This is a genomic window from Gilliamella sp. G0441 (assembly GCF_050589305.1).
Taxonomy (GTDB): domain Bacteria; phylum Pseudomonadota; class Gammaproteobacteria; order Enterobacterales; family Orbaceae; genus Gilliamella.
Genome location: NZ_JBNRJF010000010.1, coordinates 1 through 86189 on the forward strand (window position 1 = coordinate 1; position 86189 = coordinate 86189).

78 protein-coding genes, 1 tRNA gene and 1 pseudogene are annotated in these 86189 nt (G+C 35.9%); 34 read left to right on the forward strand and 46 right to left on the reverse strand.

Features of this window, described 5'->3' with window-relative positions:
• From ACKJXD_RS08970 to nusG, 3 genes are all read left to right on the forward strand, one after another.
• A partial coding sequence (locus ACKJXD_RS08970; RefSeq protein WP_430876104.1) for an EF-Tu/IF-2/RF-3 family GTPase occupies nt 1–472 on the forward strand: 472 nt, incomplete at its 5' end.
• A gap of 134 nt (nt 473–606) precedes the next feature.
• Complete coding sequence (gene secE, locus ACKJXD_RS08975) at nt 607–1008, forward strand: preprotein translocase subunit SecE (protein WP_220215885.1); 402 nt, start codon at nt 607–609, stop codon at nt 1006–1008.
• A gap of 1 nt (nt 1009) precedes the next feature.
• Nucleotides 1010–1555 (forward strand): transcription termination/antitermination protein NusG, encoded by a 546-nt coding sequence (gene nusG, locus ACKJXD_RS08980; RefSeq protein ID WP_220215884.1) that lies wholly within the window; start codon nt 1010–1012, stop codon nt 1553–1555.
• Nucleotides 1556–1736: 181 nt separating this feature from the next.
• On the opposite strand, the gene ACKJXD_RS08985 is transcribed toward nusG, so the two are convergent.
• A complete protein-coding gene (locus tag ACKJXD_RS08985) occupies nt 1737–3659 on the reverse strand; it encodes an ABC transporter ATP-binding protein (protein ID WP_430876105.1) in 1923 nt (640 codons plus the stop codon).
• Between the two features lie 283 nt (nt 3660–3942).
• Nucleotides 3943–5955, reverse strand: coding sequence for an OPT family oligopeptide transporter (locus tag ACKJXD_RS08990; RefSeq protein ID WP_430876106.1), 2013 nt, complete (start codon nt 5953–5955; stop codon nt 3943–3945).
• Nucleotides 5956–6182: 227 nt separating this feature from the next.
• Between ACKJXD_RS08990 and mazG the strand changes: the two genes are divergently transcribed.
• A complete protein-coding gene (mazG, locus tag ACKJXD_RS08995; protein ID WP_430876107.1) occupies nt 6183–6980 on the forward strand; it encodes a nucleoside triphosphate pyrophosphohydrolase in 798 nt (265 codons plus the stop codon).
• Nucleotides 6973–7410 carry a hypothetical protein gene (locus tag ACKJXD_RS09000; protein WP_065559718.1) on the forward strand — a complete coding sequence of 146 codons (438 nt, stop codon included), beginning with the start codon at nt 6973–6975 and terminating at the stop codon, nt 7408–7410. Before mazG ends, ACKJXD_RS09000 begins: the two co-directional genes overlap by 8 nt.
• 235 nt (nt 7411–7645) lie before the next feature.
• Here the strand turns inward: ACKJXD_RS09000 and ACKJXD_RS09005 are convergent, their stop codons facing one another.
• Together ACKJXD_RS09005 and gltB are read right to left on the reverse strand one after the other, a co-directional pair.
• Complete coding sequence (locus ACKJXD_RS09005) at nt 7646–9058, reverse strand: FAD-dependent oxidoreductase (RefSeq protein WP_430876108.1); 1413 nt, start codon at nt 9056–9058, stop codon at nt 7646–7648.
• Between the two features lie 13 nt (nt 9059–9071).
• Complete coding sequence (gene gltB / locus ACKJXD_RS09010; RefSeq protein WP_430876109.1) at nt 9072–13529, reverse strand: glutamate synthase large subunit; 4458 nt, start codon at nt 13527–13529, stop codon at nt 9072–9074.
• A 368-nt stretch (nt 13530–13897) separates the two neighbouring features.
• Here gltB and ACKJXD_RS09015 point away from each other — a divergent pair, with 368 nt between their 5' ends.
• On the forward strand, nt 13898–15103 hold the full coding sequence (locus tag ACKJXD_RS09015; RefSeq protein WP_430876110.1) for an NAD(P)/FAD-dependent oxidoreductase: 1206 nt from the start codon (nt 13898–13900) through the stop codon (nt 15101–15103).
• On the opposite strand, the gene ACKJXD_RS09020 is transcribed toward ACKJXD_RS09015, so the two are convergent.
• Nucleotides 15100–16536 carry a sigma-54 interaction domain-containing protein gene (locus ACKJXD_RS09020; protein WP_430876137.1) on the reverse strand — a complete coding sequence of 479 codons (1437 nt, stop codon included), beginning with the start codon at nt 16534–16536 and terminating at the stop codon, nt 15100–15102. The genes ACKJXD_RS09015 and ACKJXD_RS09020 overlap by 4 nt on opposite strands.
• Nucleotides 16537–16794: 258 nt before the next feature.
• Here ACKJXD_RS09020 and lysA point away from each other — a divergent pair, with 258 nt between their 5' ends.
• Genes lysA through ACKJXD_RS09040 form a run of 4 tightly spaced genes read left to right on the forward strand, consistent with a single transcriptional unit; the run spans nt 16795 to nt 22246 of the window.
• Entirely contained in the window at nt 16795–18192 is a 1398-nt protein-coding gene (gene lysA / locus ACKJXD_RS09025) for a diaminopimelate decarboxylase (RefSeq protein WP_065559713.1), read from the forward strand.
• 53 nt (nt 18193–18245) lie between these two features.
• Nucleotides 18246–19658 (forward strand): APC family permease, encoded by a 1413-nt coding sequence (locus ACKJXD_RS09030; protein ID WP_065559712.1) that lies wholly within the window; start codon nt 18246–18248, stop codon nt 19656–19658.
• Between the two features lie 18 nt (nt 19659–19676).
• The gene (locus ACKJXD_RS09035; RefSeq protein WP_220215875.1) at nt 19677–20783 is read left to right on the forward strand and encodes an alanine/ornithine racemase family PLP-dependent enzyme; all 1107 of its coding nucleotides are present in this window, start codon (nt 19677–19679) and stop codon (nt 20781–20783) included.
• Between the two features lie 53 nt (nt 20784–20836).
• On the forward strand, nt 20837–22246 hold the full coding sequence (locus tag ACKJXD_RS09040) for an amino acid permease (protein ID WP_430876111.1): 1410 nt from the start codon (nt 20837–20839) through the stop codon (nt 22244–22246).
• A gap of 112 nt (nt 22247–22358) precedes the next feature.
• On the opposite strand, the gene ACKJXD_RS09045 is transcribed toward ACKJXD_RS09040, so the two are convergent.
• The 13 genes from ACKJXD_RS09045 to aas form a co-directional block, all read right to left on the reverse strand.
• Nucleotides 22359–22967 carry a MarC family protein gene (locus ACKJXD_RS09045; RefSeq protein WP_220215873.1) on the reverse strand — a complete coding sequence of 203 codons (609 nt, stop codon included), beginning with the start codon at nt 22965–22967 and terminating at the stop codon, nt 22359–22361.
• A 155-nt stretch (nt 22968–23122) separates the two neighbouring features.
• Nucleotides 23123–23473, reverse strand: a complete 351-nt coding sequence (rplS, locus tag ACKJXD_RS09050; protein WP_034900792.1) for a 50S ribosomal protein L19 — start codon at nt 23471–23473, stop codon at nt 23123–23125.
• A gap of 31 nt (nt 23474–23504) precedes the next feature.
• Nucleotides 23505–24257 (reverse strand): tRNA (guanosine(37)-N1)-methyltransferase TrmD, encoded by a 753-nt coding sequence (gene trmD, locus ACKJXD_RS09055; RefSeq protein WP_220215872.1) that lies wholly within the window; start codon nt 24255–24257, stop codon nt 23505–23507.
• A 16-nt stretch (nt 24258–24273) separates the two neighbouring features.
• Complete coding sequence (gene rimM / locus ACKJXD_RS09060; RefSeq protein WP_220215871.1) at nt 24274–24801, reverse strand: ribosome maturation factor RimM; 528 nt, start codon at nt 24799–24801, stop codon at nt 24274–24276.
• Between the two features lie 25 nt (nt 24802–24826).
• On the reverse strand, nt 24827–25075 hold the full coding sequence (gene rpsP / locus ACKJXD_RS09065) for a 30S ribosomal protein S16 (protein WP_065559705.1): 249 nt from the start codon (nt 25073–25075) through the stop codon (nt 24827–24829).
• 238 nt (nt 25076–25313) lie between these two features.
• Complete coding sequence (locus tag ACKJXD_RS09070) at nt 25314–25688, reverse strand: DUF956 family protein (RefSeq protein WP_430876112.1); 375 nt, start codon at nt 25686–25688, stop codon at nt 25314–25316.
• A gap of 161 nt (nt 25689–25849) precedes the next feature.
• Nucleotides 25850–26761: a PTS system mannose/fructose/sorbose family transporter subunit IID gene (locus ACKJXD_RS09075; protein ID WP_430876113.1), complete on the reverse strand. Its 912-nt coding sequence runs from the start codon at nt 26759–26761 to the stop codon at nt 25850–25852.
• A 17-nt stretch (nt 26762–26778) separates the two neighbouring features.
• Nucleotides 26779–27579 (reverse strand): PTS mannose/fructose/sorbose transporter subunit IIC, encoded by an 801-nt coding sequence (locus tag ACKJXD_RS09080; RefSeq protein WP_220215868.1) that lies wholly within the window; start codon nt 27577–27579, stop codon nt 26779–26781.
• Between the two features lie 22 nt (nt 27580–27601).
• Nucleotides 27602–28576, reverse strand: coding sequence for a mannose/fructose/sorbose PTS transporter subunit IIA (locus ACKJXD_RS09085; RefSeq protein ID WP_220215867.1), 975 nt, complete (start codon nt 28574–28576; stop codon nt 27602–27604).
• 314 nt (nt 28577–28890) lie between these two features.
• Complete coding sequence (locus ACKJXD_RS09090) at nt 28891–30630, reverse strand: carboxylesterase family protein (protein WP_430876114.1); 1740 nt, start codon at nt 30628–30630, stop codon at nt 28891–28893.
• A gap of 288 nt (nt 30631–30918) precedes the next feature.
• Nucleotides 30919–31824, reverse strand: coding sequence for an N-acetylmuramic acid 6-phosphate etherase (gene murQ, locus ACKJXD_RS09095; protein WP_267352003.1), 906 nt, complete (start codon nt 31822–31824; stop codon nt 30919–30921).
• Nucleotides 31790–32998 (reverse strand): lysophospholipid transporter LplT, encoded by a 1209-nt coding sequence (gene lplT / locus ACKJXD_RS09100; RefSeq protein WP_267352001.1) that lies wholly within the window; start codon nt 32996–32998, stop codon nt 31790–31792. The genes murQ and lplT overlap by 35 nt, the downstream gene beginning before the upstream one ends.
• Before the next feature lie 14 nt (nt 32999–33012).
• Complete coding sequence (gene aas, locus ACKJXD_RS09105; RefSeq protein ID WP_430876115.1) at nt 33013–35154, reverse strand: bifunctional acyl-ACP--phospholipid O-acyltransferase/long-chain-fatty-acid--ACP ligase; 2142 nt, start codon at nt 35152–35154, stop codon at nt 33013–33015.
• Between the two features lie 200 nt (nt 35155–35354).
• Between aas and ACKJXD_RS09110 the strand changes: the two genes are divergently transcribed.
• Nucleotides 35355–36329 (forward strand): ornithine cyclodeaminase family protein, encoded by a 975-nt coding sequence (locus ACKJXD_RS09110; RefSeq protein ID WP_430876116.1) that lies wholly within the window; start codon nt 35355–35357, stop codon nt 36327–36329.
• An 86-nt stretch (nt 36330–36415) separates the two neighbouring features.
• Here the strand turns inward: ACKJXD_RS09110 and gpsA are convergent, their stop codons facing one another.
• The 3 genes from gpsA to ACKJXD_RS09125 are packed head-to-tail and all read right to left on the reverse strand — an operon-like array spanning nt 36416 to nt 38420.
• The gene (gene gpsA / locus ACKJXD_RS09115) at nt 36416–37432 is read right to left on the reverse strand and encodes an NAD(P)H-dependent glycerol-3-phosphate dehydrogenase (protein ID WP_370632180.1); all 1017 of its coding nucleotides are present in this window, start codon (nt 37430–37432) and stop codon (nt 36416–36418) included.
• A gap of 39 nt (nt 37433–37471) precedes the next feature.
• Nucleotides 37472–37954: a protein-export chaperone SecB gene (secB, locus tag ACKJXD_RS09120; RefSeq protein WP_220215860.1), complete on the reverse strand. Its 483-nt coding sequence runs from the start codon at nt 37952–37954 to the stop codon at nt 37472–37474.
• Nucleotides 37955–37979: 25 nt separating this feature from the next.
• Entirely contained in the window at nt 37980–38420 is a 441-nt protein-coding gene (locus ACKJXD_RS09125; RefSeq protein ID WP_065559726.1) for a rhodanese-like domain-containing protein, read from the reverse strand.
• Between the two features lie 392 nt (nt 38421–38812).
• On the opposite strand from ACKJXD_RS09125, the gene glnA reads away from it, so the two are divergent.
• The 11 genes from glnA (at nt 38813) to fruA (ending at nt 52043) form a co-directional block, all read left to right on the forward strand.
• Complete coding sequence (glnA, locus tag ACKJXD_RS09130; protein ID WP_267360734.1) at nt 38813–40222, forward strand: glutamate--ammonia ligase; 1410 nt, start codon at nt 38813–38815, stop codon at nt 40220–40222.
• Between the two features lie 71 nt (nt 40223–40293).
• Nucleotides 40294–41343 carry a nitrogen regulation protein NR(II) gene (gene glnL / locus ACKJXD_RS09135; protein ID WP_430876117.1) on the forward strand — a complete coding sequence of 350 codons (1050 nt, stop codon included), beginning with the start codon at nt 40294–40296 and terminating at the stop codon, nt 41341–41343.
• An 11-nt stretch (nt 41344–41354) separates the two neighbouring features.
• The gene (gene glnG, locus ACKJXD_RS09140; protein WP_411605323.1) at nt 41355–42821 is read left to right on the forward strand and encodes a nitrogen regulation protein NR(I); all 1467 of its coding nucleotides are present in this window, start codon (nt 41355–41357) and stop codon (nt 42819–42821) included.
• A gap of 180 nt (nt 42822–43001) precedes the next feature.
• Complete coding sequence (locus ACKJXD_RS09145) at nt 43002–43976, forward strand: siderophore ABC transporter substrate-binding protein (RefSeq protein WP_430876118.1); 975 nt, start codon at nt 43002–43004, stop codon at nt 43974–43976.
• A gap of 6 nt (nt 43977–43982) precedes the next feature.
• Nucleotides 43983–44942: an ABC transporter permease gene (locus ACKJXD_RS09150; RefSeq protein WP_220215855.1), complete on the forward strand. Its 960-nt coding sequence runs from the start codon at nt 43983–43985 to the stop codon at nt 44940–44942.
• Nucleotides 44932–45903 (forward strand): iron chelate uptake ABC transporter family permease subunit, encoded by a 972-nt coding sequence (locus ACKJXD_RS09155; protein ID WP_411605317.1) that lies wholly within the window; start codon nt 44932–44934, stop codon nt 45901–45903. The genes ACKJXD_RS09150 and ACKJXD_RS09155 overlap by 11 nt, the downstream gene beginning before the upstream one ends.
• Nucleotides 45900–46655 carry an ABC transporter ATP-binding protein gene (locus ACKJXD_RS09160; RefSeq protein ID WP_430876119.1) on the forward strand — a complete coding sequence of 252 codons (756 nt, stop codon included), beginning with the start codon at nt 45900–45902 and terminating at the stop codon, nt 46653–46655. Before ACKJXD_RS09155 ends, ACKJXD_RS09160 begins: the two co-directional genes overlap by 4 nt.
• Before the next feature lie 127 nt (nt 46656–46782).
• Nucleotides 46783–47796 (forward strand): catabolite repressor/activator, encoded by a 1014-nt coding sequence (gene cra / locus ACKJXD_RS09165; RefSeq protein WP_430876138.1) that lies wholly within the window; start codon nt 46783–46785, stop codon nt 47794–47796.
• A gap of 403 nt (nt 47797–48199) precedes the next feature.
• On the forward strand, nt 48200–49402 hold the full coding sequence (gene fruB / locus ACKJXD_RS09170) for a fused PTS fructose transporter subunit IIA/HPr protein (protein WP_430876120.1): 1203 nt from the start codon (nt 48200–48202) through the stop codon (nt 49400–49402).
• Nucleotides 49402–50337, forward strand: coding sequence for a 1-phosphofructokinase (gene fruK, locus ACKJXD_RS09175; protein ID WP_267360721.1), 936 nt, complete (start codon nt 49402–49404; stop codon nt 50335–50337). The genes fruB and fruK overlap by 1 nt, the downstream gene beginning before the upstream one ends.
• Before the next feature lie 8 nt (nt 50338–50345).
• Complete coding sequence (fruA, locus tag ACKJXD_RS09180) at nt 50346–52043, forward strand: PTS fructose transporter subunit IIBC (RefSeq protein WP_267360719.1); 1698 nt, start codon at nt 50346–50348, stop codon at nt 52041–52043.
• Between the two features lie 52 nt (nt 52044–52095).
• On the opposite strand, the gene ACKJXD_RS09185 is transcribed toward fruA, so the two are convergent.
• Entirely contained in the window at nt 52096–52671 is a 576-nt protein-coding gene (locus tag ACKJXD_RS09185; RefSeq protein WP_430876121.1) for a TIGR00730 family Rossman fold protein, read from the reverse strand.
• Between the two features lie 148 nt (nt 52672–52819).
• Between ACKJXD_RS09185 and ACKJXD_RS09190 the strand changes: the two genes are divergently transcribed.
• A tRNA-Asn gene (locus tag ACKJXD_RS09190) sits at nt 52820–52895 on the forward strand.
• A gap of 309 nt (nt 52896–53204) precedes the next feature.
• On the opposite strand, the gene ACKJXD_RS09195 is transcribed toward ACKJXD_RS09190, so the two are convergent.
• From ACKJXD_RS09195 to ACKJXD_RS09245, 11 genes are all read right to left on the reverse strand, one after another.
• The gene (locus ACKJXD_RS09195; protein ID WP_267353539.1) at nt 53205–53621 is read right to left on the reverse strand and encodes an SUKH-3 domain-containing protein; all 417 of its coding nucleotides are present in this window, start codon (nt 53619–53621) and stop codon (nt 53205–53207) included.
• Between the two features lie 78 nt (nt 53622–53699).
• Complete coding sequence (locus ACKJXD_RS09200) at nt 53700–53984, reverse strand: hypothetical protein (protein ID WP_267362591.1); 285 nt, start codon at nt 53982–53984, stop codon at nt 53700–53702.
• A 58-nt stretch (nt 53985–54042) separates the two neighbouring features.
• Complete coding sequence (locus ACKJXD_RS09205; RefSeq protein ID WP_065733579.1) at nt 54043–54294, reverse strand: hypothetical protein; 252 nt, start codon at nt 54292–54294, stop codon at nt 54043–54045.
• A 209-nt stretch (nt 54295–54503) separates the two neighbouring features.
• A complete protein-coding gene (locus tag ACKJXD_RS09210; RefSeq protein ID WP_430876122.1) occupies nt 54504–54779 on the reverse strand; it encodes a hypothetical protein in 276 nt (91 codons plus the stop codon).
• Nucleotides 54780–54900: 121 nt separating this feature from the next.
• A complete protein-coding gene (locus tag ACKJXD_RS09215; RefSeq protein WP_430876123.1) occupies nt 54901–55905 on the reverse strand; it encodes a hypothetical protein in 1005 nt (334 codons plus the stop codon).
• A gap of 366 nt (nt 55906–56271) precedes the next feature.
• Complete coding sequence (locus ACKJXD_RS09220) at nt 56272–56865, reverse strand: hypothetical protein (protein ID WP_430876124.1); 594 nt, start codon at nt 56863–56865, stop codon at nt 56272–56274.
• A 76-nt stretch (nt 56866–56941) separates the two neighbouring features.
• Nucleotides 56942–57616 (reverse strand): hypothetical protein, encoded by a 675-nt coding sequence (locus tag ACKJXD_RS09225; RefSeq protein ID WP_430876125.1) that lies wholly within the window; start codon nt 57614–57616, stop codon nt 56942–56944.
• Between the two features lie 316 nt (nt 57617–57932).
• Nucleotides 57933–58235: a hypothetical protein gene (locus ACKJXD_RS09230; RefSeq protein ID WP_267351969.1), complete on the reverse strand. Its 303-nt coding sequence runs from the start codon at nt 58233–58235 to the stop codon at nt 57933–57935.
• A 232-nt stretch (nt 58236–58467) separates the two neighbouring features.
• Nucleotides 58468–59850: an MATE family efflux transporter gene (locus ACKJXD_RS09235; RefSeq protein WP_267362587.1), complete on the reverse strand. Its 1383-nt coding sequence runs from the start codon at nt 59848–59850 to the stop codon at nt 58468–58470.
• A 240-nt stretch (nt 59851–60090) separates the two neighbouring features.
• Complete coding sequence (locus ACKJXD_RS09240) at nt 60091–61101, reverse strand: serine hydrolase domain-containing protein (protein WP_267362586.1); 1011 nt, start codon at nt 61099–61101, stop codon at nt 60091–60093.
• A gap of 17 nt (nt 61102–61118) precedes the next feature.
• Nucleotides 61119–63089, reverse strand: a complete 1971-nt coding sequence (locus ACKJXD_RS09245; RefSeq protein ID WP_430876126.1) for an excinuclease ABC subunit UvrA — start codon at nt 63087–63089, stop codon at nt 61119–61121.
• Nucleotides 63090–63887: 798 nt separating this feature from the next.
• On the opposite strand from ACKJXD_RS09245, the gene ACKJXD_RS09250 reads away from it, so the two are divergent.
• Together ACKJXD_RS09250 and ACKJXD_RS09255 are read left to right on the forward strand one after the other, a co-directional pair.
• Entirely contained in the window at nt 63888–64628 is a 741-nt protein-coding gene (locus ACKJXD_RS09250) for a carbonic anhydrase (protein WP_430876127.1), read from the forward strand.
• A 266-nt stretch (nt 64629–64894) separates the two neighbouring features.
• A complete protein-coding gene (locus tag ACKJXD_RS09255) occupies nt 64895–65620 on the forward strand; it encodes an outer membrane protein (RefSeq protein WP_294828325.1) in 726 nt (241 codons plus the stop codon).
• A gap of 343 nt (nt 65621–65963) precedes the next feature.
• Here the strand turns inward: ACKJXD_RS09255 and ACKJXD_RS09260 are convergent, their stop codons facing one another.
• The 7 genes from ACKJXD_RS09260 to ACKJXD_RS09290 all read right to left on the reverse strand — a co-directional run bounded on the left by ACKJXD_RS09260 (nt 65964) and on the right by ACKJXD_RS09290 (nt 72251).
• Nucleotides 65964–66797, reverse strand: coding sequence for a transporter substrate-binding domain-containing protein (locus ACKJXD_RS09260; RefSeq protein ID WP_430876128.1), 834 nt, complete (start codon nt 66795–66797; stop codon nt 65964–65966).
• Nucleotides 66798–66839: 42 nt separating this feature from the next.
• On the reverse strand, nt 66840–67265 hold the full coding sequence (locus ACKJXD_RS09265) for a GNAT family N-acetyltransferase (protein WP_294828321.1): 426 nt from the start codon (nt 67263–67265) through the stop codon (nt 66840–66842).
• Between the two features lie 18 nt (nt 67266–67283).
• Nucleotides 67284–68042, reverse strand: coding sequence for an amino acid ABC transporter ATP-binding protein (locus ACKJXD_RS09270; RefSeq protein ID WP_430876129.1), 759 nt, complete (start codon nt 68040–68042; stop codon nt 67284–67286).
• Complete coding sequence (locus ACKJXD_RS09275) at nt 68039–68779, reverse strand: amino acid ABC transporter permease (RefSeq protein ID WP_220215751.1); 741 nt, start codon at nt 68777–68779, stop codon at nt 68039–68041. The genes ACKJXD_RS09270 and ACKJXD_RS09275 overlap by 4 nt, the downstream gene beginning before the upstream one ends.
• Before the next feature lie 17 nt (nt 68780–68796).
• Nucleotides 68797–69768: a glutathione S-transferase family protein gene (locus tag ACKJXD_RS09280; protein WP_220215750.1), complete on the reverse strand. Its 972-nt coding sequence runs from the start codon at nt 69766–69768 to the stop codon at nt 68797–68799.
• 173 nt (nt 69769–69941) lie between these two features.
• Nucleotides 69942–70643 (reverse strand): response regulator, encoded by a 702-nt coding sequence (locus tag ACKJXD_RS09285; RefSeq protein ID WP_294828312.1) that lies wholly within the window; start codon nt 70641–70643, stop codon nt 69942–69944.
• A gap of 18 nt (nt 70644–70661) precedes the next feature.
• Nucleotides 70662–72251 (reverse strand): ATP-binding protein, encoded by a 1590-nt coding sequence (locus ACKJXD_RS09290; RefSeq protein WP_430876130.1) that lies wholly within the window; start codon nt 72249–72251, stop codon nt 70662–70664.
• A gap of 279 nt (nt 72252–72530) precedes the next feature.
• Here ACKJXD_RS09290 and ACKJXD_RS09295 point away from each other — a divergent pair.
• From ACKJXD_RS09295 to citX, 7 genes and pseudogenes are all read left to right on the forward strand, one after another.
• Nucleotides 72531–73823: pseudogene (locus tag ACKJXD_RS09295) on the forward strand (2-hydroxycarboxylate transporter family protein); the annotation flags it as partial.
• A gap of 94 nt (nt 73824–73917) precedes the next feature.
• Complete coding sequence (locus ACKJXD_RS09300; RefSeq protein ID WP_430876131.1) at nt 73918–74760, forward strand: fumarylacetoacetate hydrolase family protein; 843 nt, start codon at nt 73918–73920, stop codon at nt 74758–74760.
• An 8-nt stretch (nt 74761–74768) separates the two neighbouring features.
• Nucleotides 74769–75824, forward strand: a complete 1056-nt coding sequence (gene citC / locus ACKJXD_RS09305) for a [citrate (pro-3S)-lyase] ligase (protein ID WP_065559669.1) — start codon at nt 74769–74771, stop codon at nt 75822–75824.
• Nucleotides 75825–76115, forward strand: coding sequence for a citrate lyase acyl carrier protein (citD, locus tag ACKJXD_RS09310; RefSeq protein ID WP_065559668.1), 291 nt, complete (start codon nt 75825–75827; stop codon nt 76113–76115).
• Nucleotides 76112–76999 (forward strand): citrate (pro-3S)-lyase subunit beta, encoded by an 888-nt coding sequence (gene citE, locus ACKJXD_RS09315; protein WP_065559667.1) that lies wholly within the window; start codon nt 76112–76114, stop codon nt 76997–76999. Before citD ends, citE begins: the two co-directional genes overlap by 4 nt.
• Before the next feature lie 12 nt (nt 77000–77011).
• The gene (gene citF / locus ACKJXD_RS09320; RefSeq protein WP_220215744.1) at nt 77012–78541 is read left to right on the forward strand and encodes a citrate lyase subunit alpha; all 1530 of its coding nucleotides are present in this window, start codon (nt 77012–77014) and stop codon (nt 78539–78541) included.
• Between the two features lie 70 nt (nt 78542–78611).
• Nucleotides 78612–79148, forward strand: coding sequence for a citrate lyase holo-[acyl-carrier protein] synthase (gene citX, locus ACKJXD_RS09325; protein WP_430876132.1), 537 nt, complete (start codon nt 78612–78614; stop codon nt 79146–79148).
• 107 nt (nt 79149–79255) lie between these two features.
• Here citX and metB read toward each other — a convergent pair whose 3' ends face one another.
• Nucleotides 79256–80440 (reverse strand): cystathionine gamma-synthase, encoded by a 1185-nt coding sequence (metB, locus tag ACKJXD_RS09330; protein WP_430876133.1) that lies wholly within the window; start codon nt 80438–80440, stop codon nt 79256–79258.
• Nucleotides 80441–80614: 174 nt separating this feature from the next.
• Between metB and metJ the strand changes: the two genes are divergently transcribed.
• Nucleotides 80615–80932, forward strand: coding sequence for a met regulon transcriptional regulator MetJ (gene metJ / locus ACKJXD_RS09335; RefSeq protein WP_220215741.1), 318 nt, complete (start codon nt 80615–80617; stop codon nt 80930–80932).
• Between the two features lie 117 nt (nt 80933–81049).
• On the opposite strand, the gene rpmE is transcribed toward metJ, so the two are convergent.
• From rpmE to ACKJXD_RS09360, 5 genes are all read right to left on the reverse strand, one after another.
• Nucleotides 81050–81265, reverse strand: coding sequence for a 50S ribosomal protein L31 (gene rpmE / locus ACKJXD_RS09340; RefSeq protein ID WP_065559662.1), 216 nt, complete (start codon nt 81263–81265; stop codon nt 81050–81052).
• A 143-nt stretch (nt 81266–81408) separates the two neighbouring features.
• Complete coding sequence (degS, locus tag ACKJXD_RS09345; protein ID WP_294828295.1) at nt 81409–82461, reverse strand: outer membrane-stress sensor serine endopeptidase DegS; 1053 nt, start codon at nt 82459–82461, stop codon at nt 81409–81411.
• A 121-nt stretch (nt 82462–82582) separates the two neighbouring features.
• On the reverse strand, nt 82583–83956 hold the full coding sequence (locus tag ACKJXD_RS09350) for a Do family serine endopeptidase (RefSeq protein WP_430876134.1): 1374 nt from the start codon (nt 83954–83956) through the stop codon (nt 82583–82585).
• A gap of 75 nt (nt 83957–84031) precedes the next feature.
• Nucleotides 84032–84436: a YhcB family protein gene (locus tag ACKJXD_RS09355; protein WP_220215738.1), complete on the reverse strand. Its 405-nt coding sequence runs from the start codon at nt 84434–84436 to the stop codon at nt 84032–84034.
• 61 nt (nt 84437–84497) lie between these two features.
• The gene (locus ACKJXD_RS09360; protein ID WP_430876135.1) at nt 84498–84959 is read right to left on the reverse strand and encodes a DUF721 domain-containing protein; all 462 of its coding nucleotides are present in this window, start codon (nt 84957–84959) and stop codon (nt 84498–84500) included.
• Between the two features lie 681 nt (nt 84960–85640).
• On the opposite strand from ACKJXD_RS09360, the gene ACKJXD_RS09365 reads away from it, so the two are divergent.
• Nucleotides 85641–86189: contractile injection system protein, VgrG/Pvc8 family (locus ACKJXD_RS09365; protein WP_430876136.1), on the forward strand; the 549-nt coding region annotated here is incomplete at its 3' end.

Genomic DNA, 86189 nt, shown 5'->3' on the forward strand with positions numbered 1-86189 from the left:
AGTTGGTGAAGATGTTGAAATCGTTGGTATCAAACCAACAGCAAAAACAACTTGTACTGGTGTTGAAATGTTCCGTAAATTACTAGACGAAGGTCGTGCTGGTGAAAACGTAGGTGTATTACTTCGTGGTACTAAACGTGAAGAAATCGAACGTGGTCAAGTATTAGCAAAACCAGGTTCAATCACCCCACATACTGATTTCGAATCAGAAGTGTATATCTTAAGTAAAGATGAAGGTGGTCGTCACACTCCATTCTTCAAAGGTTACCGTCCACAGTTCTACTTCCGTACAACTGACGTGACTGGTACAATCGAATTACCGGAAGGCGTAGAAATGGTAATGCCAGGCGATAACATCAAAATGTCAGTATCATTAATTCACCCAATCGCGATGGCAGAAGGTTTACGTTTTGCGATTCGTGAAGGTGGTCGTACTGTTGGTGCGGGTGTTGTTGCTAAGGTTATTAAATAATTTATATTTAATAACTTTTGAAAGGGTATCATGTGATGCCCTTTCTTGTCTGGTCTGTTTAGCAAAATGTTTTTACCAAAAAGAACATTTTGGAAAATAGATATTATTATAAATAACATACTAATAGGTTTTATATGCTGGTAAGTAACGAGAGTCAAGATAAAAACAGGAATCTAGATAAATTCAAGTGGATTTTAATTCTAGTATTGCTTGCGTTTATTGTCTGGGGAAATTTTTATTTTGCTAGACCTAATGATATATATCAACCTAATACGATTGTCCGTATTATTGCGGTTAGTGTGATTTCACTGTTGACTTTATTTATTGCAGTTACAACTAACAAGGGTAAGTCATTCCTTGTATTTTTGCAAGAATCAAGAAAAGAGTTAAGAAAAGTGGTATGGCCTTCTCGTAAAGATGCTACACAGACAACTTTGCTCGTTGTAGCTGTTACAGTAGTCGTTGGTTTAGCCCTTTGGGGAATGGATAATTTATTCCGTTGGGTTGTCTTAATTTTAACATCAATAGGTCGTTAATATGAGTGAAGTACAACAAAAACGCTGGTATGTTATTCAAGCCTATTCTGGCTATGAAGCACGTGTTGCACAATCATTACGTGAATACATCAAATTACATAATATGGACGATTCTTTTGGTGAAGTGCTTGTGCCTACCGAAGAAGTTGTTGAGATGAAAAGTGGTCAACGACGTAAAAGTGAACGTAAATTTTTTCCGGGTTATGTTTTAGTTGAGATGTTGATGAATGATGCAACTTGGCACTTAGTTAAAAGCGTACCAAGAACCATGGGATTTATTGGCGGTACTTCTGACAGACCTGCGCCAATAAGCCAACGTGAAGTTGATGCTATCATGAATCGTTTACAACAAGTTGGCGATAAACCTCGTCCTAAAACGTTGTTTGAGCCAGGCGAATTGGTACGCGTTAATGATGGTCCATTTGCAGACTTTAATGGTGTAGTTGAAGAAGTTGATTATGAAAAAAGTCGCCTGAAAGTTTCAGTTTCAATCTTTGGACGTTCAACACCTGTTGAGCTTGATTTTAGTCAAGTCGAAAAAAGTTAATTTTAATTGAATAAGTTTAGTTCAATTAAGAATAAAAAATCACAGCAAAAAAACTGTGATTTTTTTTTGCACAGAATAAACAGTTGAAATACGTTTAACTACCTGACATTTATCAGTATTGAATTAAGGCTCATGCTCTTAATATTTTGTGCACTTCTTTTTTATACCTAATAAGTGAAAGTTAGTTTAATTGAAAATCTTCAAGTTGTTGTTGTAAATCTAACCAGTTCATTTCAGTGTCTTCTTGTTCACTTTTAATTTTGCTTTGTTTTAACAGCAATTCGGTCAACGCTGTTTTTTTATCGTTTTCATAAATAGCTGGATCTGCTAGTAGCTGTTCAATATTTTGTAATTGCTCAGTTAATAGCTCAAGTTTTTGCTCCATTTTTTGTAACTCTTTTTTAATGGGTTGCATTTGTGCTCTTAATTCTGCTTCACGGCGTTTTTGTTCTTTGCGATCTGTCGCCGAAACATTTTGAATGCTATCATTTTTACTGGCTACGTTAACGGTTTCCGGTTTATTTTCTTTTTTTTGTTCTTCAGTAAGCCATTTTTGGTAATCATCAAGATCGCCATCAAATGGTTCGACTTTGTGATCATGCACTAAATAAAATTCATCCGTTGTTGAGCGTAATAAATGGCGATCATGCGATACAACGACTAAAGCACCTTCAAAGCCTATAAGTGCTTCAGTTAATGCCTGACGCATATCTAAATCCAAATGGTTAGTGGGTTCATCAAGTAATAATAGATTCGGTTTTTGCCACACAATTAGCGCTAAAACCAATCGAGCTTTTTCACCGCCCGAAAATGTTTTAACTGGTTCATTCACTTTATCACCATGAAAATCAAATCCACCCAGATAGTTACGCAATTCCTGTTCTGTTATTTTTGGATCAGCAAGCTGAGTTAAATGCCAAAGTGGTGATTCATCGGCACGTAAATATTCCAATTGATGTTGAGCAAAATAGCCTAATTGAACACCTTTAGCGAGATTAATATGCCCCTCTTTAGGTTGAAGTTCGCCCGCTAATAATTTTATTAAGGTTGATTTACCAGCACCATTACGACCCAGTAAGCCTATGCGTGAACCCGGAACAAGATTTAATTTAATTTTTTCAAGCACGATTTTATCATCGTAGCCTGCCACAACTTTGTCCATCATCAGTAATGGACTTGGCAAAAATTCAGAAGGTTTAAAATTAAAATGAAAAGGATTGTCTACATGTGCAGGGGCAATGAGTTCCATTTTTTCTAGCATTTTTATTCTACTTTGAGCTTGTTTGGCTTTGGTTGCTTTGGCTCTAAAGCGGTCTATGTAACTTTGTAAATGTGCGACTTTTTGTTGTTGGCTTTCATAAAGAGATTGTTGCTGCGCTAATTTAGTTGCACGTTGAACTTCAAATGATGAATAGTTACCGGTATATTCAAACAAACTTTTTTGTTCAATATGAATAATTTTATTGACTAATGGATCTAAAAAATCACGATCATGTGAGATTAAAATTAATGTACCTTGATAATTACTCAGCCATTTTTCTAGCCAAATAACCGCATCTAAGTCAAGGTGATTGGTTGGTTCATCAAGTAGTAGTAGATCTGAACGACACATGAGTGCTTGAGCTAGATTTAAACGCATACGCCAACCACCTGAATAGGATTTAACTGGTAATTGTAGTTGCTCGTTAGAAAATCCTAAACCATGTAATAATGTGGCGGCTCTTGCTCGTATCGTCCATGCATCAATGTTATCCAGTTTTTCATGAATATTAGCAATTTGCTCACCATTATTGTGTTGGTTGGCGATAGCTAGCTTTTGTTCTAGCTGTCGATATTCACGATCACCATCAATAGCATATTCAATAGCGGGTATATCCAACGCTGGTGTTTCTTGGTTAACCCAAGCTAATTGCCATTGTGATGGAAAACTTAAGCTGCCTGCATCCGTTTGAATTTCGCCTTTTATTAATGAGAAGAGGGTTGACTTTCCGCAACCATTTTTCCCAACTAACCCTACTTTTTGTTTAGGATTAATGGTAGCAGAGGCATTATCTAAAAGTAGATTAATGCCTAAGCGAACTTGAATGGAATCAAATACTATCATGATTTTGCTGTTTAATATGTAAAATAAATTGGGTTATGCTAACAAATATTGAAAGTTATGCAAAATGAAAAAGTTTAATGGGCAAAGTGAAAGTTTCATTATTTTAAAATTTAACTTGTGGCAATAATTGGTTGAGCGTGCTATTGAATATTTCCAGATAGGGAAAAGGTTATTATTTAATCTAGTCAGAAAAGTAGGATAATAATTTATATATAGTGAGGGTTTAAATTTTATCAAGCCCTCTATTTTAAGCAATAAAGGGCTTAATTATAAATATAAATTATTACTGTTTTTTAATTGCGGATAATGCTCGCCGAATAATATATAAGCAAATACCCACAAAGACAGCTAAACCTAAATATTGTGGTAAGAAGCCTAAATCAGCCTCGATTGCTAATGGAGCTTCACCTTTACCTTGCGTGATACTAATAACAATAACGATCGCTAATAAGACACCAACTAAGCTTTCACCAACTATTAATCCCGAAGAAATTAATGCCGCTTTACGATCCACTTTTTTAAATTGTTCTTCAGGATTTAAATTGTATTTTTGAGCTTTAGCGTAAGCATTACGTTTAATTATCCATGATAGCAATGTACCGACAAAAATTGGGGCAGTAATCGTTGGTGGTAAATAGATACCTAAACCGACAGCTAGTGCGGGTAAGCGAAATTTACATTTTGCTTTCGCCAAAAGAAGATCAATGATAATAATCACGGTTCCAACGACTAATCCAATTAGAATCATTGTCCAATCAAGTTTATGTGAAAAGATTCCTTTGGCAATGGTTGTCATCAGTGTTGCTTGAGGTGCAGCTAAAACTTGTGATTGATCCATATCTGGTCGTGGTAATGCGCCCGTGAAACCATATGCGTTATAAAGAATTTCTAAAATAGGTGCGATAACAATGGCACCAACAACACAGCCTATTAGTAATGCAACTTGTTGTTTCCAAGGTGTGGCATTAACCAAGTAACCTGTTTTAAGATCTTGCAAGTTATCATTTGAGATACAAGCAACGGCTAATACTGCGCTGGTTGTGAATAGCGCTAAGGCTGTCGCAAAGTTTGTGCCTTCAGCCGTGGAAAGTATATTATTTGCTTCGCCTAATCCAAGTAAGATAAGTGATATCACGATAGCGGCAACAATTGCAATACCTGAAATAGGGCTAGCTGACGATCCGACTAATCCTGCCATATATCCGCAAGCAGCTGCAACAAGAAAGCCCATAATAAAAGCAAATAAAACAGCACAAATAACCAGTATCCATGCAACGCCCGTCGATAACCCACTATCTGAAATAAATGAGTAAAACGTAGCAACTAAAATAATAACCATACCTGCCATAATCAAAAAGATTGATTTAGGTGATAGATCACGTTCTGTCGGTGCAATATCATTTACAGATACATCTGAACGTAACGTTTTGAATGATGTTTTTAAACCTTCAATAACTGGTTTGATTAAGGTTAATAATGTCCAAATTGCCGCAATAGCAATCGTTCCTGCGCCAATAAAACGGATATCTTTAGCCCAAAGTCCCATTGCAATATTTGCCAGTGGTTGCGTTGTATCATAATCTGTCATTGCACTTAAAATTGGAATTCCAAATCCCCAGGCAATAATGGTTCCTATTAAAACGGCAATCCCAGATACAATTCCAATCAAGTAACCTGCACTAAGAAGTGCTAATGAGAACCCCATAGGTAATTGAAAAATCGATTTTCCACCGGTAAACCAGTATGAAGCGCTTTCAGATAAAACCCGAAAACCATTGGTCAATAAACTGACAGTAGAAGCGATAACGCCTCCCACTAAAATATCTTTCAATCCTTCGTTGGCAGAGTCATCATTACTGTCTGTTTTCGAGCCTGCTTTTAAAATCTCAGCGGCAGCAACACCTTCAGGGTAAGGTAATGTACTTTTGACTACCATCACATGTCGCAATGGAATTGAGAATAGTACCCCAAGCATTCCCCCTGCGGCACAAATGGCAAAAGTTAACCAAAATGGAAAATCTTGCCAGTAACCAATCATCAATAATCCAGGTAGAACGAAAATAATAGATGATAGCGTTCCGGCAGCAGAAGCTTGAGTTTGCACCATGTTATTTTCTAATATGGTTGATCCTGAAAACAGTTTTAAGATTGCCATTGAGATGACAGCTGCAGGAATAGCCGATGAAAAGGTTAATCCGACTTTTAAACCTAGATACACATTTGATGCAGTAAATATAATTGTAATAAGAGCACCAAGAATTGTGCCTCGAAGTGTAAGTTCTCGTAAATTATTCATATATTATCGTAAAGTTAATTCAATATGCGGTTATTATATACTTAATTCATCTTGATGGGCTAGAAGTTATGTTAACTCATTTGATTTGATTTTTTTTCTGCGTATTTTAGATGAAAATATGATCAATTGTTTATGCTGAGCATGAACCAACTTTTGAAAATAAAAATAATTTAAAATTGTGTTACACTGATCCGAATAATTTCATATTATTTATGGTGAGATAAATTGTGGAACAGCTCAAACGTTTATTAGCGATTACTAAACAATTGCGCGACCCCATTGAGGGTTGTGAATGGGATCGCGTGCAGACTTTTGATTCATTAAAATCTTATACACTAGAAGAAACTTATGAAGTTCTTGATGCGATAGATAAACAGGATATGAATGAACTCAAAAAAGAATTGGGCGATTTATTGTTTCAAATTGTTTTTTACGCCGATCTTGCCAGTGAACAAGGTCAGTTTGATTTTGAGGATATCTGTCAAGCTGTTGCTGATAAATTAGTTAGTCGTCATCCGCATATTTTTGATGATAAGACAACTGAAAAACCGAATTGGGAACAATTAAAACAAAAAGAGCGTGACGAGCGCGCACAATACTCATTGTTAGATGATATACCTAACGCCATTCCTGCTTTAATGAAAGCCGAAAAAATCCAAAAACGTTGTGCATCGGTTGGGTTTGATTGGCAGGAGTTAACACCAGTTTTAGATAAAGTTAAGGAAGAGCTCGACGAAGTAGAACATGAGCTAAATAAAACGGTACAAGATCAATCAAAAATCGAGGAAGAACTAGGGGATCTGTTTTTTGCGACCGTCAATTTAGCCAGACATCTAAAAGTTAAATCGGAGCTCTGTTTACAACGGGCAAATCATAAATTTGAACGTCGATTTAAACAAGTTGAAGCAATACTGAAACAAAATAATCGTCGTTTATCGGATGCAACACTTGAAGAAATGGAAGCCGCATGGCAACTTGTTAAACAATTGGAAATATCAACTAGCGAAGTAAATAAATATGACTGAAAAAAATGAATTATATCAAGAAATCGAAGCATGGGCACAAAATGCCATTTTACATAGTCCAACGTGGAGTATTAACCAGCTCGATTATTCCGAAAAAAGTATTTCTGTTGTTGAAATGATTATTGGTGAATTAGCTGAGAAAAATTTTAGTATTCCTGAAGAACAGCTTAATATGATTGCTCAAGAGTATGGATGTTACTTATTACTGACAGCCCAAAAATTATACGGCGGTGAGTTTTATTGGAATGAAGAACTTGAACAACCGATGTTAATTAGTTGTGAACCACAAGCGGCTATCGTGTTATTAACTTGGAATAAAGTCAAAGGGCGCCTTTTAGGGGATGAAGCAGATCATCTTGCCTTTTTCTTAGAAGGGTTTGCTGAGGCGACTAAAAATCCTGAAAATGGTTCTCAGGTTGTCTATTTATAGCCAGATAATCCAATAATTAAAGGGTATTAGCTGATACAAATTCATAGTATCAGCTAATGGTAATTTAATGCCAATTATCAAAGTGAATATGCATTGGCGATTTCTACCCGATAAATGACGATATTTAGGTTGTAATCAATAAACGTTATGGTTTAGACAGATCAATAAATATTGAGTAGTAAACCCTACTCCCACTCTGTAGGAAATGGGCATAAGGTTAACTTAGTCAATCGCTTTATACTTCTAAATAATCTAAAATCCCATCTGCCGCTTTGCGACCTTCGCTAATAGCAGTCACCACTAAATCCGATCCTCTTACTGCATCACCACCAGCAAAGATTTTTGGATGGCTGGTTTGGTAGCCTTTAATTTCTGGGGCAACAATACGACCTTGAGTATCAAAATTGACACCATGTTCTGCTAACCAAGGCATGGAATGAGGTCTAAAACCAAATGCCATAATAACAGCATCGGCAGGAAGTATGAATTCAGATCCTTCGATAATCACTGGCGAACGGCGACCATTTGCATCGGGTTGACCGAGTTCTGTTCTAACCATTTTGACACCAGTAACTTGACCTGTATTGTTAATTTCAATACTGAGGGGTTGCACATTAAATTGGAATTGTGCACCTTCTTCTTTCGCATTTTTTACTTCTCGTTTAGAGCCGGGCATATTGGCTTCATCTCGACGATAAGCACAGGTGACTTCAATTGCACCTTGACGAATTGACGTCCGTACACAGTCCATTGCAGTATCACCACCGCCTAAAACCACAACACGCTTATTTTTCATGTCAATGTAAGGCGTATCATCGCTTTGATTATGCTTCATAATATGTTTGGTATTGGCAATTAAAAATGGAAGGGCATCATAAACACCATCCGCATCTTCATTCATTAGACCGGCTCGCATTGATTGATAAGTACCGGTTCCAACAAAAATAGCATCAAATTCATTGAGCAAGTCCGTTAATTGTACCGTTTTCCCCACTTCGGTATTCAGCCGAAATTCAATACCCATGTCGGTAAAGATACGTCGACGATTAATCAACACTTCTTTATCTAATTTAAAGGCAGGAATACCAAAGGTTAATAGTCCACCTATTTCAGGATGACGGTCAAAAACAACGGGCGTCACACCATTACGGACTAACACATCAGCACATGCAAGTCCTGCTGGCCCTGCACCAATGATTGCAACTTTTAACCCTGTTTTTTCAACATTAGACAAGTTAGGCTTCCAACCCAGTTTAAAGGCTTCATCGGTAATATAACGTTCAATGTTACCAATAGTTACTGCACCGAACTCAGCATTTAAAGTACATGAGCCTTCACAAAGCCGATCTTGAGGGCAAACCCGACCACACACTTCTGGTAGACTGTTTGTTTGATGAGAAAGCTCAACCGCTTCTAAAATTTTGCCTTCATTCACCAGTTTTAGCCAATTAGGTATATAGTTATGAACAGGACAACGCCATTCACAATAAGGATTCCCACACGCTAAGCAGCGATCGGCTTGGGCTTGTGATTGTGAAGCCGAGAATCCCTCATAAATTTCAACAAACTCTATTTTTCGAATATTCAACGATTTTTTAGGTGGATCAACACGTTGTAAATCGATGAACTGATAAACATTTTGACTCATTTCCGTGCTCTCCTTATTGTGCTTGAACATGAAGTTCTGCTGATGATCGGCTTCGATGACCGAGCAGCGCTTTTACATCACTGGATTTAGGTTTAACTAATACAAATTGTTTAGCGAAATCTTCCCAGTTAGCTAAAATTTCTTCAGCACGTGAAGAGTGGGTTAGTTGAGCATGTTCCATGATTAAGCCTCGTAGATGCTCTTCATGAATCGAATAATCAGCAACGTTTAACATTTCAACAAGTTCTTGGTTAATCCGTTTATGGAAATCACCATCGGCATCTAAAATATAAGCAAATCCACCAGTCATGCCAGCACCAAAGTTAACACCAGTTTTACCTAAGACACAGACAATGCCACCTGTCATATATTCACAGCCGTTATCGCCGATACCTTCAACCACGCTAATTGCACCAGAGTTACGTACGGCAAAACGTTCACCAGCACGTCCTGCTGCAAACAATTTACCGCCTGTTGCACCATATAGACAGGTGTTACCGGCAATGGTTGCTTCATGACTTAAAAATGCCGAGCCTTGAGGTGGTCGAATGACGATGCGACCCCCAGCCATGCCTTTACCAACGTAGTCATTGGCATCACCTGTTAGGGTTAAATTTACGCCACCAGCATTCCAAACACCAAAGCTTTGCCCGGCAGTACCGGTGAAATTGAGTGAAATTGGATCGGCAACTAAACCTTGATCGCCATATTTTTTGGCAATATAACCTGATAAGCTAGTTCCCACCGAACGATCAGTATTTTGAATATCAAAGTAGAAACTTTTACTTTGACGATTATCCACAAATTGTTGTGCTTGAGTAATAATTTCTTTATTCAATACACCTTTATCAAACGGTTTATTATCTTCAATACAGTAGACGGGTTTGCCTTCTACTGGTGTCGCAGTTTCAAGTAATCCTGATAAATCCAGTTTTTGTTGTTTAGCCGTAATACCATCAAGCTCTAACAGTAAATCGGTACGTCCAATTAAATCAACAATTCGACTTACGCCAAGTTCTGCCATGACTTCCCTTGTGTTACGTGCAATAAAACGGAAATAGTTCATCGCTTTTTCAGGTAAACCATGGTAATGGTCACTACGTAATTTTTCATCTTGTGTCGCAACACCTGTGGCACAGTTATTTAAATGGCAAATACGTAGATATTTACAACCTAAAGCCACCATTGGCCCCGTACCAAAGCCGAAACTTTCAGCACCTAAAATTGCCGCTTTTACAATGTCTGTACCGGTTTTTAACCCACCGTCAACCTGTAAACGAATTTTGTGACGTAAACCATTAGCAACCAATGATTGTTGTGTTTCAACTAAACCCAGTTCCCATGGTGAGCCAGCATATTTGACTGACGTTAATGGGCTAGCACCGGTACCACCATCATATCCCGAAATCGTGATCAAATCGGCATAAGCTTTTGCGACCCCAGTTGCAATAGTTCCTACACCAGGTTCGGACACTAATTTCACCGAAATCATTGCTTGAGGGTTAATCTGTTTTAGATCAAAGATCAACTGTGCCAAATCTTCGATTGAATAAATATCGTGATGCGGTGGTGGCGAGATTAATGTCACTCCGGGTACGGAAAAACGTAATTTAGCTATGTAAGGGGTTACTTTGTCACCTGGTAATTGACCGCCTTCACCCGGTTTTGCACCTTGCGCTACTTTGATCTGAATCACATCAGCACTCATTAAATAACCCGGCGTTACACCAAATCGACCTGATGCGACTTGTTTTATGCGTGACACTTTTATACTGTTATACCGAGCAGGATCTTCACCTCCTTCACCTGAATTAGAATAGCCACCTAATGTGTTCATTGCTTCAGCAAGCGATTCATGAGCTTCAGGACTTAATGCACCAATTGACATCGCCGCCGAATCAAAACGTTTGAATAGTGACTCTTCAGGTTCAACCTGATCTAACGAAATTGCTGTATTTTCAGGGGGATTAAGTTTTAATAAATCCCGTAATGTCGCTGGCGGGCGATTATTAACGATATCGGTATAAAGCTTATAATCTTCGTAACGCCCATTGTTAACCGCTTTTTGTAACGATTGAACTACATCGGGATTATAAGCGTGATATTCGCCGCCATGGACAAATTTGAGTAAACCACCTTGGTCTAATGGTTTACGGCGTAACCATGCTTTTTTCGATAAATTGAACTGATCTTGAGCAAAATCATCAAAATTTGCACCACTAATACGGCTAGTCACACCTTGGAAACAGAGTTCTACCACATCTTTATGCAGACCAACCGCTTCAAAAAGTTTTGAGCAGCGGTACGAGGCGACAGTGGATATCCCCATTTTAGACATGATTTTGTACAAGCCTTTATTAATACCATTGCGGTAGTTGATAATGGCTTCACGGTAAGACTTATTTATCGTGCCATTGTCGACCATTTGGGCTAGGGTTTCGTAAGCTAAATAAGGATAGATAGCCGTTGCACCAAAACCAAGCAGCACGGCAAATTGGTGTGGATCGCGACAGCTTGCGGTTTCAACAATAATATTGGCATCACAGCGTAAGTTTTTTTCAACTAGACGTTGCTGTACTGCACCTACAGCCATTGGGGCAGGAATCGGTAATCGATCGGCTGCGATATTTTTATCAGATAAAATGATTAATACGGTACCATTACGTACTTTGGCTTCGGCATCACCGCATAATTGTTCAATGGCGTCACGCAAGCTACCATCGATTTCGTAAGTAATATCTAGTGTTTCTGATTGATAGTAACGTGATTCCAATGCAGTTAATTGTTGGAAATCAGAGTAAACCAAAACAGGGTATTTAAACGCGACTCGATGTGCTTGACCTTCGGCTTCAGCAAAGACATTCATCTCGCGACCAATGCTAGTTGATAGCGACATGACGTGAGCTTCACGTAATGGATCAATAGGCGGATTGGTTACCTGCGCAAATTTTTGACGAAAATAATCATAGATTAATCGAGGTTTACTTGATAAGACAGCAAATGGCGTATCATCGCCCATTGAACCTGTTGCTTCTTGCCCATTTTCACCTAAGACACGAATACATTGATCAATTTCTTCTGCACTATAACCAAACTGTTTTTGGTAAGTAGCTAGTAAAGTGTCATCGTAATCACGTGAGCCAATGTTTTCATCAGGTAGACTTTCAAAAGGGATAAGCTGTTTAACATTTTTTGCCATCCATTCTTTATAAGGATGACGTTTTTGTAAGTCATTGTCCGTTTCAGAAGATTGTAAGATACGACCTTCTTCGGTATCGATAACTAATAACTCACCCGGCCCAACTCGTCCTTTGCTGACGACTTCATCAGGTTGATAATCCCAAATACCAATTTCAGAAGCACAGGTAATGAGTTTATCGGTGGTAATAACATAACGAGCAGGACGTAAGCCATTTCGATCTAAATTACATGCGGCATAGCGACCGTCTGACATAACAATACCTGCTGGGCCATCCCACGGTTCCATATGCATCGAATTAAAGTCAAAGAAGGCACGAAGATCTTCATTCATATCGGGATTATTTTGCCATGCCGGTGGTACTAATAAGCGCATCGCCCTGACAATATCCATCCCACCGACAAGGAACAGTTCTAACATGTTATCCAGTGAACTGGAATCAGACCCTGTGACATTCACAAACGGAGCTGCATTTTGTAAATCAGGAATCAGTGGTGTTTTAAATTTATAGGAACGGGCTTTTGCCCATTGACGATTGCCTTCAATGGTATTGATTTCACCATTATGCGCTAAATGTCTAAACGGTTGAGCAAGTGGCCAACGTGGAACGGTATTGGTTGAAAAACGTTGATGGAATAAACAAATCGCCGTTTCCATTCGAATATCGGCTAAATCTAAATAGAATCGAGGCAAATCTTTAGGCATACATAAGCCTTTGTAGATATTAACCTGATTCGAAAAGCTACAAACATAAAAGGTGTCGTCTTGTACGCGTTTTTCAATGCGACGGCGAACCATATATAAACGGCGTTCTAAATCAATTTTCGTCCATCCTGCTGGCGCATTGACAAAGACTTGTTCAATTTTAGGCAGTGAAGATAATGCAATTTCACCTAAAACACTTTTATCAATAGGCACTTCTCGCCAACCTAATATTGATAGCGTTTCGTCAGCTAATTCCTCTTCTACAATCTGACGGCTTGCTTGTGCTTCTTGCTCATCTTGGCTAAGAAACAGCATGCCTACCGCATAATTAGTTGCTAAACGCCAACCTGCGTCTTGCGCTACTAATCTAAAAAATCGATCTGGTTTTTGTAATAAAAGTCCACAGCCATCGCCGGTTTTACCGTCAGATAAGATTGCGCCTCGATGCTGCATTCTTGCTAATCCGTGAATAGCGGTGCGCACCACTTTATGACTTGGTTGCCCTTCAATATGAGCAATCAGACCAAATCCGCAGTTATCTTTTTCATGATGCTGGTTATATAACATATCATTGCCTCTAATTCATCGCTTTATAATTTGTGAAGGTATAGGCATTAATCCCATATTGGCTAAGAAATTAAAGAAAAATGCTATTTTGGTCAAATAAATATTACTTATAAGTCAATCTTTTAATAAGTTGTACTGGAGTTATTAATGAAGCTAATAATTAATTTTATTTCATTGATTATTAAACTATTTATTCTTTATTAATGCGTCATTTTTAAAATAAATTGTATAATAATCATAAATTCTTTTTCTTATTTGTAAAAAACTTTCATTTTTAGTGTATGTTTAAATCTATAAACTCATAGAGAATGTCACATCCAGAACTGATGCTGTTATAATTTATCAACGCTTATTTTTAACTATTAATTATGCAAACTAATATTACAATTGTTGGAGCAGGGGCTGCGGGTCTATTTTGTGCTGGATTATTAGGGCAAAAAGGGCATCGTGTGACCGTTATTGATAACGGAAAAAAACCGGGACGAAAGATCTTAATGTCGGGTGGCGGAAAATGTAATTTTACTAATCTTGATGTGGATGCGCACCATTACATTTCTGAAAATCGTCATTTTTGTAAATCAGCCTTGAAACGATTTAACCAATGGGATTTTATCCAATTAGTTAATCAATATAATATTGCTTATCATGAAAAAGATCATGGTCAGTTGTTTTGTGATAATTCAGCCAAAGATATTGTCGATATGCTGCTTAGCGAGTGTCAAAAAGGAAAAGTTAACCTAATGATGCAAACGCAATTAGATGACGTCGAAGCGGTTGAAGATGGATTTAAATTGCAGACTTCGCAAGGTATGCTGAGTTGTCAAAACCTGATTATTGCTACAGGCGGGTTATCGATGCCAGCACTCGGTATGACTTCAATAGGTTATAAAGTGGCAGAAAAATTTTCCATTCCAATTGTACCGGTCAAAGCTGGGCTGGTGCCTTTTACCTTACATAAACCCTTATTAGATGTGTTATCGCAACTATCCGGTATTTCTATTCCGGTTGAAGTGACTTATGAGCAAATGCATTTTAAAGAAAATTTATTATTTACTCATCGAGGGCTTTCAGGCCCCGCCATTTTACAGATATCCAACTATTGGCGAGTGGGTGAACCCATTACGATCAACTTATTACCAGATATGACATTTGAATCATCATTTAAACCGTTATTAGAAAAAAATCGTAACCAGACTTTGAAAAATTGTTTAGCACAAATTTTACCTAAAAGAGTAGTAGAAGCATTGATACAACTGGATATGATTACAGATATCACTGTGAAACAACTCAATTTGCATCAACAACAGCGTCTTTTTGACACATTAACCAAGTGGCATATTGTACCAAACGGAACCGAAGGGTATCGAACGGCTGAAGTCACATTAGGCGGGGTGAGTACCGATGCATTATCATCAAAAACAATGGCGACCAAGTCACAGCCGAATCTTTATTTTATTGGCGAAGTGGTTGATGTAACGGGTTGGTTAGGTGGTTATAATTTTCAGTGGGCTTGGAGCAGTGCCTTTGCATGTGCGAAGGCATTGGATGAAAAAACTGTTAGCCATCAATGTTAATGATTCATTACACCCATTTGAATATGGTACTTTTTGACCTTATATTGTAATGTAGTACGCGAAACATTTAATAATTTAGCGGCATTGATAATTTTTCCGTTAGCTTGATTTAACGCATCGATAATCAATTGTCGCTCATAGTTTTCCACTTGGGTTGTTAAATCCCTAAATCGAGAAAAATTTGTGGCAGAATCATCGATTTTTGTCATGACATCTGCTTGCTGATGAGGGCTTTCAATTTCAAATAGCTCTTCATCAAGAACGATATGTTGTAATTCTCCGGGTTCATTTTGTAAAACCATACTTCGGACAATTGCATTTTCAAGCATACGTACATTGCCTGGCCATGGTGCTGACATCAATTGTTTCAAAGCATGCTTACTTATACCACTGATGGTTATTTTTATCTCATCTTGGTGTTTATCAATAAAATAGCGAGCTAAAACAGGAATATCTTCTGTCCGTTCACGTAGTGCAGGAAGTTTTATTAATCCCACATTTAATCGATAAAACAGATCACTGCGCATTTTACCGTTTTTTAAAAGATCAGTTGGTGATTCGTTCATGGCGGCCACAATGCGAACATCAGAATGCAGTTCTTTATTGCCACCTAGTCGCCAGTAGGTTTTTTCTTGTAGAAATCGCAATAACTTGCTTTGCATTTCAAGTGGCATGGCGTTTAGTTCATCAAGAAATAGTGTGCCACCGTTAGCCAGTTCTAGATAACCTTGGCGATTTTCAGCTCCCGTAAAGGCGCCTTTAACAGTACCAAATAGTGTACTTTCAATTAGCGTAGTAGGCAGTGCACTACAATTGAGTGATATAAAGGCTTTATCTCGGCGGTCGCTAGTTTGATGAATTAAATGGGCGAAGAGTTCTTTACCGGTACCTGTCTCACCAACAATGAGTACCGGCACATCATTAGCGCCTAAAATATTCGTTTGATCAATGACCGATTGCATTTTTTGAGATACAAATACGATTTCGGGAAGTGATTGTTCTTTACTGTGATATAAACGGCTGTTGAGTTTAAAAACTTGATCTTGTAATTGTCTTACATTAGATAAATTTCGACCGATTTCGATTGCGCCAATGATCTGTTTGTTATGATTGTAAAGTGGAACCGTGGTATGCAAATAATCGACAACTTTACCAACATGATTATAATAGCATTGATAATTATCCAGATATTCCTTACCTTCTAGCAAGGCTTTTAACATAGTACTATCTTCTTTTTGTAAATTAGGATAAACTTTAAGCAATGGTTTTCCTATAGCTTTATCTTGAGGATAGCCATCGAGTTCTGCACTTTCCTGATTGTAGTAAATATATTTACCTTCTTTATCAATAATGGCCATTGGCTGATGTATTAGATCAAAAAAATGTTTAAATATTTCCAATGATTGTAATAATTCAGGATCAACTGTCATGATATTAGTACCTTATAAAATTTGGATTATTGCTTAATAGCATACTTTTATTTAAATACCTTTCGACTATCACTAAAAAATGACAAATTTTTGTCATAAAGACATGTTTTTAACTTAATGACAAAAATTGTTGCTAGATTGTTTAGTTTAACTTATTGATTATTTGTATTATTAAGTTGGCATGCTGATTGCATTACAAGAGAAAAGCCATTTTACTTATTTTCTTATGTACTTTTTGAGTACTCATTAACTGGAGGTCATATGTCCGACAAAATTATGTCAAATTATAACAAATTACGTCACGATCTTATAACTAAAGATCGTCGTTTTAGTGCTGAAAACGGTAAATTATGTTTTGATGGCGTTAATTTAGAAGAGTTAGCAAGAAAATATCCAACGCCTTTTTATGTGTTTTCTGAAAAAGAAATTGATCGTAATGTTCAAGAAATTAAACAAGCATTCAAAGCGCATCCAAAAACAAAAATTTTCTATGCTTCTAAAACTTGTTCTGTTATGGGCGTACTCAAAGCCATTAAAGATGCGGGTATTTACGCTGAAGCAAACTCAATGTTTGAAGTACGTAAATGTTTAGAGATTGGTTTTCCGGGTAGCCAAATCGTGTTTAATGGTGTGGTAAAAAAACCAGTTGATCTTGAATATGCCATTAAAAATGATCTGTATATTATTAACGTCGATAGTTTATATGAACTTGATATTATCGATGAAATATCAAAAAAATTGAAAAAAGTGGCGAATGTGTGTGTACGTGTTGAACCGAATGTACCATCAGCAACACACGCTGAATTAGTTACTGCTTATCATGCTAAGTCAGGTATCGATTTAGAACAAGCAGAAGAGACTTGTCGCCGTATTCTTGAAATGCCTTATGTCCATTTACGTGGACTACATATGCACGTTGGGGATCAGGTACCGGAAGCTGAACCTTTTGCGAAAGCAACCAAAGTACTTGTTGATGAATCTCGCCGTTTAGAAGAGGTGTTAGGAATCAAGTTTGATTTAATTAATGTAGGGGGTGGTATTCCTGTTCCTTATAAATACGATGACGAAAACGGTAACCCATTACAAGACAATATGTATGCCGGTATTACTGCCCAAGATTTTGCTGATGCAGTCATTCGTGAAGTACATAAATGGCGTACCGATGTTGAAATCTGTATTGAACCTGGTCGAAAAGTTACCGGTTCAGCTGGGGTGCTATTAACAGAAGTTGCCTGTGAAAAACGTAAAACGAATTATGATTTAGACGGTAACATTGAAGAACATGTTGAATGGAAATTTGTTGATGCAGGTTATAGCGTGTTATCTGATAGTCAACATTTCGATTGGTTCTTCTATGTTTATAATGCATCTCGAATTAATGAATCACATGATGAATATATTAAATTAGCCGGTCCTTTGTGTGATGGTGGTGACTACTATCATGTTGGTGTTAAAGGTGAAGAGTTCTTATTACCTAAAGATACCGACATTGGCGATATTATTGCTTTCCTTGATGCTGGAGCTTATACCATTGAAAGTCAGACAGTCTATAACAATCGCCCTCGTACGTCGGTTGTGATGATAGACAAAAAAGGCAAAGATCGCTTGATTCGCCGTGAGGACACTTACGAAGATATGGTTGGATACGACATCTATTAATCATGATCTATCTGGGGCACACGTTGCCCCAGATATTACAATGTGAGGTTATTATGAGTGATTCTAAAGATTCAAGTTTGCTCGGTATCAAAGACATTGTATTTATGAATGTCATTGCGATACTGAGTTTACGACAAATTCCTAACGTTGCTCCTTATGGCGCATCAGCAATGGTGCTTTGGCTCATTGCGGCATTTTGTTTGTTTTTTCCATTAGCCATGGTGTGTGGTGAACTTTCAACAGGTTGGCCAAAAGATGGCGGGATATTTGTTTGGGTTAAAGAGGCATTTGGTAAGCGTATCGCTTGGATTGTAGTGGTTTGTTTTTTATTTTCCTGTGTACTCTTCTTCCCATTGATGTTGCAATTTGGTTTTACGGCTATTGGTTATATGTTTAGTCCCGAATTAGCCCAAAATGAAGTATTTATTGGGGTGGGATCCATGGTGGTCTTCTGGATTTTAACATTGATGAATATTCGGGGATTAAAATGGACTAAGATTATTAATAGCGTGAGTGCTTGGCTTGGTGTATTTATTCCCGCAGCGATTATTGTCTTACTCGCGATTGTTTGGTTATTGACTGGTCATCCAATGGCAACCGATTATACGCATTTAAGTGATTGGATTCCTGATTTAGGCAGTTGGGATACGATTGTGTTTTTATCCAGTATGATGTTTGCGTTTGCTGGGCTTGAAGTGGCGCCAATGATTGCCGGGCGTACACGTGATCCACAACGTGATTTTCCAAAAGCGATGGCTGTGTCAGCAATTGTTATTGTTGGTATTTATATGATTGGCTCTTGGGCTATCAATACATTATTACCAGCCGAAGATACTGATATTGTTGCTGGCGTTATGCAAGCGATGCAATCTGCTGCCAATGTATTACATATGCCTTGGTTGTTACCTGTTATGGCAATATGTTTATTCTTTGGTGCTTTAGGACAAATTAACTCATGGTTAGTTGGGCCAATCTATATGCTACAAGAAGCCTCTAAAGAGGATAATTTGTTGGGTGAGCGTGTAGGTCGTTTACATCCGGTTTATCAAACACCGACATTTGCACTGGTTGTTCAAGCAATCATCGTAACTGTACTTTGCTTCTCAACATTTGTATCACCAAGTATTGCTGCAGCTTATTGGATGTTGACGGCGTTGACAACAATTTGCTATTTCATTCCTTACTTAGTGATGTTTATCGCTTACTATCGATTACGAGTGACTCAACCTGATGTACCACGTAGCTTTAAAATTCCGGGTAAAGTGTTACCAGTGGTATTACCCGCTTTAGGGTTCTTATCTACACTATTTGCTGTGATTTTAGTCTTTATACCACCAGCTCAAATCGATATGGGTGGATACGTTGAGTATATTGCTAAGATAGTTGGTGGCGCTGTACTTGCGATTGTATTAGCAGAATGGATATATCATCGTGCTCAAAAACGCAATCGTTTGCTCGAACAGTAAGGTATAGAGGAGTAAAGCATGTACAAACCCATATTGGAAATTGATTTACGCAAATTAAAAGAAAATGCCCGTGTTGAGAAAGACATTTTAGCTAAACACGGCATTGAAGTCATGGCTGTCAATAAAGTATTTGATGGCTGCGTCGAAACAGCGAAAGCTGTATTAGATGGTGGTATTGATGTTATTGCTGAATCAAGAACTTACAATTTAAAAAAACTCAAAGAGGCTTTAAATTGTAAAACGTGTTTATTACGTAGTCCTTGTTTAAGTGAAATCAGCGACGTTGTGAAATATGCGGATATTAGCTTAAATAGTGAAAAGCAAGTCATAACGGCTTTATCTGATGAAGCCGTTAAACAGCGAAAGATTCACCAAGTGTTGCTCATGGTGGATATGGGGGATTTACGAGAAGGTATCTGGTTTGAGCATCTTGATGAGATTATTGATACCGTCAATCTCATTCTTTCGTTACCGGGTGTTGAGCTTTATGGGCTTGGCACCAACTTTAACTGCTATGGAACCGTTTTGCCTACGGTTAAAAATGGTGTTGATTTTTTACACATAGCACGCAAAGTAGAGGAAACTTGTGGTATTAAAATCAAATACTTATCTGCCGGTAATTGTACCAGTTACCATTTGTTAGATAAAGGTGTTTGGCCTAAAGGATTGAATCACATCAGAATAGGTGGTTTACATGAGTTTGGTATTGAATATGTCGATATGAAATATCTGGATGAATTTCATCATTCCAATAAACCTGTCGATAAAGCATGTAGCGATATCTATAAGCTATACGCACAAATTATTGAACTTAATAGTAAGCCAACCGTGCCTGTAGGGGAGCTTGGAGTCGATGCCTTTTTAAATAGTAAAACCTTTGTCGATCATGGTACTCGTAAACGTGCACTACTTGCTTTTGGTCGTCAAGATGTGCCGGCTGAAAACTGTGTACCTATCGATGATAGTATTACGGTTTTGGGGCAAACCAGTGATCATACCATCGTTGATATTGAAGATGTGTTAGAAACACTGAAAGTAGGTGATATGATTGGTTTTGAACTCGATTACACAGCCTTACTTATGGCATGTCAAACGAATGGTGTAGAAAAACGGTTTATTTATTAATTCGTGTTAGCTGCTGGTTTCCAGCAGCTTTTTTACCTTACTAGGCGGTTTACATGGCAACATCTGAATATCAAGGAAGTTCCTATCCGAGTACCACTAGTTTAAAAAAGAATTTAAAAAATCGGCATCTGTTGATGATCTCTTTGGGTGGTTCGATTGGTACCGGATTATTTATTGGTATTGCAGCACCACTTAGCACAGTTGGTCCGCTAGGGACGATTATCGCTTATTTGATGGCTGGTTGTATTATGCTCTCCACCATGCTCTGTTTAGGTGAGCTTTCATGCGCATTTCCGCATGCCGGTTCTTTCCAGCACTATGCGTTAATGTTTATACCTAATCCCATTTGGAGCTATACTATAGGTTGGTTATATTGGTTAAGTTGGGTGCTGTCGATGGCGGCTGATTTAACGGCGGCATCAATTATTGCTCACCAATTTATCACTTCTATTCCTATTTATCTGTTTAGTCTAATTATTTTAATTGTTTTAACCTTTGTACATCTCACATCGGTACGAGCTTACGGCGAAAGTGAATACTGGTTTTCAACAATAAAAGTTCTGGCAATTATTGCTTTTATTGGGACAGGTATTTACTTGCTATATCATCAATATGCTGACACCCATGTGCTACCAACATTGAAAACAGAAAACGGATGGTTTCCTAACGGTTTTTCAGCGATTTTTGTCTGTATGACGATTGTCACTTACTCTTTTCAAGGCGTTGAATTGATAGGAAGTGCAGCAGGGGAAGCCCAATCACCGCAAACCGTTTTACCTAAAATAATTACAGGTGTCGCTTTTAGAATCATCCTATTTTATGTTTTAGCAATTGCAGTTTTGGCACTCGTTTATCCCTATGGTAATGCACAAGAAGAGATAAGCCCTTTTGTTTGGGTATTTACGCAAGCAGGCATCAATTTTGCATCTTATGTCATGTTATTTGTGATTTTTTGCGCCGCTATATCGGCAGCTAATTCTGCAATTTATGCCAGTTCTAGAATGTTATGGTCAATGTCTCAGGATAATTTAGCACCAAAATATTTTGCAGAGGTGAATAGGCGGGGAGCGCCAACCAAAGGAATATTGTTTATATCCATTATTGCGCTGGTATCATTATTTTCAAAGTATATTGCTGCGGAAAAACTTTATCTTTATTTGGTTGCAGCGACAGGGCAGGTTGGATGTTTTGCTTGGATTATTATCGCTTGGTGTCAATTTCAGTTTCGTCAAGGGGTCAATAAGGGGAAATATCCGCAAGAGACCATTAAATTTAAATCACCATTTTATCCATGGCTTGCGATCATTTCGATGGTGATTAATACGATTATCATTATTGGAGTTTGGTTTGGTGAATCCGGTTATTTTATTTTTATATCGGAATTGGTATTAATTATGATTATTATCAGTTCGTATTTTTTCTTCAAAAAAAGAAAATTAATTATGCCCCATGCAAATGACTAAACTATTTGGTTAAATAAGATTGGTGTAATCACTCACTACCGTAAACGTAGTAGTGATTACCGAGAAGATAACATCTGACCTTTGTCATTATCTAATATATTCAATGATCTGACTAATTAAGATTTAAAATTCCGGCGACGCCAGTAAATACGACTTGGGCAGCAATTGCTGAAATCAATAATCCAGTTAATTTTGATAAAATTGCAATTCCGGTATTTTTTAAAACTTTAGCGATGGTTTTAGAGCATAATAACATGACATAAATACCACTTGATGCAATGAATAGTGATAACGCACCAATTAAATTTTGAATTAAACCATCTGAACTTGTTCCTAATACGATAATTGTACCAATTGATGCAGGCCCCATACAAAGAGGGATAGCCAAAGGAACAACACTAATATCATCATCGCTATTAATTTTATTTTTGTCAGGCGAATCGTTCATTAATGCCACTGCCGTTACAAAGAGTAATGCACCCGATCCAATTCGAAATGCATCGAGAGTAAAGCCAAAAATACTAAACATCGCATTACCGAAAAAGAATAGCACAATGCCAATAATAAACACGGCACAAGACGTTTTACGTGCGGTTTTTCGACGTGCTTGTTCATCATACAGTTTTGTACCACTCAAAAATGCACTTAATACAGCAGGTGGTGTCATTAATGCAAATAATTTTATTGTTGTGGCAAGAATCTCAACAAGATAGTTAGCCATAGTATTACCTTTTATTCGACCAAGATATTGCTTGAATTGTGTCAACGATAGCTGGTGGGAAAAAAATATTGGTTACACATAAAAACGGTCACCTTAATGGTGACCATATTTTATTTAATCTATTTTAATCGTTTTTTATTGTTAATCAATAAAAACTAGTTTAGGCGCTCTTTAATACGAGCCGCTTTACCACGAAGTTCGCGTAAGTAGTAAAGTTTAGCTTGACGTACTTGACCACGACGTTTCACAGTAATTGAATCAACAATCGGTGAATGAGTTTGGAATACTCGTTCAACACCTTCGCCATTCGAAATTTTACGTACTGTAAATGCAGAATGTAAACCACGATTGCGAATTGCAATAACCACACCTTCATATGCTTGAAGACGTTTTTTGTTACCTTCAACAACCCATACTTTTACTTCAACCGTATCACCCGGGCGAAAAGACGGGATGTCTTTTTTCATTTGTTCTTGTTCTAATTGCTGAATAATTGCATTTTTCATAATATTATCTCTTACTAGTTATACTGAAATCTTAATGGCTATGTTTATCCTGATATTCACGTTGAAACTCAGCGAGTAAACATTGCTCTTCATCAGTCAGAGCTAGATTTTCAAGAAGATCTTCTCTTCTTAACCAAGTTCGTCCAAGGGATTGTTTTAATCGCCAACGACGAATCGCTTCATGGTGACCAGACATTAACACGTCAGGCACCGCCATTCCATCTAACACCTCAGGTCTGGTATAGTGAGGACAATCAAGTAAACCGTTAGCAAAAGAGTCTTCTTCTGCTGATGATTCATGATTTAACACGCCGGGAATAAATCTTGCCAGTGCATCAATCATCGTCATTGCCGGTAATTCACCACCACTCAATACGTAATCTCCAATTGACCATTCTTCGTCAATCTCGGTTTGGATCACGCGTTCATCAATACCTTCGTAACGTCCACAAATCAAAATTAATTTTTGATTTTGTGACAATTCGCAAACGCCTTGTTGGTTCAATTTGCGCCCTTGTGGGGAAAGATAGATTACTTTTGTATTGTCACCTGCTACAGCTTTCGCTGCATGAATTGCATCCCTAAGGGGTTGTACCATCATTAACATACCCGGCCCACCACCATAAGGTCTGTCATCGACAGTCTTATGCTTATCATGCGCAAAGTCGCGCGGATTCCAATAATTTACTGTTAACAGCCCATTTTTTACAGCTCGACCAGTTACGCCATAACAGGTAATGGCTTGAAACATTTCGGGAAAAAGGCTAATTACGCCAATCCACATAGTGTTACCTTACCAATTAAAAAGCAGGATCCCAATCGACCACAATCATTTTTGTTGTTAAATCAACTTGTTTAATAAATTGTTCTTCAACAAAAGGGATTAAACGTTCTGTTGCTCCAAATGCATCTTTTAGATTTGCTTTTACCACCAATACATCATTAGAGCCGGTCTCCATTAAATCAGTGACCTGACCTAAATCGTAACCGTTGACTGTTTTTACTCGGCACCCAATCAGATCTTTCCAATAAAAATCACCATGATTCAGTTCAGGCAAATTTTCAGCATCGACAAACACTTCAATGTTGGTTAATGCATTGGCTTGATCACGATCGTCAACACCTTTGAGTTTCACAATCATATCTTGATTATGGGGTTTAAAGCTTTCTACGATTACCTCTTGCCATTTTCCAGCTCGCTGGATATACCAAGGTGTGTAATCAAAAATACTATCTGGAAATTCTGTAAACGAAAAAATTCTGAGCCATCCACGAATGCCGTAGCTTGAACCAAGTTTACCAACAACAATGAAATTCTCAGTATTCATTTTACAGTGACTATCTATTACTTAATTAAGCAGCTTTTTGTGCTTGTTTGATCAATGAATTAACACGATCAGAAACAGTTGCACCTAAACCAACCCAATGATTTACGCGATCAAGATCTAAACGTAATTCTTCTGCTTTACCTTGTGCAATTGGATTAAAGAAACCAATGCGTTCGATAAAACGACCATCACGTGGGTTACGGCTATCAGTGACAACTACTTGATAAAAAGGGCGCTTTTTAGAGCCACCACGAGCTAAACGAATAGTTACCATAACATCCTCTTAAATTAAAAAATAATCTTTTTCCTGCCCAACATGGACAGAATCAAAGCCCCAGAATTATACTCCTTCTGGCAAAAAGTGCAATGACTGATTATGATTGATAGAGACAAGATAGTATATAATAGATTCAATTAAAAAATGAATAGACAAAATAGCATTCATTATCCGTTGTCACCCTCACCATGAATAACGCTAGAATAATTTATAATATTTTGGATATTAGCATCGATTATTTTTGACTTGGTTTGCGAGTAAATGCTCGCTTTAAAACACCAAAAAAACCTAATGATTTTACCATTTTGTCACCACCAATATAAACTCGGATTGCTCTTAATACGTCTTTAGGATTTTTTGAGGCAAAGGTAAAGGAGCCATTTTGTTTCGTGTGGATAGTATAACGTGGTATCCATTTTCCCCCAAATAAGACGGATGCAGAAACATATTCGACTTCTTGCCATGGGATTTGGATGTATTTACGTGCATCTCGCTGATGATAAAATTCCAACGCTTTATTTCCAATCATAATTTGTCCATACTCGGTAAAAGCTGTAAATGCGGTAGCTTTAATGGTTAGGTCTATTTTGGAGTTTAATGATTGAACCATTTATATGACTTCCATATTAATACTAAAGTTAATTTATTGTTTTTTTATGATGTGAACAGCCAAAACCTTTGGACTCAATTATTCAAATATTTTGATAAAAGATAAAAAAGCATAATTTAAACAGTAAATTATGCTTTTTATCGATTACTTAAAGTTTGAACTTATAGAAGACCAATCACATGTCCTACAATCCCGACAATAAAGAGTCCGAGGATTATTAAGATTGGTGATACTTTTTTACGTAATAACCACATGCATAAAAAGGTTAAAAGTAACGGAACCAGTCCTGGTATCAGTTGGTCTAAGTTATTTTGTAAGGTGGTGACCTTTTCTTGAGTAAGGGATAACCCTGCTTGCATTTGTTGTAATGCGGTTTGAATGCCTTCTGAACCAGTTGGTAAGTGATTCCAATCAATAAAAGTACCGTCGGCCATTTTAACTTTTGAAACGACTGGTTGGAAATTAATTGATACCCACCTTTGTACCAAGGCCGCCAGAATAAACATCCCTAAAATGGAAGCACCTTTGGTAATTTTTTGCAGTAAGCCACCCGATAAATTATCGGTAATTTTAGAACCTGTACGGTAACCAAACTCTTGGGTGTACCACATAAAACTCCAACGGATAATATTCCAAAGTATAAAGAATAAAATTGGTCCCATAACACTGTGACTAAGTGCAAGTGATGCGCCAAGCGCACCAAGCATTGGTCTTACCGTAAACCAGAACACGGGATCACCAACTCCGGCTAAAGGTCCCATCATCCCAACTTTTACACCTTGGATGGCAACATCATCAACAGCAGCACCATTAGCACGTTCTTCTTCGAGAGCAAGCGTTACACCAAGAACTGGTGAAGCTAAATAAGGGTGAGTGTTAAAGAATTCTAAATGGCGTTTAAGTGCTGCTGAACGATCTTCTTTGGTGGTATAGAGTTTTTTTATTGCAGGGATCATTGAATAGACCCAACCACCATTTTGCATACGTTCATAATTCCAAGAACCTTGGAGAAAGGTTGAGCGCCAAGCAACCGCTAAACGATCTTTTTTGCTTAATTGAATTTTATCAGTCATTTTTTTACTCCAAGTACCTAGTAATCATTTAAAATATCGTCAAGTGGATCACCTTTGCTTCCACCATTTGATGAATTGCCACGTTCTGAAAGGCTAAGATAAATCATTGCTAATGCAATACCTAATGCACCTAACGCAATAAGGGTTAATTCTGAGATAGCCGCAACCACAAAACCGATGATGAAGAATGGCCAAACTTCACGATTTGCCATCATATTAATTACCATGGCATAACCCACAGCAACGACCATACCACCACCAATTGCCATACCTTTTGTTAACCATTCAGGCATAGATTCTAATACGCCTTTTACTGTTTCGGCTGGAATAAATAATAGCGCAGCTGCCGGAATGGCAATTCTTAAACCTTGTAAGCAGATACCTAATATTTGTAATAGTTCAATTTTACGGATATTACCTTCTTCTGCCGCTGCATCCATCATATGTACTAAAGGTACCGCAATGGTTCGGACAATCATTGTTAAAAATAATCCAGCAACCGCTAAAGGAATGGCAACAGCAATAGCTGTTGATACGCCTGCTTCACCTTGTCCACCTAAGACTAAAATGATGGACGAAGCCACAGAGGCTAAAGCGGCATCGGGTGCAACGGCGGCACCAATGTTAGCCCAACCTAAGGCTATCATTTGTAATGAGCCACCCAAATAAACACCCGCTTCAAGATTACCGGTCACCAAACCAATTAATGAACAGGCAACTAACGGTTGATGAAATTGAAACTGATCTAAAATACCTTCCATTCCTGCCAGAAAGGCAATAACTATCACTAAAATGATAGCAACAATTGATAATGTCATAATATAACCTCTTGTATAAGTCCTAATTCTTTTGTGCTGCTAATTCTTCTTTCGCTTTTTTCAACAATTCATCCATATTACTATTAGAATCATTAGGTACTTTGCGAACATCAAATTTAACGTGTTTTTCTTTTAATTTTTCAAATGTTTCTACATCATCCGCATTCATTGACAGCACTTTATTTACCATTACTTTACCGACAGAGTGCGCCATTGAGCCAATATTAAGGGTATCAATGTCGACCCCGCCTTCAATAGTTCGTAATACATCTTGTGGGTTTTCGAATAGTAATAATGCTTTAGTATTGCCAAATCGTGGATCGCGCGAAACTTCGATGATTTTTTTAATCGGCACGACATTTGCTTTTACCCCAGGAGGCGCGGCTTCTTCGATCAGTTTTTTTCTTAATTCATCTTTCGATACTGAATCCGATACCACGATGATACGATTAGGATTGGTTGATTTTGTCCAAGCGGTGGCGACTTGACCATGTAATAAACGAGAGTCAACCCGAGCCAAGACAATTTTCATTTTACCATCACCTAGAACGGTGCCTTCAGGTATGGTATTCGTTTGTTGAGTGGCAGTGGTGCTTGCAGCAGGTGCTTCAACTGTTGCTTTAATTCCTTCTTTCGCTGATTCTAAGATTGCGACGGCAATTTCTTTAGCTGTTTCCATTGAAAAACGAGATGAATAAGCTTCAATAAGCATCGGCAGATTTAAACCTGCAACAATTGCCCAATTAGGGTGTTCACCACATAGGTTATTGGCTTGATTAAATGGCGTGCCACCCCATAAATCAACTAAAAAAAGTACTTCATTTTGATCGTCGAATGTTGCTATTGCGGCTAACATTCGTTCTTTTAAACTCTCCGGGCTATCACTTGGATGCAAGGTTACAGCTTGCACGTTTTCTTGCTCTCCAAAAATCATTGACCCAGATTGTAGAATCCCTTCTGCAAACTCACCATGAGTTGCTAGAATAATTCCTACCATACAACTACCTCCCAATTTTTATATTATATTCATAATATAAATGTCATAAATTTTTATCAAAAATTGATATTAAAAATTAACTATAAATAATATAGTCTGTAACTTTAAACAGGGCTGAAATTCGTGATATTAACGAACCAATATAAGTTTTATCTCGAATAGAATTATTGAAATAAATCCCCATTTTGTAAATAGCTTTTTTGCTTAAATAACTTTTTAATGGTTTATAAATTTCAAAATTTTCAATAATGAGATATTCAAGATATTTTTTTGCTAATTATCTTATTTGATCTAAACGTTTTATCAAGAATACATCATTTTATCCATAATGACTTATTATGATATCTAAGATCTAGTTCATGACTAAACCACCGACCATTTAATACCTCAGAAATAAGCGTTTTTTTTATTTCTGGTGGGATAGATTGATCGTTATCCATTTCATCAAGCACATCACGGTAAGAAAAATGTTGTCTTCCCATATAAACTATAGCTTTTTCTTTGTCGGCATTGATATAGAGTAGTCCCTTATCCGCATTATTATTTGTTGTTGACCAATTATTCCAATAAACTAAATCGTCACCATTAGGATCGCCGTTATAAATAAAATTATGAATATATTTTTTATAAATCTTACTGAGTTGTTTAGCGCCTTGAGTTTTATAGGCATTTGCTATTAACCCGTTATAATTTTCTGAATACGGATCCATCAGTGGTAAAAAAACACCATGAAAAGCACCATATAATCCCATTGGTAAGCCTACAATATTTTGATCCTCGCCGTATTTTATTTCCATACCATAAATTTTTGCTTTATAGGAAGGTGCCATTTTTTGGGCTGAGTCTGAAACATTAAATAAATCATATAATTTTCCGCCATATTTATTGGCGAATTGAAATGCTGTTAGCGTTTGTCCACTTGGTATACCATGATTAAAGGACGCACTAAAATAAGCCGAAGATTTAGCGAATAATGAAAATTCACCCGTACCGGTCAGCATGATCAATGGCACAGAATGATATTGATGCGTATTAAACCCTTCTTTGGGGATCACATAGCCGTCGTTATATAAATGCGGAAAGACACTCATTCTGATTCCGGCATTATTCATCAGTGAAACCAATCTTTCAGAAGATAGGCTATACAAATATGCTTTGACATCGGGATGATTGGTTAACAGCCAATGATAAGCTTGTTCTTCGGTCGGCTTTATTTTATCTTCAACAGCAAGTGGGGCAATAGCTTTGGCAAAGACTTTAATGCTATCTTCCTTATTTGCTATGGTCATACCACCACTAAAAGAGATCGCTTTTTGAAATTTATCTTTAAAAATAGGTGAGATTAACATCGCCATCACATCTCGTCCACCCGCTGAAAAGCCAGAGACAGTGATATTGTGAGGATTTCCACCAAAATAAGTAATATTGTCTTTAATCCAATCCAATGATTTTGCCATATCCAATAACGCATAGTTACCCGAATCTTCGAGTTTATCACCCGTTTGCAAGGCAGGAAGCGGATTAAATCCTAGTGGCCCCAAACGATAATTAATTGAGATAAAAATTGCATCCAAATCGGTTACCATGCCGTTGCCTGTCATCTCTTCTGCTTTTCCGATTTGGTTGTTTCCACCGTGAATATAAACGAGAACAGGTAAATTTTTTTTATTATTATTCGGTCGATAGATATTGAGATTTAAACTATTATCTGAACCAATGATGTTATTTTCATTGAGCTGAAATGCGATAGGACTTGCTTGAGTTGCATCAAATATACCTTCCCATGGTTCAGGGTCAATCGGTTTTTTCCATCTTAGCTCCCCTGAGGGTGCTTTCGCATAAGGTATGCCTGTCCACACGAGAACGTTGTTGAGGTTGTCGAGTTGACCTTTAACTAATCCAAATTGGGTTTTTATCAAAGTTGGATCCGAGATAGTGGATATCTTTGATAAATTGGAATTTGTTAAAAGCTGATGATTTTGACTATAGACAACCATTGGCGTTGATAGGATGAAAATACCAAGTATAGCGATATGAAATAGTGTTTTCCTCATACAATGTCCTTGTGTGTCTTTCAAAAATTGAATAAAAAATTAATATCAGAAATTAGCGAGAAGTGTATACATCCATGAAAGAAGTGATGAATTTACGCTTAATCTTACTAAATCATATTATTATAATTATCTCAGTGCACTGTTATGCCTGTAATATCCTGTTTAAATAAATGGTACAGTTTTTATATTTCTCTATTATGTAATAGATTGTCAATAATCCTAATTTGAAAATTAGACATAGATCATAAAAACAGACCATTTATGTTTATTTTTTCTATAACTATCTTATCAACTCGCCGATAGTGCTTTTCTGATAAAACCATTATTTTCTGATAATAATTTTTTTGCTTGATCAACATCAAAGTGACCGAGAATCATTAAAATAGCTGTTTTACAGTGTCTATCACTCTGCTTAAGCGCTAACATTGCCGTTTGTCGGTCACATTCAGTTGCTTGCATGACAATGGATATTTGTCGCTCAATTAATTTAGCATTAGTGGCTTCGACATCGACCATTAAATTACCGTAAACTTTACCAATTTTGATCATGCTAGCGGTGGTTAACATATTAAGGACAAGTTTTTGTGCTGTTCCGGCTTTCATTCTTGATGAACCCGTTATCACTTCAGCTCCTACAATTGGTGTGATGGCGACGTCTGCCAGATCAATCATAGGGGCATTGGGGTTACAGCATAAACTTATCACTGTTGCGCCAATTGATTTAGCAAATTGCATACCACCTATAACGTAGGGAGTGCGACCACTTGCAGCAATACCAACTAAAATATCATTGGCTGAAAAGTGAATATTTTTCAAATCAGTTATTGCTAATTCAGGATTATCTTCGGCATTTTCAACTGCTTTAAAAATTGCCGTTTGACCACCAGCAATCAATCCGATGACTTGTTGAGGAGGGGTGCCATAGGTGGGTGGGCATTCACTTGCATCTAAAATACCAAGCCGACCTGAAGTGCCGGCACCGAGATAAATTAAACGACCGTGATTTAAAAAAGTTTGACTAATCACATCCACTGCTTTAGCGATATTTGCTAACTCTTTTTCAACAGCAACGGCAACATGCTTATCTTCATTATTGATGATTTTGAGTATATCGATCGTCGAACAGCTATCAATTTTTTCGCTGTATGGATTACGACTTTCAGTTAACATTTTTGATAGATTTATTGGTTGCATACTTTTTTAATCCTAGCCACAGTAAAAAGATGACAATTGCAAATAAAGCGCCGAAACTAACGCCAATTGTTATTATCGAGATCTTAAAAGATACAGCAACAGTATAAAGACCCAACATAACCATCATTGTAGTATATTCACTTAAATTTTGTACGGAAATGACACTGCCTGCACCCACAAGATCTTTACCCGTTTTTTGAATTAATGCATTTAAGGGTACTAAAAAGAATCCGCCTAACGCACCAATAACAATTAATAATACATAACAAGCAATAAGGTTGCTTTGTAAAGTGAATGCGATAACGGCAATGCCCATCATAATACCTGCCGGAATGCAACGTAACGTATTATTGATTGAGATCAGTAAGCTGGCTAATCCTGCTCCAATAACAATACCGATAGCAACGACTGCATTTAGATTTGTTGGTGTTGCGATATCAGTAATGTTTAAAACAGCTGGTACCCAAAGGATTAATAAAAATCGTAAGGTAACTCCCGCCCCCCAGAATAGACTTGTGCCTAATAAAGTATATAAAACAAGTTTATTATTGAGAATAATGTGAACGGTTTTACTAAAATCTTTTATCATACCCTTTATATTCCATTGAATATCTTTTCTGGCAGCAGGGAGTTTAGGAATAAAAATATTAGCAATAACAGCAAAACCATACATTAATACACATGCAAGTAAGGACGCACTGACATTCATATCGGCAAGATGTCCACCAGCAAGTGAACCCAGTAAAATAGCCGCAATAGTGGATGCTTCTATCAATCCATTCGCTTTGACTAAATTATTACCTGAAGTCAGTTCGCCTAAAATGCCATATTTAGCAGGCGAATAACCCGCTGCACCAACACCTACTAAAAAATAGCCAATAAAAGGGTTGAAATTAAGACAGATACAGGCTGCGCCTAATAGCTTCATACCATTTGAAATCATCATGACTTTTCCTTTAGACATACAGTCTGCAAATTGACCAACAAAAGGAGAAAGGATGATAAAAGGAATCACAAAACCGATTTGTAGTGCTGACTCACTCCATTCTGGGTACTGAAGTTTTCTGATATAGGCAAGAATAGCAAAGAATATTGCATTATCTGCAAATGCCGAAAAGAATTGCGCCAGCATGGTTGCCACCATGCCTTTGCTTAATAGTGAATTGTGGTTCATGTGATATCCTTATGCTATTCGCCAGCCATTTTTCGAAGTGTGATAAAGTCTATTTTTCCTGTTCCAAGAAGTGGAAGTTCTTTAACAACACGAATATCACGAGGAACGGCTAAAGCAGGAATACCAAGTTCTTGTGCTGTTTGACTTAGTTGTTCACGATCTAACTTGGTTGAAGTTGTGAAAAGTACAACTGCTTCCCCTTTTGCTGCATCAGCTTTTACTGTTGCACCATGCATTGCATCGGGATCCACTTTTTTAGCGAGTGCCTCTACACTCTCTAAAGAGACCATTTCACCTGCTATTTTGGCAAATCGTTTTAGTCGTCCTTTAATGGTGATAAAACCTTCATCATCAATTGAAACGATATCACCAGTATCGTACCAACCTTGTTCAGCTTCACCGTTTTCATCTATGGCGACAGGTGGTTCAAGGGTGCCTGGATTTTCAACGCGCAAATAACCTTTCATCACGTTTGGCCCTTTAACTTGTAACTCTCCTCCCTCACTAATGCCAGGTATATGAATTAACCGTGAAGTCATCCCCGGCAATAAACGACCAACTGTGCCATTTTTAAATGCCATAGGTACATTGAGGGCAACGACCGGTGCACATTCGGTGACGCCATAACCTTCTAAAATACGAATGCCATATTTATCTTTCCATAGTTCTCGTACTGGTTCTGATAATTTTTCAGCGCCAGCTACCACATAGCGTAAACGCATAAAATCAAATGGGTGGGCATAGCGAGCATAGTTAGCTAAAAAAGTTGGTGTACCAAATAGAACGGTACAATTTTGGTCATAAATAATTTCTGGTACCATTCGATAGTGTAATGGGTTTGGATATAAAAATGTACGACTACCTGAAAAAAGCGGTAAAAATAAACCAGCTGTGATACCAAAAGCATGGAACAACGGTAACGCAGACATAAATCGATCGGCTGGAGTAGGATCAATGACCGATCGAATTTGTTCAACATTAGCAAGTAGACTACCATGCGTATGCACAACCCCTTTAGGGTTACCCTCAGAGCCTGATGTAAAAAGAACAAGTGCTTCATCATCACTCGTTTGATTACATTCAACAAAACGTGGAATATATTGATTCACTGCCACATAGAGCTTATCTTTTAAAGTCAAACTACTACGTAAATCTTCCAGAAAATACCACTTAATGCCTTTGATCTCATCTAAGAGATAATCGAGTTTACCTTTTTGAATAAATTTACGCGACGTGACAATGGATTTAATTTCGGCGGCAGTAATTGCACAGGTTAATCCCTTTGTACCAGCAGTATAATTAAGCATGGCAGGTACTCGGTTTTTCACTAATAAACCGAAAATAGTCGCAACGGTGATTGTGGCATTGGGGAGTAAAACACCCACTCGTTCTTTTTTCTCGGTAATTTTTTCGATAATGCAACTTACACCAATAATTTGCTTAAGTAAATTACGATAAGATAATTCGGACGTTGTCGGGTCTTGTACTGTTCTTGATTTTGTCCCGTAGCGAACTTGTGCTTCAAGTAATGCTTCAAATAGTGTTAATTTAGGACGGCTTGCCAAACGAGCATTCATCATGATTTGATGCAATTTTTCACCCGCTATATAGCGTTTGTCTTTTGCTTTAGGCACATTTGGCATTGGAATTGTGGTCGGTTCAAGTACATGAATCGTTATTTTAGGAAATAAGCGACGTTTAAACAGTCCTTTTAGGCGGCTAGTTAATGTGAACTCTGCTCCTTCAATCCAGACTGGTACAATTGTTGCTTTCGATCGAGCCGCTACAAAAGCCGCTCCATCATAAATTTTCATTAATGACCCTGTTACGGTGATTCTTCCTTCAGGGAATATGACTATCGGACGTCCTTTTTCAATTTCGCGTACTAAGCGTTTAATCGCCATAGGATTAATCGGATCCATCGGCACAAAATCCACGTACCGTTTTGCTAAACGAACTAACCAGTGATCAATATAACCTGAATAAATGGCAAACACGGGTCTAACAGGTAAGAAAACACCGATTAGAAGACCATCAAGAAAGGAAACATGGTTAGGAGTGATAAGCAATCTTTCTTGCTTTAAGTTTTTTAGGTTACCATAAATTTTGACATGAAAAAGAAACTTTAAAATAACCCTTAATATATTGAATAACATCTTAATTCTCAATTTCCGTGCAAAATTGCACCTTGTCATAATAGTGAAAATAGAGGAAATACACAAGATATGTTGTTTATTTTGAATTTATTATGAATAATCTGAACATGATTAATGATTTTCTTTGGTTAGTTATCTAAAAGTTAGACAATGCCTATAAAAAACGTAAAATAAATCATAAAAAAAGGTCTGGAGTGAAAATGTTAATTTTATCCGCAAATGATATTCAACATGTTTATAGTATGAAAGATGCCATTGAGGCAGATAAACAAGCTTTAAAAATCTATACCCAAGGAGATAGTGAAGTGCCTTTACGTATCAATTTTGATATGGAGAAAGGGCAAAGTTTATTTATGCCCGCGCATATAAAAGGTAAGGATATCGTTGGCATTAAAATTGTGTCTGTATTTCCGGATAATCCTAAATTGGGTAAACCCTCCGTACCAGCGCAAGTGATGATGTTAGATCCTTTAACTGGGGAAGTTTGTGCCATTTTAGATGGTACTTTTGTAACTCAACTTCGTACAGGGGCGGTACAAGGTGCGGCAACCGATCTTTTAGCAAGAAAAAATGCTCGACGAGCAGTATTAATTGGAACAGGAGGTCAGGCAGTATCACAATTAGAAGCCATGTTAACCGTTCGGGATCTTACTGATGTAGCTATTTACGATATCGATGAACAAAAAGCGAAACAATTTACGGAAGCGATGAAAAAACACTTTTCACATTTTTCAGCCAATCTCTATTTTTCGCAAAATTTTGATGAAGACATTGGTCAAGCAGATATTATCACCTCAGTGACAACATCTAAAGTGGTCACATTTAATGGTGATATCGTTAAGCCTGGTACTCATATTAATGGTGTGGGTGCATATACCCCTGAAATGCATGAAATACCAAGTAATATTGTTGAAAAAGCGGACATTCGTGTACTTGATACTAAAGAGGGCGTTTTTGCCGAAGCAGGGGATATTATTGATCCAATTAACCAGAAACGTGTATCAAAAAATGATTTTTTTGAGTTGGGTGAATTAGTTACTGATTCGCAAAAATGTCGCCAAAACGATGAGCAAATCACATTATTTAAAACGGTGGGAACAGCCGTTCTCGATGTTTATGTTGGATATGATATTTATCTAAAAGCAAAAGAAAAGGGTATTGGAACAAATATATAAGCTAAAGATTAGAAAGAATAGCTCATTTTAATTACAACGTTATTTAATAGCGTTAATACAAAGTGATGATATAACGGTATTAAAAATTAACTTTTTAGTTCTTCTTTCTGTGATCGTCCGAGTAAGGTCATTGCCGCTTGTTTAGGATCTTTATGCTCGTATAGTACTTTATAAATTTGTTCAGTGATTGGCATATCCACATGATATTGTTTTGCAAGTGTCCAAACTTCTTTAGTATTTTTAAATCCTTCGACAACTTGTGCGATAATATCTTGTGCTTCTTGAATAGATTTATTTTGTCCCAGCAAAATACCGAAACGTCGATTTCGTGATTGATTATCCGTACAGGTTAATACAAGATCACCAAGTCCAGCCATGCCCATAAACGTTGCAGGATCTGCACCAAGCGCTTCGCCCAATCGCATCATTTCAGCCAGTCCACGTGTGATTAACGCTGTCCTTGCATTCGCACCAAAACCCAGCCCATCAGACAATCCTGCTCCTATCGCAATCACATTTTTAATGGCGCCGCCAAGTTGCACCCCAATAAAATCTTTACTGCTATAGACCCGAAAACTTTTACTACAATGAAATAAATTTTGTAACTCAGTTAAAAAATCATCATCCGTTGAAGCAACTGTTACCGCCGTTGGCAAACCTGAGGCAACTTCTTTAGCAAAAGTAGGGCCTGAAATGACAGCTAGGGGGATTTGATTGCCTAAAATTTCTCTGGCGACATCTTGCAATAAACGTCCGGTATTGACCTCAAGTCCTTTGGTTGCCCAAACAATTTTACTATCTTTGCGTAAATAGGGTTTTATTTGCTTTAAAATAGTACCAAAAGCATGGCTAGGTACCACTATGAGTAAGATTGGTGACGCTGAAACAGCTGTTTGCAGATCACTTTCAATGTGCAGTAATTCAGGAAAAGGAATATCAGGCAAAAATTGTTTATTTTGCCTGTCATGCTGTAAAGCCATCATTTTGTGTGAATTATGTCCCCACAATAATGTTTGATGACCATTACGTGCAAGTAAAATAGCTAAAGAGGTTCCGTAAGAACCTGCACCGATTACTGTGACAACAGCATGTTTTTCCATAATTAACCGTTAGATTTATCGTTCTAGATTAAATCACAATGATTATTGTAATGTTTCTGTTGATTCTTCTTCAACTGATTGTTGTTGCTGTTGAAGATAGTTCATAAATAACACGTCAAAGTTAACCGGTTCTAAATTAACTGGTGGGAAAGAACCTTTAATGACTAAGTTAGAAATTGTTTCTCGTGCATACGGGAATAAAATATTCGGACAGTAAGCACCTAAACAGTGTTGTAACTGTGCGTCATTGAATCCAACAAGTGAAAAAATACCTGCTTGCGTAACTTCACAAATATAGGCAACTTCGTCTTGTGATTTCATTGTTACTGTAATGCGTAATGCGACTTCATAAACATCATCATTTAAGGATTGAGATGATGTATTCAATTCAACATTCATGGCTGGTTGAAATTGTTTGGTAAAAACTTCAGGTACATTATTGGTTTCAAATGAAACATCTTTTGTATAAATACGTTGAATTGCAAATTGTGTTTCTGGTTGTTGTGTATTGTTTTGTTCTGTCATGATCTAACCTTATTTTAATATAGTTTTATTTTCTAACTAATGGTAAATTTTCGCCATTCCATCCTGCAATGCCATCTTTTAATGCAAAAACATTCAAGAAACCTTGTTTAACAAGTACTTCACCGATACCGGCTGATGATAGACCATTATCATCAACTAAAATAACAAAATTTTCTTTATGTTTTTCAATAGAATTTGCACTCGCATTTTTGATATCAATGGGGAGTATATTCAGGGAATCGGTAATATGCCCCTTTTTGAAACTATCAGCTGAACGCAGATCAATGATTTTAGCATTTTGTTTATTAATCAGATTGATTGCTTGAGCATTATTAATGATTTTAACTTTTGATAACTTACTTTTGATGGTTAATACAATGATTGCAATAAAAAGTACAATCCAACCTAAAGAAAGTAAAATATGATTTTTAACAAAAGGTATAATTTCGAGTGTAATAAAGTCCATACTTTTATAATTACCTAGTTTTTCAATATAAGAAGAGATTATAGCGATATTATGCACTGAAATACAGTACCTATAAGAAAATCTTGTGTTCCCCTAATTATCGAGCGTTAAATTGAGAAGATTCTTATTGAGATTTTAATTATTACAAGGATGATTGAATGCGTGAACGATTTCTTTTTAGCAAAATAAATGTGCAACGCCTTTTATTGGTGCATTCTAAGTGTTTTTATGCATTATTTTGGTGCATCAATGCTATTTGTGTTACTATTTAACCCGTAAATTCACTAGAATAACGTGACTTAAAACTTGGCATCATATTTGCATTAAAGAAAATAACTTGGCAAGAATGCCTTACGAACTGAACAATTATTTGTCCTCAACGGAGAAGATACATGTCTATACAAAAAGTATTAACACTAATTAAAGAAAATGATGTTAAATTTGTCGATTTGCGTTTTACTGATACCAAAGGTAAAGAGCAACACGTTACGATACCCGTTAGTCAAATTGATGCTGACTTTTTTGAAGACGGTAAAATGTTTGACGGTTCTTCAATTGCTGGTTGGAAAGGGATTAATGAATCGGATATGGTATTAATGCCTGATGCTTCAAGTGCCGTTATTGATCCATTTTTTGAAGATGTAACATTAAATCTCCGTTGTGATGTACTCGAACCTGCAACATTACAAGGTTATGATCGTGATCCACGTTCAATCGCAAAACGTGCTGAGGAGTTTTTAAAATCTTCAGGCATTGCTGATACCGTTATTTTTGGACCAGAACCCGAATTCTTTTTATTTGATGATGTTCGTTTTGGTTCACCGATGTCAGGTAGTTTTGTTCATATTGATGATATTGAAGCCGCTTGGAATTCAGGCACAAAATATGAAGAAGGTAACAAAGGTCATCGCCCAGGCGTAAAAGGCGGTTACTTCCCACTTCCTCCGGTTGATTCATCGCAAGATATCCGCTCAGAGATGTGTTTAATTATGGAACAACTTGGTTTAGTGGTTGAAGCTCATCACCATGAAGTGGCAACTGCAGGACAAAATGAAATTGCTTGTCGTTTCAATACATTAACTAAAAAAGCGGATGAAGTTCAAATTTATAAATATGTTGTGCAAAATGTAGCGCATATTTATGGTAAAACAGCGACATTTATGCCGAAACCGATGTTTGGCGATAATGGTTCAGGCATGCACTGCCACCAATCTTTAGCTAAAGATGGAGTTAACTTATTTGCCGGTGATAAATATGCTGGGCTTTCTGAAATGGCATTATTCTATATCGGCGGTATTATTAAACATGCTAAAGCTATCAATGCATTTACTAACCCTGCAACAAACTCATATAAACGTTTAGTACCAGGTTATGAAGCGCCTGTTATGCTTGCGTATTCTGCTCGTAACCGTTCTGCTTCAATTCGTATTCCGGTTGTGACTAGCCCGAAAGCACGCCGTATTGAAGTTCGTTTCCCTGATCCAGCAGGTAATCCATATTTATCATTTGCTGCGCAGTTAATGGCTGGTTTAGATGGTATTATTAACAAAATTCATCCTGGCGATGCAATGGATAAAAACTTATATGATTTACCACCGGAAGAATCTAAATTAATTCCACAAGTGGCGGGTTCACTTGAAGAAGCGCTTAATGCATTAGATGCTGATCGTGACTTTTTAACGCGTGGTAATGTCTTCACTAATGATACGATTGATGCGTATATTGATTTAAAACGTCAAGATGTTGATCGTGTACGTATGACACCACATCCAGTTGAATTTGAACTTTACTATAGTTTATAAATTTATCTAAAATTTAAACAGTTAATCCACCGTGTAAAGCGGTGGATTTTAATGAGGACGGAATACCGACGATGACATTTGATAGTGAATCTGATGCTGATCTTGTTCTCAACTCGATGATTACAAGTATTTTATTACTTGATAAAAATCTCAATATTGTTTACGCCAATACCGCTGCCCAACAGCTATTAGCACAAAGTCCCAAAAAGTTATTAGATAGTTATCTTCCTGATTTATTGAGTTACCATTCTTTAGATTTCGAGTTAATGCAAAGTTCATTATCCAAAAATCAAGGTTTTACGGATACTGAAGTGAATTTGGTGGTGAATAATGAATTGCATATCTTATCGTTAACGGCACAACCCTTAAGTAATGAACAGATCTTAATTGAAATGGCGCCTTTAAATAAACATAAACGGTTAAGCCAAGAACAGTTACAACAAGCTCAACAAAGTGCTGCTCGTGAACTTGTGCGAGGGCTAGCACATGAAATTAAAAACCCATTAGGTGGGCTTCGAGGTGCCGCACAATTATTATCACGAGAATTACCAAAAAATGAGTTGCAAGATTATACGCAGATTATTATTGAACAAGCAGATAGATTAAGAAATCTAGTAGATAGGTTATTGGGACCACAGCAACGCTTGCACCAAAAAGTACAAAATATTCATCAAGCGATTGAGCGAACTTATGCGTTATTATGCATCGAAAAACCATTAAATGTGACTATTTTACGGGATTATGATCCAAGTTTGCCAGAATTTATCCATGATTCAGAGCAGATCGAACAAGTTATTTTAAATATTGTGCGAAATGCTTTACAGGCTATTGGTACGAAAACAGGTACGATAACAATCAGAACGAGAACTGCCTTTCAAATTACATTGCATGGACAACGTTATCGACTATGTGCACGTATTGATATTGAAGATAATGGACCGGGGGTACCTGTTCATATTCAAGATACACTTTTTTATCCTATGGTAAGCGGTTATGAAGGTGGGACAGGAATCGGTCTTTCTATTGCACATAATATTGTTGATCAACATCATGGTAAAATTGAATTTAATAGTTGGCCTGGACACACTGAATTTTCTGTCTATTTGCCAATCAAACAATGAGGTAATTTAAAATGAATGTTTGGGTTGTTGATGATGATAGTTCAATTCGTTGGGTATTAGAAAAAGCACTTACCAATGCGCATTTTAATTGTATTAGTTTTGCAAACGGTCAAGATGTGATCGAAGCTTTGACTAATCAACTACCCAAACCAGCTGTACTAATTTCTGATATTAAAATGCCTGGCATCGATGGTCTATCATTACTTAATTATATCAAAGCACAATTCCCCCATTTGCCTGTCATTATTATGACAGCGCATTCTGATCTAGATGCTGCTGTCAATGCTTACCAAAAAGGCGCTTTTGATTATATTCCCAAACCCTTTGATGTGGATGAAATGATCCAACTTGTTGAACGTGCTATTGCACAGTCTCAACATTTACAAGTACCAAATTATCAACGTACTCATGTTACGGCAAAAGCATCAACAGGCATAATAGGTGAAGCACCGTCAATGCAAGAGGTATTTCGGATTATTGGACGCTTATCAAAATCTTCTATTAGTGTGCTGATTAATGGTGAATCAGGTACAGGTAAAGAGTTAGTCGCAAAAGCGTTGCATACTCATAGCCCTCGATCTCATTCACCTTTTATCGCACTTAATATGGCAGCGATTCCCAAAGATCTGATTGAATCTGAACTTTTTGGACACGAAAAAGGAGCGTTTACTGGGGCTGCACAAATCAGGCACGGACGATTTGAACAGGCTAATGGTGGAACCTTATTTTTAGATGAAATCGGTGATATGCCTCTTGATGTTCAAACACGGTTACTTCGAGTCCTTGCCGATGGACAATTTTATCGTATTGGTGGTTATTCCCCCGTAAAAGTTGATGTCAGAATTATTGCCGCAACGCATCAAGATTTAGAAGCAAGAGTGCGCGAAGGCAAATTTCGGGATGATTTGTTTCATCGCTTAAATGTAATCCGTATTTTATTGCCTCCTTTACGTGATCGTGCTCAAGATATTCCGAAACTTGCAGAGCATTTTTTATATACCACGGCTAAAGAGTTAGGCGTTGAAAGTAAAGTTTTTAGTCCCGAAGCGATGAGTGTTCTATGTAAATTTAATTGGCCGGGCAATGTAAGACAGCTTGAAAATACCTGTCGTTGGGTGACAGTCATGTCTTCTAGTAAAGAAATTTTAGTGCAAGATCTACCACCAGAGCTATTACAATTTCCGATGCCTAAAATTTCGGTTGGTCGTAATGATATAAGTTTGACATTAAACGACTCTCAAGTTGCAATGGATTGGCAATTTTTACTGGAACAATGGGCTAAACAATCGCTTGTCGCAGGAAAATCGAGCATTTTAACTGAGGCAGTGACAGAAGTAGAGCGTATTTTATTAAATTGCGCACTTAATTTTACCCGAGGACATAAACAAGAAGCAGCAAATTTATTAGGGTGGGGGCGTAATACTTTAACCAGAAAGTTAAAAGAGTTTTCAAATAAAAATGACAGTGATATTGGCTAATTAATCTATAAAATTTTGACATAACGCTATGTAAAGAAACGTTTTCTAATCATTTAACACTGACTTTAGATATTCTTTAAAGTTTATTGAACACTGAGTTGTTTTTAGATACAATTTAGTGAAAATGAGAATTATTTATCATTTGTAATGTTTCTATCTAAACAATAATCAGGAGTTCAAATGTATTCATTTATCAGAGTTAAATTTACCGTACTGTTTGCTGTATTGCTGTTAGTTGTTGGGTGTGATAATAATAAGAATAACCAAAAACCAGATTATTCTGATATTAAGAAAGATGCTCTGGTAATTAAACACGCTCAAGGCGAAGCACTTTTTGGGTATGTTCCCAAAAAAGTAGCTGTTTTTAACATTGCAACTCTTGATATTATTGATGCATTGAATATTCCAGTCTCAGCTGTACCACAATCAAATGTCCATTTACCTGATTTCTTATCTAAATATAGTGATAAGTCCTATACTAACATTGGGACTTTGTTTGAGCCAAATTACGAAGTACTTAGCTCTATCAATCCTGACTTAATTATAGCAGGTGGACGAGCAACAGATGCCTATCCAAAGTTGGAAAAATTAGCAGAAACAATCTCCTTAGATATTGATTCCAATAACTTCTTAGCGAGTTTAACTGAGCGAACTCGTCAATTAGGTTGGATTTTTGAAAAAGAGAAAGAAGCATCTAAATTGATTGAAGACTTTAATCAAAAAATTGACCAACTAAAATCGAAAACCAGTACAGCCGGTTCAGCATTAGTGATTATGATTAACGGTGGGAAAATGTCTGCATATGGCCCTAAATCACGTTTTGGATTTGTTTTTGATGTGTTAGGTTTCCAGCCAGCAACCACTTTCCAAGAAGCCGGTCGTCATGGGAATAGTGTTACTTCTGAATTCATTTTAAGTACTAATCCCGAATGGATATTTGTGTTAGATAGAGATAATGCCATTGGTAATAAAGAAGCCCAATCAGCACAACAAGTATTAAATAATGAATTAATTCAAAAAACGGCAGCATGGCAGCACAATCATATTGTTTATCTTGATTCAACATCGATGTATATCGCAGGCGGGATTCAAACGTATAGTCGTTTAATGGATCAAATAGCAGAAGCACTACAAGAATCATCGACTAATCAATAAAAAAACATGAAGTTGTCGTTATATTTTATTGCAGGCATCATTATTTTATTAATTTTGACTGCAATAAGTTTGTTTATTGGTGCAGGGCATGTCAATTTACATGAACTTTTCACCAATACAAATATGCAGCAGATCTTTTTTGTCAGTCGTTTGCCAAGAACGTTAGCGTTATTGTTAGCCGGTAGTGCAATGAGTGTCGCTGGCTTAGTGATGCAGTTATTAACACAAAACCGCTTTGTGGAGCCTACCCTTGTTGGCACCACCCAATCAGCCAGTCTTGGTTTACTCATCATGATGGTATTCGCGCCCGAACAAAGTGTCATGATCAAAATGGTGGTTGCAAGTTTATTTGCGATGATGGGTACGATTCTTTTTATGATAATATCCCATAAAATTGTTCTCAAATCAGCACTAATGGTTCCACTTATTGGGATTATGCTAGGCGCGATAATCAGTGCTGTAACCACATTTTTTGCCATGTATTATGATCTATTGCAATCGCTTTATGGATGGCAATCAGGTGATTTTTCTGGGATTTTACAAGGTCGTTATGAACTATTGTGGCTAGTTTGTGGTTTGACATTGGTAGCATGCTGGAGTGCAGATCAGTTTACAGTCGTGGGGTTAGGTCGAGATTTTTCGGTTAATGTGGGACTTAATTATCGTCGAGTCATGATAATTGGACTAATTGTCATAGCATTGATTGGCGGTATTGTTGTTGTGGTGGTTGGTGTATTACCGTTTTTAGGATTAATCGTCCCCAACATTGTCAGCTTGTTATTCGGTGATAATGTGCGTAAAACCATTCCTTGGGTCTGTTTATTTGGTGGGGGATTGGTATTAATTTGCGATATTATTGGACGTTTAATTCGCTATCCATTTGAAATCCCTGTCAGTGTAATTCTTGGTATTGTCGGTGCCGTAATCTTTTTAATATTATTAAGTCGAAAAAAACATGCTAGTTAGTTCAAAACACTATCTTTCCAGTCAAAAAAGAGTTTGGCTATTATTGAGTATAGCGCTTATTTGTATCATCTTTTTTATGACCTTTAATCTAAAAGGGAATATTAGGTATATTTTGACTCATCGTATGTGGATAGTGTTGACGATGATATTAGTTGCTTTTTCGGCTGCAACATCCACACTCCTTTTTCAAACCGTGACCCATAATCGCATATTAACGCCGTCGATAATGGGGTTTGAATCTTTATTTGTCTTAATTCAAACAATTGTCATTTTCTTTATCGATGTGCAAGGTATTCCTTACATCGGTATTATGGGCAAATTTATCGTTGAATCGCTTTTACTGATCTTATTTTCTCTATTGTTATATAAAGGTTTATTCACAAAATTTAAGCAAAATCTTCATTTAGTATTATTAATTGGGATTATTCTGGGCACACTTTTCCGCAGTTTTGCAAACTTATTACAACGGTTAATGACACCAACTGAATTTGCTGTTTTGCAAAGTCGAATTTTTGCTACGTTCACTCGGGCTGATCCCATCTTAATTATTTTTTCATTCATTATTGCAATATGTATCGGACTATTTTTATGGAGAATGCGTTTTCAATTTGATGTTTTGGCTTTAGGACGTGATAACGCTATTAATCTGGGCGTTAATTATCATCAAAGCGTGACAATTATTTTACTTTTAGTCTCGATATTAGTTGCAATTTCAACCGCATTGGTGGGGCCGTTTACCTTTTTTGGTTTACTGATAGCAAATTTAGCTTATAGCATAAGTCGCTCAAGCCAACATCGATTTTTACTTCCCACGGCCTTTTTACTTGGTGTGATTTTTCTGGTGGGTGGTCAAATGTTTTTAGAGCATGTTTTGAATATGGTTGGTGCCATTACGGTCGTCATAGAGTTTATTGGTGGTAGTCTGTTTATCTTCTTATTATTGAAAAAGGTACCGATGTGATACAAATTGATAATATTAATAAAAAATATCAAACCCTTTCGGTTTTAAAAAATGTTACCGCCACGATTCCACAAGGGGGAATAACGGCAATCATTGGGCCTAATGGCGCTGGAAAATCAACTTTACTTTCGATTATAAGTCGACTTTTGAACGCTGATGAAGGAAACGTTAAAATTCAAGACATGGATGTGTTTAAAACGCCGAGTGATAAATTAGCTACTCATCTCTCGGTATTAAGACAAGAAAATCGCTTTACCAGTAGGCTTACCGTATTTGAACTGGTCGGATTCGGGCGTTATCCTCATACAAAAGGGCGTTTAAATTCCGATGATTATCAGCATATTCATCGAGCATTGGATTTTTTAAATTTAACTGAGTTTAAAGATCGTTTTTTAGATGAGTTATCTGGCGGACAGCGACAACGAGCATATGTTGCGATGGTGCTTTGTCAAGATACTGAATATGTGTTACTTGATGAACCGTTAAATAATTTGGACATGAAGCATGCAGTTTCGATGATGAAACAGTTACGACGTGCTGCGAATGAACTTGGTAAAACCATTGTCATTGTTATTCACGATATCAATTTTGCATCAGTCTATTCGGACTATATTTTAGCGATGAAAAATGGGGAACTGATCTATCAAGGAACTCCAACACAGATTATGAATTCAGCTATTTTAGAAGATATTTTTGATACGCCGGTTAGCATTGAAACCATCCAAGGACAACATATCGCTGTATATTATTAATGTTGATTGGTGAATTTTAAATTGCCACAAAATATTACTAATAATAAATGAGTTAAAGAAAATTATTGTTTGCTAATTCCTCTATTTCATGTTAAAAAAATGGCTTCTTTTTGTCGAGACAATAGTGATGAAGTTAGAGGAAATAGCCTTTTTAGCAGGTGTATCAAAGACTACAGCAAGTTATGTGATTAATGGAAAAGCGAAGGAATATCGTGTTAGTGACAAAACTATCGCCAAGGTTATGGCAATTGTAAAAAAGCATAATTATTATCCTAATGCAGTTGCTGCAGGACTCCGTGAAGGTAAAACGCGTTCGATAGGAATCATCATTCCAGATTTAGAAAATAGTAGTTATACACGAATTGCTAGTTATTTAGAACAATTAGTCAGGAAAGAGGGCTATCAATTATTGTTATCTTGTTCTGATGATAATCCTGAAATTGAAAAAGAATGCGTTGCACATTTAAAACGTAGAAGGGTTGATGCCATAATTCTCTCATCCTCTTTTGTTTCTGATTCTGACTATGCGTTTTATGACAATTGGCAAAATTCTAAAATTCCATTATTTGCTTTAGATAGAACGTTATCTACCAAAAAGTTTCGAAATATAGTTGGTGCGGATAAAGATGATGCCCAAACATTAGCTCAAACATTTAATCATTTTGTGCAAGGTAAAGCTGTATATATAGGGGCATTACCAAATTTATCCGTAAGCCAACATCGTCTTGAAGGTTTTAAAGCTGTAACATTAAACGATTGCGATAGTGTCGAATTTTTATATGCTAATAATTATAGTCGTCAAGATGCTGATATTGCTTTTAGTAAATGGTTAAACGATCATGAATTACCAAATGGTATTTTTACAACTTCATTCTCTCTTCTTCAAGGTACTATCGATGCTATTTCAAGAAAATTTGGTCATTTACCTGAAACATTAACTATTGCAACGTTTGGGGATAATGAATTACTTGATTTTCTGCCTTGTAAAATGATTTCACTTTCTCAAGATCATAAAGAAATTGTAGAAGTGACGATTAAACTACTCCTTAATTATCTACATCAACAAGAATATCAATCGGGTACCACTGTAATTCCTAGAAAATTGATCTATCGTGGTAATCTTAGCCGTTTATGTAAATGATTAAGGGACGTTCATCGAAGTAAACATTTTTTGAAATATGATTTTGTTATTACTCTTAATATTAGAAAATATTGATGTGCGTTGCGATTCTTCCTAATTTTTTATTAAAATAAAAGATAAAGTATGCTCAGATATAGCCATATTATTAAAGTCTATAAAGAGAAAAACTATTCAACGATATAACAAAAAAATGTCTATAATCTGTATTTTGTATTGAAAAGATTAATCAGAATCAAAAAATTAGATCTGGATCACATATTTGTTATTGATAGACATAATTTATTGGATAATTAACGTTAATTTATTCATCATGGCTGAAACGATTCAATAAAAATTATTAAATGGATTTAGAGATGAGTCATTTTAGTCGACCCAATATTTATAACCCAGAGGTATTTATTCTATGTTTCATTTAGTTAAAGAAGATATACATTTAAATGAACACGCTGCTAATAAAACAGAAGCGATAAAAAAAGTAGCGGCAGCATTAACTAGTGCCGGTTTTGTCGAAGAAGGATATGTAAATGGAATGCTTGAACGTGAAGCACAAGCTGCCACTTATCTGGGTATTGGTCTTGCTATTCCACATGGCACTACCACCACTCGTCATTTAGTTAAAAAGACGGGGGTTCAAGTTTTTTGTTTTCCGGAAGGTGTTGAATGGGGTGATGATGGTGAAAAAGCTTATGTTGCTATTGGTATTGCCGCTAGTTCTGACGAGCATTTAGAGTTGCTTCGTCAATTGACACATGTTTTAGGTGCTGATGGTGTTGAGGAACGAATCAAAAACATTAAAACAGCGGATGAAGCGCTTGCTATTTTAACCGGAAAAACAGAACAAGAAGATAGCCAATTTTCAATGAATGAATCATCACTTTTATTGGATATCAATACTGATAGTTTAGCCACTCTACAAGCGTTAAATGCATCACGTTTAAAACAACAAAATGCTGTAAATACGGCTTTTATTACTCATGTGCTGGATAATAAACCAACTTATCTAGGTAGTGGGGTTTGGTTGAACGATAGCAAAGAAGGTAATTTAAAAAATGCGGTTGTGATTAGTCGTACAATAAGCAACGTAAATGAAGAAAATAAACCGGTAAAATTGCTTATCACGATGTCGGTTGTTGATAATTCAATGTCTGAGGTTATTGATCGTATTGCGCGTTTAGCATTTTATGAAAAATTAGATTTAATGTTATCGGCAAGCACGGATAGATTAATCAATTTACTGATGACAGATGACCTACCTTCAACTATCGATAATTCTCAAACTGAACAAGCTAACTCATCAGCGCCATTAGCATCGGATTCAAGCCAAGCTTTAACTCGTGAATTTATCGTGCCTAACGAAAATGGTTTACATACTCGTCCATCTTCAGTATTAGTTAAATTGGTTAAAGAGTTTAATAGCAAAGTAACTGTTGCGAATCTTGATGGAAAAGGGGAGCCAGTAAGTGCTACCAGCTTAATGAAAATCGTTGCACTTGGAGCCAAAAAAGGCAGCCGTTTGCAATTTACTGCGGTCGGTGATGATGCTGAGCAAGCACTTGATGCTATCGGTAAAGCAATTGAAAGCGGACTTGGTGAGGGAACAGAATAATGAATTATCGTGTTGCAACAATCACCTTAAATCCTGCTTATGATTTATTAGGATTTTGTCCAAAAGTCGAGTTGGGTGATGTGAATTTAGTTCAAACAAATGCTTTACTTGCCGCAGGCAAAGGGATTAATGTTGCTAAAGTATTGTCTGATCTAGATATAAAATTAACTGTTGGTGGTTTTTTAGGTCAAGAAAACCGAGATGGTTTTAATCTATTATTTAATTCATTAAATGTAGTCGACAAATTCCAAACTGTAGAAGGCCGTACACGTATTAATGTCAAATTGACTGAAGAAAATAGCGAAGTGACGGATCTAAATTTTTCAGGCTTTACAATTACGGAGCATGATTGGCAACGTTTTGTGACAAGTTCTCTTGAATGGTTAAAAGATATTGATATGGTCGCAATAAGTGGCAGTTTACCTGCCGGCGTATCACTCGATAAATTTACACAATGGATGGAACAAGTTAAACAGATCTGCCCAAAAGTGGTGTTTGACAGTAGCCGAGATGCGTTAGTCGCTGGATTGAAAGCTAAGCCATGGTTAATCAAACCAAATGATAAAGAACTTGAAATGTGGGTCGGACGTAAATTAACGACACTAGATGAAATTAAAACAGCTGCGATGGAATTAGTAAAAGGTGGCGTTGAAAATGTTGTGATTTCACTAGGAAGTAAAGGCGCTTTGTGGGTGACTCAACATGAAGCATGGTTGGCTAAACCACCAAAATGTCAAGTAGTGAGTACGGTCGGTGCTGGTGACTCAATGGTTGCTGGAATCATGTATGGATTAATAACAAATCAATCGATTAAAGATACCCTGGTATTTGCATCAAGTGTTGCTGCTTTGTCTGTTGGACAAGCGGGTGTGGGGATTTCGGATCGCCAAGCTGTAACTGATATGCTAGGCAAAATTGAAATAAATGCTGGTTAGGAGTTAGCATGAATATTTATATTGTTGAAGGTAGTAATACAGGTCCTGTAAATGGACGTTTAGCCAGAGCGGAACTCGCATTGGCTGCCAATTCGTTGAATTTTAACGTAACCGATAATTCAGATTCTACTGATGTGATTATTGCTATCGGGACTGGTGAAATTAGTGATAAATCCGTTATCGGTAAAAAAGTTTATGTGGTAGAAGATATTAATGCGTTATTTGCCAACCCAAAACAAATTCTAACAGAAGCACAAAGTAAAGCGGTTGTTTTTGAACAATCAGCTCAACGTGTTTCAGCTCCTACCACTAATACGGCTGTAAAACGTATTGTTGCAGTAACAGCGTGTCCAACTGGAGTGGCACATACTTTTATGGCTGCCGAAGCGATTGAAGAAGAAGCCAAAAAACGTGGTTGGTGGTGTAAAGTTGAAACGCGAGGGTCAGTTGGGGTTGGTAACGAACTCACACCAGAAGAAGTCGCCTCAGCAGACATTGTTATTGCAGCTTGTGATATCGATGTAGATTTAAGTAAATTTGCGGGTAAAAAATTATATCGAACAAAAACTGGCCCAGCGCTCAAAAAGACTGCGCAAGAGTTTGATAAAGCGTTCGAAGAAGCAACGGTTTATCAACCTTCATCAACTTCAGCATCGGCTAAATCAAGCAATGAGAAGAAAAGTTTTTATAAACATCTTCTAACCGGTGTTTCTTATATGTTACCAATGGTGGTTGCCGGTGGATTGATCATCGCACTTTCTTTTGCTTTGGGTTCATTTGAAAACATTGACGGTGTACAAAAATTAGTTGGCGAACCACATTTAGCGCAAATTGGAGGCTTGGCATTTTCGCTTATGGTGCCATTACTGGCTGGCTATATCGCTTATTCAATTGCGGATAGACCTGGACTTGCGCCTGGTCTGGTCGGAGGATTGCTTGCGGTCTCAACAGGTGCAGGATTTTTAGGTGGTATTATCATTGGTTACTTTGCTGGATATTTTGCATTATTAATCGCTAAATACCTTCCCCTACCAAAAAGTATGGAAGCCTTAAAACCCATTTTAATTGTGCCACTATTGGCAACATTAGCGACAGGGCTTGTCATGCAGTTTATTGTTGGTACACCTATTGCTTGGTTAATGGGTGAGGTAACAGACTGGTTAAATTCAATGGGCACGGCTAATGCTGTTATTTTAGGTGCAGTGTTAGGCGGTATGATGTGTACAGATATGGGCGGACCAATTAATAAAGTTGCTTATGCTTTTGGTACGGGATTAATTTCTGCGCATGTTTATGCACCAATGGCTGCTGTGATGGCTGGTGGTATGGTACCTCCATTGGCAATGGGTATTGCAACGCTAATCGCTCGCAAAAAGTTTGCTAAAGCTGAGCAAGAAAGTGGTAAGGCGTCATTAGTATTAGGCTTATGCTTTATCTCTGAAGGGGCAATTCCTTTCGCTGCGCGTGATCCGTTACGTGTTATTCCATGTTGTATTCTAGGTGGCGCAATTACTGGTGGTATGGCATTAGCATTTGGTTCAACATTAATGACCCCACATGGTGGATTATTTGCTCTAGCAATTCCAGGTGTCGTTAAACCTGTGGGTGGTTATCTGTTATCCATTGTTGTTGGATCGGTTATTGCAGGGCTTGCTTATGCAGCTATTAAAGCGCCAGAAAAAGAAGCTGTAGCGACGACAGCTTAATAAGCATAAATTAAAACGCCATCTGATGATGGCGTTTTTTTCTTATATTCACTTATTTTTTTACCCAGCGTTGTAAATCTTTCGGAACGAAATCGTCCATTTGTTTCAACACAAATTCGGCGTTATCACTAACAATTAATGTGTTATAAAAATTTTCCCGAATAAACCCTTCCTGTACAGCATGCTTTAAAAAACTCAACATAGATTGCCAAAAGTTTGCAATATCAAATAATGCCACCGGTTTTTCATGAAAACCAATTTGCATACCAGTCCAAACCTCAAAAACCTCTTCTAATGTGCCGGTACCGCCTGGCATAGCGATAAAACCGTCAGCTAGTTCTGCAAGCCTTGCTTTACGTTGATGCATATTGTCGACAACTTCCAATCGGGTAATGCCATGGTGAGCCGTTTCGGCTTTAACTAAACGTTCAGGGATGATGCCAATGACTTCACCGCCATGAGCTAAAACAGCATTAGCAATAATTCCCATCAGCCCTTTATTACCTCCGCCATAAATTAATCGCCGATTTTGTTTTGCTATAATTTTACCGAGTTGCTCGGCAGCTGTTCGATATTCCAATCGATTGCCTTCACTGGCACCACAAAATACACAAATATTTTTTTTCATAAATCATACTCTAGCTATTCTTACCGTAGCCCTTTATTTTAGCATAGGCGATGTATTATTTGTTTACTCACTGAGCAGTTAGTTTTATTTCGTGTTTTAACGATTGACATAATCGTTATAGATCGTTAATATTCTGACCGTCGAGTGTTCCTCCATAGTTCAGTCGGTAGAACGGCGGACTGTTAATCCGTATGTCACTGGTTCAAGTCCAGTTGGAGGAGCCAACTTTCCACTTCATCTCATATCTATACGTCTCTAATCGTTTATAAATCAATATATTATATTTTTTTAGTATACCGCTTATCCATATACATTTATCTATTTTTCTATCAATTTACTATTTTTTCGGGTTTAAATGCGGGTCAGCAAAAATGCTCATTTTTTTCAAATAAAAAGTAAAGCGATACTTTGAGGATCTCTTTCGAGAGCTGCATGATAATCTATCTCTCGGAAGAAAAGAACAAATTAGAAGATTTAAATTCTATTCGTTATAGTTAAAATAAGTTATAAGTAAGGTTTTGTTTTTTAATACTCTACCACCAATCAGGTATGGGTAATTCCTGAAATTCTCTCCATTCCTTACTAAATAAATTATTTAATGCATTATCTGGATTTTCACCTATAATCAGAACACTTCCATCATATAAAGAATATATTTTTTTATTTTCGTCTATGACTAAATAAGATGTTCCATCAATATTTCCTATAGGAATTAAATTTTTAGAACCTATTATTTTAGGGTAATCATTTATAATAACTTCATCATAATCATAACTTACTGGAGTATATATATTAAAATCAATTACTCTATCGTTTCCTTTTACCTTAATATCAATATACAATTGCCCATATTCTTTATAAAAAGAAACAAAAGAATCTGATATGATATAGCCTTTAATTGCTAAAAATTCTATTTCTTTTTTATTTTTTTCTCTCTCCCTAATTCCCATCCTGCTTTTTTTAATATTTCTATCGTTTCCTTTGTTTTCATCAGATTTTATTTATCCCTTATTAAACACAAAATAAAATTAATCTATACCAAATATTTTTTTCAATATATCAATTCTTTGCCCAGTCAATTCTTTTGTAGAAAATGAAGTGTTTTTTAATTTTTCATTTAAATAATCCAATCCTTTTTTTGTTGTCAAAATATTTTTATAAAAAGAGGGATCTTTATCAAAAATACCTTCATGTAATATTAATTTATCTTGTTCTAACTCATCAAGTAACCTAGTTGGACTCGCTATACTTCCAATATGTAGAAACATTCTCTCAAACTGGTAACTGGATTCTATTTTTCGAAGTTTACTCATAAATTTTTATATCTTTCAATACATAAAAAATATAGGATAGTAAAATTAGCTACCAATTTTAAATATTACTCATTTTTTCAAATCCATCTAAGTATTCAATGCCTTTTTTAGTAATTATTACACTAGAATTTTCTCTTACCCATTCAATATAAGATTTTTCAAGTAAATTATTAATGATGATTAATAATTCTTTATGGTAAACAACTTCAGGACATTTCATCATTACCCTCATATCAATACTTCTTAAATTGATAGCTTCTGTATGATTAGTTTCTTTAATAATTTTTAAGATTTCAATATTTTTCTGCATTATTTAATTCTTCTCCATCATTTATTTATTATTTTAATGCGTTAGGGTGGTCTATTATCTGCTCTATAAGTTCTTTTACTTTTGTTACATTTTTAGATGTCAAAGATGCTTTTTCTTTTGATCTTGTACCTGTTTCTATATGTGCAAGAGATCCACTATCGCCATCTTCAGCTATAGTATCAAAAGGGGTTTTTCCTCCTGCTGACTTCTCATGCGCACCGTTTCCTTTTTCCTGAGAAAGCAGCTTTTCTAGCTGTTCTGGTTTCTTTTGTTGAAGTTGTAGTTCTCTCTCTTACTATAGGTAGAAAGGGAACTACAACGTAAAAGGCAAAGTATGTTCTAGAAAATTTTTTTATACTGTCGCTTAAATAACCAATAACAATCAGTTTAGAAAACAGCAAGGAAAGATAGATTTCTTCATTTTTAATCTCTTTTATAAACTTCAATGTTTTTATTATCCATAAAGTTTGCTGATTGCAAATCATATTTTTAATCGTTAATAAACAGGATAAAAATAAAATAGCCTTACGTTTGTTCTCTTTATTTCCTTTGTGACTTCATAAATTTTTCTATTTCTGCAAAATTTTGTAATTATTTCACCATTAACTATGGTTTCATAAATTTACGTTCGACAAGCTCACCGTCTTTATAAGTTTCTGTGTACAAAAGTTTGCCTTTTTTGCGGGTGGATAAGATGGGTTCATTCAGTTCATTATATTGTTGTTCTAATTGATGACATTTCCAAATACCAACAGGCAGGCCATTTTTGTATTCCGATTCGAGATAAATATAACCGATACCTAAAGGCGCATATTTACTGCCTGTTATCTCTATCCATACCCCCTCGCGAGTATGGTTTTGAACTAAACCTTCCTCTGTATCATTAAGATCTGTATTTTGAAAAGAACCATTAGTATCATAATAGCGGATGAATTTGCCTTGGGGTGTCAGTTGGTATGTTCTTTTTTCATTAGCAGCACTGTCTGTCTCATCACTACCAAAATCCCTAATAATTATTTTCCCATTATCATAATAGAAAAATCGATAGCTTCTACCCAGATCATTTCCATATTCGTAAGTGGCTGCTAATTTATCCACAATTTGATCAGAGCTGATAGAGATAATGGATTGAAAAATAAGGTGTCTTCCATACTCGCAATGGTTGCATTCTAACTCAAGGTTCTCGGTGGTGAGTAGAAACAGATCAAACTGAGGAAAGCCGGCTATTTTTTCCACATGAACTGTAATCTTCTGGTTTAAAATATCGTTGATATTAAATGGGATATCATAGGAATCCTGAACAATCTGCTTTAAATTTTCTTGGGTTAAAGTAATCTTATAGGATTGTTCTGATTGGGACTGCTTATCTAAATTTCCGGCCAATTCATCAAAAGCCTTTTCACTCCCCGAACGTTCATTTTCTGTTTCTGCATGTTGCCAATGTGTGGCAAAAGGATATAAAACATGTTTATCACCAATTGGCGGGCTGGCAAGGGGAGCTTGCATAATTTGGGTAATAAGATCGTCTTTTTTATTTTTATTAATCGGTTGGCTATTCGCTATTTGATTACTCATAAATAAGAGGGTTATACATGCTATTATCAATCTCATTGCCAATATTCCTTGTTTATTTTTTACAATGTTTCCCCCGTACTTTAAAAAACGCTTGTATAGAATAACGGGTGCAATATATGAGTGCGGTTTTCAGAATTTATGGAGAGTATATACCTAATTTCAGATAATAGTGAATTTATTTCCGCTTTATTTTAGGTGAATTTTTAATTGATAAGTTACTATGAATATTAACAATTTCTGCCAATATATTTTTTTATTATCCCGCATATTATGCACGGCAATCCATAGTGAAAAATCCTGAATAATTATATATCATTTAGTCGCAATAAATTGGTATATAATTATTCAGGATTTTTATGTTGATTTTCTATAAAACTATTTAAAACTAATTCTTTTTTAAAACTATAATTTTCTATTGCCTAATACGCCATATTTGAAGTAATCTTCCATACCTATATTATCCTCAGTATTATAATCAGCAGGTATAGGGCAGTCCAATATTTTGGTCTCAATTGGTAAAGGTTTTAATTTTATTTCCTTAGTGACTTCATAAATTTTTTCAATCTCAAAAAAAACATTTTCTTCATCAAATGTCCCCAAGCAAATTCCATTTTTATTATTTTCTAATCGAACATCAATAGAATATACATATTTATTAGCAACGGGGAGCACATCTCTTAAAATGTCATTTTTATCATATAAGAGAATATAATAATTTTTATGATTATCTTTAATTTCAATGGGTCGAACATAATAAAACTCTGTATCAAGACCAAAAGTATCTGGAAGCAAATAGTCTTCATTATTAAGCTTAAAAAGCTTGTCTAACTCTTTTGATTTAAAATAATCATTATTTCGATCATATTGTGCTTCATAGACAAATTTTGTATCTATATATTGATTTTCGTAGGCATTACAACCGAATGGTAAAAAAATTACTAAAAATAAACTAATCAAATAGTTTTTAATTTTTATGGTAGTGCGGTTTATTTTCATTTTCATCATCTTTATCTTTGGTATTATAGGAATTTAGTCTAATTTTTGCCGATATATTTTTTTATTATCACGCATTTTATGCGCTGCAATCCATAGTATAAAAATCTAAAATTGTTAAATACCATTTATTATCCAGTTGTGTAAGATAAAATATGAAAATATTTTTTTCATCATCCGGTAATGTATCAGGAAAGTTTTCAATGTAAACAACTTTCACTGTTTTAGAGGCTATTTTATCGGCAATGGATTGGTGCTTCTCCCAAATAGGTCTTTTTTCAAATTGATAGTGTTTTAATTCCCAATGATAATAATCAAGCGCTATTTTTAAAGCCTCAATATTTTTTTCTTTTGGATTGGCATACAGACCTAGTTTATTAACTTTTTCACTACATGGATCAAATGGAGGATATTGTGCATATTGTATTTTAGGATTGCCAGATATTGTAACCCCTAGCAATTCATCTTCTACCCAAGAGGATATTGTATTTTCAGTTATTTTATTATTCGATTTAAATTGTTCAATTCTTCTCATTGTTGGGCTGGTACTTCCATTATATACAATGAAAAGACCTATATCTTTATTAATATATTGGTTAATTCCTTTAAAATTTTTTTTATTAAAAAGGTTAATAAGTTGATAAACCGTAGCATCAAAATGTGGGATTGTTTGAGTCACTGCTGATTGATTTTCTATTTTTTGACTACATGCTATGTTAGCCAAAGACAATAGAATCAGTAATAATATTCTCATTTTAAAATTGTTTCCTTTTACTATTAAATCAACCTGTTAAGACTATTTAGAACTATTTTTTCCGCTTTATCAAACACCCAGTGATTATTTTTGAAATGATATAAATAATAATAAGCATCCAGTTTAAACTTAAAATCATCATCAGAATAAATTTCTTTGATGTCTTTTTTATAAGTTACGATATATCATAATTATACAATCTTCTTTCGAGTAAATGTTTCTCTATTTCATTACTTTATAATTGTGGTTCAGTAACCTCTTTATAAAAAGCAAAAATATATCAAACCCCAAAAAGCAATATGAGGTAAAAATTGCTTCATAGGGTTTTCTCTTTGGCATTTTTATGTTTTAAAAAAAATAATATCAGTAAAACTGAAATATAAAGAATTAAAGGAATCTTATAAATCATATCAATGATATTTTGTCCTATCATTTCATTTTCATCAGAAAACAAAACATAATAACTATTGTGACTTAAATAATTAATATAATTATAATTTTCAGAAAGAGGATTCAATTTTAGCGCCAAAAAGACAGTAGGATCATCCTTGCAAATAAGAATTTGGGTAAAACATTTAATTAATAGCAATAGTATTATTAAGATCTTTAATAATTTCATATTGTCATCCATTTATAATCTTATTGAACTGATTGAATTTCGACTTTAATTCGGGGATGTGCTTCATAGATATTAATTTTTCCCTATTCTTTTCTTCCAATAATATAATGATATTCAATATCTACCCAATTATTTTTTACAATATGTCTTTTTTCTACTTGATTAACTTTTGTACTTAGCTTATTTGCTTAATATTGTTTGAGATAATAGCGTAGCAATAGACGAAAATAACTTATTCCAAAATTGATTTGAATTTTAATGATTTCAGCCTTTTCTTCACCCACAAAAATGACAATAAACATGAAATTAGGTTTCCGATTGCCATAGAGATAAAAATGCCATTCATTCCCATTTTTTGAACATAGACTAAATATAGTCCTATAGAAAAAATAATGATCATTCTAATATAAAGGATAATTACCGCAGGTAGGGGTTTTCCTGTCGCTTGAAAGAATGATGCGATTATCCACGTTATTGCCATAAAACAAAAGGTAAATGATACGATTAGTACTTGTTTTCTGGCAAGATCAATCACTTCTGGTATTGAAGTAAATATTGAAAATAACCAAGGAGAAAGTAATACATAAAGTGCTGCAATGATGCTACATAATATCATTATTGTCCTTAAGCTTAGATTTAAAGCTTCTTTAATCCGATCAAGTTGATTACGTCCATAATTTTGCGAAATAAAGACCGTCATTGCACCAGCAATAGCAATCATCGGAATAACTAAAATCTGATCAATTCTCCCAACCAATGTCCATGCATTCATTGCATTTTCATCAAAGGTATTGGTGATCATTTTGTTATATGCAACGATAATGATATAAGTTGAGGCTGTCATTAAAAACTGAGGCAATCCAATTCGAATGATTTCTCTGGCAATTTTTCCGTTAAAGTGAGCAAGGTTAAATGTTAACGGAATTCTTGATTTTCCTTTGTGTATAAAGCGGATTAAATAAATAAAAGCCATAAATAACGATATTGTTGTAGCTAAACCTGCACCAGCCACCCCCACATCGAGTACAAATATCAATATCGGATCAAGTATGATATTGAGCGTTACCATAATCATAAATGATATTGCAGTAACATATGTCAGGCCTTCGCCAATAAGAATACCCCCATAAACCTGTAATAATATTATGAACAGTAAACCTGGAGCTAATGAATATAAAAACTGTAGACTATAGACTGTTGCTTCTAGGCTTAATTTGTCACCTGATAATAAATTAATAATTTGTGGGCCAAAAGCATAACACATAATCATAAATGGCACGGTTAGCAGTAAAGCTATGACGACACCTGTAACACCCAGATTTTGATAATGATTAAATCGTTTTTCGCCGATCAATCGCCCCGTTGTAGTACTGAGTCCAACGGCTAAACCTGAGGCGATAGCTTCAAAGACAAAAAATAATGGAAATAAAAGACCGGTTCCCGACAACGGGGCTGAAGAAGTAGGATTGATCAATGAAATAAAATAGGTATTGATTATTAAGTAAGCATAATTTAATAAGTGACCAATGAGAATGGGAATCCCTATTTTTATAATTATTGGCATGATTGGACCTTCAAACATGCCTTTTTGCAATTTTTCTTGAAAATTTGACATAGATTTCTCTTTAAGTTTATTTTTTAAATAGTGATGTTATTTTTTCTCTAGCGCAAAAAAGCTTCTAATCGACATGTTATCGAGAGCAAAATATCCATTATATTTTTCACTTTATAGTACTTGCCCGAACAGCACCTATCCCAACCTAAAACGTTTTGTTAGACAGTTCATGGCGGTAAAACCTTCTTGCCTTTTGGTGGAATGAATCGCAGAAGGGATATTTTATTTACGACGAAAATATTAACTGTCTGTAATTGATGGAATAATATAATCCGCCATGAGTTCCCACCTGTCGATTATCATCTTGTCGACTTTCGATACGATTGCCACTATCAGATCCTTTTCGGGAACACAATAGAGATAAGTTCCGCCTACGCCTGCCGCGAGAAAAGTGTTAATACCCTTATCTTCTCTAAGCCACCACATATAGCCACAATCTTCCGTATGCTGTTTTAGCGATTCAGTTATCCAGTTTTCTGAAATGATCGGCTTATCATTGCAATGGCCTTTATTCAAATACAAATATCCCAAACGAAGAATATCACGCAGAGTTAAAGACAGTCCCCAGCCTCCAGTATTGATATTTTGAGGATCTTTTATCCAACCGGTAATATTTTCACCATAGACCTCTTCTTTAGAAAAGGATTTCATCTGCTGGTCAACGATCTCTTTCACCCCTAAATGGCTGAATAATGATTTATTGGCAAATTCTCGGGTTGATAGCCCCGTACTCCGCGTAATAATCGCTGAAAGAAGGTGGGCATTAGACATATTGAATTGAAACTCCCCAAGCTGGCCTTTTTGTCCCAACATTTCAAGCATAAACATCGTCCAATTCTTTTGCCTTCTCAACCTATCTAATGGCTCACTCTTTTTCCAAAAATAGGGTGCAGTCATGGTTAGTAAATGTTTGATTGTTAGATTTCGCTTTAACATATCACTAGCTTTGGATTTCGCTTCTGGAAAGAAATCCAGTATTGGTTGATCGACGCTTTTTATATATCCTTTATCAATGGCTATTCCCACTAAAGCGGAAGTAACGCTTTGTGTTACTGAAGTGAGATGATGAGTATTTTCAGCATGGTAACCTTTGAAATATTTTTCAAACACAATGCCGCCTTTTCGCAAAATTGCGATTCCTTTAATAATGCCTAGTTGAAAATTCAAGGCGACATCCAGCTCTCTCAATTTATCTGGATTCATATCCACCGATTCTGCATCAATGGTTTCTAATTCTTTTATATTAGCCATAATCAAGTATCCACTTTTTAAGTCGTAGGAGTTAAATATTTTCCGATTAGTGATTTTGGATTTTTCACCAAGTCTTTAGGGGTTCCTTCGGCAATTATTTCACCGCCTTTTAATCCTCCTTCAGGGCCAAGCTCCACGATCCAATCACACGATTCAAGAACTTCATGATTATGCTCAATAACAATCACAGAGTTTCCGCTTTTGATTAATTCATCCAACAGTTTTATTAGCTGAGCTGTATCATAAAGGCTTAAACCAGTAGTGGGTTCATCCATGATATACAAGATATGACCTTTTCGTTGCCGTCCTAATTCCTTCGCGAGTTTTAGTCTTTGGGTTTCCCCCCCGCTCATTGTTGAGGTGGGTTGCCCAAGCTTTATATATCCCATACCAATCCGTTCCATTATCTGTAACGGACGAACGATGAAATCATTATCACTAAATAGGGCTATCGCTTCAGAAATCTGCATATCAAGAATTTCTGAAATATTTTTCCCTTTATACGTGACAGTTAAAGCTTCGTTGTTATATCTTTTACCTTTACATTTTTCGCACGTTGTGTACATCTTTAAGCTACCTTCAGGAAAAATAGCTTTACGTCCACTACCATTACACTCTCGGCAAGCGCCCTCGGAATTGAAGGAAAAGTGTCCAGCCGTTAAATTTAACCGTTTTGCTTCGGGTTGTTCTGCAAATAATCTGCGTATCTTGTCCCATATTTTGGTAAAAGTAACAGGATTCGAATTTATATTTCTTCCTATTGGTGCCTGCGATACTTCAGCAAAGCCAGAAATATTTTCTGCGCCATCAAGCCTTTCGGCTATTGTTTCGATTAATAGTGATTCTTCTTCAAGATCTATTTCTTCTCCATTGGTATTGTTCTTATTGGCGTCTAAGCGAAAATAACTTTTTAACAGGGGCGTAAGCGTGTTCGATATCAAGGAGCTTTTACCACTTCCAGAAACGCCCGAAACCCCAATAAGAACGCCTAATTGAAATGCGATTGAAATATCTTTTAAATTGTTGGTTTTGGCGTGTCGAATGACTAAACGGGGAATAGCAGAATCATCGATATTTTGCTTTAACATCCTTACCGGCATTTTTGCTTTGCCGGAAAGATATTGTCCTGTCAATGATTTATCGCATTTTAACAGACCAGCATAATCACCTTCATAAATCACTTCTCCGCCTTCAATTCCCGCTTTTGGGCCAATATCAATGATATGTTCAGCTATTTCTATCGTACTTCTGTCATGTTCCACAACAATAACCGTGTTGCCCAAATCTTTAAGCGCTTTTATAGATTGTAAAAGTTCAAGTTTTTCTGATTCATGTAGACCTACTGTGGGTTCATCAAGAATATAGATAAGTGATTCAAGTTTCGACTCCAAATGCGAGTTAAGGAAGAGTCGTTGTATTTCCCCGCCACTTAGTGAGGACATTTCTCTATAAAGTGACAAATGACCTAAACGAGAAGCAATTAATGAGTTTGTTTTACCCAAAATATCTTTAAGAAGATTTTTCCCAAATTGCGTTATTTCGTTTAGTTCCAATGCCGATTCAAAAAACGTTTTAGCCTCGTCTAAAGTCATTTTGCCGACTTGACCAATATGTTTATCATTAATTAATATGTTGCGAGCTTCTTCACCTATGCGATATCCGTGGCATTCTGAGCAGAGGGTTATTTCGTACAGACCATTTAAATATTCGCCTCTTTTGTGTTTAGCTTGCAAAATTCTTGATAAGCAGAAGCTTTGATTTGCACTGTTATTGCTGACATAATGGCCGTTTACCACTTCTTCTTTTATTTCATCCGGTATTTCTAAATAAGGCTGATCCATATAGCCTTTGAAATTCCTTTCCAAGACGCGAAGTATACCGGGGGTTACCCCGATAAAATTAAATAACTCTCGAACGGTGGGATTTTTATTTGCAATAAGCTTTTCCATATTAACGTGATAATATGCGCCTCTGCCAGCGCATTTCATACACATTCCGTTAGGGTTATTATAGGAAAAATAGCCTAATTCAAGGCGCTCTTCCTCATGTCCACACTTAGCGCAGACCTTATCTTGTCCAATAGTTTCGTTGCACTCTGAACATTTAACCTGCCCTTCACTTGAATACAGTAGGGCGAGAAGGTTGAATATGTTTGTTTTTGAACCGACTGTTGATCTTGGGTTATTCTGACGTACAACGCTTTGTTTAACTGCAATTGTTGGGCCGATACCCTCTATGCTTGCGAATTTTCTCTCATTTTCAAGTCCCGGAAAGATTCCTAATGATTGAAGATACCCTTTACGTCCTTCTTCAAACACAATATCAAACATCAGACTAGATTTTCCTGATCCACTTATACCGGTAGCAACGGTTAATTTGTTTTTGGGAATAGTAATATCAACGTCTTTAAGATTGTGAATGCGAGCTCCTGTTATTTTTATACTTTTCATCTAATAAAACCTTGTCTTTTTAATTAAGAAATTCCAACTAATTTATTTATCGTTAAGATCAACCTATTGAGGAAATATAGAGCATTATTTTTTATTAGTGAAATGAAATATCTATATTTTTTAAAATTTATTGACAAAATTGCAATTTTGTGCGCTGGTTGTATTTTACCGACATTTGGTTAACTATATTGTTTATTTAAAAAGCAGTTCAAATTTTTTAAGAGGCCTTAATGAGGTTTTTTGAGAGAATTGTTTTAATTAACTAATTTTAGATAGTCAGGCTAGTTTAATGAGTCTATAATTTCGCCACAAATCACATTATTAAATTGAGAAATTATGAAATTGAACATAAGGATTGTTGCTTTAATTGCAACATTTAGCTTCCCCTGTTTTGCAAATGAACATGCCGTTCATTGGGGATATGATGGGCAAGAAAAGCCTGAAAATTGGGGAAAGCTTTCACCGGAATATTCAACTTGTGAAAATGGCAAGAATCAATCGCCAATCAATATTGAACATGCACTTAAAACAAATCATCCTGAGCTTAGTCTTATTTTCAATTCTGCTAAGCAAGAAATGGTTAATAATGGGCACACTATCCAAATCAATGTATCGGGTGAAAATAGTTTAACGTTGGATGATGAGGCTTTTACATTGCAGCAATTCCACTTTCATACGCCTAGCGAAAATGAAATTAACGGTAAGCATTATCCGATGGAGGCGCATTTTGTTTATAAAAATCAAAATGGCGATTTAGCGGTAATGGCGTTAATGTTCAATGAAGGTAAAACTAATTTAGAATTAGAAAAAGCATGGCATCAAATGCCAACAGCGGTGAATAAAAGCCTGATATTAGATAATGCTATTGATATTAAAGCGTTATTACCCAATGTATTGGACTACTACCGCTTTAGTGGTTCACTGACTACGCCACCTTGTACAGAAGGGGTAAGGTGGATTGTGTTAGAACACGAAAGTTATGCATCAAAAGCACAAATCGAAAAATTTCACTCAATTATGCAACATGATAATAACCGCCCAATTCAACCGTTGAATGGACGAATCATTGTTGATTAATTAATTTGACAATGGGATTAGTTTCTCTGAGTTAATAGTTATTTATCAGAATATTTTTTATTTTAATTACTTTACAAATTAAAATCATTTTAATTACATAAAAATTACATTTAACTAATTAATTTTACATTGTTTTTTTGTGTGCTGTTTATATTAATCAATAAACATATAAAAAATATTAATATCTATTTGATTGCATGTGAAATTTTTATGTTTTAGAATGTTTTTGCCATGAATGGCATGAATAAAATTATTAGGAAATAAATATGAAAAAAACAGTAATAGCATTATCGACGTTGGCTTGTTTATCAAGTTTTGCAAACGCTCAAAATAGTGGTTTCTATCTTGGTGGTCAACTAGGAGATAGTATTTTTAAAGTAAGTAATATAAAAGATACTTATCATGATTTAGAAGATGGTGAAAGAGGACATGACAAATTTGGTTCAATAAATAAAAGTAAATTTTCTGGTGCATTGAATCTTGGGTATAATTTCAAATCTGCTTTTAATATTCCTGTTCGTGCTGAAGTTTCATTTACTTTACGTGGTGATTCAAATAAGACCAAACATGAAAGAAATGATGATGAATTTGACGGAACCTATAATGGCATTGATAAAACAAAAGCTAAAATGAACACGTTAATGTTCAATGGATATTATGATATTGATACAAAAACATCATTTACTCCTTTTGTTGGTGCTGGATTGGGGGTTGCCTTTACTAAATTAAAACGAGAATGGCGTGGTTACATGGACGATGATAAGGACGATGTTTATGGTGATAGTTTTTCGAAAAGCAAGACTAAATTTACATGGAGTTTAGCGGCAGGTGTTGGCTATAAAATCACTGATAATTTAGACTTTGATTTTACTGCTCGTTATTTGGATGCTGGTAAAGTGACAATTCAAACTCGTAAGGATGATCTCAAAATTAAATCAACGGCTAAATTCACTTCAGTTGATTTATTAGCTGGTATTCGTTATACCTTCTAATCATTGTTCATCAAGTTAACAAGGGCGAAAGCCCTTTTTTACTGAATAACACCATTATAAAATATCCCGGCGATTTATCTATTTTAAAAAAGCCGTTTATAAAAATTCTTATAAAACTATATAAACTATAATACCCAAAGTAAGAGTCCATCCGTTGCAGAGACAATAAACAATTAGTGATCTATACGTTTAAAAACCTTCTTGAAAGTATTGAAAATATCGGCATCATCCACATGTTTTTAATTATCTTAAAAAAGTTAAATATTTCAGCGTATAAGGATGATAACCGATATTTTGTTTATCTTTAGTGAGGTAAATTAATTCGGTTATTTAGATGAAAAACTCATTGAGGTGAATAATCAGCACCAAAATAATGAATACTAATTTCTGATAATTTTCCATTATTGATGATCTTTTGGATGCCTTGATTGATATCTTTGGTTAATTGTTCACCTTTCTTTCCTTTGCTGATCAGTAAGTAACTATAGGGAGAAGCAATACGTTCAGTATCTTCGTTGCTTAAATCGATACTTTTGAGTTTCAAGTTATGTTCGCTGATATATTGCGACAACATAACTTTATCAATTAACTGAAAATCATATTGTCCTGTTTCAACATGCTGTAACACTGGCAGTAAGTCTGCTTCACTGTAAATAATGTTGACGGGGTTATCGGGATGTTGTTCATTGTATAACTCTAAGGCTGTAGCATAATTAAGCCCCGGTGAAACTTCAGTCGATTTGCCTTTTAAATCACTAAAACGGTTAATATTGTCATTATTTTCAGCTACTGCTATCACATATTGGTTCATGAAAATTGGCGAAGAATAAAAATATTTTTCTTTACGTTTTTCATTCATCGCATAATTATTGGCTCCGACTTGATAACGTTGAGAATCAAGTCCTGCTAAAACCGAAGGAAACTCGGTAACTTCAAAGTTGATTTCATATTGTGGTAATTGGGCAAATACCGCTTTGACCACCTCAATATCGTAGCCAATTAATTCTCCTTTATCATTTACCGTCGTAAAAGGGCTAGGTGCGCCAGAGGTAGCAATAGTAATTTTTTCCTTTTGGGCTGTTGGTGAGTTTTCTTTGGCGTTATCACATCCAGATAACAAAACAGTTAAAGTTAGTACACTTAAAGCTGAAATAAAATAATTAGTGGGGATATTCATAATGCTACTCTCCTTTTTTTACGGAATAAAGCTAAAACAGTTTTAGATAAAACCCATATTTCTCATTTCGGTTCGATGATCGACCTGATAACGAGCCATTCCCGTTTTCATTAAATCGAACCCCAAATTTTTATAAAATTCGATGGTTTGGGGATGAGTATAAAGAATGATATTGCAGTGTTTGACCTGTTCTACCAGTTTTTCCACAATTAACCGTCCAAATTGCTGACCATGTAAATGGTTTGCCAGCGCAATGTTATAAATGGCTGCCTGACAAATACCATCTGATAATGTGCGCCCCACACCCACAACTCGTTTTTTTTCCAGTAAAAAAACGACACTATAACTTTGTTTAAAAACTTGTTCTTGAGTTTTCGCATCAAGCGAACTAAGTCCATAAAAGGCAAGTAAGTCAGCGACATCTTGCCAGTTAATATTTTGACAATGTTGTTGTAAAACAATACTCATTACGACCTCTTTTAATCATTAGATTTCATAATCCATTTGCATGGTATTGTAATAGCGTGTTAAAAAATCACGGGTTCTTTGCTGAGTTGGATTGGTAAAAACTTGTTTGGGTGTGCCATCTTCTATTATTTTTCCTTTATCCAAGAAAAAGACTCGGGTTGCGATTTCGTGTACAAAACTCATTTCGTGAGAGACGAGTAGCATCGTTATACCTGACTTTGCTGCTAATTTTATCGTAGCTAACACTTCTCCGACTAATTCAGGATCTAAGGCGGAAGTGGGTTCATCAAGTAATAATACTTTAGGATCCATGGCTAACGCTCTGGCGATGGCTACTCGTTGTTGTTGTCCTCCCGATAGCTGTTTAGGGTAATGATAGATTCGTTCACCCAGTCCAACTTCAACTAATTTGTCATAAGCTATTTGTTGTGCTTTATCTTTCGGATATTTTTTTACAACAACTAATCCTTCCATTACATTTTCTAGTGCATTTTTTTGTTGAAATAAATTAAATTGTTGGAACACCATTGCAGTTTGTTGGCGAAACCTGACTAATTGCGATCGCTTTACACGGCTGACATCCAACTTAATATCATCAATGGTAATTTTACCGAATTGCGGTCTTTCTAATAAATTTAAGCATCGTAACAATGTTGATTTGCCTGCTCCTGACGCACCGATAATTGCCACAATATCATGAGGTTTAATGTGAAAATTAAGATTATTGAGTATTGAATTATCTTGAAAAGATAAAGTTAAATTTTGCACATTTATCATAATAGCTTCCCTCGTCGATAACTTGGCGTATTCACCGTGTCAGATATCGTAAGGCGCTTTTCCAAATATCTTACGATTAATTCAATAATGATGGTTAATGCCCAGTAGATGAGTGCCAATGAAATATAGACTTCAAAATAGCGATAACTATGTCCAGCTAAGGTTTTACCTCTGCCCGTCATTTCAGTTACAGAACAAACGAAGGCGAGGGAGGTGCCCTTAAGTAAGCCTATTAGTGCGTTACCAAGATTGGGTAGGGCGACAATAAAGGCTTCCGGAATGATGATTCGACGTAATAACTGGCTATAGGTCATCCCAAGGGACTGTGCTGCTTCAATTTGTCCTTTATTTACCGATTGTAATGCGGCACGTATTGTTTCTGAATTATATGCCGCTTCATTAAAGGAAAACGCAATCAAAACAAATAGCATTGGTGGAACACTGTTAACATTAAAATCGGTATGATAATAATGATTGATATAACGTAAGATAATAGGAATACCATAGAAGCTTAAATAGAGTTGCACTATCAATGGCGTTCCTCTAATAAATGAAACAAATATCATCGCCATCTGAGAAAAAACAGGTATCTTGTTCATTTTAATGATAGCGATGATGAGTCCTAACATTACCCCCAGTAACATTGAAAAAAAGGTAATAAACAATGTGACCGGCAAATAAGCAAGTAATGTCGGAATTTGGCTGAAAATCAATCCAATATCTACTATATTTGGCATTCGTATTATCCCAATAATTAGTGACTTGTATTAAACCGTTTATCTCGATTATGGGGAGTATGCCAATTGCTAACATCAGGGCCTAAAGGCAAAATATCATAAGGATTATGCGAATTATTACTCAAAAAATAGCCCTTTTTTATTGCTTCAAAATCGGTGGTTTCACCAAAAGCCGGGATTTGATACAGATCTCTGGCATAAGCCCATAAATTAGGAAAATCAATAATTCGATTACGGTTAGTTTTGAATGCAGAATAATAGGCAACATCAAAGCGCGCTAATGTGACATACAGACGAATATCGGAATCAGTAATATTATCACCAAATAGATAGCGTGATTTGTCTAAACGTTGTTCCAGTTTATCTAATTGATTGAATACAAGATGATAAGCTTCTTCGTAAGCCTTTTGTGAGCGTGCAAATCCTGCCTTATAAACGCCATTATTTACTTCATGAAAAATCACATGATTAAGTTCATCAATCTCCTTACGTAAATGTTGAGGATAAAGATCAGGTGCACCTGATTTATGAAAGGGTTTAAAAACGGTTTCCCAATAATAGGTTAAATTAAAATAGTCATTGTTAACCACTTTACCGGTTTTCACATCCACTATGGTTGGTACGGTTGCTCGACCATGGTAAGTGGGATCTGTCGAGGCATAAATTTCGGGTAAATAACGAATACCGAGCACCGGATCGACACCCTTGGGATCAAGCGAAAACTCCCAACCATGGCTGGTACGAACGGGTGATACTTTACCAACACTGATCACATGCTCTAATCCTAATAACTTAATCGCTATCATCTGGCGGTGTGCCCAAGGACAAATTGCCGCCCAAATCAAACGATAACGACCCGATTCAACCGGTAGCATGCCTGGCTCGTTGCCAAAGGGAGTATCAAATCGATTAGATTGACGAACAAAAGCGCCATCTTGGTTAATTTCATTATTTTCGGTAGTAACTACCTTTCCTATTGCTATAGACATATGCTTACTCCTCTTATTTGATACGGCAGAATCAATCCTGTTTCATGATTGGATGAATTCAATCTAGCATCAAATATTTAGGGGATAAAATAACAAATAAGCATATTTATATAATTATCAATTATATGAATAGTTGGCTTTAGTGGTACTTAGCTAATATTTGGAAAATAGGGCTATTTTCCTAATCGTTTATACAGTCTTTCTGGGCGCCCGATTTTTCCATGGTTAAGTTCAACAGTTAATAATTTTGTTTGAACACAATGTTCTAAATATCGTCTGGCGGTCGTTTTACTGATTTGGGCATTTTCGACTATATCATCTACGGTTAATGGTTTGTCTGTTTTCATAAACAAATCCTTAACTTTTTGTAAGGTGATTTCTTCTATCCCTTTTGAGTGACGATTAATACCGACAAAATCTTTCGTTTGTAAATTAAAAAGCTCATCAATTCTTCGTTGATTGACATGTTTTTGTAGGCTTTGTCGATATAAGAACAGCTCAAAACGTTCTAACGAATGTTTTAAACGTTGATAGGACAGCGGTTTTATTAAATAATCAAATGCCCCCAAGCGAATTGCTTTACTACAGGTATCCATATCACTAGCCGCAGTGATGAAAATAACATAACAATCAAGATGATTATTAATGATATATTCAAAAAGATCGATACCTTTACCATCTGGTAAATAGTTATCTAATAAAATTAAAGTTGGTTTTAATTTATCGATCATTATTTTTGCTTCAGCTAAATTGGAGGCAATACCGATAACTTTTACTTTGGTATCACGTTGAATGAAATCAGCATTTAGCTCAGCTAAAATCGGCTCATCTTCAACAATGAGTGCTTTAATCATATCATCTTTTACTTGATTCATACTTTCTTATCCCTCATGTTATTTGGGTATAAAAACCGAAAAAATTGCACCGTAAGGTTCATTATCTTCAAATGTAATATAGCCATTAGCTTTCTTTATATAAGTTAAAACGAGATGTAATCCTATGCCATGATCCTTAGCATTTTGTGATGTCACGCCAGGTTTGAAAATGGAGTCACGAATCTTTTCATCTATACCGCAACCTTGATCGCTAACTTCCAAAACAATTTCATCCGTCGCATCGCTGAGATATAACGAAATCGTTTTATCTCCACGATCGTTTTTCAAACTGGCATTGAATGCGTTATCAAGTAAATTACCTAAAATAGACATAAATTCTGTTTCGGTAATTGAATCGGGTAATGCATTTAACTGGCATGCAGGATCGAAAACCAGCTTTAAACCAATTTCATGTGATTTTGAATATTTACCTATTAGCAGACCACATACAGCAGGTACTTTAAAATGTTCAGTAATAAAATCTAATTTAGCTTGATTATCGGCTGAGTGTAGCGCAATAAAAGACTCCGCTTCTTGGTAACGCTTCATATAAATCAAGCCAGATAATGTTGCCATCCAATTAAGATGCTCATGTCTTAATGTGCGCAAATTATCCACATATTGATTAACTTGAGTTAATTGCATGCTTAATAAGTTGATATCATTGTAGTTACGGAACGTAATAACCCAACCTTTAATCTTATTATCAACCAAAATTCGTACTCGATTAGCAATAACAATAATATTATTAAAATAACAAATATGATCATGTATATCTTGGATCTGATTATCATTTCCACATATAAATTCTGTTGATTCAATAAAATCCCATAAAGGTTGGTGAATCAATTCATTATCATTGACTTTAATTTTTAACATTGATCTTGCAGATTGATTGATATTCATAATTTTATAATCAAGATCAATAGCAATGACGCCCTCAAAAATGGATTCCATAATTGATTTCTGACTTTTTACCAGTAATGCAATATCTTTTGGCTCCAAATTAAACATCTGTCTTTTGATTGCCTTAGAAAAACAAAAAGAAAAGATAAACAAAGCTAAAAATAGTAATGAACAAAAAAGGATAAAAGGTATTACTTGCTTGATATGTAATGCATAAATATCATCAATCATATAACCAATTGAGACTATTCCAATGATTTTACCTTGATCGACTATTGGTGCTTTGCCTCTTAATGCTAACCCAAGTGAACCTTCACTAATAGTAACACTACTATTGCCATTAAGTACTTGTTGATTATCGTCACCAATCATGGGTGAAAATAGCGCATTATTGGCAGTATGAAAAAGTCGATGGGCATTTTCATCACCAATAACTATATAACTTGCATCACTTTGTTGAAAAATATCAATTACTAAATCGGCTATTTTATTTGTATCTTTTTCTTTAACATATTGTATCAAACTCGGAACTACAGCTAACTCTCTTGCTTGAACTTGCGCTTTTTCACCTAAACTGCGATATAGATTCGTTTCTGTTGTCTTCCAAATATAACTTTGTAATAGAGCTAATATAATCAATGAAAAGATCAAAAGAGATAAAAATAATTTCGTAGTAAATGATAATTGAATCTTCTTTCGCATTTTTACATTTACTTTTCAAATTAAAGTAGAGGTGAGTGTAACACAGCATAAAAAAACTTTGAGCCATTAAAACCATAAAAACCACAGTTAAAGTATGATTTATATCACAAAAATGAGATTCATATTTTGTCACTATACGCGCCAATTAATTCGAACAAATCAAATCATTTTGGAGAAAAAATACATATGGTGGATTTCAATTCAATTGGAAAAACGCATAATCAAGAAGAATCAACGAGTAAGCCTGTCGAGCAGAAATTACAAGGATGGCCTTATAATTGGTGGCGACTCATGGACAATTATAAAATTGGTGTAATTCCACTTCCATTATTTATTATTGCTGGTATTCTTATTTTCACCGAAGTGTTAGTAACAGGTAAGTTACCGAGTGAAATCGTTGTTATGGTTGTCACTTGTGCATTTTTTGGCTTTTTGTGTGGTGAAATTGGTAAACGTCTACCGATCGTTGGTAAAATGGGTGCAGCAGCAATCTGTGCAACCTTCATTCCATCTGCTTTAGTTTATTATGGAATTCTTCCTACGCCAGTTGTTGAAGCAACAACTAAGTTCTATAAAGATACACATATTCTTTATTTATACATTTGTTGTATCATCGTTGGTAGTATTATGAACATGGATAAGAAAACACTTATTCAAGGTTTCTTAAAAATCTTTGGACCGATGGTATGTGGTGAGATTGTCGGGATGCTTGTTGGCGTTGGTGTCGGTTATCTACTTGGTTTAACACCGTTTGAAACTTTCTTCTTCTTGGTATTACCTATCATGGCTGGTGGTGTCGGTGAAGGTGCAATTCCACTTTCAATTGGCTACGCAGCAATTTTGCATATGGAACAAGGTGAAGCCTTAGGTCGTGTTTTACCGATCGTAATGTTAGGTGGGTTAACGGGTATTATCTGTGGTGGTGTGCTTAACCGTATTGGTAAAGCTTATCCACATTTAACAGGTAACGGACGATTATTACCAGCGTCAGAAGAAGACGAAATTACAGATAAAAAAGCAACAAAAGCAGATTCTGTTATCGATGTGACAACATTTGCTTCAGGTGTATTATTAGCCGCTATCCTTTATATGGTTGGTATGATTGGTCATAAAGTGACGGGTATTCCAGCGCCAGTAGGGATGTTATTTGCAGCTGTATTTGTTAAATTAATATCTGGTGTTTCACCGAAAGTATTGAGTGGTTCACAAGTCGTTTACAAATTTTTCCAAACGTCTGTAACCTATCCAATTTTATTTGCGGTAGGTGTGGCAATCACTCCATGGGATAAAATTGTTTCTGCATTTACGTTAACTAACTTAGCAGTCATTGTTTGTACCGTAGTGAGCTTAGTAACAACAGGCTTCTTTGTAGCGAAAAAATTAGGTATGTATCCAGTAGATGCAGCTGTTATTTCATGTTGTCAAAGTGGTCAAGGCGGAACAGGTGACGTTGCAATATTAACCGCAGCGGAACGAATGGAGTTAATGCCATTTGCACAAATTGCAACCCGTATTGGTGGTGCGATTAATGTATCGGTATCGTTACTTATTCTCGGCAATTTCTTAGTATAGTTAAATTTTTTTAACAACAACCTTAGCCTAGACTAGGGTTGTTTGTTTTTATTTTATAGTAATAATTAATACAAACAGCTTTTAAGGAGTACTCATGAAGCTTGTCAGTTATCTTGTCTCTGGTAGAGCAAGTTTTGGTCTTCTCACTAATCATGGTATTGTTGATTTAAAACAAAAATTTGGTGATAAATATGCTGATTTGAAATCATTACTTGCTGATGAAGAAGGCTTGTCGCTAGCGAAAACCTATGTTAATGCTCCAAGTGACATTAATGAGCAAGATATCACTTATTTACCGGTTATACCGAATCCAAATAAAATTTTATGTGTTGGCATGAATTATGCTGAAAAAAGAGCAGAGTTTAATGAAACCAGTTCAGCACCAACATTATTTGTTCGTTTCCCTGATTCACAAACAGGGCATAAAACAAATATTCTCAAACCAACTATTACCAATGAACTAGATTATGAAGGTGAACTTGCCATTATCATTGGTAAAGGTGGTTTTCGTATTAAGCAAGAAGATGCATTATCACATGTAGCGGGTTACAGTTGTTATATGGACGGTTCTATCCGCGATTGGCAATATACTTGGTTTACGGCAGGTAAAAACTGGCCAAGTACAGGTGCGTTTGGTCCATGTTTAACCACGACTGATGAGATTCCTGATCCTACCGCATTATCTTTAACGACCTATTTAAACGGTCAGGAAATGCAACACGATTATGTCAAAAACTTAGTCCATACTGTGCCTGAACTTGTTTCTTATATCAGTACTTTTACCCGTTTATCTCCTGGCGATGTTATTCTGACAGGTTCACCGGGTGGTGTAGGTAAAAAACGTAATCCTCCAGTATTTATGAAAGATGGCGATAAAATTGAAGTTGAAATCTCTGGAATTGGTCGTTTAACTAACTATGTGGTAGCAGAAAAATAGGTGATATTATGTATAGTTTAGTCGATTTTTCAGTGGTAGATATCTCTAAATCATTAACTGAACGAGAACAAATTATTCGTTTGTTAACGCTATCGGATCTAAACTTAGACCCTCAAGTCCATATATTTATCGTTGCTTACATGGACGGTAAAATGGTGGCTTGTGCTGGCATTGATGACAATATTATTAAATGTGTTGCGATTGACCCCGATTATCGTGGAAATCAGCTTAATTTGACTTTGTTGGATAACGTTATCAAATATGCTAATGAGCAGGGGCATTTTCATCTCTTTTTATATACTAAACCTGAAAATATCGACTTTTTCAAAGGGTGTGGATTTTATCCTATCGTCGAGGTAAATAATCTTGTCGTATTAATGGAAAATACCCCCGTTGGAATTAAGCAATACTGTAAATATTTAAGTGAACACCGTAAGGAAGGGAACAAGATTGGCAGTGTAGTGATGAATGCTAATCCATTTACAAAAGGTCACCAACATCTTTTACAATATGCTGCCAGTCAATGTGATTGGCTTCATGTTTTTGTCGTAAATGAAAATGTTTCACTATTCCCATTTGATGTGCGTTTGCAGCTCGTGAAAGAGGGATCGAAACACTTAAAAAATGTCACGGTACATGCAAGTTCAGCCTATATTATATCGAGAGCAACATTTCCTACTTATTTTTTAAAAGATAATGATAAAATTGATTACGCTTACATGGGGATCGATTTATTAATTTTCCGCAATTATATTGCCCCAGCACTGAATATTACCTATCGTTTTGTTGGAACCGAGCCCTACAGTCAAATAACTAATGCTTATAATACTTCAATGCGTTATTGGTTACAGGATAAAGACGTTAGTCCTTATCCGGTTGTGACGTTGGTTGAAATTCAGCGCATTCTTGAAGGGGAAGATATCATATCCGCTTCGTTGGTTAGAAAATTACTGGCTGATGAGCAATATGAAGAGGTAAAACGATTAGTTCCAGAAACAACATGGAACTATCTAGAGGCTAATTTAGATTCAGTCAAAAATTTAATTCGTTCAAAAGGTAACTAAATGAAAATCAAGAAAGAAGCCATGGCTGGCACTCTCGAATCAAGCGATTTGTTAGTGAAAGTCACTCCTAATACAGGAATTGAAATTGTTATTAATAGTGATGTTAATAAGCAATTTGGCGATCAAATACGCGCCGTTGTAGAGCAAACCTTAACAAGTCTTAATGTGACTGACGGTTTAATTATTATTGATGATAAAGGCGCTTTAGATTGTGCGATTAAAGCTCGAGTACAATGTGCAGTATTGCGTGGCGCAGAAGAAGAGAACTTAGATTGGAGTAAATTACTATGAAAAAATTGCGTCGAAGTATGTTATTTCTGCCGGGTGCGAATGCCGCGATGTTATCCACTTCGTTTGTCTATAAGCCTGATTCAATCATGTTCGATCTTGAAGATGCAGTATCATTAAAAGAAAAAGATTCTGCTCGTTTATTGGTTGCACAAACATTACGTCTTCCGGTTTATAAAGAACATGGAATTGAAACTGTTGTTCGAATCAATGCGCTCAATACTCCATTTGGATTAAAAGATCTTGAAGCTGTTGTGAGAGCAGGTGTTGACGTTGTACGTCTACCGATGACAAATAGTGCTGAAGATATCCATGAACTTGAAGCTCACGTTGAACGAATTGAAAAAGAGTGTGGTCGTGAGGTTGGTAGTACTAAATTAATGGCAGCTATTGAATCTGCGTTAGGTGTAGTAAATGCTGTTTCAATCGCAAAATCTTCACCACGTTTAATTGGTATAGCGTTAGCTGCGTTCGATTATTTAGTTGATATGCAAACTGAGCGTGGAGACGGTACCGAACTATTTTATGCACGTTGTGCTGTTTTACATGCAGCGCGAGTGGCGGGTATTGATGCATTTGACGTGGTTTATTCTAACGTTAATGATGATGAAGGCTTCTTGAAAGAAGTTAGCTTAATCAAAAAATTAGGTTATAACGGTAAATCACTGATTAATCCAAGACAAATTGAATTACTACATAATGCTTATGCGCCAACAGCTGCAGAAGTTGAAAACGCACAAAAAGTGGTTGAAGCTGCTGAAGAAGGTGAAAGAAAAGGGCTTGGTGTGGTTTCATTAAATGGCAAAATGATTGATGCACCGATTATTGCACGTGCTCAAAAAATTATTGAGCTAGCCAAATATTCTGGTGTACGTAAAGAAATTTGATAGGATTAAAAAATGACGACTTCTATAGACAAAAAAATTGATGATTTGCTAAAACAGCATCCTGATCTAAAAAATATTGCACCGTTTGTTGATGCTAATGCAACAACGCCTTATTTAAAAGATGAGTCAAAATACACACGTAAATTATGTGATTCTATCGAACAAGCAATTCATAAATGTGAATTACGTGATGGAATGACGATCTCTTTCCACCATGCTTTTCGTGAAGGTGATAAGGTCATTAACAAAGTTGTTGAAACGATCAGCAGACTTGGTATTAAAAACTTAACGTTAGCATCAAGCTCATTGTTAAGTTGTAACTCAGCCTTGATTCCACATATTGAAGCAGGTGTAATTACCAAAATTTATACCTCTGGTTTACGAGGTAAATTGGCTGATGCTATTTCACATGGATTAATGGATAATCCTGTTCATATTCACTCACACGGTGGACGAGTAAAACTTATTCAAAGTGGTGAAATTAACATTGATATCGCATTTTTAGCTGTTTCAACAGCTGATGAACAAGGTAATGCGAATGGTGTATCGGGTAAATCTCAATGTGGTGCATTGGGTTATGCGATGGTTGATGCGCAATTTGCGAAAAAAGTAGTCTTGTTGACTGAAGATATCGTTGGTTATCCAAATCATCCGGCAAGTATTCGTCAGGATCAAGTCGATTACATTGTTAAAGTTGATGAAGTTGGTGACCCGACTAAAATCAGTGTCGGTGCAGCGCGAATTACCAGCAATCCACGTGAGCTAATGATTGCTCGCTATGCTGCGGATGTCATCGAGTATTCTGGCTATTTTAAAGACGGCTTCTCGATTCAAACCGGTTCAGGTGCGTCTTCAACGGCAGCCACCCGATTCTTAGAAAATCGTATGCGAGCTAAAAATATTACTGCCTCATTTGCATTAGGTGGTATTACAGCAAGTATTGTTGATTTACATGAAAAAGGGTTAGTTAAACGTTTACTTGATACGCAAAGTTTTGATGGTACCGCAGGACAATCTTTAGGTAAAAACCGAGATCATATCGAAGTTTCAACCAATGTCTATGCAAACCCTGCATCGAAAGGGGCGAGTGTGGATGAGTTAGATATTGTTATCCTTAGTGCATTAGAGATCGATCTTGATTATAACGTTAATGTATTAACGGGATCGGATGGTGTTATGCGAGGTGCGTCTGGTGGTCACTGTGATACCGCTGCTGGTGCAAACTTAACCATTATTGTTGCGCCATTAATTCGTAGCCGTATTCCAACTGTGATTAAGAAAGTGACCACTGTTGTAACACCAGGTGAGAGCGTTGATGTGCTTGTAACTGACCATGGTATTGCTGTTAACCCTAATCGTCCAGAAATCGCTGAACGTTTAAAAGCAGCAAACTTGCCGGTGATGAGCATTGAAGAGCTTTATCAACGTGCGGTGTCATTGACTGGTGAACCAAAACCAATTGAATTTAATGATAAAATTGTTGGTATTGTTCATTACCGAGATGGTTCGGTGATTGATGTAGTACGCGAAGTTAAAGACTAACTAACTTGCAATAGCATGACATGATGACATGCTATTGCCTTCTTTTATCTAAATAGCAGACAAAACCACAATGATAGTAAAATTTGATGATGGTACGCCAATCACGCTTGAACAGATGTTACTTGCGAAAGAAAAACGAGTTGCCAATCAACTTTTTTCAATCACACACTATCAACAACCAATCATCTCACTTTGTTTGGTTATTCCAGGGGCTATTAAAAATAGTAGTGGAGCACATTATCTATTTAATCAAGCGATCCAAGCATTACATCACTGTTTGAGTACAAACAATATTACTATCGTGAATGAACAGCATTATCATAAAATCACAGGGTTTGAAGCGATTATTTCGGTAGCTTGCCAAACAGAAAAGTTAAAACAATTTTGTATTGATATTGAAGATAATCATCCTTTAGGACGATTATGGGATATTGATGTTATTGATCCCACTACCCAACAGAGCCTTTCTCGAGCTCAATTTGAACAACGTCCAAGGCAATGTCTAGTGTGTGATGAAGTAGCAAAAATTTGCGGACGAGCCAAACGACACTCACTTGATGAGATATTTACCGCAATTCAAAATAAAATTATCCATTACGGCAAATAAGATTTAAAATTCATTATCAAAATCAATTAATTAAATCTTAAAAGGATTGATGAAAAAGATTATAATAGCGGAAATCATCAACCCATAATTTAATTGTATAATTAAAGCTAAATAGCCGCTAATGCTTGTTCTAAATCACCGATTAAATCATCAATATCTTCTAATCCAACTGAAATGCGTAATAGTTGATCGGAAATGCCAGCCGTCTTACGTGCTTCGGCGCTAATTCCTGAATGGGTCATCGTTGCAGGGTGACAGACTAAGCTTTCAACTCCACCTAATGATTGTGCCAACGTAAATATATTCAGCGCTTTTAAAAATTTAGGCATAACGTCAGCATTACCGACCAATTCAAAACTTAAGAGGGAACCAAACCCTTTTTGCTGTTTTTTTGCGATATCGTGACCAAGATTAGAGGGTAAAGATGGATGGAAAACTTTAGCAATTTTAGGATGATTCACTAAAAACTCAACCACCTGTTTAGCATTGTCTTGTTGTAATTTGACACGAGCAGCTAAAGTACGTAATCCACGTAATAATAAGTAGCTATCAAATGATGACGTTAATGTACCAATATTATTTGCCCACCATAAGACATCTGTTGCTAATTTTTGATCTTTGAAGACTAAAATACCAGCCAATAAATCGGAATGACCATTTAAAAATTTGGTACAAGAATGGGTGACAATATCGGCTCCAAGTTCTAATGGCTTTTGTAGAATAGGTGTCATAAAAGTATTATCTACAAGTACAATTGCACCAACTTCATGTGCTTGGCGAGTGATCGCTTGAATATCGACAACACGCAATAGGGGATTACTTGGTGATTCAATTAAGACTAATTTAGGACGTAGATTTAACGCTTCTTTCAATGCAACAGGATCGGACTGATCAACAAATTTTGCTTTAAAATGACCTCGTTCGCTTAAGCTATTAAATAACCGATAACTGCCACCATAGCAATCATGAGGCGCAACCACTAAATCATTAGGGGATAATAATGCAACGCTAACTAAATGGATAGCTGACATTCCACAATTCGTTAATATGGCATCGGCTCCACCTTCTAATTTTGCCACGGTTTGTTCAACTAATCGTCGGCTAGGATTCGATTTTCGCCCATAATCAAATTCTCTGGGTTTTGCAAACTCTTCATAGCGGTAACATGTTGAAGGTGTAATCACTGGAACGACACTACCGTATTGATCATCAGTATTTAAGCCACCCCGGACAGCAATCGTCCCTTGATTCAAATTAGCACATCGGCTTTGATTGTTAGATTGATTAGCCATAATAATCTTCCTAGACCTCTTGATTTATTCTTAGATATCAGTTGTATAAGAATAACACAATTAATAAAGCCGTCAACATGTCTAGACGTCTAAGTATCTTGGTGTGTAGATTGCAGTAAAACAAAAAAAACGTTAAAATTACCTATATTATTTGTGATGTAATTTGGTGGAAAAATGATGAAATGGAATGGCGACTATATCAGCCCTTATGCAGAGCATGGTAAAAAAAGTGAGCAAGTAAAAAAAATTACTGTCTCAATTCCGTTAAAAGTTTTAAAGATATTGACTGATGAACGTACTCGTCGACAAGTGAATAATTTGCGTCATGCAACTAATAGTGAACTTCTTTGTGAAGCTTTTTTGCATGCTTATACAGGTCAGCCTCTACCATGTGATGAAGATCTACAAAAAGATCGTGAAGATGGTATTCCACTGCAAGCTCAAAAAATGATGAGAGATTTAGGTATAGATCCTGATCTTATTGATGAATAAGCAAGTATATTAGCTTTATTTGGTTATCATCGTGTTGCATCACTGAAAAAAGCATATAAAAAAGGCGCATTAAGCGCCTTTTTTATGATGATAACGAAAAAATCGTTACAACAAAAACTATTTTTTACCGCCAACCATTGAAAAACGTTGTTTAAATTTATCTACACGTCCACCAGTTGCAACATCACGTTGTTTACCAGTATAGAATGGGTGACACTCACCACATACGTCAAGATGAATATCATGACCAATAGTTGAATGAGTTTTGATAACATTACCGCAAGAACAAGTTGCTGTAATTGCTTTATATTCTGGGTGAATACCTTCTTTCATAATAAACCTCTAAAGTTGGTTCGTATCGCTATATAAACGGCTGTAAAAGCAAAGTCTACACACCATACGAGTGTTAAAAAACATGATTAAGGTTGCGAATTATACGCCTTAAAGCATAGGTAATCAAGCAATAAAAGACCCGTTTAAACCGGTAACTGACCAATAGTTACTTGCAATTCAACCTTTTCACCGTTTCGCAATACTACTATGGGGACAGTTGTGCCTGGTTTCAACTCGGCTATTTGATCCATAGTTTGAATAATGGATTTGACAGGCTTGTTATCAACCATAATTAAAATATCATTAGATTGTATTCCTGCTTGTAATGAGGGGCCTTCGGCATTAGTAACTAAAATACCTACTACAACCGGCATATCACTTGGATTTCGGGTTGGGGTAAACTCTAATCCATCAATACCAATATAACCACGAATAATTTTACCATCTTGAATAAGTTTATTCATGATCTTCACTGCTAATGCAGTTGGAATGGCAAAACCGATACCTTCTGGTACTTCATTTCCTAAATTTTTAGCAAAGGTTAAGGTATTAATACCAACTAGCTCGCCTTTAGTATTGACTAAGGCTCCACCAGAATTACCATGATTAATTGATGCATCAGTTTGAATGAAGTTCTGTCTCCGATAAGGGCTAAGTCCATCCCGGCCTGTTGCACTGATAATCCCTTGCGTAATGGTTTGTCCGATATTATATGGATTGCCAATGGCTAAAACGACATCACCAATTTTAGGTTCACGTTTAGAATTAATTCGAATAGTTGGAATATTCACTGCTTCAATTTTTAATACAGCAATATCAACTAACTTATCTGAACCTACTGATAGAGCTTCAAAAATTCGACCATCTTGCAACGCTACAATAATTTGTTCTGCGCCATCTACTACATGATAATTTGTAATGATATAGCCTTTATTGCTCATAATCACACCAGAACCTAAAGGCGTAATCGGATTGCTTGCTGATTGTTGAGACATCGCATTAACTGAACGGCTGTAAATATTAACAACAGCAGGAGCGGCAGCTTTTACTGCATCTGAATAACTTATGGGTTCATTATCAAAAATTGATCTTGAAAAATTTGATTGGGTACCATTGCGTAAAGTAGGAAAAATTATCAATAGAACAATGGCTAAAACAGTTCCAATCAATATGGGCCATAAGATTTTTTTGAGCATAATTTTTCAAATGATAAAAAAGTGATGAGGGAATTTTAACACATCCAACAGAATTATAAATATTGATAATTTTCGTCGATACAAAATAAAGTATCGACGAAATAAACAAAGTTTACTTGGTTTAGCGTAAGATTAAGTATAAACGGCTATCACCACGAACAATGTTAAGTGCAATTGCAGAAGGTTTACTATCAATAACCTTACGAAGATCAGCAATATTGTTAACGCGGGTTTTATTGACGCCAGTAATCAGATCGCCTTCTTGTAGACTCAATCGAGAAGCAGGCGAATTTTTAGCAATGCTTTCAATAACTACACCTTTTTGACCTTTTACATCGCCATTTGTCAGTGTTGCACCATCAAGAGAGGAGTGTAAAGATTTTGCTTCGGTACTTGATTCATCACTATTTTTTAGTTTAACACTAACGCTTATTTCTTTGCCATCTCGAATTAAACCTAACTGTACTATACGTCCTACACCAGAGGTGGCTATTTTAGCACGTAATTCAGCAAAACTATCAACAGGTTTACCATCCATTGATACAATGACATCGCCTGATTTTATCCCTGCCTCTTTCGCGGCTGAGTCGTCAATAACTTCACTAACAAATGCACCTTTTTGTACATCTAAATCAAATGCTTTAGCAATATCTGATGTAAGTTCATTCCCTTTAATGCCAAGCACTCCACGCCTAACTTCACCATACTCAACCAGTTGAGACGTTAAACTTTTTACCATGTTACTTGGAATGGCAAAACCGATACCAACATTTCCACCACTAGGAGCGATGATAGCGGTATTAATCCCGACGAGTTCACCATTTAAGTTAACCAATGCACCACCTGAGTTACCTCGATTAATTGAGGCATCGGTTTGAATAAAATTCTCAAAACCATTCATACTTAGACCACTACGAGCGAGTGCAGAAATAATACCTGAGGTTACAGTTTGACCAATACCGAATGGATTACCAATCGCAACAACATAATCACCTACACGAAGTTTGTCCGAATCGGCTAATTTTATTGCTGTTAATTTTTTAGCGTCTTCAACTTTCAATAATGCAATATCGCTTTGTGGATCTTTTCCAATTAATTTTGCTTTAAACTCATGGCCATCATTGAGGGTAATGGTAATTTTATCTGCATTATCAATAACGTGATTATTGGTTACCACATAGCCTTTTTCAGCGTCAATTATTACTCCTGAGCCTTGACCGGTGAATGCTCTTGATTGACTGTCAGGATAGCCAAAAAATCGTCTAAATTCTTCTGGCATATTATTTTGCATTTGAGCAACACCTTCGACTTTGATACTCACAACCGATGGTAGAACTGTTTCTAACATAGGGGCTAAGCTTGGCTGTTCGGTAGAATTACCAGCAGGAATTGAAGGAAAAGATGCATAAGCATTTGAAAATAATGATAAACTCATGCTTATACTTAAAGCAACAACACTTAATAATTTTTTATGTTTTTTTAATGAATTGTTCATTTTACAACTCTCACTATTTAAAAATTTTAAAATTAACAGAAATATTTACCTGCGTAGTTCTGTGAAAAAATAACATTAAGATCGATGTTCATCCGTTTTGAATAGATTAGAAGGATTGTCAGAGTAATCTTTAGGTTGATTTTCGACTATTAATTTATGGCTTGAATCTGAATTATTATTTACTTCAAGATTCATATTTGGCATATTTTCGTTTCCCATAATTTGTTGAGAATTTTCAGCCATATGTTGATAAAGTCGTCTAAACTCTTTAGCCATGTTATCTAATATTTCAGCACTGTGAGAAAAATGTTTAGCAATCATTTGTTTTTGCGTTTTTAGTTCTTCTTGTGCTTGCTCTAATTCACGTTTAACACTTGCGAATCGACGGGCTTTAGGACTAAGGACATTCATGAAAATAGCACCAATAATAAAGCCCATAACTAATCCAATCGAAAGATAGATGATTATGTCTTTTTCCATACTTCACTCCTTGTATTTTTCGTAGTCTGATTAGATAAAACTTATATTAAATCATTGGTAATCATTTTGCATGGTTAGCAAGTTTAATCAATTGTTTTTTTAATTTATTTGGTGCATTTTCTGCTATTGCATACAAATAATTTGCACTAGTTGCTGTTAGCACACTTGTCATTGTAGCATTTTTTGATGAACAATTAATACTTTGTGATACCGCTAAACAAATATCGGGATTAATTCGATACTGAATAGAGGATAAAGACGGTAATAATTTTTTTCGAATTCCTGATATTAATTTACTCTGTTCGTATTTTAATCTGGTCAGCCAACTTGCAGAGCTCACCTCAATAATAAGAATCCCTTGACGATAGTTAGAAACTCTACATTGTGGTTTCAAGGGAGAAGGAAGTAAATCATGCACTACACTAGATAATTTGTTGAGTGCAGAAATTCTTTCTTTTATCTGTGATAAAGAAGAATTTTGCGTCAAAATCGACGTTAATATCTGCGGTTCATTATCACGCATAGATTAACCTCTGCTCTAATATCAAGTTAATTTTTCTATTTTGAAATTACAAATACATTAGTTAACTAATGTAACTGATCTTTAGCGAAATGTCTCATTAAAAAAATAATTTACAGATAGTTAAATAATTTTTTTTAAAAGATTTAATCTCTGACATTGTAATAATAGTTAGTTATTTCGTTAGATTAATTGATTAATTACTGACACGATAATACGAATTGACCATGTCGAAGTGAATTATTTATAAATTTTTCCAATTTTAATTAAAGTTAATCTGATTTAAATAATCAATAAAAAAATTAAAAAATAAAAAATTGAAATAACCCAAAAAAAGACGTATTTTAGATAATCAAAATAAGTTATCGGTATTAGTTAATTAAAAAATAATAAATACAATTAAAATAATAATATATCCGAATCGGTATGAATATAAAGGAATGGTCCATTGCTCTGTTTTTTCAATATAGCATCGTGTTAATTTATGACTATTTTTGACACGATATATCCTATTCTTTATCCACAAATTTTTGTTAACTGATTAACAAAAACACAATTGCAAACCGAATTTTTTAACACTCAAACAATTTATATAACTGTCTGATTAATTGAATTTAATCTTATAAAAATAAGTACAAAGCAACTATTTGATATGCAATTAAAATGAAACATAAGGAGTATTTTATGGCGAAAACGTTGACTAAAAATTTCAGTCAAGTTGGCGAAGGTTTAATAAATGGGTTAACAGATATAACAAGCCACAATCGTTATACTTTGACAGTCGATGAACTTGATTCGCCTATTTCGGTTTTTTCAGTGGAAGGTCAGGAGCAGTTAAGCCAGCTCTGGCATTATACCATCACATTTACCAGTATAGATAAATCATTATCTGTTGAGAGTTTTCTCAACAAATCAGCATCATTTTCATTTAATCCGATAGCAAACAATGCATTAAGTATAGCGATACGTGAGTTAGGTGAGTTTTTACCGGAGAATGAACCCCGAAAAATTTATGGCATTATCACTCATTTCAGTCAATTATCGGTTAATAAAGACGAAGCGCATTATCAGGTTGTGTTAACGCCAAGGTTAGCGAGGCTGGGACTCAACCGAAATAATGCAATATTTCAAAATCAAAATGTTGTCAGTGTGATAGAAGAGGTACTCAGAAGCCATGAATTTAGTGGCGTCGATTATCGGCTGGAGCTGAAAGAGCAATACCCGTTGAGGGAG

Bases quoted from the DNA above. Each gene is read 5' to 3' on its own strand.
- secE (WP_220215885.1), top strand. From the start codon at position 607: ATGCTGGTAAGTAACGAGAGTCAAGATAAAAACAGGAATCTAGATAAA.
- nusG (WP_220215884.1), top strand. From the start codon at position 1,010: ATGAGTGAAGTACAACAAAAACGCTGGTATGTTATTCAAGCCTATTCT.
- ACKJXD_RS08985 (WP_430876105.1), bottom strand. From the start codon at position 3,659: ATGATAGTATTTGATTCCATTCAAGTTCGCTTAGGCATTAATCTACTT.
- ACKJXD_RS08990 (WP_430876106.1), bottom strand. From the start codon at position 5,955: ATGAATAATTTACGAGAACTTACACTTCGAGGCACAATTCTTGGTGCT.
- ACKJXD_RS09000 (WP_065559718.1), top strand. From the start codon at position 6,973: ATGACTGAAAAAAATGAATTATATCAAGAAATCGAAGCATGGGCACAA.
- ACKJXD_RS09005 (WP_430876108.1), bottom strand. From the start codon at position 9,058: ATGAGTCAAAATGTTTATCAGTTCATCGATTTACAACGTGTTGATCCA.
- gltB (WP_430876109.1), bottom strand. From the start codon at position 13,529: ATGTTATATAACCAGCATCATGAAAAAGATAACTGCGGATTTGGTCTG.
- ACKJXD_RS09015 (WP_430876110.1), top strand. From the start codon at position 13,898: ATGCAAACTAATATTACAATTGTTGGAGCAGGGGCTGCGGGTCTATTT.
- lysA (WP_065559713.1), top strand. From the start codon at position 16,795: ATGTCCGACAAAATTATGTCAAATTATAACAAATTACGTCACGATCTT.
- ACKJXD_RS09030 (WP_065559712.1), top strand. From the start codon at position 18,246: ATGAGTGATTCTAAAGATTCAAGTTTGCTCGGTATCAAAGACATTGTA.
- ACKJXD_RS09035 (WP_220215875.1), top strand. From the start codon at position 19,677: ATGTACAAACCCATATTGGAAATTGATTTACGCAAATTAAAAGAAAAT.
- ACKJXD_RS09040 (WP_430876111.1), top strand. From the start codon at position 20,837: ATGGCAACATCTGAATATCAAGGAAGTTCCTATCCGAGTACCACTAGT.
- ACKJXD_RS09045 (WP_220215873.1), bottom strand. From the start codon at position 22,967: ATGGCTAACTATCTTGTTGAGATTCTTGCCACAACAATAAAATTATTT.
- rplS (WP_034900792.1), bottom strand. From the start codon at position 23,473: ATGAAAAATGCAATTATTCAGCAATTAGAACAAGAACAAATGAAAAAA.
- trmD (WP_220215872.1), bottom strand. From the start codon at position 24,257: ATGTGGATTGGCGTAATTAGCCTTTTTCCCGAAATGTTTCAAGCCATT.
- rimM (WP_220215871.1), bottom strand. From the start codon at position 24,801: ATGAATACTGAGAATTTCATTGTTGTTGGTAAACTTGGTTCAAGCTAC.
- rpsP (WP_065559705.1), bottom strand. From the start codon at position 25,075: ATGGTAACTATTCGTTTAGCTCGTGGTGGCTCTAAAAAGCGCCCTTTT.
- ACKJXD_RS09070 (WP_430876112.1), bottom strand. From the start codon at position 25,688: ATGGTTCAATCATTAAACTCCAAAATAGACCTAACCATTAAAGCTACC.
- ACKJXD_RS09075 (WP_430876113.1), bottom strand. From the start codon at position 26,761: ATGACTGATAAAATTCAATTAAGCAAAAAAGATCGTTTAGCGGTTGCT.
- ACKJXD_RS09080 (WP_220215868.1), bottom strand. From the start codon at position 27,579: ATGACATTATCAATTGTTGCTATCATTTTAGTGATAGTTATTGCCTTT.
- ACKJXD_RS09085 (WP_220215867.1), bottom strand. From the start codon at position 28,576: ATGGTAGGAATTATTCTAGCAACTCATGGTGAGTTTGCAGAAGGGATT.
- ACKJXD_RS09090 (WP_430876114.1), bottom strand. From the start codon at position 30,630: ATGAGGAAAACACTATTTCATATCGCTATACTTGGTATTTTCATCCTA.
- murQ (WP_267352003.1), bottom strand. From the start codon at position 31,824: ATGCAACCAATAAATCTATCAAAAATGTTAACTGAAAGTCGTAATCCA.
- lplT (WP_267352001.1), bottom strand. From the start codon at position 32,998: ATGAACCACAATTCACTATTAAGCAAAGGCATGGTGGCAACCATGCTG.
- aas (WP_430876115.1), bottom strand. From the start codon at position 35,154: ATGTTATTCAATATATTAAGGGTTATTTTAAAGTTTCTTTTTCATGTC.
- ACKJXD_RS09110 (WP_430876116.1), top strand. From the start codon at position 35,355: ATGTTAATTTTATCCGCAAATGATATTCAACATGTTTATAGTATGAAA.
- secB (WP_220215860.1), bottom strand. From the start codon at position 37,954: ATGACAGAACAAAACAATACACAACAACCAGAAACACAATTTGCAATT.
- ACKJXD_RS09125 (WP_065559726.1), bottom strand. From the start codon at position 38,420: ATGGACTTTATTACACTCGAAATTATACCTTTTGTTAAAAATCATATT.
- glnA (WP_267360734.1), top strand. From the start codon at position 38,813: ATGTCTATACAAAAAGTATTAACACTAATTAAAGAAAATGATGTTAAA.
- glnL (WP_430876117.1), top strand. From the start codon at position 40,294: ATGACATTTGATAGTGAATCTGATGCTGATCTTGTTCTCAACTCGATG.
- glnG (WP_411605323.1), top strand. From the start codon at position 41,355: ATGAATGTTTGGGTTGTTGATGATGATAGTTCAATTCGTTGGGTATTA.
- ACKJXD_RS09145 (WP_430876118.1), top strand. From the start codon at position 43,002: ATGTATTCATTTATCAGAGTTAAATTTACCGTACTGTTTGCTGTATTG.
- ACKJXD_RS09150 (WP_220215855.1), top strand. From the start codon at position 43,983: ATGAAGTTGTCGTTATATTTTATTGCAGGCATCATTATTTTATTAATT.
- ACKJXD_RS09155 (WP_411605317.1), top strand. From the start codon at position 44,932: ATGCTAGTTAGTTCAAAACACTATCTTTCCAGTCAAAAAAGAGTTTGG.
- cra (WP_430876138.1), top strand. From the start codon at position 46,783: ATGAAGTTAGAGGAAATAGCCTTTTTAGCAGGTGTATCAAAGACTACA.
- fruB (WP_430876120.1), top strand. From the start codon at position 48,200: ATGTTTCATTTAGTTAAAGAAGATATACATTTAAATGAACACGCTGCT.
- fruK (WP_267360721.1), top strand. From the start codon at position 49,402: ATGAATTATCGTGTTGCAACAATCACCTTAAATCCTGCTTATGATTTA.
- fruA (WP_267360719.1), top strand. From the start codon at position 50,346: ATGAATATTTATATTGTTGAAGGTAGTAATACAGGTCCTGTAAATGGA.
- ACKJXD_RS09185 (WP_430876121.1), bottom strand. From the start codon at position 52,671: ATGAAAAAAAATATTTGTGTATTTTGTGGTGCCAGTGAAGGCAATCGA.
- ACKJXD_RS09195 (WP_267353539.1), bottom strand. From the start codon at position 53,621: ATGGGAATTAGGGAGAGAGAAAAAAATAAAAAAGAAATAGAATTTTTA.
- ACKJXD_RS09200 (WP_267362591.1), bottom strand. From the start codon at position 53,984: ATGAGTAAACTTCGAAAAATAGAATCCAGTTACCAGTTTGAGAGAATG.
- ACKJXD_RS09205 (WP_065733579.1), bottom strand. From the start codon at position 54,294: ATGCAGAAAAATATTGAAATCTTAAAAATTATTAAAGAAACTAATCAT.
- ACKJXD_RS09210 (WP_430876122.1), bottom strand. From the start codon at position 54,779: ATGATTTGCAATCAGCAAACTTTATGGATAATAAAAACATTGAAGTTT.
- ACKJXD_RS09215 (WP_430876123.1), bottom strand. From the start codon at position 55,905: ATGAGATTGATAATAGCATGTATAACCCTCTTATTTATGAGTAATCAA.
- ACKJXD_RS09220 (WP_430876124.1), bottom strand. From the start codon at position 56,865: ATGAAAATAAACCGCACTACCATAAAAATTAAAAACTATTTGATTAGT.
- ACKJXD_RS09225 (WP_430876125.1), bottom strand. From the start codon at position 57,616: ATGAGAATATTATTACTGATTCTATTGTCTTTGGCTAACATAGCATGT.
- ACKJXD_RS09230 (WP_267351969.1), bottom strand. From the start codon at position 58,235: ATGAAATTATTAAAGATCTTAATAATACTATTGCTATTAATTAAATGT.
- ACKJXD_RS09235 (WP_267362587.1), bottom strand. From the start codon at position 59,850: ATGTCAAATTTTCAAGAAAAATTGCAAAAAGGCATGTTTGAAGGTCCA.
- ACKJXD_RS09240 (WP_267362586.1), bottom strand. From the start codon at position 61,101: ATGGCTAATATAAAAGAATTAGAAACCATTGATGCAGAATCGGTGGAT.
- ACKJXD_RS09245 (WP_430876126.1), bottom strand. From the start codon at position 63,089: ATGAAATGCGCTGGCAGAGGCGCATATTATCACGTTAATATGGAAAAG.
- ACKJXD_RS09250 (WP_430876127.1), top strand. From the start codon at position 63,888: ATGAAATTGAACATAAGGATTGTTGCTTTAATTGCAACATTTAGCTTC.
- ACKJXD_RS09255 (WP_294828325.1), top strand. From the start codon at position 64,895: ATGAAAAAAACAGTAATAGCATTATCGACGTTGGCTTGTTTATCAAGT.
- ACKJXD_RS09260 (WP_430876128.1), bottom strand. From the start codon at position 66,797: ATGAATATCCCCACTAATTATTTTATTTCAGCTTTAAGTGTACTAACT.
- ACKJXD_RS09265 (WP_294828321.1), bottom strand. From the start codon at position 67,265: ATGAGTATTGTTTTACAACAACATTGTCAAAATATTAACTGGCAAGAT.
- ACKJXD_RS09270 (WP_430876129.1), bottom strand. From the start codon at position 68,042: ATGATAAATGTGCAAAATTTAACTTTATCTTTTCAAGATAATTCAATA.
- ACKJXD_RS09275 (WP_220215751.1), bottom strand. From the start codon at position 68,779: ATGCCAAATATAGTAGATATTGGATTGATTTTCAGCCAAATTCCGACA.
- ACKJXD_RS09280 (WP_220215750.1), bottom strand. From the start codon at position 69,768: ATGTCTATAGCAATAGGAAAGGTAGTTACTACCGAAAATAATGAAATT.
- ACKJXD_RS09285 (WP_294828312.1), bottom strand. From the start codon at position 70,643: ATGAATCAAGTAAAAGATGATATGATTAAAGCACTCATTGTTGAAGAT.
- ACKJXD_RS09290 (WP_430876130.1), bottom strand. From the start codon at position 72,251: ATGCGAAAGAAGATTCAATTATCATTTACTACGAAATTATTTTTATCT.
- ACKJXD_RS09300 (WP_430876131.1), top strand. From the start codon at position 73,918: ATGAAGCTTGTCAGTTATCTTGTCTCTGGTAGAGCAAGTTTTGGTCTT.
- citC (WP_065559669.1), top strand. From the start codon at position 74,769: ATGTATAGTTTAGTCGATTTTTCAGTGGTAGATATCTCTAAATCATTA.
- citD (WP_065559668.1), top strand. From the start codon at position 75,825: ATGAAAATCAAGAAAGAAGCCATGGCTGGCACTCTCGAATCAAGCGAT.
- citE (WP_065559667.1), top strand. From the start codon at position 76,112: ATGAAAAAATTGCGTCGAAGTATGTTATTTCTGCCGGGTGCGAATGCC.
- citF (WP_220215744.1), top strand. From the start codon at position 77,012: ATGACGACTTCTATAGACAAAAAAATTGATGATTTGCTAAAACAGCAT.
- citX (WP_430876132.1), top strand. From the start codon at position 78,612: ATGATAGTAAAATTTGATGATGGTACGCCAATCACGCTTGAACAGATG.
- metB (WP_430876133.1), bottom strand. From the start codon at position 80,440: ATGGCTAATCAATCTAACAATCAAAGCCGATGTGCTAATTTGAATCAA.
- metJ (WP_220215741.1), top strand. From the start codon at position 80,615: ATGATGAAATGGAATGGCGACTATATCAGCCCTTATGCAGAGCATGGT.
- rpmE (WP_065559662.1), bottom strand. From the start codon at position 81,265: ATGAAAGAAGGTATTCACCCAGAATATAAAGCAATTACAGCAACTTGT.
- degS (WP_294828295.1), bottom strand. From the start codon at position 82,461: ATGCTCAAAAAAATCTTATGGCCCATATTGATTGGAACTGTTTTAGCC.
- ACKJXD_RS09350 (WP_430876134.1), bottom strand. From the start codon at position 83,956: ATGAACAATTCATTAAAAAAACATAAAAAATTATTAAGTGTTGTTGCT.
- ACKJXD_RS09355 (WP_220215738.1), bottom strand. From the start codon at position 84,436: ATGGAAAAAGACATAATCATCTATCTTTCGATTGGATTAGTTATGGGC.
- ACKJXD_RS09360 (WP_430876135.1), bottom strand. From the start codon at position 84,959: ATGCGTGATAATGAACCGCAGATATTAACGTCGATTTTGACGCAAAAT.